The 115343-nt window shown below is 59.2% G+C and carries 103 protein-coding genes and 2 pseudogenes (1 of these 105 running past the window's edge); 50 read left to right on the top strand and 55 right to left on the bottom strand.

The window, feature by feature from the left end; all coding sequences use genetic code 11:
- The 12 genes in view from BJ928_RS39455 to BJ928_RS30990 are tightly spaced (at most 39 nt apart) and all read right to left on the bottom strand, a layout consistent with a single transcriptional unit that may run on beyond the window.
- A protein-coding gene (locus BJ928_RS39455; protein ID WP_082011965.1) for a thiamine pyrophosphate-dependent enzyme crosses the window boundary here: on the bottom strand, positions 1-745 show its 5' portion. 575 nt of this gene lie to the left of the window's left edge; the window shows 745 of its 1320 coding nt (coding positions 1-745); the start codon lies at positions 743-745; its stop codon lies off the left edge, out of view.
- An 8-nt stretch (positions 746-753) separates the two neighbouring features.
- Positions 754-1617 carry a P-type conjugative transfer protein VirB9 gene (gene virB9, locus BJ928_RS31040; protein WP_047635220.1) on the bottom strand — a complete coding sequence of 288 codons (864 nt, stop codon included), beginning with the start codon at positions 1615-1617 and terminating at the stop codon, positions 754-756.
- Complete coding sequence (locus BJ928_RS31035; protein WP_047635217.1) at positions 1614-2285, bottom strand: virB8 family protein; 672 nt, start codon at positions 2283-2285, stop codon at positions 1614-1616. Before BJ928_RS31035 ends, virB9 begins: the two co-directional genes overlap by 4 nt.
- A gap of 1 nt (position 2286) precedes the next feature.
- Positions 2287-2544, bottom strand: coding sequence for a hypothetical protein (locus BJ928_RS31030; protein WP_047635214.1), 258 nt, complete (start codon positions 2542-2544; stop codon positions 2287-2289).
- A 39-nt stretch (positions 2545-2583) separates the two neighbouring features.
- Positions 2584-3516 (bottom strand): type IV secretion system protein, encoded by a 933-nt coding sequence (locus BJ928_RS31025; protein WP_047635212.1) that lies wholly within the window; start codon positions 3514-3516, stop codon positions 2584-2586.
- Between the two features lie 3 nt (positions 3517-3519).
- Entirely contained in the window at positions 3520-3753 is a 234-nt protein-coding gene (locus BJ928_RS31020) for an EexN family lipoprotein (protein ID WP_047635209.1), read from the bottom strand.
- Positions 3750-4451 carry a P-type DNA transfer protein VirB5 gene (gene virB5 / locus BJ928_RS31015; protein WP_052227886.1) on the bottom strand — a complete coding sequence of 234 codons (702 nt, stop codon included), beginning with the start codon at positions 4449-4451 and terminating at the stop codon, positions 3750-3752. Before virB5 ends, BJ928_RS31020 begins: the two co-directional genes overlap by 4 nt.
- Positions 4448-6814, bottom strand: coding sequence for a VirB4 family type IV secretion system protein (locus BJ928_RS31010; protein ID WP_047635204.1), 2367 nt, complete (start codon positions 6812-6814; stop codon positions 4448-4450). Before BJ928_RS31010 ends, virB5 begins: the two co-directional genes overlap by 4 nt.
- Complete coding sequence (locus BJ928_RS31005; RefSeq protein ID WP_047635194.1) at positions 6807-7145, bottom strand: type IV secretion system protein VirB3; 339 nt, start codon at positions 7143-7145, stop codon at positions 6807-6809. The genes BJ928_RS31010 and BJ928_RS31005 overlap by 8 nt, the downstream gene beginning before the upstream one ends.
- 5 nt (positions 7146-7150) lie before the next feature.
- Positions 7151-7450, bottom strand: coding sequence for a TrbC/VirB2 family protein (locus BJ928_RS31000; RefSeq protein WP_047635191.1), 300 nt, complete (start codon positions 7448-7450; stop codon positions 7151-7153).
- Positions 7451-7488: 38 nt separating this feature from the next.
- Positions 7489-8109: a lytic transglycosylase domain-containing protein gene (locus tag BJ928_RS30995; protein WP_047635188.1), complete on the bottom strand. Its 621-nt coding sequence runs from the start codon at positions 8107-8109 to the stop codon at positions 7489-7491.
- Between the two features lie 3 nt (positions 8110-8112).
- Positions 8113-8652: a hypothetical protein gene (locus BJ928_RS30990; RefSeq protein ID WP_047635187.1), complete on the bottom strand. Its 540-nt coding sequence runs from the start codon at positions 8650-8652 to the stop codon at positions 8113-8115.
- Between the two features lie 98 nt (positions 8653-8750).
- Here BJ928_RS30990 and BJ928_RS30985 point away from each other — a divergent pair, with 98 nt between their 5' ends.
- Both BJ928_RS30985 and BJ928_RS30980 read left to right on the top strand, forming a co-directional pair.
- Complete coding sequence (locus BJ928_RS30985; protein WP_047635186.1) at positions 8751-9104, top strand: hypothetical protein; 354 nt, start codon at positions 8751-8753, stop codon at positions 9102-9104.
- 571 nt (positions 9105-9675) lie between these two features.
- On the top strand, positions 9676-10851 hold the full coding sequence (locus tag BJ928_RS30980) for a GGDEF domain-containing protein (protein WP_047635261.1): 1176 nt from the start codon (positions 9676-9678) through the stop codon (positions 10849-10851).
- A gap of 153 nt (positions 10852-11004) precedes the next feature.
- Here the strand turns inward: BJ928_RS30980 and BJ928_RS30975 are convergent, their stop codons facing one another.
- Positions 11005-11919: a DMT family transporter gene (locus BJ928_RS30975; protein ID WP_047635184.1), complete on the bottom strand. Its 915-nt coding sequence runs from the start codon at positions 11917-11919 to the stop codon at positions 11005-11007.
- Between the two features lie 315 nt (positions 11920-12234).
- Between BJ928_RS30975 and BJ928_RS30970 the strand changes: the two genes are divergently transcribed.
- On the top strand, positions 12235-14322 hold the full coding sequence (locus BJ928_RS30970; RefSeq protein WP_047635181.1) for a GGDEF and EAL domain-containing protein: 2088 nt from the start codon (positions 12235-12237) through the stop codon (positions 14320-14322).
- A gap of 98 nt (positions 14323-14420) precedes the next feature.
- Here the strand turns inward: BJ928_RS30970 and BJ928_RS30965 are convergent, their stop codons facing one another.
- The 6 genes from BJ928_RS30965 to BJ928_RS30940 all read right to left on the bottom strand — a co-directional run bounded on the left by BJ928_RS30965 (position 14421) and on the right by BJ928_RS30940 (position 20309).
- On the bottom strand, positions 14421-15506 hold the full coding sequence (locus BJ928_RS30965; RefSeq protein WP_047635178.1) for a lactonase family protein: 1086 nt from the start codon (positions 15504-15506) through the stop codon (positions 14421-14423).
- Positions 15507-15570: 64 nt separating this feature from the next.
- Positions 15571-16473 carry a 5-dehydro-4-deoxyglucarate dehydratase gene (kdgD, locus tag BJ928_RS30960; RefSeq protein ID WP_047635176.1) on the bottom strand — a complete coding sequence of 301 codons (903 nt, stop codon included), beginning with the start codon at positions 16471-16473 and terminating at the stop codon, positions 15571-15573.
- 39 nt (positions 16474-16512) lie between these two features.
- The gene (locus BJ928_RS30955) at positions 16513-17490 is read right to left on the bottom strand and encodes a mannonate dehydratase (protein WP_047635172.1); all 978 of its coding nucleotides are present in this window, start codon (positions 17488-17490) and stop codon (positions 16513-16515) included.
- Positions 17491-17554: 64 nt separating this feature from the next.
- Positions 17555-18271: a FadR/GntR family transcriptional regulator gene (locus BJ928_RS30950; protein WP_047635170.1), complete on the bottom strand. Its 717-nt coding sequence runs from the start codon at positions 18269-18271 to the stop codon at positions 17555-17557.
- Positions 18272-18405: 134 nt separating this feature from the next.
- The gene (locus BJ928_RS30945; RefSeq protein ID WP_047635166.1) at positions 18406-19527 is read right to left on the bottom strand and encodes a site-2 protease family protein; all 1122 of its coding nucleotides are present in this window, start codon (positions 19525-19527) and stop codon (positions 18406-18408) included.
- A 197-nt stretch (positions 19528-19724) separates the two neighbouring features.
- Entirely contained in the window at positions 19725-20309 is a 585-nt protein-coding gene (locus BJ928_RS30940; RefSeq protein ID WP_047635165.1) for an NADPH-dependent FMN reductase, read from the bottom strand.
- Between the two features lie 416 nt (positions 20310-20725).
- Here BJ928_RS30940 and BJ928_RS30935 point away from each other — a divergent pair, with 416 nt between their 5' ends.
- From BJ928_RS30935 to dhaL (BJ928_RS30900), 8 genes are all read left to right on the top strand, one after another.
- Complete coding sequence (locus BJ928_RS30935) at positions 20726-22204, top strand: sugar ABC transporter ATP-binding protein (RefSeq protein ID WP_047635162.1); 1479 nt, start codon at positions 20726-20728, stop codon at positions 22202-22204.
- Between the two features lie 56 nt (positions 22205-22260).
- A complete protein-coding gene (locus BJ928_RS30930) occupies positions 22261-23265 on the top strand; it encodes a sugar ABC transporter permease (protein ID WP_047635161.1) in 1005 nt (334 codons plus the stop codon).
- A gap of 84 nt (positions 23266-23349) precedes the next feature.
- Positions 23350-24339 carry a substrate-binding domain-containing protein gene (locus BJ928_RS30925; RefSeq protein ID WP_047635160.1) on the top strand — a complete coding sequence of 330 codons (990 nt, stop codon included), beginning with the start codon at positions 23350-23352 and terminating at the stop codon, positions 24337-24339.
- A gap of 59 nt (positions 24340-24398) precedes the next feature.
- Positions 24399-25172 (top strand): SDR family oxidoreductase, encoded by a 774-nt coding sequence (locus BJ928_RS30920; protein WP_047635159.1) that lies wholly within the window; start codon positions 24399-24401, stop codon positions 25170-25172.
- A 33-nt stretch (positions 25173-25205) separates the two neighbouring features.
- Complete coding sequence (locus BJ928_RS30915; protein WP_047635158.1) at positions 25206-26198, top strand: dihydroxyacetone kinase subunit DhaK; 993 nt, start codon at positions 25206-25208, stop codon at positions 26196-26198.
- 13 nt (positions 26199-26211) lie between these two features.
- Positions 26212-26853, top strand: coding sequence for a dihydroxyacetone kinase subunit DhaL (gene dhaL / locus BJ928_RS30910; RefSeq protein ID WP_047635157.1), 642 nt, complete (start codon positions 26212-26214; stop codon positions 26851-26853).
- A 133-nt stretch (positions 26854-26986) separates the two neighbouring features.
- Positions 26987-29083 carry a bifunctional sugar-binding transcriptional regulator/dihydroxyacetone kinase subunit DhaK gene (locus tag BJ928_RS30905; RefSeq protein WP_082011964.1) on the top strand — a complete coding sequence of 699 codons (2097 nt, stop codon included), beginning with the start codon at positions 26987-26989 and terminating at the stop codon, positions 29081-29083.
- Between the two features lie 55 nt (positions 29084-29138).
- Positions 29139-29804: a dihydroxyacetone kinase subunit DhaL gene (dhaL, locus tag BJ928_RS30900; protein ID WP_047635156.1), complete on the top strand. Its 666-nt coding sequence runs from the start codon at positions 29139-29141 to the stop codon at positions 29802-29804.
- A 194-nt stretch (positions 29805-29998) separates the two neighbouring features.
- Here the strand turns inward: dhaL (BJ928_RS30900) and BJ928_RS30895 are convergent, their stop codons facing one another.
- The 7 genes from BJ928_RS30895 to tssH form a co-directional block, all read right to left on the bottom strand.
- The gene (locus tag BJ928_RS30895; protein ID WP_147413959.1) at positions 29999-30487 is read right to left on the bottom strand and encodes a hypothetical protein; all 489 of its coding nucleotides are present in this window, start codon (positions 30485-30487) and stop codon (positions 29999-30001) included.
- A 13-nt stretch (positions 30488-30500) separates the two neighbouring features.
- Positions 30501-32093, bottom strand: coding sequence for a DUF4150 domain-containing protein (locus tag BJ928_RS30890; protein ID WP_052227885.1), 1593 nt, complete (start codon positions 32091-32093; stop codon positions 30501-30503).
- Entirely contained in the window at positions 32093-33160 is a 1068-nt protein-coding gene (locus BJ928_RS30885) for a DUF2169 domain-containing protein (protein ID WP_047635154.1), read from the bottom strand. Before BJ928_RS30885 ends, BJ928_RS30890 begins: the two co-directional genes overlap by 1 nt.
- 6 nt (positions 33161-33166) lie before the next feature.
- A complete protein-coding gene (gene tssI, locus BJ928_RS30880; protein WP_047635152.1) occupies positions 33167-35491 on the bottom strand; it encodes a type VI secretion system tip protein TssI/VgrG in 2325 nt (774 codons plus the stop codon).
- Positions 35492-35546: 55 nt separating this feature from the next.
- Entirely contained in the window at positions 35547-36137 is a 591-nt protein-coding gene (locus BJ928_RS30875) for a hypothetical protein (RefSeq protein WP_047635150.1), read from the bottom strand.
- A 158-nt stretch (positions 36138-36295) separates the two neighbouring features.
- Positions 36296-36772, bottom strand: coding sequence for a type VI secretion system tube protein Hcp (locus BJ928_RS30870; RefSeq protein WP_047635147.1), 477 nt, complete (start codon positions 36770-36772; stop codon positions 36296-36298).
- Between the two features lie 65 nt (positions 36773-36837).
- Positions 36838-39579, bottom strand: coding sequence for a type VI secretion system ATPase TssH (tssH, locus tag BJ928_RS30865; protein WP_047635144.1), 2742 nt, complete (start codon positions 39577-39579; stop codon positions 36838-36840).
- Between the two features lie 229 nt (positions 39580-39808).
- On the opposite strand from tssH, the gene tssA reads away from it, so the two are divergent.
- The 14 genes from tssA (at position 39809) to BJ928_RS30795 (ending at position 58478) form a co-directional block, all read left to right on the top strand.
- Positions 39809-40858: a type VI secretion system protein TssA gene (gene tssA, locus BJ928_RS30860; RefSeq protein WP_082011963.1), complete on the top strand. Its 1050-nt coding sequence runs from the start codon at positions 39809-39811 to the stop codon at positions 40856-40858.
- Between the two features lie 105 nt (positions 40859-40963).
- Complete coding sequence (gene tssB / locus BJ928_RS30855; protein ID WP_047635139.1) at positions 40964-41479, top strand: type VI secretion system contractile sheath small subunit; 516 nt, start codon at positions 40964-40966, stop codon at positions 41477-41479.
- A gap of 111 nt (positions 41480-41590) precedes the next feature.
- A complete protein-coding gene (tssC, locus tag BJ928_RS30850) occupies positions 41591-43069 on the top strand; it encodes a type VI secretion system contractile sheath large subunit (RefSeq protein WP_047635136.1) in 1479 nt (492 codons plus the stop codon).
- Between the two features lie 48 nt (positions 43070-43117).
- On the top strand, positions 43118-44521 hold the full coding sequence (gene tssC, locus BJ928_RS30845; RefSeq protein ID WP_245432630.1) for a type VI secretion system contractile sheath large subunit: 1404 nt from the start codon (positions 43118-43120) through the stop codon (positions 44519-44521).
- Positions 44518-45342: a type VI secretion system accessory protein TagJ gene (locus tag BJ928_RS30840; RefSeq protein ID WP_047635133.1), complete on the top strand. Its 825-nt coding sequence runs from the start codon at positions 44518-44520 to the stop codon at positions 45340-45342. Before tssC (BJ928_RS30845) ends, BJ928_RS30840 begins: the two co-directional genes overlap by 4 nt.
- Positions 45335-45844, top strand: coding sequence for a type VI secretion system baseplate subunit TssE (gene tssE, locus BJ928_RS30835; protein WP_047635131.1), 510 nt, complete (start codon positions 45335-45337; stop codon positions 45842-45844). The genes BJ928_RS30840 and tssE overlap by 8 nt, the downstream gene beginning before the upstream one ends.
- Positions 45837-47618, top strand: a complete 1782-nt coding sequence (gene tssF, locus BJ928_RS30830) for a type VI secretion system baseplate subunit TssF (RefSeq protein ID WP_047635129.1) — start codon at positions 45837-45839, stop codon at positions 47616-47618. Before tssE ends, tssF begins: the two co-directional genes overlap by 8 nt.
- Before the next feature lie 20 nt (positions 47619-47638).
- Complete coding sequence (gene tssG / locus BJ928_RS30825; protein WP_052227884.1) at positions 47639-48664, top strand: type VI secretion system baseplate subunit TssG; 1026 nt, start codon at positions 47639-47641, stop codon at positions 48662-48664.
- Entirely contained in the window at positions 48654-49847 is a 1194-nt protein-coding gene (locus tag BJ928_RS30820; RefSeq protein ID WP_052227883.1) for an FHA domain-containing protein, read from the top strand. Before tssG ends, BJ928_RS30820 begins: the two co-directional genes overlap by 11 nt.
- Positions 49844-51184: a type VI secretion system baseplate subunit TssK gene (tssK, locus tag BJ928_RS30815; RefSeq protein ID WP_047635128.1), complete on the top strand. Its 1341-nt coding sequence runs from the start codon at positions 49844-49846 to the stop codon at positions 51182-51184. Before BJ928_RS30820 ends, tssK begins: the two co-directional genes overlap by 4 nt.
- Positions 51181-52695, top strand: a complete 1515-nt coding sequence (tssL, locus tag BJ928_RS30810; RefSeq protein WP_047635127.1) for a type VI secretion system protein TssL, long form — start codon at positions 51181-51183, stop codon at positions 52693-52695. Before tssK ends, tssL begins: the two co-directional genes overlap by 4 nt.
- A complete protein-coding gene (gene tssM / locus BJ928_RS30805) occupies positions 52692-56177 on the top strand; it encodes a type VI secretion system membrane subunit TssM (RefSeq protein ID WP_047635124.1) in 3486 nt (1161 codons plus the stop codon). Before tssL ends, tssM begins: the two co-directional genes overlap by 4 nt.
- Before the next feature lie 10 nt (positions 56178-56187).
- Positions 56188-57570, top strand: coding sequence for a type VI secretion system-associated protein TagF (gene tagF, locus BJ928_RS30800; RefSeq protein ID WP_047635123.1), 1383 nt, complete (start codon positions 56188-56190; stop codon positions 57568-57570).
- 23 nt (positions 57571-57593) lie between these two features.
- Positions 57594-58478, top strand: a complete 885-nt coding sequence (locus BJ928_RS30795; RefSeq protein ID WP_183079475.1) for a protein kinase — start codon at positions 57594-57596, stop codon at positions 58476-58478.
- An 11-nt stretch (positions 58479-58489) separates the two neighbouring features.
- Here BJ928_RS30795 and BJ928_RS30790 read toward each other — a convergent pair whose 3' ends face one another.
- The gene (locus BJ928_RS30790; RefSeq protein ID WP_047635120.1) at positions 58490-59635 is read right to left on the bottom strand and encodes a polysaccharide biosynthesis/export family protein; all 1146 of its coding nucleotides are present in this window, start codon (positions 59633-59635) and stop codon (positions 58490-58492) included.
- A 450-nt stretch (positions 59636-60085) separates the two neighbouring features.
- On the opposite strand from BJ928_RS30790, the gene BJ928_RS30785 reads away from it, so the two are divergent.
- Positions 60086-60496 carry a hypothetical protein gene (locus BJ928_RS30785; protein ID WP_047635119.1) on the top strand — a complete coding sequence of 137 codons (411 nt, stop codon included), beginning with the start codon at positions 60086-60088 and terminating at the stop codon, positions 60494-60496.
- A gap of 45 nt (positions 60497-60541) precedes the next feature.
- Here the strand turns inward: BJ928_RS30785 and BJ928_RS30780 are convergent, their stop codons facing one another.
- Positions 60542-61528: a helix-turn-helix domain-containing protein gene (locus BJ928_RS30780; RefSeq protein WP_047635118.1), complete on the bottom strand. Its 987-nt coding sequence runs from the start codon at positions 61526-61528 to the stop codon at positions 60542-60544.
- Positions 61529-61915: 387 nt separating this feature from the next.
- Here BJ928_RS30780 and BJ928_RS30775 point away from each other — a divergent pair, with 387 nt between their 5' ends.
- From BJ928_RS30775 to BJ928_RS30765, 3 genes are read left to right on the top strand one after another with little or no spacing between them, the layout of a single operon-like run.
- Positions 61916-63412: a sugar ABC transporter ATP-binding protein gene (locus BJ928_RS30775; RefSeq protein ID WP_047635116.1), complete on the top strand. Its 1497-nt coding sequence runs from the start codon at positions 61916-61918 to the stop codon at positions 63410-63412.
- Between the two features lie 16 nt (positions 63413-63428).
- Positions 63429-64499, top strand: coding sequence for an ABC transporter permease (locus tag BJ928_RS30770; protein ID WP_047635114.1), 1071 nt, complete (start codon positions 63429-63431; stop codon positions 64497-64499).
- A gap of 36 nt (positions 64500-64535) precedes the next feature.
- Positions 64536-65630, top strand: a complete 1095-nt coding sequence (locus BJ928_RS30765; protein ID WP_047635113.1) for a substrate-binding domain-containing protein — start codon at positions 64536-64538, stop codon at positions 65628-65630.
- Positions 65631-65777: 147 nt separating this feature from the next.
- On the opposite strand, the gene BJ928_RS30760 is transcribed toward BJ928_RS30765, so the two are convergent.
- From BJ928_RS30760 to BJ928_RS30730, 8 genes and pseudogenes are all read right to left on the bottom strand, one after another.
- The gene (locus tag BJ928_RS30760) at positions 65778-66365 is read right to left on the bottom strand and encodes an NUDIX domain-containing protein (protein WP_183079474.1); all 588 of its coding nucleotides are present in this window, start codon (positions 66363-66365) and stop codon (positions 65778-65780) included.
- Positions 66366-66542: 177 nt separating this feature from the next.
- Positions 66543-66722, bottom strand: a complete 180-nt coding sequence (locus BJ928_RS39820) for a hypothetical protein (protein ID WP_348628268.1) — start codon at positions 66720-66722, stop codon at positions 66543-66545.
- Positions 66723-66751: 29 nt separating this feature from the next.
- A pseudogene (locus BJ928_RS39815) lies at positions 66752-67045 on the bottom strand (ATP-binding protein); the annotation flags it as partial.
- A 258-nt stretch (positions 67046-67303) separates the two neighbouring features.
- Entirely contained in the window at positions 67304-68323 is a 1020-nt protein-coding gene (locus BJ928_RS30750) for a LacI family DNA-binding transcriptional regulator (protein ID WP_047635107.1), read from the bottom strand.
- Between the two features lie 134 nt (positions 68324-68457).
- Positions 68458-68790, bottom strand: a complete 333-nt coding sequence (locus tag BJ928_RS30745) for a hypothetical protein (protein WP_047635106.1) — start codon at positions 68788-68790, stop codon at positions 68458-68460.
- The gene (locus tag BJ928_RS30740) at positions 68787-69674 is read right to left on the bottom strand and encodes an NAD(P)-dependent oxidoreductase (RefSeq protein WP_047635104.1); all 888 of its coding nucleotides are present in this window, start codon (positions 69672-69674) and stop codon (positions 68787-68789) included. The genes BJ928_RS30745 and BJ928_RS30740 overlap by 4 nt, the downstream gene beginning before the upstream one ends.
- Complete coding sequence (locus tag BJ928_RS30735) at positions 69671-70153, bottom strand: gluconokinase (RefSeq protein ID WP_245432621.1); 483 nt, start codon at positions 70151-70153, stop codon at positions 69671-69673. The genes BJ928_RS30740 and BJ928_RS30735 overlap by 4 nt, the downstream gene beginning before the upstream one ends.
- A gap of 28 nt (positions 70154-70181) precedes the next feature.
- Complete coding sequence (locus tag BJ928_RS30730) at positions 70182-70940, bottom strand: SDR family oxidoreductase (protein ID WP_047635102.1); 759 nt, start codon at positions 70938-70940, stop codon at positions 70182-70184.
- A gap of 87 nt (positions 70941-71027) precedes the next feature.
- Here BJ928_RS30730 and BJ928_RS30725 point away from each other — a divergent pair, with 87 nt between their 5' ends.
- Together BJ928_RS30725 and BJ928_RS30720 are read left to right on the top strand one after the other, a co-directional pair.
- Positions 71028-71975 carry a 2-hydroxyacid dehydrogenase gene (locus tag BJ928_RS30725; protein ID WP_047635099.1) on the top strand — a complete coding sequence of 316 codons (948 nt, stop codon included), beginning with the start codon at positions 71028-71030 and terminating at the stop codon, positions 71973-71975.
- Positions 71976-71985: 10 nt separating this feature from the next.
- Positions 71986-73017, top strand: coding sequence for an L-idonate 5-dehydrogenase (locus tag BJ928_RS30720; RefSeq protein WP_047635098.1), 1032 nt, complete (start codon positions 71986-71988; stop codon positions 73015-73017).
- Between the two features lie 63 nt (positions 73018-73080).
- Here the strand turns inward: BJ928_RS30720 and BJ928_RS30715 are convergent, their stop codons facing one another.
- Positions 73081-73500: a heme-binding protein gene (locus BJ928_RS30715; RefSeq protein ID WP_047635097.1), complete on the bottom strand. Its 420-nt coding sequence runs from the start codon at positions 73498-73500 to the stop codon at positions 73081-73083.
- Positions 73501-73590: 90 nt separating this feature from the next.
- Between BJ928_RS30715 and BJ928_RS30710 the strand changes: the two genes are divergently transcribed.
- Entirely contained in the window at positions 73591-74481 is an 891-nt protein-coding gene (locus tag BJ928_RS30710; RefSeq protein ID WP_047635096.1) for an SMP-30/gluconolactonase/LRE family protein, read from the top strand.
- Between the two features lie 189 nt (positions 74482-74670).
- Here the strand turns inward: BJ928_RS30710 and BJ928_RS30705 are convergent, their stop codons facing one another.
- Complete coding sequence (locus tag BJ928_RS30705) at positions 74671-74874, bottom strand: hypothetical protein (protein WP_047635094.1); 204 nt, start codon at positions 74872-74874, stop codon at positions 74671-74673.
- A gap of 326 nt (positions 74875-75200) precedes the next feature.
- Between BJ928_RS30705 and BJ928_RS30700 the strand changes: the two genes are divergently transcribed.
- Positions 75201-75557, top strand: coding sequence for a metalloregulator ArsR/SmtB family transcription factor (locus tag BJ928_RS30700; protein ID WP_052227882.1), 357 nt, complete (start codon positions 75201-75203; stop codon positions 75555-75557).
- A 96-nt stretch (positions 75558-75653) separates the two neighbouring features.
- Here the strand turns inward: BJ928_RS30700 and queE are convergent, their stop codons facing one another.
- The 4 genes from queE to BJ928_RS30680 all read right to left on the bottom strand — a co-directional run bounded on the left by queE (position 75654) and on the right by BJ928_RS30680 (position 78721).
- Complete coding sequence (gene queE, locus BJ928_RS30695) at positions 75654-76382, bottom strand: 7-carboxy-7-deazaguanine synthase QueE (protein WP_047635091.1); 729 nt, start codon at positions 76380-76382, stop codon at positions 75654-75656.
- Complete coding sequence (gene queD, locus BJ928_RS30690; protein ID WP_047635089.1) at positions 76379-76735, bottom strand: 6-carboxytetrahydropterin synthase QueD; 357 nt, start codon at positions 76733-76735, stop codon at positions 76379-76381. Before queD ends, queE begins: the two co-directional genes overlap by 4 nt.
- On the bottom strand, positions 76735-77445 hold the full coding sequence (queC, locus tag BJ928_RS30685; RefSeq protein ID WP_047635088.1) for a 7-cyano-7-deazaguanine synthase QueC: 711 nt from the start codon (positions 77443-77445) through the stop codon (positions 76735-76737). Before queC ends, queD begins: the two co-directional genes overlap by 1 nt.
- 166 nt (positions 77446-77611) lie before the next feature.
- Complete coding sequence (locus tag BJ928_RS30680; RefSeq protein WP_047635085.1) at positions 77612-78721, bottom strand: aldo/keto reductase; 1110 nt, start codon at positions 78719-78721, stop codon at positions 77612-77614.
- Between the two features lie 137 nt (positions 78722-78858).
- Here BJ928_RS30680 and BJ928_RS30675 point away from each other — a divergent pair, with 137 nt between their 5' ends.
- Positions 78859-79770: a LysR family transcriptional regulator gene (locus tag BJ928_RS30675; RefSeq protein WP_047635084.1), complete on the top strand. Its 912-nt coding sequence runs from the start codon at positions 78859-78861 to the stop codon at positions 79768-79770.
- A 242-nt stretch (positions 79771-80012) separates the two neighbouring features.
- Entirely contained in the window at positions 80013-80420 is a 408-nt protein-coding gene (locus BJ928_RS30670) for a helix-turn-helix transcriptional regulator (RefSeq protein WP_047635083.1), read from the top strand.
- A gap of 33 nt (positions 80421-80453) precedes the next feature.
- Here BJ928_RS30670 and BJ928_RS30665 read toward each other — a convergent pair whose 3' ends face one another.
- Positions 80454-81779, bottom strand: a complete 1326-nt coding sequence (locus BJ928_RS30665; RefSeq protein WP_082011961.1) for a pilus assembly protein TadG-related protein — start codon at positions 81777-81779, stop codon at positions 80454-80456.
- Between the two features lie 460 nt (positions 81780-82239).
- Between BJ928_RS30665 and BJ928_RS30660 the strand changes: the two genes are divergently transcribed.
- Together BJ928_RS30660 and BJ928_RS30655 are read left to right on the top strand one after the other, a co-directional pair.
- Positions 82240-84318 carry a bifunctional diguanylate cyclase/phosphodiesterase gene (locus BJ928_RS30660; RefSeq protein WP_047635081.1) on the top strand — a complete coding sequence of 693 codons (2079 nt, stop codon included), beginning with the start codon at positions 82240-82242 and terminating at the stop codon, positions 84316-84318.
- A 518-nt stretch (positions 84319-84836) separates the two neighbouring features.
- Positions 84837-85511 carry a transglutaminase-like cysteine peptidase gene (locus BJ928_RS30655; RefSeq protein ID WP_047635080.1) on the top strand — a complete coding sequence of 225 codons (675 nt, stop codon included), beginning with the start codon at positions 84837-84839 and terminating at the stop codon, positions 85509-85511.
- On the opposite strand, the gene BJ928_RS30650 is transcribed toward BJ928_RS30655, so the two are convergent.
- A complete protein-coding gene (locus tag BJ928_RS30650) occupies positions 85499-85840 on the bottom strand; it encodes a hypothetical protein (RefSeq protein WP_082011966.1) in 342 nt (113 codons plus the stop codon). The genes BJ928_RS30655 and BJ928_RS30650 overlap by 13 nt on opposite strands.
- 196 nt (positions 85841-86036) lie before the next feature.
- On the opposite strand from BJ928_RS30650, the gene BJ928_RS30645 reads away from it, so the two are divergent.
- On the top strand, positions 86037-87014 hold the full coding sequence (locus tag BJ928_RS30645; protein ID WP_047635078.1) for a DUF1402 family protein: 978 nt from the start codon (positions 86037-86039) through the stop codon (positions 87012-87014).
- 37 nt (positions 87015-87051) lie between these two features.
- On the opposite strand, the gene BJ928_RS30640 is transcribed toward BJ928_RS30645, so the two are convergent.
- The gene (locus BJ928_RS30640) at positions 87052-87699 is read right to left on the bottom strand and encodes a hypothetical protein (RefSeq protein WP_052227881.1); all 648 of its coding nucleotides are present in this window, start codon (positions 87697-87699) and stop codon (positions 87052-87054) included.
- 717 nt (positions 87700-88416) lie between these two features.
- On the bottom strand, positions 88417-89544 hold the full coding sequence (locus BJ928_RS30630) for an ROK family transcriptional regulator (RefSeq protein WP_047635076.1): 1128 nt from the start codon (positions 89542-89544) through the stop codon (positions 88417-88419).
- 237 nt (positions 89545-89781) lie between these two features.
- Here BJ928_RS30630 and BJ928_RS30625 point away from each other — a divergent pair, with 237 nt between their 5' ends.
- Positions 89782-90654 (top strand): glycerophosphodiester phosphodiesterase family protein, encoded by an 873-nt coding sequence (locus BJ928_RS30625; RefSeq protein ID WP_047635075.1) that lies wholly within the window; start codon positions 89782-89784, stop codon positions 90652-90654.
- A 195-nt stretch (positions 90655-90849) separates the two neighbouring features.
- Here the strand turns inward: BJ928_RS30625 and galE are convergent, their stop codons facing one another.
- Entirely contained in the window at positions 90850-91842 is a 993-nt protein-coding gene (gene galE, locus BJ928_RS30620) for a UDP-glucose 4-epimerase GalE (RefSeq protein ID WP_047635073.1), read from the bottom strand.
- 749 nt (positions 91843-92591) lie between these two features.
- On the opposite strand from galE, the gene BJ928_RS30615 reads away from it, so the two are divergent.
- Both BJ928_RS30615 and BJ928_RS30610 read left to right on the top strand, forming a co-directional pair.
- The gene (locus tag BJ928_RS30615) at positions 92592-94076 is read left to right on the top strand and encodes a lipopolysaccharide biosynthesis protein (RefSeq protein ID WP_047635072.1); all 1485 of its coding nucleotides are present in this window, start codon (positions 92592-92594) and stop codon (positions 94074-94076) included.
- Between the two features lie 56 nt (positions 94077-94132).
- On the top strand, positions 94133-95143 hold the full coding sequence (locus BJ928_RS30610; protein ID WP_047635070.1) for a polysaccharide pyruvyl transferase family protein: 1011 nt from the start codon (positions 94133-94135) through the stop codon (positions 95141-95143).
- Positions 95144-96104: 961 nt separating this feature from the next.
- Here BJ928_RS30610 and BJ928_RS30605 read toward each other — a convergent pair.
- Entirely contained in the window at positions 96105-96560 is a 456-nt protein-coding gene (locus BJ928_RS30605; protein ID WP_047635245.1) for an RpiB/LacA/LacB family sugar-phosphate isomerase, read from the bottom strand.
- Positions 96561-96571: 11 nt separating this feature from the next.
- Here BJ928_RS30605 and BJ928_RS38955 point away from each other — a divergent pair, with 11 nt between their 5' ends.
- Entirely contained in the window at positions 96572-96727 is a 156-nt protein-coding gene (locus BJ928_RS38955; RefSeq protein WP_156151457.1) for a hypothetical protein, read from the top strand.
- A 100-nt stretch (positions 96728-96827) separates the two neighbouring features.
- On the opposite strand, the gene BJ928_RS30600 is transcribed toward BJ928_RS38955, so the two are convergent.
- The 7 genes from BJ928_RS30600 to BJ928_RS30570 form a co-directional block, all read right to left on the bottom strand.
- The gene (locus tag BJ928_RS30600; protein ID WP_047635243.1) at positions 96828-97895 is read right to left on the bottom strand and encodes an IS110 family transposase; all 1068 of its coding nucleotides are present in this window, start codon (positions 97893-97895) and stop codon (positions 96828-96830) included.
- 140 nt (positions 97896-98035) lie between these two features.
- Positions 98036-98806 carry a triose-phosphate isomerase gene (locus BJ928_RS30595; protein ID WP_047635067.1) on the bottom strand — a complete coding sequence of 257 codons (771 nt, stop codon included), beginning with the start codon at positions 98804-98806 and terminating at the stop codon, positions 98036-98038.
- Complete coding sequence (locus BJ928_RS30590) at positions 98803-99579, bottom strand: DeoR/GlpR family DNA-binding transcription regulator (RefSeq protein WP_047635066.1); 777 nt, start codon at positions 99577-99579, stop codon at positions 98803-98805. Before BJ928_RS30590 ends, BJ928_RS30595 begins: the two co-directional genes overlap by 4 nt.
- Before the next feature lie 114 nt (positions 99580-99693).
- Positions 99694-100632 (bottom strand): sugar-binding transcriptional regulator, encoded by a 939-nt coding sequence (locus BJ928_RS30585; protein WP_047635064.1) that lies wholly within the window; start codon positions 100630-100632, stop codon positions 99694-99696.
- A 128-nt stretch (positions 100633-100760) separates the two neighbouring features.
- Complete coding sequence (locus tag BJ928_RS30580) at positions 100761-101693, bottom strand: TIM barrel protein (protein WP_047635063.1); 933 nt, start codon at positions 101691-101693, stop codon at positions 100761-100763.
- 27 nt (positions 101694-101720) lie between these two features.
- The gene (locus BJ928_RS30575; protein WP_047635061.1) at positions 101721-103232 is read right to left on the bottom strand and encodes a glycerol-3-phosphate dehydrogenase; all 1512 of its coding nucleotides are present in this window, start codon (positions 103230-103232) and stop codon (positions 101721-101723) included.
- A gap of 72 nt (positions 103233-103304) precedes the next feature.
- A complete protein-coding gene (locus BJ928_RS30570; RefSeq protein ID WP_047635059.1) occupies positions 103305-104855 on the bottom strand; it encodes an FGGY-family carbohydrate kinase in 1551 nt (516 codons plus the stop codon).
- A 901-nt stretch (positions 104856-105756) separates the two neighbouring features.
- Between BJ928_RS30570 and BJ928_RS30565 the strand changes: the two genes are divergently transcribed.
- The 8 genes and pseudogenes from BJ928_RS30565 to BJ928_RS30530 form a co-directional block, all read left to right on the top strand.
- A complete protein-coding gene (locus BJ928_RS30565; protein ID WP_047635056.1) occupies positions 105757-106413 on the top strand; it encodes a DUF2291 domain-containing protein in 657 nt (218 codons plus the stop codon).
- The gene (locus BJ928_RS30560; protein ID WP_047635054.1) at positions 106410-107954 is read left to right on the top strand and encodes a sugar ABC transporter ATP-binding protein; all 1545 of its coding nucleotides are present in this window, start codon (positions 106410-106412) and stop codon (positions 107952-107954) included. The genes BJ928_RS30565 and BJ928_RS30560 overlap by 4 nt, the downstream gene beginning before the upstream one ends.
- 22 nt (positions 107955-107976) lie before the next feature.
- Positions 107977-109029 carry an ABC transporter permease gene (locus BJ928_RS30555; RefSeq protein ID WP_047635052.1) on the top strand — a complete coding sequence of 351 codons (1053 nt, stop codon included), beginning with the start codon at positions 107977-107979 and terminating at the stop codon, positions 109027-109029.
- 101 nt (positions 109030-109130) lie between these two features.
- Positions 109131-110078 (top strand): D-ribose ABC transporter substrate-binding protein, encoded by a 948-nt coding sequence (locus tag BJ928_RS30550; RefSeq protein ID WP_047635051.1) that lies wholly within the window; start codon positions 109131-109133, stop codon positions 110076-110078.
- 182 nt (positions 110079-110260) lie between these two features.
- Positions 110261-111103: a DeoR/GlpR family DNA-binding transcription regulator gene (locus tag BJ928_RS30545; protein ID WP_047635049.1), complete on the top strand. Its 843-nt coding sequence runs from the start codon at positions 110261-110263 to the stop codon at positions 111101-111103.
- 54 nt (positions 111104-111157) lie between these two features.
- Positions 111158-112687, top strand: coding sequence for an FGGY-family carbohydrate kinase (locus BJ928_RS30540; RefSeq protein WP_047635048.1), 1530 nt, complete (start codon positions 111158-111160; stop codon positions 112685-112687).
- A gap of 60 nt (positions 112688-112747) precedes the next feature.
- Positions 112748-114490 (top strand): glycerol-3-phosphate dehydrogenase/oxidase, encoded by a 1743-nt coding sequence (locus BJ928_RS30535; RefSeq protein ID WP_047635046.1) that lies wholly within the window; start codon positions 112748-112750, stop codon positions 114488-114490.
- A gap of 219 nt (positions 114491-114709) precedes the next feature.
- Positions 114710-115224: pseudogene (locus BJ928_RS30530) on the top strand (integrase core domain-containing protein); the annotation flags it as partial.
- Positions 115225-115343 lie beyond the last annotated feature (119 nt).

Below are 115343 nucleotides of genomic sequence, written 5' to 3'. Positions count from 1 at the left end.
TGGGCGATCCATCGGATGCATAGTGAATGAGGCCGCCGCGATATTCGCCGACCACCTGGGTTCCCTTTTCCATCAGCACGACACGGCCGTTGTCGGACAGGACATCCCGATTGATGACGCAGCTCGTAAACCCTGGCTGATCGGACGAAAGTGCGGTCTCCAGCACGCAAGGGACCGACGTACCCATGGCGACGATGAAATCACGGTTGCCGAGCGTACCGGCCAGAGATCCCTGCAATTGCGTCGGCGCCAGCATGCGGTTGAAGCGCTGGTCCTCGTTTTCGCCTTGCGACTGGAAGCTGCCGGGATTGATGCCGGGGGATACGTAGTTCGACAGCTGATCCGTGGTTGGGTCCGAATCTCTCCTCCGGGTCGCCGGCGATTTCTCGCCACCATAAGCGATGACCGGCGCGCGCCTTGCCGCATCGAGCAGCTTGTCGGTGTCGGTAGCCGCCCGTTCGGTCATGACCGGGGTTGGCAGTTGAACTTCGGTCGGCGCCTTCACCGGCTGCACCGGTTCCTTGGCCGGCTCGAAGTCCGATGTCTGACGGATGATGACCCGTTCCGGCTGGGTGCCATCTGACCGCTTCTCCTGTCCGCGCATCGACCAGAGGGCGAAGGCGACGAAGACAACGATCGCCAGGGCGACAATCCCCCGCTTGAGGACCGGATTGTTGTCGAGCCGGCGACCGGCCGATGTTTCGGCACGCTCGCCAGGGATCTGGGTGATTTCTTCATCGGCCATGACATCTCCTACCGCGATGTATCCGGTTGCACCTTGACGACACGCTCGACCGACGGTGACGTCGTGTTGGTATCGGGATTGATGCCGACGCGATCATAGGCCTCGTTGAAGATGCAGAGCACATCGCTTCCCCTGCGCAGGATGAACTTGCGGCTGATTGCGTGGACCAGCACTAGATTGCCGTCGACGGACTTCGGGACAAGACTTTCTGTTCCGTCAGAGTTTTCCATGTAGATGGCAGGCATTTCCTGGTTACCGACGAAGGCGAAGGTCGTGACCTTGCCGTTGTCGTACACCGCCTGCGGCTCAAGGGCCTGGGACCCTTGGGCAGAATAGCGCCAGTTGCGGGGGCCATAGGCTTCATGCAGCCCAAGGACGCGATCGGCTTCGCCAGCCTGTGCGGCCTGAGAGCGAGCAGCGGCCTGTTGCTTGCGGCGCTCCGCCTCATCGGCCGGATAGCGATATTTCACATAGAAGTAGGTGTTCTGCCCGGCTTCGACACTACCGTCGCGGACGGTCAGTTCCATCTGATAGCTGCGCGTCGAACCGTCCCGCCGCGTCGTCACGACAGAGATGTTCGTTACCGGCTGGTTTTCCCGGGGTTTCAGGAACAGGATGTTGCCGGCCGGCGCCACCTCCCATGCGACGCTGTTGCCGAGCGCGACGTGGGCGATCTCCTCGTCGGCGGCAAATTCGATCTGTACCGACGATCTGAGCGTGCCGAGGATCTTGGTGATGTTGTAGGGCTGGTAGTCGACAAAGCGGACGCGGCTGTCCAGCGGGGCGCTGCGCGGCGTGTCGAGCGCGAGAGCCCTCGAAGAAAGTCCAGTAGCCAACACCAACATGAGGGAGACGAGGAAATGCAGTCTCAATTGATGGCCTCCGGATCGGCGCGATAGTCGCTGACGACGAAGCCCAGGGGATTGACCAGGCGGTCTGTCGAGGCCATCGGAGCGTTGGCATAGGAGAAGGTCAGCGTCGCCACCCAATGCGTGGCGCGGACATCGTCGCCTCGCGTGACGGTTCGCATGTACCGGACAGACGTCACACGGGCGTTGATCAGCGAGATGGAGACGATGTTGATCCGTGCCGTTGCGCTCCGGCCATAGATATTCTGCGGCGAATCCGGATTGCTGCCGCGATAGACAGCGGCAAAGCGGGTCTGCTCGGGCTGCGTCGACAACAGCGCCACTGTGCGGAAATTGTCCTCGGCCTCGCTCGAGACATAGCCTTCCCGGGCACGAACATATTTTGCCGCAAAATACTTCGTCACCGCCTCATCGTAAGTGCCGGCAGTCGAAGTCAGCGCAGACACCACATCGACAATGCCCGTGGAATTGTCGACCCGCACGACGAAGGGTTCGACGGTTTTGAGCGGAGTGAGGCCGGCGACGGCGAAAACGGAAACGACAGCGATGATGCTCGCACAAATGGCGACAAACCAGGCGATACGGGCGGAACGTTCCACCTGGATCAGCCGATCCTGGTCGAAGCGGCGAGCCCTATCGAAATAGCGCTTCAGACTATCCTCGTTCACCATGTCACTTGCCCTCACATGGACGATAGGAACTTGCGACATCGAGGTGCGCGAAGGCCGCTGGTGTGGGCGACATCGGCTCTTGCGCGTAGGAGGCAACATGGCTCGGCGGCTTTTCGCTTTTCCCATTGTTCTCCCACTGCCACATGGAACGGTTGAGCGGCCGGCGGGAATAGCCGTCACATTTTGGCAGAGGATGGGAGATCGAGCCGCAGCCTGCGAGGGCCATGGTCAGCGAAAGCAACAAAAGGATACGGATCATCTAATAATAACCTGCCCAATTCCATTGATATCGAGGCCGTCATTCGGCCCGGTTCGGTATCAGTCGGCGGCCGATGCCACGCGCTCCGCGGCCGACCGCCCTGAAGGTGTGAGAGGCAGCCCAGGCGAGCGTGCTTTCGTGTGCATCGCGAGCAGCGCCATAGCCGTAGGTCAGCGACGCTCCGCCCGCTGCGAGCGCCGAGGCGATGCCAGGCAATTGGTAGAAGACGTAGAGCGCGGCGATGCAGATGGCGCAGAGCGCGATCGGACGCATCAGGACGTCGCTATAGGCTTCGATCGCGGTGAATGTCGTATCGATGCAGGTGATCAGCAGCGAGCCGATCGCAACGACCAGCACCTGCAGGATGACGAAGTTTACAAGCTGGCCGATCCAGGATTCGGTGAAACGGCGGGTCGGCTGAAACATCGCGAGCGCAATGAAGATCGGCCCGATCGCCAGTATGATGGCAAGCGCCAGGCGCGCATAGAGCGAGACGATGTAACCGATCGCCGCGACAAGGAAGCTTGCGCCGATGACCAGCAGGCCGCCGATGCCGGTCACGATATCGACCGGCCAGGAGCCCCGCGACCATATCTCTTTAGCGCATTTCTGGCCCTTATCCAGCAGGCTGTCGAATGTAGAGGCGCTTGGCGTCGTGCCGGAGTTCAGAGCCTGCGATATCTCCCGCGGCAACGTGTCGAAGAAGATGTTGGTGACATAGGTTTGATAGTCGCTGGCGTTCCTCACCAGCATGACGATGATCGCAAGCTTGATGGCCCTGAATGCGAATTCGAGAATGGGTTCCTGGACCGAGCCGCGCAGCACGAGATAACCATAGAGCACGACGTAAAGCGTCAGTGCCGCCGTCAACGGACCGCTAACCCAATTGGCGATGTTCGAGGTTCCGGAGGAAATGAAGTTCTCCAATGGGGTCTTGAACTGCCCATCGACGAAGCTGAAGACCTGATACATGCCTCAACCCCCTAGCGCCTTGCCCATGCGCTCAAGGCGGAGCCTGCCGTCGGCGGCCTCCGCATTGCGGCAGTTGGGCGTGTCATGGAGCTCGCCGGGATTGTTGCGGCACGCGCCGATGATCTTCATCAGCAGCGCATCGTCGGCTACCAGTTCATCGACGGCGTAGACTTTCTGATTTTCGGGGGAGCAGGCAGACAGAAGAAGCGCCGCCGCCCCGGAAATGAACCACTTCATTTGAGCGCCGCTCCCATCGTGTCCATTCGCTTGCGCCAATCCTCGGCCTTGCGCTGGTCGTCGACCTGCACCTGGGCTTGCTGGACCATCTGCAGTCCCTGCATGCGCAGGACGTCGGTTTGCAGGAAGGCGGTTTCCGCCTGCAGACGCGCCTGCAGATCGGCAATATCCTTGGCGTCGGCCGCGCTCGATATCTGCTGGCGAAGCAGGTCGATGCCGTCGATTCGCTTGGTTGCTGCATCATAGATCTGCTGGCCGAGGCTCATCTGCCCGGCATTCTGGTTCTGGGCGCGGGAAAGCTCCTGCGCGTAGAAGTCGTTAGCATCGGTGCGATAGGTCGAATTGTCGTGAAGGAACTTCGACGCCGCATTGCCGAAGACGCCGCTTGCGGAACCCTTGAGCAACCCTTCGATGGCGCCGAAGTCCTGCGGCAGCGCCTTGCGGATCGAAGGATCGTTCAGCAACCCGGCGACATCGGCCATGTTGGTGATCTTGTTCAGCGATCCATAGAGCTGCTGGGCCTGCTGGAGTTGCTGGTTCAGGGTATCCAGCTGAGATTTGAGCTGGGTAATGCTCTCGATCTGCTTGGCGATCGCCGATTGGTCGGTAACGGGGATGCCTTGCGCTGCGGCAACATTGATCGACGCCAACAGCGCGGCCGTCGCCCACAAGAGCCCCAACCTGCCTATGCGGATCATGCCGACCTCCTTCTTTTCTGAAACACGGCGAGCCAATCCTCGTCTCCCTCGCCCAGCTCGGAACGGATGGCGTCTGCCAACTCGACGTTCGCTGTGCGGCCCGACAGAATCGCGAGCTCATCGTCGAAACCGTTGAGGTTCAGTTCGGCAACGACGCTATTGTGGCCTTGCTTGACGATGAAGCGGTGGCTCTCAACGGAGAGCTCTCTGGAAACGAGCTCGAATTCGCGTTCCGTCAGCTTGAAGCCGTCGACATAGTCAGCGCGCTCGCCGCGTGGATTGGGCAAAAAAATCTGCGTCGGGCACTGCTCGATGATCGTATGAGCAATCGGCGAGACGATCGCGTCGCGCGGACTTTGGGTCGCAAACAGCATGAGGCCGTTCTGCTTGCGGATCGTCTTCAGCTTGTTCTGGGCAAGATCACGGAAACCCTCGTCCTGCAAAGCCTTCCAGAACTCGTCGATGACGATGATGATGCGGCGCCCGTCGATCAATTGCTCGATCCGGAAGAACAGATAGGCCATCAACGGCGTACGGATCTCCTCGTTGTCGAGGAAGTCTGTCATGTCGTAGCCGACGAATTTTGCGCCAATCCCGATGTCATCGATCTCGTTGTCGAAGACCCAACCGAGCGGTCCTCCCCTCTCCCAGCGTCTGAGCCTGGAAGCAATGCCCTCGGGATCGGTGTTGTTGAGGAAGGTGCGCAAGGCGCCGATGGAGCGGCGCTCGACAGGAAGGTCCGCCAGACCGTCGACGGCCGCGGCAATGTCACGCAGCTCGGTCACAGTCAGTTCTCGGCTTCTCGCTCCCACCAGCTTGCCGACCCAGTGCGTGAGGAACACCTTGTTTTCGGCTGTCAGCTCCAGCGCTTTCAATGGCGCGCAGCCTGTGGCCACGCCGTTCCTGAGCGGCAGATAGGTGCCGCCGGCGGCACGAACGAACAGATCGGCGCCCCTGTCCTTGTCGAAAAACACCATATGGGGATCGTGCTTCTCGAGTTGCGAGAGCATGAAGTTCAGGAGCACCGTCTTGCCGGCACCCGACGGGCCGCAGACGAAGGTATTGCCAAGATCACCATGATGAAAATTGAAGTAGAAGGGTGACCCCGATGCGGTCTTCAGGATGGCGACCGCCGGCCCCCATTCATTGCCGTCCTTCTGGCCGGCCGGATAGGAATGATAGGGAGAGAGGGCTGCAAAGTTGCGCGAGGTAATCGCGCCTGATCGCGCCCGATAGCGGAAATTGCCCGGCAATTGCGCCCACCAGGCGGCCTCTAGCCCGAGATCCTCGCGAGCGACGACCGCTCCGCCGCTGGTGAGATGGGCGCGTGCCTTCGCCATGCGGTCAGTCAATTCCTTGACCGATGGCGCAAGGACGGCAAGGGCCAGATGGTGTTCTCCCACGACGAAGCGATTGGATTCGAGATCGTCCATCGCTTCACCAAGTTCCTCAATCTGCGATGCCGCCTTGTCGCCGGCGCTGACCATCTGGTTCTGCTTGCGACCCATGATCGTGCGGGCATCAGCTTTGGAGGAAAAAGCAAAGGACTGTGTCAGGACGAGTTCAAAGGGCGCGGTCAGGATGCCGTCGAGCATGCCACCGCGTGTCGTTGCCGGATATTCCTTGAAGCCGAGCATGCCGGCATAGCGGCTGTCGGCCTCGTGGCGGATCTCGACGGTCTCGCGTCCGAATATCACCCGGTCCGAATAGATCGCCGAAGAAATGCGCCCCTCCGTCAGCGGGACCGGCTCGCGTCGTCCTCCAACGATCTGATGCAGAACTTCGCTTGGTTCTGAGAACAGGGTGCCGTCCTGATCGTACAGAGACAGAATACGCGGTTCAAAGCGCTTCAGGCCCGCGGTGACATCGGCCACCTTGTCACGCAGATGCTTCAGGGCAGTTTCGTCAAGCTCGATACCGGATCGACGCGCTTTACGCAGGCGCGAGAGAAGATTGGCCGCTTTCTCGGCCGGATCCCGGCTTGGGTGCCAGACGAGTGTGACGTAGAGATCGTTGCGAAACAGGTCCTCGTGGACCATGCGCTCTCGGTATTTGGCATTGAGGCCGTCGGAAAAGCGATTGGCAAACTGCCCTTCGGGGTAAGCATTGTCACGTCGGCGGACGACATGTGTCCACAGCGCCAGCCGCTCGTCGGCGATATTGCGGTAAAGCGTGTTCAGGCTGCGGTGCAGGGCGTTCAAGTCCAAAACGTCGGCAGTCTCGAAGGAAACGCCGTCGAGTGCGATCATCGTTATCAACGCCCTGGAATCGAGCGCCACAGTCGTTTCGTCGACGTGGCGGATATAGGGGATGAAGGTCTCAGGCCCGAGTTCACGGGACCGCAACGTCGCAAGACTAGGCAAGGCTCAGATCCCTTTCGTCATAGCATCGGACAAGCTTAAGCGGCGAGAGTGTCGCGCCACCCCAATAGGAGGCGTTTCGTGAGCGGCCGCGAGTCTCGATCCAGGCAAGCAGGATCCGGAACATATTGTGGTCGTGCTTGACGAGCGCCCGGAACACGAGATGGAAGACGACGCCGACCAGTGCGTAAGCGATCGATCCCGCGATGATAAAGATGATCGTCGTCAGCATGATGTTGAAGCCCATCGCTTCCATGGTCACGCCGGCAATCATCGCCGGGCGCGTGCAGGCGAGGAACAGCGTGTCTTCTTCAATGGCCGGAGCGTCCGCCATGGCGTTCAGCCTCCAACGATAGTGTTGACCAGCTCGGTAGCGCCAAAGATCCCGCCGATACCGATGATCCAGAAGCCGGCTCGGCGCAGATCCATGTAGCCGAACATCCAGGCAATGCAGATGATGATCACGGCTATGACCGCCAGCAGTTTGGCGATGTTGCCGGTAAGCATGGTAACGATGTTCTGCAGTACGTTTTCGATACCGGCGGATTGGGCAAAGGCCGGCTCAATCATGGATACAATGATTGCAGCCGCCATGAGCGTCGAGGCGGCAAAGGGGCGAAGACTGGTTTTGGAGATCATTCACTCTGCTCCGATCGATCATTCTGGAAAATGAGGATTTAAGACCGGCGCCTGGAACTGAACACATCCCAGGATGCGGCTTCTTCGGCTTGGGAGATTTGTCTTGGGAGTGGCTGAGCCACTTGATCCGGTGGCTGGTCGGCAGACGCGGCCTGATCATCCGGTTCGGCAATGGTGAGCGACGCAAGTTTGGCGGAAAGCCGTTTTCCCTCACGGCGCACCTGCTCGTCGTATTTGACCATTGCCCCGACGGATGGATCGTCGCGTCCATAATAGGATTGGAGCATGACCTTCTCGGCCTGGGCCGGATTGGCGCCGACACGCACGGCGAGACGGTAGTAGCCGTCAAGAAGCGTCGCCGTGGCCTTGAGGTTCAGGCACGGGTCGAAAGCGGCCGATACGGATAGGTTCAGCTTGCGGAGCTCTTCGACGCCGATACCGCCAAGGCCGAGCTGGATATCGTGACGGTCCGATATCAGCGATGTGGCGACTTCGATCGCCTCGGCTTTGGTCGTCGGCTGTGCCGCAAGGGGTGCGCCGCTGTTGATGCGGATTGCGAAGGGCTGGAAGCGGCTCTCGAGGCTTACGACTGAGGCGAGTGTTTCCACCTGAACCATGGGTGCGCAGGCTTGGGCGAGATCGACGAATACAGCAGCCATCGGTCAGTACCACACGCGCTGCTTGCCGACGCCGTCGATGGTGACGTCGACATAGTGCGGCTGCGTTCGCATATTCGGGCGCATGATCACATAGCCCATGCATTGAAGACGTCCGCCTTCCCGCTGCCAGCGTGGTGACAGAACCGCGTCGGAGCCGTCGCCATAATTGTCTCGATCATGGGAGCAAAGCAAATTGCTGACACGCTGGAGGGATGTCGAGACGCAGGTTGCCCGCTCACCGCGAGGACCGTAACTCCCCGACAGCCAATATCCAGCATCGCAAAAGTAAGGCTCATAGCCCGGTCGGGAGCTTTGAAAGCCCGCCCCGCTGCAGGCTGGAAACGAATGGCCTTTTGCAAGCTGGTTCCAGAGTTTCTGGATCGGAGGTCGGCATTCCGCGTACTGGGTCGCCCCGCCAGGATTTGAGAGGCAGAGGATAACCCGGCATCCCCAATCGTCAGCCAGCGCTTTACTGTCCGAAATCAGGTAGGGTAATAATATGCAGCAGATCGCAAGTCGTGAATTCAGCAGAAGGTTTTTCATGGACAGGACCCTCCGGAACAGCGCCGCCCCATTGCAGAAGGGAACATCAGCCCCATCAACGCGCCTTTATACTATCTTATATAACACAGTTAAATAACATGACAAGAGCACTCAAGACGCAATGGCACAATCTCGCCTTCTCAGGACTTATTCTCCACGAGATCCTCGATCATCCGCTTGAGGACGAGACGCCGCAGGCTCGACTGAAGGAGATCGGCATGATGACGATCCTCTACACAATGACCCAAGCTCACCAGAAGCTAACTCTTTCAAATATAATAGAAGTTACCGAACTCACCCGGAGCGGAGCTAAGGAGACGGTTGATCTGCTTGTCAAGCGTGGGATGCTTAAGGAAACGATGGTCAAGAACTCCATGGGCCGAGGAACAGCGCGCCAGTTTGAGATCTCGGGGGAGCTTTTGACGAAACTGAGTTCTTTTGACAGTGCCTGACGGCCGCATTTAAACTGACAAATTTAATGGTGTATATGCGCAGAGTTTTAGGCCCGTTCGGCGACATCCGCGAAGGTCTCGTAGCTTGCCTGATAAATGTCTTCCGCTTTCTATGTCCTTAGGAAGCCCTCTGCCTGCGCATTATGGTGGTGCAATCGGGCTGGCGCAGGGCCTCGAGGCGGCGGCCTAAGGCTTCGCTCACCCGCAAAACATCTGGGAAATTCCGCGATAGGCCCACAATCGGCGGCGAACCGCGCTGCCGATTACTATGACGAGCGCCGGAGTTCCTTGTCTAGAATTGCGCCTGAACTCCTGCTCTGGGTCGTTAAGTAAACGCTCGCGATATGCGTGACCGGTTGGGGGCCTCGCCTCGTGCGCGGAAAATAGTTTCCACGCGGCCGATTCTCTTGGCTTAAGCATGACGATCGCATGCGGTGCGATCACGGCCTTCTTCAGCGCTCGCCGTCACACAGATATATGATATCTCGCCCCCATGGTTTCACATGCAAGCGCCCCCCGATTTCCGCTATCCTGCTTGCGGCAGGCTGAATAGAGTCAAGGGATTGTGACGGTGCCGAACGATAATTTCGCTTTCCTGCTTCCGGTAATCCTGCTGATCTTCGGTTGCACCTTTCTCGTCGTCGGGCGCTGGGGATCCAATCAGGCAAAAAGCTGGGGGATCGGCTATCTCTTGGGTGCCGCCGCCTTTTCCGTGCCCCTGGCGCTCGTGCGGCTTCCCGTACAGGCGCAGACATTGACGGCGGATGCGCTTTTTCTCGCCTCCTTCTACTTCTATGGAGGCGCGCTCCTCATTCGATTTGGCCGACCGTCCTTCACGATAGTACGACGGACCGTCGCGCTTGTGGCCTTTGCCGCCAATGTCTATGCCGTCATCGTCGCTGAAAGCCTCTCGGCCGAACTGATCGGCAATGATCTCGCCTGCATCATACTGCTAGCCTTGCCTATCGCTCTCTCTGTCGGCCGCTCGCAGCACATACGCGACAAAGCGCTCTTGACCGTCGCATTCGCAATCGTGCTCGAGACCTTGGTTCGTGACATTATCCTGATCGTTCTGCTGCCACTGCCAGGCGGCGTCGACGACTTCACTACGTCTCGCTACGACTTCTACATGCAGGTCGGCGCCTCGATTCTGGGCCTGCTGTTGGCGCTGACGGCCCTCGCCGCAGTTGCGCTCGACACACTGGAACTCTATCGCGATGCCGCGGACCGGGATCACCTCACCGGTCTCCTCAATCGGCGCGGCTTCGAGCGAGCCGTCGCGGACCGTCATCCCCGCAAGAAGACTGGCGCTATCGTGATCTGCGACATCGATTACTTCAAACAGGTCAATGACAAATTCGGCCATGCCATGGGCGACCGCGTCATTCTCGGGCTGGCAGAATTGCTGAAGGAACGTTTGCCCGCCAGCGCCTTTGCCGCCCGTTTCGGCGGTGAGGAGTTCGTCGTCTTTCTGCCGGCAGTAACGCCAACTGAAGCAGAGCAGTTTGCCAATACGAGCAGGCTCGTATTTGCCAACATCGAGCGCCGGGAAATGCCGCCAGACTACAAGATCACCGCCAGCTTCGGCGTTGCCCTCGCGGAAGACGATGATCGCTCGATCGATGATCAGATACGCCGCGCCGATGCAGCCCTCTACGCGGCCAAGGAAGCGGGGCGCAACCGCGTGATGGTTGCCGGCCAGCCGCCCCAGGACGTGACGACACCTAGAATAGTCGGCGGGAGATGAGTTCAAGATGTCTATCTTATTCTGCCGGAAATCCTTCCGCAATGCCGCCGAAATGACCTCACGAACAGCTTGAGGCTGGCCTGACATGCCGTGGGAGAACTCGCGGCTGCTCCGATGAGTGCAATCCGCGCGATGAGCTCGACTGAACCCGCCTCAATGCCCGTCCCGGGCAACCGCATCTTCCCGAACCGTATCGACCAAGTTCTTCCGATGGAAGATGAAAAGCCCGGCGAGTACGATGATGACGGAGCCGACAATAATCTGCATATCGGGTATATCGCCAAAGAAAACGAAACCCAGCACGATCGCCCATACGAGCAGGCTGTATTGCAGTGGCGCCAGCAGCGACGCGGGCGCGTATTTCAGAGATCGCGTAATCATCAAGTGAGCACTGCCGGCGACAACGCCAAGAGCAAGCATGGCTCCGAGATCGAGGGTTGAGGCGGGACGCCAGCTGCCGATGCTGAGGACCAATCCGGCAACGAGCGCCCCGACCGTTTGCCACGCGACAAGCGTCGCATCGCGCGTCTGCCGCAGCCGCCGGCCAAGCACCAGCGTCAATGCGAAGGCAAGGCTGCCTCCAAGGCCAAACAGCGAAGGCCAGGAAAACATCGCCGCGGATGGTCGGAGCGCAATCAAGACGCCGATAAAGCCGACGAAAACTGCGAGCCAGCGCCGCCAGCCGATCCTCTCACCGAGGAAGAAATGCGAGATCGCCGCGACATAGATGGGACCGGCCATATAGAAGGTCATGACGTCGGCCAGCGGAAGATAGGTGACGGCAGCATAAAAGAGAGCCACGTCAACCGTCGTCATGACGACACGCAGAAGCTGCAGTGGCGGACGTTCCAGACGAAAGAGCGCGTCGCTGCCCTGACGCGCGAGCATCGGCGCGAGAACGATGAAGGAGCCGAACGAGCGGATAACCAGAATTTGGCCTACGGAAAAACTGGCGACCAGCCACTTGCCCATGGCATCGTTCAAGGCAAACATGAAGTCGCCGAACAGCATCAGAAGCATGCCGGCGAGCACAAGATTGCCGTTCGATGCGGCCTTGCCAACAGACATGCTAATTTTTCCTCGCGAATCCTGAGTTTCTACCATCTGCGGCTTAGCCGGTTTTGCCCTCAACCCGCAATGGCATCTCCTGCAGACACCCTACTCCAAAGATCGAGAAGCTCATACTGCGCAGGCTTCAGCAGACGCGCTGCCGTCGGCTGCGTTCTTCCGGTAAAACGCGAGCGGATATTTATAAATTTTGCTATATGATAACATTTATTTGAAGACACAGGACAAACTGCGCCAGCGAGACCAGTCAAATACGCTTTGATGATTGCAGAGTTGCTTGCCGATATTGTCGGTTTGCCGGGTGAGAGAACATAGATGCCACAGCAGAGGGATGGATCGCCAGAGCCAGCGCGCCGAGATGGGGATGGTGCGGATGAGCTACTTCGCGAGCCGATTGAGGCGCTTCGGACTCGCTATCTGTCGCTTACCGAGCGTTACGAATGGCTTGAGGCGATGGTCAATTATGTGCCGGACTACATCTACGCCAAAGACAGAAGCGGCCGTTTCCTTTTTGCCAATCAGGCGATCGTCCTCAATAACGGCTTCACGCATGTTGATGAGCTGATCGGTCTCACGGACGCGGAAATTCACCCAATGGCCGACGCGCACCGGATCGAGGAGGCCGAAAGGCGTGTCATGGAGACCGGCGAGGCCGATCTTGGCGTCGAAGAGCGCCGCCTCAAGGGTGAAGGCTGGCTCATGATGTCGCGCGTGCCGCTGCGGGACAGAAACGGCAACATCATCGGTGTCGTTGGCGCATCGCGCGATATTTCCGCTCGCAAGAGCGCGGAAAAATTGATGCGCGCTCAGACGAAACTCCTGCAGGATGTGGCGCGGGGCGTCGATCTCGATACCTTCCTGAAGGATGCCCGATCCCTCCTCGAAGAGCTGCTCAACGGCAGGTCAGTCAGCTTCCTTCTTGACGGCGAGCGCTCCGCCCCATTCCTCGGCGACATTTTGGAATTTCCCATTTGCTCGCGGGATGGCGGCAAGCATGGGACGTTGGTGACGGAAGCCAACGGCAACGAAACCGGGCTGATGGAATTCCTCGCCGGTATCGCGCAAACCGTCGGGATCGCGATCGATCGCCATCGTGATATTGCGCATATCGCCTATCTGGCCGAGCATGACGTGCTTACCGGCCTGCCGAACCGTATGCTGCTCGACCGCAAGCTCAGCGCGCTTCTGGAAAATCCGTCACGGAAACAAAAATCTCTGGCTGTCGCCTTTGTCGACCTCGATAACTTCAAGCTGGTGAACGACACACTCGGCCATGCGGCAGGTGACGAGTTGTTGATGGTCGTCGCAAAGCGCATATCGGCATATGTCAAAAGCCCCGACATCGTATCGAGAATCGGCGGAGACGAGTTCATCATCGTCCTGGAAGAAACACCGGAGCCAATCTATGAAAGGCTTGCGACCATTCTGGGCGACATATCCCGACCAATGACCGTGCAAGGGGTCGAAATCCGCGTGGGCTGCAGCATCGGTGTCGCTTGCGCCGTCGAGCACGGCGAGACCGTCTCCGAACTGTTCGCCAATGCCGATATGGCGCTCTATCGCGCCAAGGAAGCCGGGCGCAACGCCATTCGGCTGTTTACGCCGTCCATGGCGGAAGATGCCCGCAACAAGCTGATCCGTATCGAAGAATTGCGACGCGCAGTGGAGCGGGATGAATTCATACTGCACTACCAACCGCAGAAGGAGGTTCGCAGCGGCAGGATAATCGGCGTCGAAGCCCTGGTGCGTTGGCAGCATCCTACCGAGGGTCTGTTGCTTCCGAGCGCCTTTATCCCGCTTGCCGAAGAAACGGGGCTCATCGTCCCGCTCGGCGAAATCGTCCTGCGCAAAGCCTGCCAGCAGGCTCGCACCTGGCAGGATCACGGTCTGCCGACGCTGCGTGTGGGCGTCAATGTATCGGCAAGGCAATTCCTGGAACATTCCTTGACAAGCCAGGTGGCCTCCGCGTTGCAGCTCGCGGATCTCGATCCGCAATGGCTTGAGCTTGAGCTGACAGAAAGCTTGATCATGCGCGACGTCGAGGGCGCCATAGAGCGGATGCACGAGCTGAAGAAACTGGGCGTCAGCTTTGCAATTGACGATTTCGGCACAGGATACTCAAGTCTGAGCACCCTCAGACGTTTTCCGCTTTCCCGTTTGAAGATCGACAGATCGTTTATAGCCGATATCCCGGAGAAGCCCGGCGATATGGCAATTACGTCAGCGATCGTGTCGCTCGGCAGAACCCTTGATCTGGAAGTCGTGGCGGAAGGTGTCGAAACGGAGGAGCAGGCCCGCTTTCTTGAAGGCGCCGGCTGCGAATTGCTTCAGGGCTATTTATTCGCCAGACCCCTTCCCTCCTCCGAGGTTGAAAGCCTGCTTGCCGCGGCGGCTGCGCCTTAGAGCAATTTCAGGAAAAGTGAGCAACAGCCGTCCGTCCGGAATTGCTTGAAAACAAAGAGATAATGCAGCTCAGAGATTCCGTGAAAGGATAAACCGCGCTAGGGAAGCGTTACGATCTCAATCCAGTTTGCGCCGGCGTTAACCGGATACCGCCCCACCAGCCCGAGCGTCCCATCCGCCTGATCGATGACATAGACCGACAGTCTGTCGGACTTCTCACCGGATGCGACAAGAAACCGGCCCGATGGATCGACGCGGATGCCGCGTGGCTGCTGCTCGGTCGGATAGTTTGTGACATAGCTTAGTCTTCCATCGTCGGCATCAACGTGGAATAGCGCGATCCGACTGGTGGTTCTCTCCGTGGTATAGAGAAATCTCCCATCCGGCGTGATGCCGATGTCCGCCGCCCATACCTTCGGCTTACCGTCGTCCAGGGGCGCCACGGCCGGTGCGATGCCGGGCGAAAGTCCGGCATCAGCGGGAATGGAAGCGACGCTTTCGATCTCGCTCAATGTGCCATTGTCGGCATCGATCGCATAGTGGATGACGTGGCCGGTCAACTCAGTCAGGACATAGACGGCCCTGTTATCGGGCGAGACGACAATGTGACGCGGACCAAATCCATGGCCGGTCGACACCTGCATCGGATCGTTCGCCTTCAGTATGCCGGTCTCGGGATCGAGCTTGAATTGTTGCACGGCGTCGGAGCCGAGATTGGTGACGAAGACATATTTGCCCGTCCGATCGCTGACGATCGCATGGGCGTTGCGTCCGGTCTCGATCACTTGCTGTGCCTGCGCGGTAACCTGCCCGTTACGGCCGATGAGCAACACGGCGATCTTGTTGCCGCCATAGGATGCCGTGAATAGAAGCCCGCCCGTCGGATCGAGAGAGACATAGGCCATGCTGTCGGGCAAAGCAGCGACAGCCTCCTGCTTAAGTCTCCCGGTTGCAGGATCGATCGTCATCGTCAATACCCGGTAAGGCTGCGAGCGGATGACGGCATAGAGATGCTGCCTGTCGGGACTGACAACCATCGGCATGACCGAGGGGCCGACATCCACATGCGATACCGGCGTGAGCGCGCCTGTCGTCTCATCCATGCTGTATACATCGATAGTTCCGGCGACCGCCGCCGAGACATAGACGAATGTGCGGGGTGTGCTGAAAGAAGCCTGAACCACGGGTCACCTTGTGCGAGCATCGATGCCGGCCCGGCCAGCGATCATGCCGATCTTTTAGCAAATATTATCCGGCCGCCGCGATAATCTTTTCCAAGATCGCCATTTCCTCCGACGTCAGATCGGTCAGAGGCGGCCGGACTGGCCCGGGATCTCGCCCAAGGATGCGCAAGCCTGCCTTGATGATCGAGACCGCATAGCCCTTCTTGCGATTGCGCAACGCTACAAGCGGAAAGAAAAAGGTCTTCAGGATATGATCAACCGTCGCCTGATCCTGCGATCGAAGTGCCGCATAAAAACGCTGCGCCAAGGTCGGTACGAAATTGAAAACCGCCGAAGAATAGGTGGTGACGCCGGCGGCGAAATACGCCTGCGCGTAGACTTCATGCGTCGGCATCCCGCCGACATAGACGAGACGATCCTTGAGGGTCGTGGTGATCTCTATCACCTTGTCGACGTCGCCGACCCCGTCCTTGTAACCGATGAGGTTGGGGCATTCGTCGGCCAGGCGTGCGATGCTGTCGGCGCTGAGCACGGCATTATCGCGATTATAGACGATGATGCCGATCCCCACGGACTGGCAGACCGCTTTGACATGAGCGATCAGGCCCGCCTGCTCGGCGAACATGAGGTATGGTGGCAGCAGTAGCAGTCCGTCCGCGCCAGCCTTTTCCGCAGCCTTGGCGATCTCGATGGCCAGAGACGTGCCGTAGCCGGTTCCCGAGATGATCGGTGTAGAGCCAGCGGACGCCTTTGCGGCGCGCACCACCTGCGGAACTTCGGCTGGATTGAGGGAGAAGAATTCGCCTGTTCCGCCGGCCGCAAAAAGGACCGCGGCTTCGTAACTTGCCAGCCATTCGATGTGGCTTCGATACTTAGCCTCATCGAAAGTCAGGTCTTGATTGAAAGGGGTGACGGGAAATGACAGCAACCCGCTGCCAACGGCCTTTTTCAAGTCGCTCGGGTTCATGACGACATCCTCTTCTCGATCGATCTAGCGGTTAAAGGTTCAAAGCTGCTGTTCGAGGGTCTGCAGGAGAGCGGCGATATAGCCGTAGCAAAAGGCAAACGCGACGCCGGTCGGATCTCGGCCGCTGAGCGTCGGCACGTGATCGGGCATCAGCATGTATCGATAGCCGACTTCCTTGTAGACACGCGCGGAGCGGACCATGTCCATGTCTCCCTCCTCGGGGAAGGTCTCCATGAAGGAAAGCTTGCCGCCCCTGATATTGCGGAAATGGACGTTGAAGATCTTGCCGCGCGTACCGAACCAGCGAATGACGTCATCGATCTCCTCGCGGGGATTGTCGAGCATCTCGCCGATCGATCCCTGGCAGAAGTTCAGCCCGTGATAAGGGCTTTCGCGCATCAGCACGAACTTCTTCAAACCCTCCACCGAGCCGAGGACGCGCGTGACGCCGCGGTAGCCCGGCGGTGTATAGGGGTCATGCGGATGGCAGCCAAGACGAACGCGATTACTTTCCGCAACAGGGACGACCCGCTCCAGGAAATAATCGATCCGCTCCCAGTTCTCGTCTTCCGACAGAACGCCCGCGAGACCAGGTGCAGCCTGATGGTTCGTCTTTTCCCAACGGAAGCTTGCATTCAGCGAACCTCCCCTGCCCGGCTCGTCCGGTGTCCGTGGAATGCCGATTAGATTGAGATTGTATTTTGCGGAGGGAATGCCGGCCGCCGCCACGTCCTCGATAAGCCTGCAGACCGCATCGATCTGTCGATCGCGATCCGGCCCGGCAAGCAAGATATCTGGATAGGAAGCCTTTTCGATCGGCTGCGACGGCAAGGGAAGCTGGATCATGTCCAGAATGAGCCCGAAACTCTCCACCTTGTCACGATGCCGTTCGAGATCGGACAGCGTCCAGCTCTCGGGCTTTCCCGGCGGATCCGCGCAAATATGCTTCACCCCCAGTTGCGCGAAAACCCGATAGTCGTCGTCATCGCGTGCCTCGACCTGCGTTCCCAAATACACTTGCCATACCTCCCAGGAGAGTCATATCATATGACATAATATGACTTGAATTGCCTGTCGAGCATTATTGCGGCTGCAGGTCAGCCAGCAGGCGATAGCGCCGCTGGCTTGCCATCATATGGGCACGCATGGCCTGGCGGGCACGATCGGCATCCTGATCGGCAATCCCGGCCAGAATCTCCGCATGCTCGGCGTGAACCTTCTCAAGATAGGCGCGATCACTTGCCTCAGGCAATGTCGGGAACTGGCCGCGCGGGATGGTCCGTTGACCGAAATGCCGGAGCACATCGACATAAAAGCGATTATTGGTGGCGGCGGCAATCGCCATATGAAACGCATAGTCGGCTTCGACGGTCGACAGCCCCTGCTCTATCAGCATCGCCATCTTGCGGTTGGCGGCAGCTATTGCGGCCTCCTGCTCGGCCGTCCGGCGGTAGGCTGCGATCGCCGCCGCCTCGCCTTCCGTCGCCATGCGGAACTCCAATAGCTCCAGCGTTTCGGGGATGCTGCCAATCTCGACCGGCGTCAGTGATAGGCCGGAGCGCGCCGAAGTGTCGGATACGAATACGCCCTTGCCTTGAACCGGCTTGACCAGACCAGCAGCGCGCAAGTCGGCAATCGCCTCGCGCACGACGGTCCGGCTGACATCGAAGGTAGCTTCAAGCTGAGGCTCGGTCGGAAGCTGGTCGCCAACACGAAGCTTGCCGGCCTCGATCTGCGTGCGCAGCTCATCGATGACCCTCTGCGCAAGCCTCTGCCGCCCCCGGACATGTGTCGTCATTCTCAATTTCAGCCGCAGCTGCCCCTACACTCTTTGCTAGATCATAATATGACTTAACTCTAGCATCGCATGTCTTAAATGCAATCTGTGCGAAAACTCAAACAACGAGTATCGTTACTGCCATGACGAATGGCTCAGGACGGTAACGTGCCTGTGATATGCGATTTAAACACGGCATCGTCTCCCAAGGGGAAGTAGCCAATTTCACTACCTATGTTGGTCATTATCTCAACGCCGATCCAGCCCGCCCAATCGTGGGAATTTAAAATGGCGGCCGATGCCGCAAACTCCTTTGCCGCCAAATCGCGTCTACCCAATCGAAATTTCGCCAATGCCTGGAACGCCGTCGTCAGGCATCGGTTGTAATCGTCACTGCTTTCCGCCTCGGCAAGCATGATCGACGCTTCTTCATAGCGACCCAATTGCACCAGTATTGCACCCCGCGTGCCCTTCAGCGTCGCAAGGTCAGGCCGAAGCGCGACCGCCTCGGCAGTCAGCAGATCAAGGCGACCATCGCAGTCCCTGGCTCGTCCGGCAAGGATAGTAATGGCTATGCTCTCGATTATCAGAAGCCGTTCCGGCGGCGATTTAGCAAAAGACAACTCGCGCTCAAGCGCGGTGACCGCCTCCTGAACTCTATCGTGGGACGAACCTGCCGCCTCCAGCCAAAACGAGGCGATCCGATCGGAGCGATCGCCGAGTTCAAACGGCGGCGTATCTCCCTCGCTATAAGGGCGCAATGCATTCAGATAGCCTTCGCGATAGAGCCTGTTGGGATCGTTTCTCTCCCCTAAGATCCGCCAGGCAGACAGCATATCGTTCGGCAAATGCTCGCTGTAGATCACGCAATGACGCGGCAACAAATTCCGGAAGACCATCCAGATCTGGAACATGATGGCAGGCACCAAAGCAGCGCCCGCAAATTCAGAATCTCGATTATACATCAATGCCGCAACGAGGACGGCAAGCAAGAGAAGATCCATCGCCGGCCCAGCGGTGACGAAGGCAAGCCGCGAATATTTCGAAGGGCGCATCGGTTGGAATATCTTGACGCTACCGCATATCGGCAATGGTGCAAGACGAAAATCGATCCCGAACAGATAAAGACGGAGCAAGATCGGTCCGAGACCAACACGAATTTCTCTTATCTGCAGCTTAGTGAGCCGCCCGACGACGGCATGAGCGCCCTCATGGAGCAGCAGGCTTATCCAAGCGCCTGCTGCGAGGGAAGAGAGGGCGAGAGCGAACAAAAGCATTATCTCCCCCTAGGCTTCTCGTTCCGTGGTTACCCTTTGCGCCCGCTTTGCCGCGCCCTGGATATTTGGCGTCATTTCTTATCCCCAATTTCATTGCCGAGGGTCAACCATTGTGCCCTCACGGTCAACGTTGAGTCATCATACGACGCAGCATTCGCTTGGCAGACCCCGAAGAAAAATCAGCATAGGACGCTCGGTCAGATTTCCCAGTCAGAAGAATAAGTTCTGGAACTCAATCTCGATGACAATTCAAGCTTGACCTCGATCGTCTTACGCAACCTTGCCGCAAGAGTATCGGATAACACAGTGCCATCCACCCAATCCCGTTCCGTAGCGTAAACGACATAGGGATTGATCACGCATTTAAAATCGAGCATCAGCGACATGGCCAAGCTTCCATATGCCATGTAGCTGTGAGGAAGCCCGCCGGAGCAGACGAAAGTCACGATCTGGTCGAACCAGGCGGATTTTCGACCGCCCGCCCCCGTCGCGCCCGTAAGCTCGATCAGACTCTTGGCGGCACTGCCAACAGACCAATTGTAGATGGGTACGGCCAACAGCACGCCATCCGCATCGCGAATAGCACGGCAAAGCCTTTCGTAGGATGGATGGTCGTAACAATTCGAGTTATCGAATACGGGCAACTCAAGCTCGCGTAGGTCGATAAAATCGACATCACATTGCCTTTGCAGCAAGAGCCTTTCCGCTTCACGAGCAATCAGACTGCTCCGGCTTTCCGGGTCCATGCTGCATGACAGAATGGTCATTTTTGATTGATGCATCTCTATCTCACCCGGCTGCCGACGCCATCAGTCGGAACTGCGCTGAGCGTTAGAATTAAGCGGAATCTCCGCATCCACAACCGGTTTTTTCCACACAATCAGTGCATTCTTGCGAACGCTGCACACGTCTCAGCACGATCGAAACAGCATGTTCCACCCCCGTTCGACCACAGCAATCTTCTCGCGGAATCATCGCGAAAATTCTAAATATTTGCAAGTGCTTACAAAAGTTTTTGAAGCTCTTTATCGGGCACCACTGCTCATCAACATCGGCACCGGAAGTCGTCACCACACGAATTCAAAATCGCTATATTGACATTTGTCGAAAGCAAATCGAATATTGTCAACATCGATACGGAATAGAGATCGCTGATCGCATTCGATCTTGCTCCGGCATCCGGAGTGCGGAGGGGAAAGTGGAATTCCTGCTTGAAGTGGAGGGGCTGAAAAAGTCCTTTGGCGGCGTTGCGGCACTACGCGATGGGCGCTTTCAGCTGCGGCCCGGCTCCGTTCACGCCCTTTGCGGCGGCAACGGCGCCGGCAAGTCGACTTTCCTCAAGATCCTGATGGGCATTCACAAGCGCGATGCCGGCTCCATTCGCCGCCGCGGCAAGGACGTCGATTATGCAAGCCCGGCCGAAGCGCTTGCCGCCGGCATTGCCATCATCGAGCAGGAATTAAGCCCCATTCCGCACATGACGGTTGCGGAGAACATCTATCTTGGCCGTGAGCCCTCTGCGCGCTTTGGCGGCATCGATTTCAAGACGATGAACCGCAACGCGCAGGCGCTGCTCGACCGGCTGCAGTTCAACATCCGCGCAACGCAATTCATGATGAACCTCTCGGTTGCCCAGGTTCAGCTGGTCGAGATCGCCAAAGCGCTTAGCCACGATGCCGAAGTTATCTTCATGGACGAGCCCACCTCGGCGATCGGCGAGAAGGAAGCGCAGCAGCTGTTTGCGACCATCGAACGCTTGAAGGCGGAGGGCAAAGGCGTCGTCTACGTCTCGCACCGCCTGTCGGAAATCTTCCAGATCGCCGATTCCTACACCGCCTTCCGCGATGGTTCCTATGTCGGTAGCGGCGCTCTTGCCGATATCGATCGGCCCGGCCTCATCCGCATGATCGTCGGCCGCGAGCTTGGCGAGGAATACATCAAGACGAATGTACCGACGGCGACGCCGGGCCTGGAAGTCGCCGGCCTGACCGCAGCAGGCAAGGTCAACGACATCTCCTTTACCGCCCACCAGGGCGAGATCTTCGGCATCTACGGCCTGATGGGATCGGGCCGAACCGAAATCTTCAACTGCATCTTCGGCGTCGATGCAGTCAGCAGCGGCCAGATCAAGCTTGCCGGCGACCCCATCGTCGTTCGCAAGCCCGCCGAAGCCATGCAGCACGGCATCGCCTTCGTCACGGAAGATCGCAAACTGACCGGCCTCAATCTGATCGACAGCGTCCGCAACAACATCTGCCTTGCGAGCCTGCCTGAAATGAGCCCGCGTTTCTCGATGGATCGCCGGGCCGAGGCCGGCGCCAGCCAGGACATGATCCAGCGTTTCGGCATCAAGGCGGCGCGGGACAGCATGCCGGTCTCAGGCCTTTCCGGCGGCAATCAGCAGAAGGTCGTGCTCGGCAAGTGGTTCCTGCGCAAGCCGAAAGTGCTGCTACTCGACGAACCGACGCGCGGCGTCGATGTCGGCGCCAAGCGCGAAATCTATCGCATCATCTGCGAGTTCGCCGCCGAAGGTGGCACCGTCATCATGATCTCATCCGAAATAGACGAGGTTCTCGGCATGTCCGACCGCATCCTGGTGATGCGCCAGGGCCGCTCTGCCGGAATTCTCAAGAGGGAGGAGGCCGACGCGCAATCGCTCGTGCATCTGTCGACCTGAAGGCGACAAGAGCAAGAAGCCAAGAATGAAGCGCCCGGCAACAAGAGGTATTTGCAATGTCCGCCACTGACAACAATCAGTCCAACTCCTGGTTCAGCTCTGACCGGCGCAGGTTGATTATTCAGGAATACGGGATCTTTCTCGCTTTCCTGCTGCTCGCAGTCGTCCTTTCCTTTTCGAACCAGTACTTCCTGACGGCTGGCAATATTTCCAACGTGTTGCTGCAGACCTCGATCAATGGCGTGTTGGCGATCGGCATGACCTTCGTCATCCTGACGCGCGGCATCGATCTGTCCGTCGGCTCGGTCGTCGCGCTGACCGGCATCGTCAGCGCCAGCTTTGCGACGACCTCGGCGACGGCCGGCATCATCGGCGCACCCTATCCGCCCTATGTCGCGCTCGCCGTCGGTCTGCTGGTCGGTGTTGCCTGCGGAGCCGTCGTCGGCCTCATCGTCTCCCGCTTTGCCGTCCCCGCTTTCGTCGCAACGCTCGGCATGCTCTCTGCAGCGCGCGGCCTGACGCTGATCTATGGCGGCGGCAAGCCGGTTCCGGCACTGACCCCTGATTTCCGCTGGATCGGCACCGGCAGCGTGCTGTCGATCCCGATGCCGGTCATCCTGCTTGCCCTCGTCTTCATCGTCGCCTGGTGGGTTCTGAACCGTACACGCTTCGGCCGCTATATCTATGCTGTCGGCGGCAACCCGCATGCAGCCATCACCTCGGGCATCAATGTCAGCAAGCTGCGCTTCCTGGTCTATGTGATCTCCGGCGGTCTTTCCGGGCTGGCAGGCATGATCCTTGCCGCCCGGACCGGCTCCGCCCTGCCGCAAGCCGGCATTGCCTACGAACTCGACGCGATCGCGGCTGTCGTCATCGGCGGCACGAGCCTTTCCGGCGGTGTCGGCCGCATCACCGGCACGCTGATCGGCGCGCTGATCATCGGCGTCATGAACAACGGCCTCGATCTCATGGGCATCCAGTCCTACTACCAGCAGGTCCTCAAGGGTGCGCTCATCGTCGGCGCCGTCATGCTCGATCAAAAGCGAAATCTGGGCGGCTGAGCCCAAAGAAATTCCGGTGTTCGCACTCGGAAAACCAAACGGCGCGTCAAGGCGACGGCCGGACTTTCAACGGAGGAGACTATAATGAAGAAATTATTGATTGCTCTTGCTGCCGCAACCGCACTTCTGGCGTCACCCGCCCTCGCCCAGGATAAGAAACTGAAGATTGGCGCCGCGCCCTACGGCCTCAATGCCGAGTTCATGCAGATCTGGTCAGCAGCGCTCAAAGAACATCCCGCCGTCAAGAACGGTGATGTCGATCTGACCATCTTCGACGGCCGTTACGATGCGCTCGTGCAGCAGGAACAGGTCAACACGATGATCACGCAGAAGTTCGACGCGATCATCTTCGTGCCGATCGATATCGAGGCTGCAGCGACAGCCGTTCAGGCCGCTCATGACGCCGGCATCCCGGTCGTCGGCTCCAACACCCGCGTTAACTCTGATCTCCTGACCTCCTATGTCGGCTCCGACGATACGATCTCCGGCTACATGGAAGCCAAGACCGTGCTCGACAAGATCGGCTGCAAGGGCAACGTCGTCATCCTCGAAGGCCCGATCGGCCAGTCGGCGCAGATTTCGCGATTGGAAGGCAACAAGAAGGCGCTTGCCGAGTGCCCGAACGTGAAGGTGCTGGAAGATCAGACTGCAAACTGGTCGCGTGCCGAAGCCCAGACGTTGATGGAAAACTGGCTTACTTCGCACCCTGGCCAGATCAATGGTGTTATCGGCCAGAACGACGAGATGGCCCTCGGCGCCATCGAGGCGATCAAGGCTGCCAAGCTCAACGTCAAGGACTTCGCCATTGCCGGTATCGACGGCATCACCGATGCGCTCCATGCCGTCAAGGAAGGCACGATGACCTCCATCCTGCAGGATGCCAGCGCACAGGCCCAGGGCGCCCTCGATCTCGCGATCTTTGCCGCCAAGAAGGGCAACTACAAGCCGGAATCCAAGATCTGGGAACAGTATCCGGCCATGCCGTTCAATGACGGCAAGGACAAGAATTACAACGTTCCGTGGACCCCGGTAACGGCTGAAAACGTCGACAAGCTGCTTGAAACCCGCAAGTAAGATCAATGCGGCGGGGCGAGTTTTCGCCCCGCTTCCCCCAAGACAGAGGCTTGAAAAAGATGACCGAGACATCCCCAGACATCGATTTGAACTTCCCGCTCTCAGGCAAGATAGCGCTTGTGACGGGCGGCGGTTCCGGCATTGGCGCGGCCGTTGCTGCGGCATTTGCCTCCAAGGGCGCAAAAGTCGCCGTTCTCGATATCAATGTCGACATGGCGAAGGCCAAGGCATCTGAAATCGGCGGCGGCGCTGAGGCATTCGTCTGCGATGTCTCCGATCCCGTTTCGGTCAACAAGGCTGTCAGCGATGTCGTCGCGCACTTTGGCGGAATCGATATCGCCGTCAACAGCGCTGGTGTCGTCTTCCTTGCCCCCGCCGAGGATCTGCCGCTCGACTACTGGGACAAGACGATCAACATCAATCTCAAGGGTACGTTCCTTGTCACGCAGGCTGTCGGCCGCGCCATGATTGCCGCCGGCAAGGGTGGCAAAATCGTCAACCTCGCCTCGCAGGCGGGCACCGTCGCCATCGAAGAGCATGTTGCCTACTGCGCCTCCAAGTTCGGCGTGATCGGCATGTCCAAGACCTTCGCCGCCGAATGGGGCAAGCACGGCATCAACGTCAACACCATTTCGCCGACGATCGTACTGACGGAGCTCGGCAAGAAGGCATGGGCCGGTGAAAAGGGCGAGGCAGCCAAGAAGCGCATCCCGACCGGTCGTTTCGCTTTCCCGGAGGAGATCGCAGCCGCGGCTGTTTTCCTTTCTTCGTCCGGCGCGGAGATGATCAACGGCGCCGATCTGCTGATCGACGGCGGCTACACCATTCTTTGAGCGCAAACGCTCGACAATTCGACAGGAGAGACCATGCAGCGGTTCATCAACAACCCCGATGAAGTCGTTGAAGATACTGTAAAAGGCTTCATCAAAGCGCATTCGGACATCGTCCGTCTCGCAGGAAATCCGCGCGTCGTCGTTGCCAAGGATGCCCCGCATGCCGGCAAGGTCGGCGTGATCACCGGCGGCGGTTCGGGCCATGAGCCGGCCTTCATCGGCTATGCCGGCAAGAACATGCTGGATGCGGTCGCGGTCGGCGAGCTTTTTTCGTCTCCAACGGCCAAGAGCTTCCATGACGCAATTCGCGAAGCCAACGGCGGCCGCGGCGTCATCTGCCTTTATGGCAACTATGCCGGCGACAACATGAATGTGAAGATGGCCATCAAGCTAGCCGCCAAGGACGGCATCGAAGTCGCGACCGTTGTTGCCAACGACGATGTCTGCTCCGCACCGCCCGAGGAGCGCGAGAAGCGCCGCGGCGTCGCCGGCGAAATCTTCATGTGGAAGGTTGGAGGCGCCAAGGCCTCCAAGGGCGCAAGCCTCGAGGAAGTGCGTGTCGCCTCACAAAAGGCGATCGACAATTGCCGTTCCGTCGGCATCGGCCTCGGTCCCTGCACCCTGCCCGCCGTTGGGCACCCGAATTTCCAGATCGAGCCCGGCACGATGGAAGTCGGTATCGGCCATCACGGGGAGCCCGGCGTTCGCGTCGAGCCGCTGAAGACGGCTGCAGAGATTGCCGAGGACATGTGCCAGATCGTGCTCGACGACCATAATCTGGCGGCGGGCACGGAAGTGGCCGTCCTCGTATCGGGTCTCGGTGCGACACCGGTCAACGAACTCTACATCCTCAACGATACGATCGAGGCGAAGATCTCCGAACGGGGCCTGAAGATCTACAAGACCTATATCGGCAACTACTTCACGTCGCTCGAAATGGTCGGCGCGACGCTCACCGTGCTGGCACTCGACGAGGAGCTGAAAGAGCTTTTGGACGTCGAGGTCGAATGCACGACGCTGCTCTGAGGGGGACGCACGCATGCAGACATTCAACAACGCAACATCAGGTGACATCGTGTTGGCGATGGCCGATCGCATCGTCGAGAACCGTGCCTATCTTAGCGAGATCGATGGCAAGATCGGCGACGGCGACCATGGCGTCAACATGGCCAAAGGCTTCGGCATGGCTGCCGAACGTCTGAAGGGCAAGGACCAGTCGTTGTCAGCCTCGCTCGACACGCTGGGCACGGTGCTGATGACCGAAATCGGCGGCTCCATGGGTCCGCTGTACGGCGTCATGTTCACCGAGATCGCCGAGAAACTGGAAGGCATGGAAGCCATCGATAGCTCAGCCTACAGCAAGGCATTGCATGCCGGGCTCGAAGGCATTCAGTCGATCGGATCGGCCAAGGTCGGCGACAAGACGCTGCTCGACACGCTGGTTCCGGCGATCGAAGCGTTCGACGCCGCCGATGCGACCGGCAAATCTTTCGCCGATGCACTCGACGCATTGGTCGCAGCCGCCGAGGCCGGTCGTGACTCGACGATCAATCTCGTGGCCAAGATCGGCCGCGCCAGCAGGCTGGGCGAGCGTTCGCTTGGCGTGCTGGATGCGGGCGCGACCTCTTGCGCGATCATTCTGAAGGAGCTTTCAGACGGCGCGCGCGCGCGCCTTCAATAACAAGGCTCTCCCAAGGCTGCGCGATCTCGTGCTCCACCACGGGGTCGCGCGCCGCTCCCTTCGAAGAAGAAGCATTTGCAAACCTGCTCCAATGCTTCCATCTTCTGGCGGAAAATGGGAACAGTGAATCGTCATGACAGGCAAGGCATCTTCGGTCGGTAAACATAGTGCAAGCAAAGCGGGCGTGCCTGATACGTCCGACAGCATGCCGCTGCGCTATGGCGACGACCCATACGTCTGGGCCTGCTGGCTCTATTATGAAGATGGCAAGACCCAGGGCGATATCGCCGAAATCATGGGCATTTCCCGTGCGACCGTGAACAGCTATCTTGCCGATGCCCGCAGCCGAGGCATCGTCAATATTTCGCTCGAGCCGTCCCGCCTGAGTTCGCTCTCCATCGCCCAGGAGCTCAAGCGGCATTTCGGCCTCAACGACTGTCTCGTCGTGCCCAGCGACGACGGCTCACGGCCTCTGATCGATCGTCTTGGAACCGCCGGTGCGCAGGCGATTGCCAGGCTTCTTAAATCTGGTGACACGCTTGCCGTCGCCTGGGGCCGAACCGTTCTTGCCGTCGCTGAACAAGCCAATGTGCCGAACCTGCAGGACGTCACCATCGTCCAGGCAACCGGCGGCACGCGTGCCCGCTTTGCCTACACGCCGGAACTTAGCGCAGCCGCCTTCGCGAACGCGACGGGCGGCAAGCTCGTCAATATCACGGCGCCCGCGATCGTTTCCGCCCCGGAGGTTCGGGAGACCCTGCTGCGCGAGCCGCTGATCGAGGACCAGTTTGCGACACTCGCCAAAGCGAACAAGGCGATCTTCGGGGTGGCATCCCTGAGGCCGAATTCGACGATCCACAGCAGCGGCTTCTTTGAATCCGTCTCGCTGCAGGACTATCTTGCCAAGAACGCAGTCGGCGTTCTCGCCGGCCGCTTCATCGATGCTAAGGGACAACCGATTGCCGGGCCGCTTGACGATCGCACCATCGGCATCTCCCTTGATATGCTGAAATCCATCGGCCTGCGGATCGCCGTCGCCGGCGGTTTCGACAAGGTGCCGGCAATCCTCGCCGCCTTGCGCGGTGGCTATATCAATGTGCTGATTACCGATGCAGCCACAGGCCGCGGCATCCTCAATGCTGACGGCGTCACCGAGTTCGACCCGAAAGCTCAGCAGCGCCCGCGAGCGGACAATAGCGTCGCCCTGCCCAGCAGCTACCGGACGCACATCAAGAAATTCCTCAACAACCCCGACGACGCCGTCGACGAGATGCTCGAGGGTATCGTCAAGGCGCATGCCTTGCACATCGTACCGATCAAGGGATCAAACCGGGCACTGGTGGCTCGAGACGGCCCGAGGAAGGGCAAAGTTGGCCTCGTAATCGGCGGCGGCACGGGGCACGAGCCCTGCTTCCTCGGCTATGTCGGCAAAGGACTTGCCGATGCTGTCGCCATCGGCAACATCTTTTCCTCGCCGCCACCGACGCCGATCCTCGAATGCGCCAAGGCCTCCTCCGGCGGGAAAGGCGTGCTCTTCGTCTATGGCAACTATGCCGGCGACGTCATGAACTTCGAAATGGCCGCGGAAATGGCGCAGGAGCAGCAGATCGACGTCCGCACCGTGTTAACAACGGACGATATCTCCTCTTCGCCGATCGAGGATCGCGAGGGACGCCGTGGCGTTGCCGGCAACTTCTTCATCTTCAAGATTGCTGGCGCGGCCTGCGACAGAGGCCTGTCGCTCGACGCCTGCGAGGCGATAACGCGCAAGGCCAATGACCGCACCTTTACCATGGGTGTTGCGCTGGAGCCCTGCTCGCTGCCGCAGACGCGGCGACACAATTTCGAGATCGGGCCCGACGATATCGAATTCGGCATGGGCATTCACGGCGAACGCGGCGTCACCCGCGAAAAGATGATGAGCGCCGACGAGATCACCGACCGCGTGATGGACCGGATTTTTTCTGAGATGAAACCGGCCGCGGGCGACCGGGTGGCCGTGCTCATCAACTCCTTCGGCGCGACGCCATTGATGGAGCTCTATATCCTGTTCCGCCGCGTCGAGCAGCGGCTGAACGCCAAGGACATCAAGATCGAGGCGAACTGGGTGGGACATTATTGCACCTCGCTCGACATGGTCGGCGCGTCCATATCCATCCTGCATCTCGATCAGGAATTGACCGAGATGCTGCACCATCCATGCGACACCTTCGCCTTGAAGGTCGGATGAACCTATAAGAATGTGCCCGGCGACAACAGAAATGGCCGGGAGCGGGAGGAAGACGATGTCGGAAAAAGCCGCGCGATGCCTGGGCACCATGTTCCAGCGCATATCGATCGCGATCAACGCCGAGAAGGATAGACTCTCCGAGCTGGATGGCGCCATCGGCGACGCCGATCACGGCATCACCATGTCCCTCGGCTTCATGGCCGTGAATGCCGAGTTGGCAAAACTCGATCTTGCACAGGCGCTACCCTCGGAAATCTTCTCCGTCGCGGCCTCCGCCTTCCTGGATGCCGTCGGCGCCTCGACCGGCCCGCTCTATGCCACGGCCTTCCGGCGCGCCTCGCAGGCGCTGAAGACGGATGAATCCCTCTCCACAGCCTGCCAAGCCATGATCGTCGACGAGATGCGCGCCGGCATCCAGCAGCGCGGCAAGGGTCAGCGCGGCGACAAAACCATGCTCGACGCCTGGATTCCTGCCGCCGAAGCTGCCGTCAACGCAAAAGCTCATTCTCGCGACGTCACCCCCATGTGGAACGCCATCCTCGAAGCCGCCGAAACGGGCGCAAACTCCACAAGCTCCATGGTCGCCGCCCGCGGTCGCGCGGCGCGGCTGGGGGAAAGGTCGCTGGGACATGTTGATCCAGGGGCGGCCTCGGCGGTGATTATTCTGCGGGCGATGCGAGAGACGTTTGTGGAGGCAAAGTCGTCAGTTGAACGAAGATGAATTTCATCAGATGTCTGCCGAGCTGGGCAATCATAAGAGATTGCAAGAATACTTGGCTTTGCTGAAAACACAGGAGAATACTTCAGAGGTTCGTGACGCAGTGACGCCAATAGGGATAGAAACCACACTTGGCTCTGGATGCGATATCCTAAAAACATCAAATTCGATAGTCATTGATAGCCAGTGCGTCAAAGTCAATAAATAACGAACCGGCCCTTCGGAAAGGGGCCGGAATACCCGCAGGGAAAATGACCTTTGAAATAATAAAACGAAAGAGAGGAAAAAAATGCTGGCTCCACCAGATCAGAATATTCAGCCTCCATGCACAAATGGAATATGTCCCATCTAACACAGTTCAGAAATGTATCAGGAAGCTTATTTGATACCGAAATATGCTCAGACTTGTCTGCGACCAAAGCATCAGAAAATGGCTTGACAACCTTCAAGATGGAATTCCATTGATTGAATCTATCCAAACTCTTCTCTCTCACTCGCTCCGCTAACTGATTTGCAGCTTCTGAAGTAAGGTCTTCCCACTCAGTGTTCGAGCAGGATTTTAGGGCTTCATCCCACGAGTTTACGTACTCAGCGTAAGTCTGGTCTCTCTTTCCGACATTCGAAAACCATTCAATAGAATCCAGCTTATCTAACGTCGCAATTGTACGGGGATTGGGCTCCGACAAGAGTTTCTCCATGCTACTTCGATTGATTTATGCGTCCTGGTATTCTAGGCACCAGGCTATCTGTGTTCAAGCCGTAGGTTGCGCGATTCTGTGCGGCCAACCCGGCCAAGTTATCCACTTCGGAAGATGAGTATCCTCCAGCTTTCAATGCCTCGCGTAGAGCATTATCATATTCACCTATAGTTGGGCGCGCTCCCTCTAAAGCTCCTCCCTTGCGATACTGATTCCAGAAACCTTCCAAAGATTTGTGGAACTCGTAATGCGGTGATCCTACATCTTTAAATGCATTTCCTGACATCGCATTTGCGATACCTTCGTCACTCGGAATCACATCGCGAAACGCCGCGTCTTGATTCATGTGATTTGCTTGTTTACCTGTTCCCTCCAATTGTTTACGCAAATCTTTGTAAGAGCCGGTTTGCGTAACTCGCGCGCCTTTAGCACCGCTTTCGGTCGCAATGGCCGCAGCTTCATCGGCCTTTTTCTTCGCCGCGGCCTCGGCCGCCTCTTTTGCGGCCTGCTCTTCCAACTTTTTTGCGGCAGCCCGTTCAAGCTGCTTCTCGACGATGTTTTCCGCACCCTTTTCCAAACCTTTTTCGGCCAGCCGTCCGGGGCCGAAGCCAATGAGAACACCGGCTGACTGAATACTTCCCAGCAGATAGTTGTGCGAAGCGAAGGAGCGGCGTGCATCGTCATACGAAAGGGCGTTTCCCACGAAGGGCACAAAGCCAGCCAAGCCACCTACTTTCCGGCCATATTCACCAGCCTGGTATGTGCCCATGCCCATGGACATAAGCCCATCTTGAACGGAGCCTTCAATTTTCTCCGTCCATGAGGGTGTGTAGGCCTTTATCTCCGATGGGCCTGAACCAAGTGAGAGCGGCTGGATATTGCCTCGGCCGCTGTTCACATAGTCCATTTCCTCCCCAAGCTTGTCATTGGAAACCCAGCCATTCGTGCTGTTCGGATCGGTATACCATCCGCCATCCGGAGCACGGCGATAATGCCTGGAATCCGCATAATCCGCGATTTTTTCGTCCCGCGTCTTATCTTGCTTGTCCTTTCCATCAGGTGCTTTGTCGGTCTCTGTCGACTTGACATAAACATATTCACCGGGAGCGTTACCCTTGTTAAGCGTACAACGGTCCGTGTGGCGCTGAACCCATTGACCATTCGCCTTGACGATCGTCGACGACGTTACAGGCTCGACAACATCGCCAACGGTGTTGGATTTTATGCCGCGCCCAACGCCCGGTTGATCCCCGTAACAACAAGAAAACTTCGAGTTCTGGAGCTTGATCACCTGGCCATTGGCGCGCACATCAGGCGAATAGTTTTGATTATCCGAGCCCTTTCCCCATGTCATGTAGGGGATCGGATGCTCCGGTGATCGGCATACGTCCGGTGAGGTGACGATCGCCAGCGCGGTATCTTCTTTTGGTATGATCTCCGGCGGCGCGGGATCGGGCGCCGTGGGCTTTACCCTGGGACCTTTCACAGCTTTCTTGCCAGGGAGCGGCAGCGGGTTCTCGTTGGTCGGATCGATCCGGATGTACTCTAAAGGCTCTGGTTCCGGCGGGCTTTCCGCGGGTCGGTTGTCGGCCATCAGCTAACACCCTCAGAAAGGTCGACCATACTCATCCTGGGGAGCTCCACTCGTTCCGGCCAAGGAAAATTGCAGCGCCATGTGAGAAAAACGCGGCCGACACCTGGGCGCATGTCGAAATGAACGCCATCGAGCACCATCCACCCTTCGGGTGAGTTCGACTTTTGATCAATTTCGACATAAAGTCCGATATGCGGAAGGCGGCCTTTTAACGTCTTTCGCTGCGGAAGGAGGTTTTCCAACTCGAACTCTTCGTCGCCTTGAAGCCATGGCTCAGCTACCAGGTCGGGATGCGCAGCCTGCCAGAAATGATAGTCAAAATCTCTGGGTAGAAGCGGATGCCGTTCCCTCAGCCAGGCGTCATCATAGGTTCCCGCGCGTTCTGCCCGATCCTTCCAGAATGGAGATAGAAAGCCCAACCCCGCCGGAGCCGGTCGGTCATCGACAGACAAGACGGGCCGCGCCTCGTCTTCAATTTGTGGCGCTGGCCATTCCGATGCATCGAGATAGTCTTGTTGAGCGACCACACCCCTCCCTATCGGGTTCTTTGCCAGCGACGCCCCCTTCTCGTTCGAGCCGGGGCCGCCAAAGGCAAGCTTCCAATCCAAGGGCAGATACTTGATCGGTTCTCCCTCCGTCAGCTCCCAATGATCAAGAGCATTCTCCTTGGTGCTGTCGAGAAGGCCGCGCCAGGTCTTGCGAGTATGGGCGCGCCAGACACGGGGGCCATGCACACGCAACCGCTTGCTAACGGGTCCGACCTTTAAGCCGCAATTCCAGGATGATAAAGCCTCCCCGTCGGGTGGAAAGGCAGCACCGAGAAAGGTCACATCGGTTCCTGGTTTGAAAGGCGCCAAGTCGGTACAAGCCAGCTGCTGCGTTTTATGCGGGTCACCCTCATAGGTATCCGACATGACCAGGGGATATTGCTCTTCGGCAATCAGAAGCGGACCGCCATCCGTTAACTTGAACGTGCCTCTGGCTACGACGATGCCAGCAAGTTCTCCTTCCAGATTGTACTGCCGGAAGGCGAGCGCCGGAAAAGGTGTGCGATTGTCGACCGACATGGCGCTTCAGCCCTGCGCCGTCGTATCCGACGATGTCGGCGAAGCCTCGGCGAAACCGCCGCCCGGCTTGTTGAGATCGACGACCTTGCCGTTGATTTGCGTCGGCCCGGATGCCGTGAAGTTGAAATGCGTCCCCAGAATGATGACGGTGCCGTCCTGGCGCATGATGAATTTGGATGCGCCGCATTCGATGACGAACTCGTCGCCCACGATCACTTTCTTGAATTTTCCGACCTTTTCGAGCGACGTCTGGCCGACATGCGTGACCTTGCTCACACCAATCTGCTCAACCCTTGCGACGCCGACGGTATCCGATTTGAACGACCCGACGACCGTATTCATGATGCCGGGGAGCGGAAAGAGGCCGCCTGCCGCCTCGCCTAGACCACTGCCGGAACCGGACAGGCTCGTTCCCGCATCCGCTCTCGGATTCGGTCCGGAAACCACGCCTTCGCGGCTGCCAAGTCCTCCCAATCCGAGGAAGCCCAAGGCCGAAGAGGCAATTGTGCCTGCGAATGCGGCCAGTCCTTCTCCCCCGCCACCAGCAATCTGACCGGCTTGGGAAAGCAACCCAGCCGTCTGTCCCGAAAGCCCCTGCACCGCCCCCATCAGCGCCATGGCCATCGGACCGGTACCGCCAACCACGGTATTCACCGACCCGCCTATCTCGTGCTTTTGGTTGCCACTCACCTCGACCGCGCGGTTGCCGCCGATGGAGGCGACTTCGTGGCGGTCGACGCGTTTGGTGCGGTCGTTGCGGATGCGCGTCGTCTGGTCCTTCTGGGCGTGGAAGAACATGTTTTCGCGGCCGGCATCGTCCTCGAAGGTCATTTCGTTGAAGCCGGTGCCCTTATGCGTGTTGGAGCGCATGACCATGCGGGTCTTATTTGTGGGCAGATCGTAAGGTACGCCGTTGCTCGGGTTCGGCACCACGCCGGTCACCAGCGGCCGGTCCGGATCGCCGTCGATGAAGGCAACCATGACTTCCATGCCGATGCGCGGAATGACCTGGCCGCCCCATGTGCCGCCGGCCCAGTTCTGGGCGACGCGCACCCAGCATGTGTCCGAACCATCCTTCTTGGCGCGGCGGTCCCATGGATACCAGAGCTTGATGCGGCCGTACTGGTCGGGATGGATTTCCTCTCCGGAAGGCCCGGCAACGATTGCGACCTGCGTGCCGCGGATGCGCGGCCGCTCGGTGTTGCGATGCGGCGTCATCGCGACGCGCGACGGCACGGCTTCGAATTCATTGGTGTATTCGGGCTGGTCCGTGTTGGTCTCATAGGAGGGATCGACCGCGAAATGCGTCGCACGGATGATGACGTGCTCCTCGTAGACATGCTCCGGATGCGCGACTTCATAGGGCGTGAAGCGCCGCCCGGCCTCAAGGATGCGTGACGATGAGCGCCCGACGACCCGATTGTGATCGGCTTCGCTTGCCTGCATGCGCAACTTCTGCGCACGTTCGGCTTCCGCGACCGACGAAATACGGGCGGGATATTCGTAGAGTTCCCGCTTCATCGCACCCGGCATCTGGATCAGCGACGGCGTGGTCGTGCCCGGCACCATCTGCGGCGTCTCGAAATTCCAGTCGGCGCCGGCGCGCTGGCCGGGAACATAGGCGTAATGCTTCATCCAGTCGTTGATGTGGTTGCGATCCGTCGAGCCCTGAGCGAGACGCACATTGCCCTCGCCCAGCGCGGAGGGAGACGGTCCCAGCCAGGAATTGGCGCCGTCGGCGACATGCAGGCGATGGCTGCCTTCCTCATGCGAGAACCAGTAGAAGAGGCCGTCCTCCTCGAAGCGGCGGGTCAGAAAATCCAGATCCGTTTCGTTCCACTGCACGGAATAATGCTGCGGTGGAGGTGGCGTGACGACGCCGGAAACATCCGGAGCGGGAATTCCGTGCTCGGAAAAGAGGGTCTCGACGATATCGAGGCTGGTCTTATCCATCCAGATGCGGCAGTCGGAGCGCTGTGACAGCAGCCACATCTGCGGTTTCAAGACCATCGAATAGGAGCGCAGGCCGCGCGTGATCGGCGGTCCCTCCTGAAGTGCTGTCACGAGACCGTTGAAAGGGCGGCGAACACCATCTCCGCCATCTTCGGCTTGTTGAACTTCAAGCGAGACATCGATCAGACGCCCGATCAGGTCCTGCGGCTGGATGACCTCACGCTTGGCGCGTACGGAAAGCCGGATGTCGAAAAGCGACGATACGCCTTCCGTTATCATCACTCGCTCCGGCAGGAGCTGGTCCGTGCCAAGCGGCGAAACGACCCGGAGATTTCGGGTCGCCTGGATGAAATCATTGGCCGACGGCTGATCGTTCATAAAACGCTTCTCGCTTTTTGCCTTGTGTCAAAACCGATCCTGAGCGACCGGATAATTACCCGGTCGCCGACATGGCCTGCGAAAAGCGGCGTTGGAAATTCTGCAGGAGTGTCAACCGGTCGAACTGCTGCAGGATTTCGAAGCGCTTGGACTGACTATTGTAATAGGCAGCCGCCATCGGCTTGTCGTCGCCCTGTTGGATGAAGGGCACCGCAGGGTTGCCGTAAAGAACCTTGTCCGGCGCCGGGTCGTTACCGAAAATGTTGAGAAAGGCCAGTGGAACCGAGGCCTTGTAATGTTCCAGAGCGGTCGCCTGGATGATGTTCTTCTTGCCGGTATAGGCATGAACGATACTGGTCTTGCCGTTCGGAACGCTGACAATATGCTGGCCCGGCTGTATCCATTCGGTCAGAAGCTGGCGGAAACCAGGCATTTCCTGGAGCTTCTTGCCGTCGAAATAGACATCTTCGACCAGCGCAAGCGTATAGACGTAGCGCATGACCTGGAAATGGCTTGTACCGACGACCTTCACGCCCTTGATCTTGTAGCTGGGCGCAACCATGCCGAAGATGCTCTCGGTCGACGTATATTCAACGATCAAATGCTGTGGCGTCAAAGACACTTTATCTATCGGCAATCCACTCACGGGACGATCTCCTAGCTTTCCCGAACGGCCACAAGATGCCCCCGACCGCATGTGCGATATCGGATACATCTGCACCAAGTGCCGTGATTGACTTCAGACATTCGGACGATGCAGAGGCGCCGGCACAGTCGGTCGGCGCCTCTGTTTCATGGATAGTCTTAGGCAGCCTTGGTCGTTGCCAGATCGTAAGAAGCGATCATCGGCGACTGCGGCGTCTGCGAGTCGTCGTAAGGCGTGTACTTCACTTCCATCTTGGTGAAGTTGAGCTTGATCGTCTCGACCGGACGGTCGCCGTTGGAATCGACCGAGTAGCTGGCGATCAGCGTGTTGGTGAGCGTGTACTCGATGTAGGTGTCGCCCGGGTTGCCGGTCGTGACCAGGTGGATCACAGCCTGCTTGCCGGTACGGCCCGAGCATGCTTCCTGGAACAGCTTGGTCGACGAGGAATCGCTGACCTTGGTCAGGATGACTTCCGAAACGGTGGGCTCGGAAGCTTCGCGGTTCGCCGCCGAACCGGCTGACGTCTTCATGTTGCGCGCGACGTTCCAGTGGATGACTTCGATATCCATCCACTTCTTGTGCTGCTCGTGGGTTGCATCGCCCTGAATTCCGTCGATCTGCAGATAAATCGGCATGCTCTGAACTCTCCTGTTGGGATTTGAATTCGCCCTGTCGCTGCAGGGCGGGGTTGCCTTTCCGTCTAATGCCGCATCCGGGCGTTGTGTTCGTCCGGGGCTGCCTCATTCGTCGTGCCACCTTGTTCGGGGCCGGCGAATTCCTTGCCGATCGCCTCGTCCTCCTCGATGAGAAACCGGTGATCGTGAAAACTGATGGTGATGCCGCCAACCTTGCGCCCAGCCGCAACCGCGTCGAGGAAGAAGGTTGAAAGCTCTGGCAAAAGATCGCGCCCGATCATGGTTTCGATGGCGCGCGCACCCATTTCGCTTGCCTTGGCCCGGCCGACCAGCGCCTCGCGGGCCTCAGGAGCGAGCGAAACGCTGGTACCGTAGGAAGCAGCGACACGATCGCGGATACGGCCGATCTGGATATCGACGATCCCGCTCAGCGTCTCGCCATCAAGCGGCATGAAGGGCAGAACGGTCGTACGGCCGACGAAGGCGGGCTTGAACTGCTTCTGCAACTCTGGAAGCAGCAGCGCTTCCAGCGCCTCGCCTTCGGGCATCGTCTCCGGATCAGCCGCGAGCGCGGCCAGCAATTCCGAGCCGGTGTTGGCGGTCATCACGATGGTGGTGTTCTTGAAATCGATGTCGCGGCCTTCACCGTCGCGCAAAGTTCCCTTGTCGAAGACCTGGTAGAACACCTCCTGGACACCCGGATGCGCCTTGTCGATCTCGTCAAGCAGCAGGACGCCATAGGGACGGCGGCGCACGGCCTCGGTCAGCACACCACCCTCGCCATAGCCAACGTAGCCGGGGGGCGATCCGAGGAGCAGCGAGACCTTATGCTCCTCCTTGAACTCGGACATGTTGATAGTCGTCAAATACTGGCTGCCGCCATAAAGGAGATCGGCGAGCGAAAGCGCCGTCTCGGTCTTGCCCGTCCCAGACATGCCAACAAGCAAGAAAACGGCGGGCGGGCGGCGCGGATCGGAAAGGCCGGCACGCGCGGACCGCATCGCGGCTGAAATCCGCCCGATCGCGCTATCCTGTCCGAGGACGCGCTCCTTAAGCCTGACATCAAGCGTCTTGACGGTTTCTACCTGATCCGACAGCAGCTTGCCGACCGGAATGCCGGTCCAGCGCGCGACGATACCGGCAATGACTTCCTTGTCGACCACGCGGGGAACCAATGGCGTTTCGCCCGCTATATCGGCCAGGTTGCGTTCAGCCTGCACCAGGGCCGCACGCGCCACATCAAGGGACGAGCCGTTCGGTGGGAAGAGCGCGACATTGTCGCCGCGCGTACGAGCGCCCTCTTCCGCCTGCTGGGTATTGGGATCGGCGAGCGAGGCCTCGATGCGGTCCGCCTCCCCCGATAGCCTGATCTCAGCATCAAGCTTGGCTTGAAGCCGCTCGATCTCGGTCGCCGCTTCGCGCTTTTCGCTCTCGATGACAGCAAGGCGCTCAACAAGCTCCGAAGTCGGCGGTTCAGCAGACAGCGCTACGGCTTCAGCCTCCAGCATCTCCTGCTCGTTGCGCAATTCCTTCAGCGCCTCGGGCACAGTCTGGCGGGCCAGAGACACCGCGGCGGCGGCGGTGTCGATGAGACTGATCGCCTTGTCCGGCAATTGCCGCGCGGGAATGTATCGCGCTGAAAGGCGAACGGCGGCGGCCAGCGCCTCGTCGCGAATGCGAACCTTGTGATGGGCCTTGAAGCTACCGACCACACCGCGCAACATGCGGATTGCCGTTTCCTCGTCAGGCTCAAGCACTTGAACAAGCTGGAAACGCCGGGTCAGCGCCGCATCCTTCTCGATATGGCGCTTGTATTCGCTCCAGGTCGTTGCTGCGATTGTCCTGAGTTCGCCACGCGCCAAAGCCGGCTTCAGGATGTTGGCGGCATCGCCCTGCCCGGCCTGCCCGCCGGCGCCGATCAAGCCATGCGCCTCGTCGATGAACAAGATGATCGGTTCCGCCGAGGCCTTCACGGCTGCGACAACGCCGTGCAGGCGCCGTTCATATTCACCCTTCACGCCAGCGCCTGCCTGTAGCAGGCTGAGGTCGAGAAGCAGAATCCGCACCGGCTTCAGCATGTCTGGCACGTTGCCGGCCGCGATCTCAAGCGCCAGCGCTTCGGCAACCGCCGTCTTGCCGACACCCGCCTCGCCGACCAAAATCGGATTGTTCTGCCGACGGCGCATCAGGATATCGATGACCTGACGCAGCTCACGGTCGCGTCCGATAACAGGATCGACGCGTCCAGCTCTCGCATCCGACGTCATGTCACGTGTGTAGAGACGCAGGAATTCGTTCTCGGCGGCGGAAACGGCTTCGGAAGCCTGGACCGGTGGCGTCGCGTCGGAGGAGGAAACCGCGCTCAACCGCTTTTCGAGCACGTTGCGATCGAGATTCCGCAGCGAGGGCGCCATGCCTCGTGCCATGATTCGCAAGGATTGATCGTCGGTCAAGGCGGTCAGAAGATCGACCAGAGTGATACTGTTTCGCCCGCATTGAAGCGAAGCGACGAGCCATGCTTCGCGCATCAGGCCAAGCAGATTTTGAGAGAGCACCAGCGCGCTTCCGTCCCCCCTCGGCAGGTCGGCAATGGCGCTATCGAGCTCGTTGCGGAGCGCCTGTGTTGAAATGCTAAGCTCTTCAAACAATGAGCAAACTTCGGATACGTTCAGCAATGATAGTATCCAATGTGCGACATCGACATTTGCATGCCGATCGCGTGCTGCCAGCGATGCCGCAGCCTCGAGACCAACGCGCAATGCGGGCTCAAGCGTTCTGATCAGACGATTGAGATCGATGTTGGACACTTAGAAGTTTCCTCCTTCTGGTTTCATTTCAACTGTACCCTCCATGCAGCGGCAACAACTAGGGCGGTTATTCCCAGGCGTCCAGATCGAAACATAAAATTTTTCGCTCAACCACAAACTCGAATCGTCACAATTGTGTTGCAGAATAGTCATGGTTGACAAAGGAATATATCGACCTAACTATCACGCCCTCTGACAATGTATTTTGTGATACGGAGTTAATCACCTGATCAACGTTCGCGACATAGAAACTCCATTTGAAGAAAGTGCGCCATGCGGAGAAAATATGCGCAGCAATACTTCTATGCGTGAAATATACTATAGAATAAAGGACGCGAGAAACCAGGCGCGTGCTGCAGAACGAGGTATATCACCAGGCGAAAATATTAGCCTTTCACCTCTTTGGTCGGACGTCAGCAATCTCGGATTGCAGATTATTTCTTCAAAAAGTAAGGACCTCGAAGTATTAGCATGGTTGGCTGAGGCTGAATTACGTCAGCGCGGATTCGAGGGGTTGCGGGACGTCTACCTTGCTATCGCGTCGCTTTTAGACAAGCACTGGGAGAAGTTTCACTCTGTCGGAGCAGACGATCTCGAAGAGCGCCTAGCGCCGCTTTCCGGTCTCAACGGCATCGGCGGCGAAGGCACCATCATCCAAGCCATCAGATTGTCGCCGCTCATTCCCGAGGCCAAATTCGGCCAGTTTTCCCTATGGGATTTCCAGCTCTCGCAGCGACCCAACGAGGTGAAACGGCGCGATGAGCTGAACCAAGCCGTCCTTGAAGCCGGCACGGCCGCGATGAGTTTGCATCTGGAAATGGTCAATGGCTGCCTTGCCGCCTTCGATCGGCTCGTATCCATCCTCAACGAGCGCTGCGGGCAGATGGCACCGCCGAGTTCCAATACCCACAACGTCCTGCAGGAGGCAGCCTTGGCGCTTCGCGCTCTCGCCGGCATCGAAATACACGCGACAACTGAGACCGCTGCCGACCCGCAGCAGCAGGATGGCACCGGCGATCAAGCTCAAGGCCGCCAGCGCCCCTCGAGCGCCGAGCAGATCGGCTCACGCGAGGAGGCGTTCGAGCTGCTGCTTTCGGTCGCACGCTACTTCCGCCGAACCGAGCCGCATTCGCCGATCTCGATGTCGATCGAGACGATGGTTAGACGCGGCCGCATGGATTTTTCCGAACTACTGGCCGAATTGCTGCCGGAACAGCAGGCACGGAACGCCGTGCTGACAGCGGCGGGGATTCAGCTGAAACCGAACAAGAATGGCTGAGAAATGCAACCGTCGTCCTGAACTTTTTGCAACCCGCCCTTTCCAAAGTCGAGTTGCGCCACATGTGAAAAAGCAAATTGCCGCTGGCATTGAAGGAGAAATTTTATGGCGAGTGTTCACGAAAAGCTGGAGCGAGTGCGCAAGCCCAGGGTCCACATCAAGTACGAAGTGGAGACTGAAGGCGCCATGGTCATCAAGGAATTGCCTTTCGTCGTCGGCGTTCTCGGCGATTTCTCGGGCAACCCGACCCAGCCGCTGAAACCGTTCGGCGAGCGCAAGTTCGTTCAGATCGACCGCGACAATTTCGACGACGTGATGCGCCGCATGACGCCTGGCCTGAACATATCGGTCGAAAACACGCTGGAGGGCGATGGCTCTCAGCTGCCCGTCTCGCTGAAGTTCGAGAGCATGGAGGATTTCGAGCCAGGCTCGGTCGTAAGCCAGGTCCCGGCCCTGAAGGCGCTTCTCGATGCGCGCAATCAGCTTCGCGATCTCATGAGCAAGGCGGACCGCTCGGAAGAGCTGGAACGGCTGCTTGAAGACGTCCTGCAGAACAAGGCCGATCTCTCGAAGCTGATGTCCGAGCTCGGTCTGGCCGAAAAGCCCGCTGCCGCAAGCTGATCATCATCGGCGATCCGTAAGCGTCGGTCGCCCAGTCCCGTTTCAAGCAGCCGATAGCGGCAGGCAATAAGCTCAACCACTATCGCCCGCATTTTCCGCAAGGATCGAACAATGAGCGCTGAAAGCCAACTGAAGACCAAAGAGGCCGAGTTTGCGCCCGAGGAAAACCTCCTGTCGCAGATCGTCGCCGCCACCCGCCAGACCGAACCCGATCGTGCCCAGGATCTCTTGAGGACGCTGACCGATCAGGCTCTGAAGGGCACCGTTACCTATGATCGCAACCTGACCGTCACGCTCAACAAGGCGATTGCCGAGCTTGACCGGAAAATCTCCCGCCAGCTTGCCGCGATCATGCAGTCGCCGGAATTCGCCAAGCTCGAAGGCAGCTGGCGCGGCCTCAACTACCTGGTCAAGAACAGCGAGACCAGCGTCAATCTGAAGATCCGCGTGCTGAACGCCTCCAAGCGCGACGTCTCCAGGGATCTGGCAAAGGCCGTGGAGTTCGACCAGTCGCGGCTCTTCAAGTCGATCTACGAAGACGAGTTCGGCACGCCGGGCGGCGAACCCATGGGTGCGCTGATCGGCGACTATGAATTCGACAATTCCTTCGATGACGTACAGACGCTGCAGGCGATTTCGTCGATCGCGGCCGCTGCCTTCGCGCCGTTCATTTCGGCCGCCAGCCCGCGCATGTTCGGCTTCGACGACTACCGCGAACTTGCCCGCCCGCGCGATCTCGAAAAGATCTTCGAAACGGTCGAGTATGCCAAGTGGCGCAGCCTGCGCGACAGCGAGGATTCGCGCTTCGTCACACTCGCCCTTCCCCGCGTTCTCGCCCGCATGCCCTATGGCCCGAAGACCAATCCGATCGACGACTTCGGTTTCGATGAAACCGAACATTCAAAGACCGGCGAGCTCGACCACAATTCCTATTGCTGGATGAACGCATCCTACGTGATGGGAACGCGGCTGACGGACGCTTTCGCCCAGAGCGGCTGGTGTACGGCGATCCGTGGCGCGGAAAACGGCGGTAAGGTCGAGAACCTGCCGATGCACATCTTCTCGAGCGATGATGGCGACCTCGACCTCAAGTGCCCGACCGAAGTCGGCATCACCGACCGTCGCGACGCCGAACTCGGCAAGCTCGGCTTCCTGCCGCTCTGCCACTACAAGAACACCGACTACGCCGTGTTCTTCGGCGCCCAGACGACGCATAAGCCGAAGCTTTACGACAAGCCGGAAGCAACGGCCAATGCCGCCGTTTCCGCCCGCCTGCCCTACATGATGGCCACCTCTCGCTTCGCGCATTACCTGAAGGTGATGGGCCGCGACAAGATCGGCTCCTTCATGGAAGCGCAGGATTGCGAGAACTGGCTGAACCGCTGGATCGCCAACTACGTCAACGCCAACGACGATGCCGGCGAGGAATCGCGCGCCAAGTATCCGTTGCGCGATGCGAAGGTCACGGTTCAGGAAGTGCCCGGCAAGCCGGGCTCCTACAACGCCGTCGCCTGGATGCGTCCCTGGCTGCAGATGGAAGAGCTGACCACTTCGCTCCGCATGGTCGCCCGTATCCCGAGCAAGAGCTAGGAGAGGTAGCGCGGCGATCTCCTCGCCGCGCGCCTTCAGTAAGCGCCCATGACCGCGACAACGATGGAACCGAGAGCAGCCTGGCCGCGTCAGGTGCATCGCGTGATCGCCATGATCGACGATGCGCTCAACAGGCAGGTCAACGCCATTTTACACCATCCCGAATTCCAGGCGATGGAAGCGCGGTGGCGTGGGCTTGCCATGCTCATGCGCCACACCGGCCGATCCGAAGAGGTGAAGGTCAAGATCCTGAGCGTCAGCTGGCCCCAGCTGACGCGGCATCTCGAGCGGACGACGGAGTTCGACCAGAGCCATCTGTTCGAGCTGATTTATAGCCGCGAATTCGGCATGCCCGGCGGCGAGCCCTTCGGCCTCCTGATCGGCGATTACGAACTCTCGCCGCAAGGGTCGGCCGGCAGCGATACTGTGGGTGCACTGACCCAGATCAGCATGGCCGCAGCTGCTGCCTTCTGCCCTTTCGTGGCCGCCGCCGCGCCACAAGCAATCGGCCTCCAGGAATTCGATGAGCTCAATCGCGTCCAGGATTTCTCGTGGCTTGCCTATGATCCCAATCGCATCCGCTGGAACGGGCTTCGCGCCCGTGATGACTCTCGCTTCCTGGGGCTGGTCGCACCACGGATTCTGATGCGCGCGCCCTATGAGGCGTTTTCCCGCGAGCGCGACGATCAGTTTCCGTTCCGCGAAAGCGTCGCCGCCGATGGCAGCACTCTGCTTTGGGGCAACGGCGCTTTCGCTTTCGCGATGATCGTCATTCGCAATTTCATCGAGTCCGGCTGGTTTGCGGATATCCGCGGGGTGACGCAGGATGTCATCGACGGCGGCATGCTGAGCACGGAGGAGCTCGCCCCCTACGATCTCGGCATCGAAAGCAATGGGCTGTCGGAGCAGGCTCCCGTCGAGATACGGCTAACCAACGGACAGGAGCAGCAGCTCAGCGAACTCGGCATCGTGCCTATCGCAACAACGTATCTTTCCTCCTCGGCGATCTTCAACTCCAATCAGTCGCTGCATGCGCCGCCGCATTATTCGAGCGAGCACGCGCGGCAGAATGCCCGCATCGCGGCAATGCTACAATATGTGCTCTGCGCCTCGCGCTTCTCGCACTATCTCAAAGTCATCATGCGCGATGATATCGGCAAACTGGCCGATAGCGCCTCGATCGAACGCAAGCTGAACGACTGGCTGTCGACCTATACGCTTGGCAATGACGATGCGGATCTCTCGCTGCGCACGCGCTTCCCGCTACGCTCGGCCGGCATCAGCGTCGACGAGATTCCCGGCAAGCCGGGCATGTTTGCTTGCACGGTGCGGCTCCAACCGCACTTCCAGCTCGATGACGTCTCGACAAGTTTTCACCTCATCGCGGAGACGGCAAACGCGACTTACGCATTCGCTCGCCCCGCAAGCACACCGCAAAGGATGTCCGCATGACGCTCTCCGCCAAGATCGCCGAAGCTCTCAGCGAGAACGCGCTCGACGATGCGATCGGGCTGGCGAAAGCGCATGTCAAAGCGGCACCCACCGACAAGGACGGTCGACATCTCCTCATCGATCTTTTGATCCTTGCCGGCGATTACGCTCGCGCCGACGCTCAATGCAACCTTGCAACGACGTTTGCACCGGAAGATGTCATGGGCTTTGCCATGCTGCGCAATCAATTACGGGCAATGGCGGCACGCTCGGCTTGGTTCGACGAAGCTGCGGCACCGGAATTTCCGCACGGCCCGACCGCCCTGGATCAGGCAGCGATCAAGGTGGCAATCGCGCATCGCGACCATTCCGCGGATACGGTCACAGCGCTGCAGTCCTTGGAGGAAATTCGTGGCGAGAGGCCAATGAATTGGAATGGCCGACTCGTCTCCGACCTACGCGATCTCGACGATCGGATTCCGCACGCTCTCGAAGTTATCATGACTGGCGGCGCCTATCTCTGGATTGATTTCTCCAGGATCGCGGCTCTTCGCGTCGAGCCGATCGCCCGCCCGCGCGATCTTGCCTTCCGGCGGGCGGAGCTGGAACTCGTGGATGGGGCAAACGCGCCTGTACTTCTGCCGGCGATCTATCACGGCACGACGGGAGCAAAACTGCTGCTTGGCCGCGAGACGGAATGGGTCGACGAACCGACCGGCATCACCACCGGACGAGGACAGAAGTGTTTCCTCGCGGGCGACGATCTGGTCTCCTTCCATGATCTGAAGTCGCTGGAAGTTGCGTCCACCGCCGGTGAGACGAGGCGCGCCGTCCATGGTTGATCCGCTGGAGCGCTACAGACCGCGGGAAAGGATCGTCGCCAGATCGATCATCGATCGACTGATCGACGACAATCCCGATCGCCTGCAGGACCCGCCGCAGACGGCAGCCGAACAGCTGCGCGAACTGCGCGAATGCATTCGCCGCGACCTCGAAGCCCTGCTCAACACCCGGCGCCGGCCGAACGCACCGCCTTCAAACTATGACGAGCTCGGCGATGCTTTGGTATCATTCGGCGTCGACGGCATGGTCTCGGCAAATCTCGTCACCGACGAAGCCAAGAGCCGGCTTGCCCGTCTGATAGAGCGGCGCATCGCGCTGTTCGAAACGCGGCTTACCGACGTGCAGGTGAGCATCCTTAAGAGCCGCGGCAATGGCGAGCGCGCCCTGCGGCTGCGCATTCACGCGACCTTCCGCGTGCATGAGGGCATGCCACCGATCAGCTTTGAATCGACAATCGACCCATCGACGCAGCGCTTCCTGGTGGAGGCGAATAATGGCTGACGGCTTCCTGCAGCGCTACAACGACGAGCTGGCCGCCATTCGCCGGAGGGCCGCACGTTTTGCCGATGCCTTTCCGAAAATTGCCGGCCGTCTACGCGTAACTGGCGAGGTTGCCGATGATCCACATGTCGAGCGCCTGATCCAGAGCTTTGCCTATTCGGCAGCCCGCGTGCGCCAGAAGCTCGACGATGAATTTCCTGAACTGACCGATGGGCTGCTCGAAACGCTCTATCCGCATTATCTGGCGCCGCTGCCGTCGATGAGCATCGTGCGTTTTACGCCCAGCAGTACGCTCGCATCCATCCAGACCGTACCGCGCCATACGGAAATCTTCGCAGAGCCGATCGGCGGCGAAAGCTGCCGCTTCCGCACGACGCAGGATACGCAGGTTGCCCCGATCGAGATCGTCTCGGCTTCGTTGACCGGCCATCCCATCAGTGCGCCGCCATCGTCTCACGCCGGTGCCGCCGGTTGCCTGCGCCTGTCGATCCGGGCGCGCGATACCAACAAGCCATTTAGCGAGATCGGCTTGGACAGGTTACGGCTTCACATCGGCTCGTCGTGGCAGCAGGCCGTCGCCATTCACGAGCTTCTGGTCAACCACACGCTTGGTATCGCGCTTGCCCATCATGCCGACGACCGCTCCCCGGTCATGCTGCCTGCCAAAGCGCTGCAGGCTGTCGGCTTCGAGCCGGACGAAGCAATTCTGCCCTACCCCAGCGCAAGCTTTGCCGGCTACCGCCTGCTGACGGAATTCTTCGCCCTACCGCAGAAGTTCCTCTTTATCGACATTGTCGGTCTGAGGGCTTGGCGCGGTGAGACGCTGGAGATCTTCATCTATCTCGACGAAACCAGCGCGAAGCTGGAGCGCGACATTTCTGCCCGCGATTTCGTCCTCAATGCCACGCCGATCGTCAATCTGTTTCGCCAGAAATGCGAACCGATCGCACTCGACGGCACGCGCACCGAATATCGCGTCCTGCCGGATGCCAGACGGCAGAAGACGCGGGAGATCTATGCGATCGAGAAAGTAGTCGTATCCGGGCGTACCGGAGACGAGGAACAGTGCCAACCCTTCTTCGGTCGCAGCCTGAAGGGCGGAGCTTCCTCGCTGTTCTGGCAGTGCGCTCGCCGCTTCGATGCCGACGACCACACGTCCGACATGGAAATTACCTTCGTCGATCGCGCGCGCCGGCCAAGTGGCCCGATCGACAAGATCGCCAGCATCGACGCGCTGTGCCTCAATCGCGAATTGCCCGAGCAGTTGCCGTTCGGCGGCGGCCATCCCTATCTGCAGCTTGCCTCAGGCAGCGAGGCAGTCGGTTCGGTCGAGGCGCTGATGGCACCTACGCCATCGGTCCGAATGAACGAGCAGCAAGGCCGCAATTGGCGGCTGATGTCGCATCTTCAGCTGAACCACCTGTCCATTTTCGACAATGACGGGGCTGCGCTGAAAGACATTCTGGCGCTTTATGCGTTCAGGGACAGCCGCGAAACCCGGCAGCTTGCCGACGCTTTGGTTCGGGTTGAGGCGAAAAGCTCAATGACGCGGCTTGGCAGCGGCGGGATGGTGACGGGCACAGATATCCGGCTGGAATTCGATCCGGCCGCCATCGACCGGCCCTCGGCCTATCTCTTCGGCAGCGTTCTCGACCGGTTCTTCGGGCTTTACACCTCGATCAACAGCTTCACCCGCCTCTCCGTCTCGATGAAGGGGCAAACAAAGCCAATCGCCGTCTGGCCGGCCCGCGCCGCCGAGCGGCCGCTATTGTGACGGAAGGGTGATCGAAAGCGATGGATCAGTTCCGGCCAAATGACAGCGAAACACTCGCCGCATTGCTCGAAAGCGACCCCGGTCGCTTCGAGCCGACAACGGCGTTTCGCGTTGCCCAACATGCGGCTGGCGATCATTTGACCGTGTCTTCGCCGCTCGGCGTTTCGCCAGCCCCGCTTGCGGTCAGCGACTTCAAGAAGAGGGGCACGACGGGATCAGTCAAGGCGAGCATGGCAGGCCTGCTTGGCCCTCTCGGCGCAATGCCGCCGAGCTACAACGAGCTCGTCATGCGCGAAGAGCGCAACCGCGCTCACGGGCTTTCGAGCTTTTTCGATCTCTTCACGAGCCGCCTTGCCGAGCTTTTCGCCGATGCGAGCGAGAAATATCGCCTTGCCCGGCGGCTGCGATGGAGCCCGGATAGAAACGGCAATACCTTCATCAAGACGCTGTTCTCGCTGGCGGGCTTCGGCACGGCGCGGCTGAAGGAACGGGTTTGTCCTGACGACGAGCTGATCCTTAGGTTTTCCGGCTTCTTTGCCGCCCGCACGCGTAATGCGGTCAATCTGCAGGCCATGCTGCAGGAGTTCAGCGGCCTGCCGGTCGCGATCGAACTGTTCAAAGGCAGATGGCTTTCCATTCCCGAGAGCGAACGCAGCCGCATGGGGCAGCCGCAGGGCGTGCAGCTGGGCGTCAATTCGACGGCGGGTGCCGCAATCCATGATTTCGGCGGAAGTTTCCGTGTGGTGATCGGTCCTGTCGACTACGAGGACTATCGGGCTCTTTCGCCGGGCAGCGCGAATATCGATGCGCTGTTCGCACTGACGCGCCTTTATGTCGACCCGTCGCTCGATTTCGACGTTCAAGTGGTTCTGAAGAAAGAAGATATCCCCTTCTGCCAGCTCGGCGAAGGCGGCGATCCGCCGAGGCTCGGATGGAATAGCTGGGCGCGTGTCGCCGTGGCGGACCGCGATAGCGGCGATGCCGTCATCAGCGAACCACGCAAGACGCAAAGGCAATCCGATCAGGGAGGGCTCCATGCGGCTTGAACTGCGGCAAATCGCTGGCGAAGGCTCCAGCAAGGGATGGTTCTTCGAGCGCGGGAAACGCACGCTCGGCCGGTCGCCGGATTGCGACTGGCAGGTCTCCGATCAGCAACGCTCAATCTCGAAGGTGCATTGCGTGATCGAGCGCGATCGCTCCGGCTTTCTCCTGCGCGACCAGAGCGCAAACGGGACGCGCGTCGACGGAGCCGTGATCCTGGAGGGCGAGACGGCAAGACTTGCGGACAGATCCAAGATAGCGTTCGGCGATATTGCCTTCAGTGTCTTTATCACGGGAGAAGCGGACCGCGACATCGACGATCCGGCCGCCGATCTGCGTCTCAGCGACGAAACCATGACGATCTCGTCCATCCTTGCCGATATCGCGCCCGGCGGCGGAACGGCGACGGGCGTGCTCGGCGAGCGGAGTGGCAACGACTGGATCGCAGCACTCCCGCAATCGGCAAAGAAGGGCAAATCTCCCAGCCGGAACGTCGACATCGGCTGGAACGGCCCGCCTGATATCAACGGCATCAAGCCGATCCTTCCGACCGACTGGAATTCGGATTTCGAGCTCGGCAGCCAGCTGGAACACGGCGCGGCAACGCATGTCTCCGTCGCCGTTGCCCGCGGTGCCGGATCAGACCCGGCCGAGACTGCCAAGACGATCGTACCGGCCAACGATGTCCGCGCCATCGCCGATGAGAGCGAAGGTCAGGAGGAGACGAGCTTCGCGCTGCAATTCGACCCGTTGCGGCAACTCGAAGCTCTCGTCTCGACGCTGGAACAGACGCTCGACGACGAAGCCGCCGTCTTCGGAATTGACGACAACCGCGCGCATTCTTCGGCTTCGCTCTTCAGCCGCGAACGGACGGAACAGCTTGCCGAGCGTCTCCGATCATTGATCTCCCGGCAATCCGCCTTCAATGCCGGCCTTGAAAATCTCGTGCGCGAGGCCAACCGCATGTTCGAACCCCGCATGGTCGAAGCGCAGGTCGATGCCTCCCAGCGTAAGGCGCTTTGGCGCGGCAATGGCGATTACTGGAAGGCCTATCGCGCCCAATTCGAAATAGGCGGCAAAAGCATCTCGGTTCGCGACCTGCTGGCGGAGGCATTCCGCACCTCAGCCGATGACAGCCGCGAACTGGACATCACCAGTTTGGCAGAGAGGACGGGCAACACCCGATGAAGAACGAAAATCGCGTGGCTTGGAGCGAGGGCATGTTCCTTCGCGTGCAGCATTTCCAGCAGGCTGACCGCTGGACCGAACGGCTGGTCCGCACGACGGCGCGGGGACTTGCACCCTACCCTTGGGGCATTGCGGAAATCGGCATCGATCGCAGCGCACTCGCGATCGGCCAGTTCGCGCTGTCGAACCTGCGCGGCATCCTGCCCGACGGCACGCCGTTCGAAGCGCCTGTTGATGCGGATCTGCCACCGCCGCTGGAGCTCGACGATTCCACGAAGAATGCCATCGTCTATCTCGCCCTGCCGACCCGTCAGCCCGGGAGGGCCGATGTTGCGATGAACGGCAGCGCGATGCGCAACAGCGTGCGCGTTACCGCTTCGCAATATGAAGCGCCGGATGCGAATCTGGAAACGGACTTCATGGCGCCGATCGACGTCGGCCGTCTAAGCCTGCGATACCTGAAAACCGGCGATGAGCTGGCAGGCTACGACCTGATCGGCCTTGCCCGCATCATCGAAGTTCGCTCCGACAAAGCGGTCATTCTCGATCCCGATTATATCGCACCATCGCTCAACTGCGCCGCCGAAGCACGGTTGAATGAACTCATTACCGAGCTGCTCGGCATCGTACGTCACCGGGCGGAGGCGATCGCCGAGCGTATCGGCGACCCCACGGTGCGTGGCACGGCGGAAGTGGGCGATTATTTTCTGCTGCATATCCTCAATCGCGTCGATCCGATGCTGCGCCATATTGCGGCGAACGCATCGCGCATCCACCCGATCACCTTTTATGAGGAATGCATCCAGCTTGCCGGCGAACTCGCCACCTTCACGACCGATCGCAAGCGGGCCAGCGATTTCCCTCCCTATCGCCATGACGATCTGAAGGCAACATTTTCGTCTGTTTTCAACGATCTGCGTGCGTCTCTTTCCGCAGTGCTGGAACAAGCAGCGGTGGCGATCGAACTCATCGAGCGTCGTCACGACGTGCGCGTCGGCACCATCAACGACCGCTCGCTGCTCAAGGATGCCGGCTTCGTGCTTGCCGTCCGCGCCGAAATGTCCGCCGAGGATGTCAGGCGCAAGCTGCCCGCGCAGATCAAGATCGGCCCCGTGGAACGGATCGCGGAGCTCGTCAATGTCGCGCTGCCAGGCATCCCCGTGAGGCCGCTTCCCGTGCTGCCGCGGCAGCTGCCCTATCGTTCGGGCACGATCTATTTCGAACTCGATACGAAAAACCCTCTTTGGAAACAGCTTGATACCTCTGGCGCGATCGCCCTGCACCTCGCAGGCGACTTCCCTGGTCTGGAGATGGAACTGTGGGCTCTCAGAGAATGAACACACCACGCTCAACACCCTGGCACGAGTTGCCGACGATCATCGAGCTGACCGAGGACGGCGCGCGCAAGAACGACGCCGCCCGCAAGATGGCCGATATTCTGGATGAAGAACTGGATAAGCAGCCGGCCGGTGTAAGCGGCGGTTGGTCCGTCGATGCGCTGATCCGTGGCTTTCGCTTCGGCGGCGACGACGTTCCCACAATCGTCCGCTCGGCAGCACCGTTGCTGAACCTCGCGCACAGCCTGCGTAACACCGAAGAGCAGCCCGATATCGACGAACTGCGGCGGGTGACTATCGATGCGGTCGGACGCTACGAGCGCGACCTTGCCAGTGCCCGCATCAGTCCCGAACGCGCCCGCGCGGCACATTATGTGATCTGCGCAACCATCGACGACGTGGTTTTGAGCAAGCGCTGGGGCGTACGCGCCGGCTGGGCGCGGTCCGGCCTCGTCTCGACCTTCCACATGGATGTGACCGGCGGCGATCGCGTTTTCGACCTCCTCGATCATTTCCAGCAGAGCCCGGGCGCCAACAAGGATCTGCTGCTCCTCATCTATCTCTGCCTGTCGCTCGCCTTCGAAGGCCGCACGCGTGTTTCGCCGCGCGGATCGCTGGAACTCGGGCGTATCCGCGACAGCCTCTACAAGACGTTGCTCGGCCAGTATGGCGTGTTCGAGCGCGAGCTGTCGCCGCATTGGCGCGGTGTCTCCGCACGCCACAAGCCGCTGCGCACTGCCGTCGCGCTCTGGACCATTCTTTCGGTGCTCGCGCTTCTATTTGCGCTCGGCTACATGTTCTTCACGCTGTCGCTGAACAATGCTTCCGACGCAACCTTCGAGCGCCTGGCCAATCTGCCGCCACGCGACACGCCGAGCGTTCTGATCGACACGCCGAAGCCGAAGGAAGTCGTTGCGCAGACGCCGCCGGTGAAGAAGCTGCCGGAAACGCCGCCGCCCGTCGTCAAGCCGCAGCCGACGCCGCTCGATAATCTGCTGGCCTTCCTCCAGCCGGAAGTCGACCGCAAACTCGTCACGCTTTCGAATTCCAACGGCAGGCTGCTGGTCCGCATTAATAATTCCGGCCTGTTCGATACGGGCAGCGCCGAGGTCAGCGACAAGTTCCGCGATCTGCTCCAGCGCATCGGCGGCGCACTGGCTTCGGAAAAATTCCGTGCTGTTGTCGTCGGCTATACCGACAATGTGCCGATCCGCACCGCCCAGTTCCCATCTAATTGGCACCTTTCCGAAGCCCGGGCCCGCGCCGTCGGCGATATTCTTGCGGCCTATACCGGCAAGGATGCGATCCTGACGGAGGGGCGCGCCGACAGCGATCCGCTCGCAAGCAACGACACGCAGGAGGGCCGCGAGGCAAATCGCCGGACCGAAATCCTGGTACTGACGGATCCGACCCAGCGCCTCGGCGATGCCGCTCTCAACCCGCAGGCGACGCCTCAAACGCAGATCGACGCGCCGCTGGCGCCAGCTACGACGACGGGAGGAGCCCGATGAATCCGCTTGGCGCGTTTTACACGCTTCGCTCCTATGTCTCCGCCTATGCCGGCCTTCTCGGGCAACGCTTCATATCGCTGATCTGGGTAGTGGCGATCTGCGTCGTCATCTGGTTCTACGGCTCGATGGCCGGCTATGGCAGCTTCAGGCCGCTGGCAGGGGTAACAGCAAGGCTGATCGCGATTGGCGTGATCATTGCCGCATGGCTTATCTATCTGCTGATCACGACGTTGCGCGCCCGCAAGCGCGACAAGGCGCTGGTGGACGGCATTGCCGACGATGCCGCAAGCCAGCAGGCGGAAGTTGGCGAAATCCATAGCCGCCTGAAGGAGGCGCTGTTGCTTCTGCGCCGTATCAGCAAGAAGCGCTTCGGCTACATCTACGAACTTCCCTGGTACGTCATTTTTGGTGCGCCTGGATCGGGAAAGACGACGGCACTCACCAATTCGGGGCTGAAGTTCCCCCTTGGCGACGCCATGGGTAGCAACTCAGTCCAGGGCGCCGGTGGCACCCGCAACTGCAATTGGTGGTTCGCCGACGAGGCGATCCTGATCGACACAGCCGGCCGCTATACCACGCAGGATGATTTGAACGGTGCATCGAAGGCGGGGTGGGAAGGCTTCCTCGGGCTTCTGCGCAAGTATCGCCGCTCGCAGCCGATCAACGGCGCACTCATCACGCTTTCGATCGCCGACCTCCTCGGCCGCGAGCACGAGGTGCAGCTCGAAGAGGTGCGTTCCATCCGCAAACGCCTGTCGGAACTTGACGAGTTCCTGCATGCCCGCGTGCCCGTCTACGTCGTCCTGACCAAGGCCGATCTTCTGACCGGCTTCGTCGAATTCTTCGACGGACTTGCCAAAACCGACCGCGAGCAGGTCTGGGGCACGACCTTCGATCTCGACGAAAGCTACAAGGGCCAGAACCTGCCCGAACGTTTCATGGAAGAATTCGCGCTGTTGCAGCAGCGGGTCGACGCCATGCTGATCGAGCGGCTGCAACAGGAGCCGAATGTCGAGGTTCGCGGCCGAATTTTCCGCTTTCCTGCCGAACTTGCCTCTTTGGGTGAGCGCCTGCACGAGGTGCTGACCGAGCTTTGCGCATCCTCCAACCTTGTCGAATCCCCTCTGGTTCGCGGCGTCTATTTCGCTTCCGGCACGCAGAGCCGGGAGACCGACACACCGCGCACGCGCCGCAGCTATTTCCTATCGCGCCTGTTCAAGGAGGTGATCTTCGGCGAGGCTTCGCTGGTTGCCCGCGACAGGCGCCTGTCAGGCCGGCAGGCGATGATCAGACGCATTGCTTACGGTGCGGCCGCAATCGCGCTGGCGATCGTTTTCACCGGCTGGACGGCGACCTATTTTCAGAATTCGCGCGCGATCGCAGCAGCCGAACGCCGTATCGACAACTACGAAAAACTGGCAAGCGGCATCCAGGTGCGCGATGTCACCGATGCGGATTTCCTCCGTGTCCTGCCGGCGCTCGACAATCTGCGCGCCGTCACCAGCGGCTTCGACGAGGCACGCATCTGGCCGACGAGCTTCGGTCTCGACCAGGAGGACAAGATCGCCAGCCGCCAGCGGGGCGCCTATCAGCGTGCGCTGAACTCGCTCCTGCTCCCGCGCATGCTGGTAGAACTGCAAAAGGAGATCAAGCAGACATCGGACGTTCAGAAGACCTTCGATGCGTTGAAACTCTATGGCATGCTCGGCGGGTTGGGACCAATCGACAAGGAGTTCGTCTCACAGCAATCGGACGATATGTTTGCAGCACTTTATCCCGGCGAGGGCCGGTCCGCCGCGCGCAAGGCACTTCTCACCCATGTCGACGCCATGGCCGCAGGCAGCCTGCCGGCGATCGAGCTCGACACCAGCCTGATCGCCAAGGCACGCGAGACGATCCACACCCAAAGTCTTGCAGCCCGAGCCTATGACATCGTGACACATTCCCGACAGGCCCGGCAGCTTGACGCCTGGCTTCCGGCCGATGCCCTGGGACCGCTCGGCGCGCAGATATTCCAGCGGAAATCGAAGGCAACGCTGCGCGACGGCATCCCCGGCATTTTCACCGGCAAGGGCTATCGCGAGGTCGTGCTGCCGTCGATCGCAGCCGCTGCGTCGGAAGCGCTTAGGGAACAATGGGTTCGTGGCGACAATGCCGCAGCTCCATCGGGGATGACCACGGACGCGATTTCACAGGCGGCACTGCAGCTCTATTTTGACGCTTTCCAGCAGCGCTGGTCTTCGCTTCTTGCCGATCTGCAGGTGCGGCCATCGAGCAACCTTGCCGATGCGACCGAGACGGCGCGTATCCTGGCGGCCAATCCGAGCCCCGTGGAGATGACGCTGAAGTCCATAGCGGTGGCGACGGATTTACGCCCGGCCGCTGGCGCCGAAGTCGCATCGCTCGACGACGCTCCGGATGCAGCGCTGACGGCCGCCACCGCAGGCGCCGTCAATGCGCCCGATCCCTATGGTCCATTGCGGGCGGCGCTGGAGGTCAATCCTGCCAACACCCAACCGGCCTCGCAGGATGGGAAGGCCGATGACGGCAGCGGCAAGCCGCGCTCGCAGATCCAGAGCCTGCAGCCGACCCTTCAGAATATCTACGGCCAGCTGTCGCGCGCTACAAATTCGACGGCGGAGGTTGCGCGTGTCTTCGACGCCGGCGGCCAGCTTGCCAATGCCAATCAGGATCTGGTGCAGCAGGCCCGCGGCCTGCCGGCGCCCGCCGATGCGTGGATGGTCGCGGTCGCCGCCGATATGGGATCGCTGGCGGTCAAGACGGCGCGCACACGCATCAACGACCTATGGGCCAGCGAAGGCGCCGATCTTTGCGCCCGCATCGTCTCCGGCCGCTATCCCTTCGACAGGTCTTCCGGTCAGGATATCGCCATGGCTGATTTTGTGAGGCTCTTTGGCCCGCAGGGCCTGTTCCAGTCCTTCTTCAAGAGCCGGTTGGAAGCATTCGTCGATACGAGTGCCCAGCCCTGGGGTTGGCGCGGTACCTTCGGCGGCGACAGCATCCCCAGCCAGGCAATCGCGCAGTTCGAAAATGCCAGCAAGATCGAGCACGCCTTTTTCCCAGCCGGCAGTGATAAACCGGCGATATCGATCAATGTAAAACCGATTTCGCTCTCGGATTCCGCCAATGCGGTCATCATGGAAATCGGCGGCGAGCGCGTCGTCTATTATCATGGTCCAGTACAGTCGAAATCCATCGGGTGGCCGGCGGCAAATGCCGACAACCAGTCGCGGATCGCGTTCCTGCCCGGAGGCTGGCAGGAGGCGATGGTACAAAGCGGCGACTGGTCGCCCTTCCGCCTGTTCGATGCGGCAAAGGTGACTGTCGAAGGACCCGATCTCTTCAGGGCAAGTTTCGACAACAAGGGCCAGACCGCGGAATTCGATGTACAGTTCGGATCGGTACTCAACCCCTTCCGGCTGCAAGCATTGTCCGACTTCAGCTGCCCGGCGCAGTTCTGACGGTTTGCCGATGAACGAACCGCTCGCCCGCACCCAGTCGCCGCTGCAAGCCGATACGATCGGCTTCTTCGGGAAATTGCCGACGCATGGCGATTTCGTCTCGGCAGCAATTGGCTCGCGTCTGCAGGGAGAACTCGACCAGTGGGTCCGCAATGGCCTGATCGCGCTCGAATCGGCACAGGGGCCAGATTGGCGCCGATTGTTTCATGCGACGTCTGCCTGGCGCTTCGTCGTCGGCAGGGGCGTATGGGCTCCATCTGCGATAGCGGGCGTTCTGCTGCCCAGCCGCGACCGCGTCGGCCGCAGCTTCCCTTTGATTATCGCCGCCCAATTGCAACGCTTTTCCGGGCATCTACGCGATCTCTGTGAAGACGATAGTTGGTTTACCGCTGTCGAGGCCCTGGCCGAGACGTCCGACAAGGCCGATTTCGAGATGCCGCGTTTCGTCGAGGGCATCAAGCGGCTTCGCCCGCCATTCATAGACAAGCGTTCGTCTACAATGCAGTCCGCTGCCGTCGAGAATATACCAGCCCCGGCATCGCTCTGGTGGCGCATCAGCCCCGGCACTCGCCACGGCAAGGGCTTTCGCACGATGGCTGCCCCGACGGCTGAGGATTTCGTCAAGCTTGTGACGGTGGCCACGCGGAAAACGCTCGAAACGCCCGAACCCGCAATACACGCTGTCCTGCCCACCCCTGTCGAGCAACCGCAAACGACGACGGCGCGGCCCGAGTTTGCGATAGCACACAGCCATGCCAGCCATGCGGGAACACGTCTTTCCCTGAATGCCGACGCACTTCTCGTGAGCGCCGCGCCGCCGATCTTCGCAATTGCCGATGGTGTCGGCGACGGCATAGGTGCCATCGAGGCGGCACGGATCACCACGGGAATTCTTGCAGGCATTTCGCAGCGTGACACCCCGCAAACCCTTGTGCAGGACATCAAGAGCAAGCTCAGTCATGCCCATGCGATCCTGCGCGCCAAGGGTTCGAGCGCGGAGCGCGACCCTCCTGTCGCCAGCATAATCGCTGCTGCTTTGCTGGACGGCGAGTTTGCCGCCATATGGGCAGGAGACGCGCGATGCTATCTGCTGCGCGACGGGATGATGCGGCTCCTGACCCACGACCATATCGATATCGGGCTTCGGCGCACGCTCGGTCGCGGTCTGGGGTTGAAGGATCAGTTCGTTTCGGACGTCGTTGGCGATCGCCTTCAATCGGGCGACCGCCTTCTGCTCGCCAGCAATCCGCTTTCCCGCACGCTCACCGATCGCGTCATTGCCGAGATCCTGCTTGAAACGCCGCTGGAGCAGGCCGCTGAAGCGCTGATCCAGGAAGCGCTGATCGCCAATTGCCGCGAAAACGTCAGCGCCATCGTCATCGGCGCGACATGAGCGCAGATCCGAGCGGTGAGGATATGAGGAAGATCGCGGCAAGCTTCGCCGAACTGTTGCATCTTCTTGGCCACGACGGCAAAGCCGAGCGACCGAAGGTCATGCGCGATCTTCTGGTCGATCGATTGCGCGACGCATTGGACCGGCGCCTGCCTTCTCTTCCCGATAGTGAGCCAGCCTTTATCGGAAACACTTTTCTCGTCGAAGCCGTTGTTCACCGCAATGAACGAACGGAAATCAGCCGGCTACGCCATCGCGATCTCGGCACACTTCATGCCATGAAAACGGTCCCGGCTGATCGAGCCAATGAGGCGACGATCAAAGCCCTGCTGTTGCGCGAAGCCAGGCTCGGCATGATGCTTTCCGGCAGCAATCTTGTCGCGCCTCAATGCACCATTCGTCTGCCCGATGGACGTCCGGCAATCATCATGCAATGGGCCGATCGATCCTTGTCGCAACGATTGGCGGCAGGTTCGCTGTCGTCAGCCGATGTCAAGGCGGCGGTGAAATCCATACTTGTCGGGCTGGGCGCGATCCATCAGGCCGGCTATGTCCACGGCGACGTTTCGCCGGCTAATTTATTGCTTGGCGGCAATGATTTCCGCGAGCTAAAGCTCGCCGATTTCGGCACGATGGTAGAACACGGCGCGCGATACAGCGATTTCGATATTGCCGGGGTCGCAACGCCGGACTTCACCGCCCCGGAACTTGCGGTCGATACGACCATGCAGTTCAGCGCCGACCTTTACTCGGCCGGTCGCGTAATGAACCTGCTTGTCTCGCATTGCAATGAGATCGATGAAACGATCATTGCCGTCAAGGCGGCGGCCCTGCATCTGGCAGACCCCATCCCCGCGAAAAGGCCGCCGGACGTAGCGGCGGCCCTTGCTCTGATAGCCGGAATCTAGTGCGATCCCCGTCAGTTGGCGGATGAAGAGCTGCCCGGAAGCGGGGCAGCCGCCGTCGGTACGCTCTTCTGATAGATGGTAAACAGTTTGGCGAAGTCGACCGTGTCTGCATTGCTGGCGAAAATCGTGTCACCATCCTGCATCTTGAACTGCTGCATCAGCACGAAATTCGAGACTTGCTTGAGGTTGACGCTGTAAATGACGGGTTTGACGGTCACAACCGCCGGCGCACTTGCGCCATTAGCTGTCATCGACGCCGTGCGTGCATAGACCTGCTGATTGCGGAAAAGGTAGAAGTTGCGGGAGTCCGCACGATCATCGAGCATGCCGCCGGCGCGGGCAAGCGCCTGCGCCAACGTGGTCTGGCCCGGTTCCAGCGGGAACTCGCCGACACTCTTGAAGGCGCCAAGTGCCGTGAAGGTCTGCGCCGTGCCCTTGACGAAGAGCTGATCGCCAGGCAGGAGGCGCACATTCTGCTTGTTGTCCTGCAGGATGCGATCCAGCGGTGCAGTTGCCCTTTGCGAACCGCGCGTCACCGTCACGGTCGTGTTGGCCGGCGCGGAGGATGCGCCGCCGGCAAGAGCGAGCACGTCAAGCACGCGTTCGCCGCGGGCTGTCAGCGGGAAGCGGCCAGCCGAGCGGACCTTGCCGTCGACGGTTACGGCGCTGGAGGGCTTGTCGACGACCGTCACGACGGCCTGAGGGTTGACGGAAGAACCTTTGAGGGCAGTGACGATCTTCGACTGCAGACCTTCCGGGGTCGAATCGATGACGCGCTGCTTGCCGACATAGGGCATGGTGACGAAACCACGGGAATCGACGGTGAAGCGCCCAAGATTTAAGGACTTGCTCTGCGTGGCGGACAGCAATCCATCCTCGCCGGTATCCAGCACCGTTACATCGAATACGTCGCCTGGACGCAAGCGGGCGTCCGAAAAGCCACCCGAGCGCAGGCTTGTGAGCCCCTGATCGCTGGGCAAATAGGACGGCGCAACAACCTGCGAACCCATCGGGGCCTCGGAGAGCGGCACCACCGGAATCTTCCGCTGCGTGTCGGGCATCCTTGCATTGCGAATGTTGAGGGCGCTTGGTCCATCAGATGGCCCTGCACAGGCACCGAGGACAACCAAGGGTAAAATCGCCGCCCATTTCCGCATTCCGGAATCTCCTTCGGATGTTAGAAGCAAGGCAGAAATATCAACCACAAGGCGGGAGGCAATATGCGCGGCTAATAAATAATGAATTGTGACAGTTCGGTTGTTTACCATTGTGTCCAAATAGCAACCGATCCCGATCATGACTGTCGAAATGCGGCTCCTGAGACGGCGGCTCGAAGCAGCCTTTGGGCTGAAATATCCGGGGAAATGCGAATGGGAAGCAACTATCGCGATAGGGAGTGGAGCAAGAAAACACGCAAGCCCCATTGCCATTTGAACGTGTCGACCTAATTCCACCAATGCCATTTTCACAAGGCACAAATGATAATTTTCTGTCGAAACTCTCCACTTATGCGCTTCTCGCTTGGCGGAAGACTTCCATCAGAAATAGCAGGATTGGCAGCACCGGGACCGGATGGTCTTTCTCGGCATTAGGAAGGCAATGACATCATGCTTACAAGGATAGCTTGCGCATTTGCGCTCGGGGTTCTCTCCGCCACGCCAGCATTTGCTGACGCCTGCTCGGATCACTATGAGAGCAGCGGTGTCCCGCTCGTAACCGGCATCACCTACAAGACCTGGATGGTCTTCCCATCCGTCAATCCCAATGCTGCCTTCGACAAGGTATCCCGCGCCGTTCTGGCAGAAGGCTTCGTCGATGTGAACGTCGAAAAGAAGCTCGGCACCCTGACCGCGCAGCAGGAAACGAGCGGCTCCGGCCGGCCGCAGACCCTTCGAGTTGTGGTGCGCAAGAATGGCAAGGGCAGCCGCGTCGATGCGCTGTTCCTGGTGCAGGCCGGGCAAGTGGCGCCAGGCGTCAGCAAGAATCTCTGCCGCATCGTGAACGCGGTCGGCGAATAGGCCCCGTCTAGGCGCCCGCCTTCATCCGCTGAACAGATCGCAACCCTATCTATCCCCATACCGAGGCTGTCTGGCGGTCTCGGACGGCATTTCGCCGAAGGATTGATAGTAAAGCGCCGCAAAGCGGCCCATGTGGGAAAATCCCCAATCGCGCGCGACGTCGGCAACCAATCGCGATTGATCTGCGCTCATCAAGGCTCGCCGCGCACCCTGCAGGCGGATCATCCGCAGGTAGCCGATGGGTGTGGTGTCCTTGAACTGCTGAAACGCGGCCTGCAAGGTGCGCACGCTCGTGCCGGCCTGGCGCGCGATATCCGCCATTCTGATGTCGGCGCCGACGTTGGCGTGCATATATTCCATTGCCCGTTTCAACTGCTTCGGGACTGCCGGCGAAGCTGGCTTTTGCAACTGCATCGAATAGTTGTGCGGTACGGTTTCAAGCAGAACGATCATCATTGCCTGCAAGAGACGTTCGCTGAATGTGGCCGAAGATCTTTCCGAGCAATCCGCCGTTAGATTCTGCCAGATCAGATTTCCAAGCGTGGCAATCTGCATCCCCCGCTCCGACAGCAGATCGACGGGACCGTCGAATTTCAGATCGTCCGCAACGGGCGCATCCAGCAATTCGCTGAGTTGCCGAACCATCGCCGACTTTTCGAATGCAATGCCCATATGGCCACGCTGTTCGAACAAAGTAAGCCGCCTGAACAACGACATGTCAGCCAACAGTCCCCTGCCCGGTGCAGATTCCAATTGCCGGCCGCCAGCATCAACGAGCATCTGGCCGGCGGCAGGTAGATAGAGGCCGTAGGCATCGGGACCACCGGGCAGCGTAACTTTCATGCCGGAATGACACTTGCCACTCCAGACACTGCAGGAACCAATCGTAAAATGGCGATCTTCCACCGAAATTGCGCCGCATCCACTCAGTGGCTCGACAACGGCAGGAAACAGGGTTCTCGCGTAGTGCGCCGTCATCTCCTCGGCATCAGCCTTGTCGACTTTGAACATCGAGCGCGTCGCGTAGGTCAAACAATCCCCTCTTATGCTGCGTGAGTTGACCGCCTTTCAGGCCTCAGATGACTTAGTCTGAAAGTAGATCCCCGCTCGCATTGCATCGAAACTAATTCCAATCGAAAATAGAATATATTTTCAACAATATCAATACTATTGCATGCCATGCGCGCCTATATCAGCATATCACTTATATATATTTTTTGATTATATTTATATAATCCAATAATATGATAACACGAACCAAAATATATTTTACACGTAAAGCAACTCCGTGACCTGAACGGTAGCTTTTTGCGGTAGCGAGGCTGATTGTGAGACCATTCCTCGAGAAGCCGCTGGGGCTCTTGACGTAATGTTATCGATAACATAGCCTCTCGTCATCAAAGCTTTGGGAGGAGCAGGATGGATAACGGGAAGCTGCTCGAATTTTCCGATATCACCAAGGAATTTGGCGGCACGCGCGCGCTGTCTAACGTCTCGCTCGATTTGCACCGGGGCGAAATCCTGGCACTTCTCGGAGAGAACGGCGCCGGAAAATCGACGCTTATCAAGACATTGGCGGGTATCTACAAACCGGATGGCGGGCAGATCCTGTTTCGCGGCAAGCCGTATCATCACCGCCCGCCGCAACCCAATCAGCGCCAGCCGGTCGCCTTCATCCATCAGGATCTCGGGCTGATCGAGTGGATGACGGTCGGTGAGAATGTCGGGCTTGCGCAGGGCTATTCGTTGCGCGGCCGGCTGATCGACTGGCGGGCAACCGAGCGGCGCACCGCCGAAGCCCTCAAGCTTGTCGGCTGCGACTTCGATCCTTCGACCCGCGTCCAGGAGTTGACGCGCACGGAGAAGTCGCTTGTTGCCATTGCCCGCGCGCTTGCCGTCGAAGCGGATGTGCTGGTTCTCGACGAACCGACGGCAAGCTTGCCCGCCGATGAAGTCGAGAAACTCTTTGCCGCCATTCGTCCCCTCAAGGAGCGCGGCGTGGCGATGATCTACGTCTCGCATCGCCTCGACGAAATCTTCCGCATCGCCGACCGCGTTGCAGTTCTGCGCGATGGGCAACTGGTCGGCCAGAAGCCGGTCGCGGAGACCACACCCGATGAACTCATCCGCATGATCGTCGGACGCAAGGCCGATCAGCTTTTCGTCAAGGCGGAGAAAAGCCCGGGGCCTGCAATCGTTTCGGTCAATGAGCTTTCCTGCCGTGGCGCAGGACCAGTATCCTTCGATATCCGTCAGGGCGAATTGCTCGGACTTGTCGGCCTGCGCGGCGCCGGTCAGGAACTGATCGGGCGCGCTTTGTTTGGCTGCGAGCCATCACAGGGCAGCGTGCGCTTGAATGGCACGATGCCCGATCTTTCCAGCACGGTTGCTGCGATGGCCTCCGGAATTGGACTTATCGCCAGGGATCGCACGGAAGAGTCCGTCGCCATGTCGCTCAGCCTTAGGGAGAACACCTTCCTCAATCCCGGCGCCTCCGGACGCAGCCTATTTTCGTTCCTCTCGCCACGCCGGGAAGCGGAGGCCGCCTATTCCCTTGGCAGCCGTGTCGGCCTCAGGCCCAATGACCAGAGCCTTGCCATCGAGGCGCTATCGGGCGGTAACCAGCAGAAGGTTGTCGTCGGACGGTGGCTGGCGACGGGCCGCAAATTACTGATTGCCGAAGACCCAACCGCCGGCGTCGATGTCGGCGCGAAGGCCGATATCTATCGCCTGATCGCCGAGGCGGTCAAGGCTGGCCTCGCCGTCCTCGTCGTCTCCACCGATTTCGAGGAAATCGCCCACATCTGCCATCGTGCCCTTGTGTTTTCGCGCGGAAGGATCGTGCGCGAACTGAGCGGTGCTGATCTTACAACACCGGCGGTCATCGCCGCCGCATCTGCGTCCGAAGCGGCCTGACCCGGAGGAGAACACCATGCAATCGATCGAATCCAACGCGCTCGAGCCGACCCGCGCCGAGCTTTCGGCCATGAGCTTCGGCCAGAAGATCCAGCGCCTGCTGCCGGTCTATGGCCTCGTGATCCTGACCGTCTTCCTGATCCTGCTTTTCTCCATTCTGCTGCCGCAGACATTCCCGACGATGCTCAATCTGCGTTCGATCATTTCGGATAAGACGATCATCGCAATCCTGTCTCTGGCGGCGATGATCCCGATGGCGGCGGGACGCATCGATCTGACGATCGGCTATGGCATCGTGCTTTGGCATGTGCTGGCGATCAGCCTGCAGACGATGTTCGGGCTGCCTTGGCCGGTTGCCGTGCTCATTGTCATAGCGCTGGGCGCGCTGACGGGCTTCCTGAATGGTCTCCTGGTGGAGATCGCCAAGATCGACAGCTTCATCGCAACGCTTGGTACCGGTACCGTCCTCTATGCGATCGCGCTCTGGCATACGGGCGGGCGGCAGGTCGTGGGCATGCTGCCGCAAGGATTTTACGCGCTGAATGGCACCATGGTCTTCGGACTGCCGATCACCGGCATCTATGTCCTTGTCCTTGCCTTCGTCATGTGGATCGTCCTCGAATATCTGCCGATAGGCCGTTACATCTATGCGATCGGCGCCAACCCGAAGGCAGCTGCGCTGAACGGCATCCCGGTCCGCCGCTTCGTTATCGGCGCCTTCGTCACCTCGGGCACGCTTGCCGCCATCGCCGGCGTCCTGCTCGCATCGAAGCTGCGCATCGGTCAGGCAAGCGTCGGGCTTGAGTATTTGCTGCCCGCTCTAGTGGGCGCATTCCTCGGATCGACGACGATCAAGCCTGGCCGCGTCAACGTCTGGGGCACGATGATCGGCGTCATCATCCTGGCCGTCGGCATCGCCGGCATCCAGCAGTTCGGCGGCTCCTTCTATGTCGAGCCCCTGTTCAACGGCGTCACCCTGCTCGTTGCCATCGGCATTGCCGGCTACGCCCAGCGTCGCCGCAGCCATGCCGGGCGCATGGCGCCGGCTCAAGCATCGCAGCTCTCCGCCAAGCCGGCGGAGAAATAACCATCATCTCAGTTCAAATGTCAGGGAGGAGAAGACATGAACCGTAGACAATTCCTGCAGGCCACGACCGCCGTTCTGGTGCTCTGCGCCAGCCAGGCCTATGCCGATCCCATGGCGGACGCGAAAGCGGTCGTCGACAAATATGCTACTCCGGTCACCAAATGGGACGGTCCGACGACCGGCCCGAAGGCGCAGGCTGGCAAGACCATTGTCGTCTTGGCAGGCGACCTCAAGAATGGTGGCATTCTCGGCGTTAGCAACGGTGTTGAGGAAGCGGCGAAAGCGATCGGCTGGCAGGTGAAGGTTCTCGATGGCGCAGGCTCCATCGGCGGGCGCACAGCCGCCTTCGGGCAGGCCATGGCGCTGCAGCCTGCCGGTATCATCATCGATGGCTTCGATGCCGTCGAACAGGGGCCGGCGCTGGAACAGGCAAAGGCCGCCAAGATCCCGCTAGTCGCCTGGCATGCCGGCCCAACCATTGGTCCGGATGAGAAGAATGGCCTCTTCGCCAATGTCAGCACCGACGCGATGGAAGTCTCGAAGGCAGCCGCCGACTGGGCATTCGTTGACGCCAAGGGCAAGCCCGGTGTCATCATCTTCACCGACTCCACCTATGCGATCGCCATCGCCAAGGCCGACAAGATGAAGCAAGAGATAGAGCGGCTCGGCGGCAAGGTGCTCGAATATGTCGACACCCCGATCGCCGAGACCTCGCAGCGTATGCCGCAGCTCACCACGTCTCTCCTGCAGAAATACGGTGACAGCTGGACCCATTCGCTTGCCATCAACGACCTCTATTTCGATTTCATGGGTCCTTCGCTTGCCTCCGCCGGCAAGGGCGGCACCGATGCGCCTATCAATGTCGCCGCCGGCGACGGCTCGCAATCGGCCTATGAACGCATCCGCGCCGGCCAATACCAGAAGGTCACCGTGGCCGAGCCCCTCAATCTTCAGGGCTGGCAGCTGGTCGACGAACTCAATCGCGCCTTCTCCGGCGAGAAATGGTCCGGCTATCTCTCACCGCTGCATGTCGTCACAGCGGACAATATCCAATCGGATGGCGGCCCGAAGAACACCTTCGATCCGGATAACGGTTACAAGGACGAATATAAGAAGATCTGGGGCAAATGACCATTCGTCATTAGGAGGCGCGCAGTTCGGCCCGCTCCCGGTCCTGAATTCCGGCATCAGCCGCAAAACCCGGTAACGAGACACCAGGCTTTGCGGCGGGCCTTTCACTGTCACCGAGCCTGGTTGTGACCACTCTTCTGCAGATCTCTAGTCGCTTATGCGGGTACCTCTTCGAGACGTACCCCACGCGTTGTCATGTGTCGTTCCCATGAAATAAATTATGTCTTGGCACTCATCGAAATATATGTCTGCCAGTTTGCTGGTCTTATCACGGACCATTTCGATGAATGTTTCATACGGAACAAGCTCAACGGAATCTACCTCGCCCTTATCGATTGAGATGTCTTCAAAGGAAAATGTACCTCGGGCAACATAGACATCATTAAACTGCCTATCGATGTAAGCTGGACCTAGAACGGCGTCTCTTCTGTACGAGAACATGAAATCAATTTCGTATCCATCTGGATTTAAACCAAGCTCCTCTCTTATCTCCCTTCTCGCTGTGTCCATGCTGCTCTCGCCTGCATCGATGTGCGCCAGAACCGAAATGGTGAATGCACCTGGATAATGATCGACGTTTTGCGATCGCTTCTGGAGGACAATCATATTGTCCTGGTTGAGGAGATAGAGATGAACTACGCGATGAGGTTTGCCCAATGCGTGGATCTCGTGCCTTGAAAGGATCTCCCCCGTACGCAAACCGTTTTCATCGAGAACGTCGATCAGACTGCTCATCACTTTCTCCTGATAGAGATAAGATTTTGCCTGCAATGAGGTTTCCCTGAATTTGTTCGTGAACGCATTCCACATTGCAAGCGCTATCTGACCTCCGGCGAAACGCGGGATCAGCATTGCCCGAGCCCCGGCTCCCGAGCATGTCTTCGTCGGCAGCTCCTCACGTATGGACCACCGTCATAGCCCTTTTCCGTCGCGCAAGCCCGGTTCGTCGATCGGCGCTGCGGCAAGTCGAACGACGTTGAAGCCTTCTTCGTCCGACGGCGGCACGAAATACCGCGTGATTTCGTCGAACTGCGCGTCGGAGGCTGAAAAATCGTGGGTTCCGCTAGCGTTGCGCGCAGGCGCGCTTTGCAAAGCTCATCCGGCACATCAAGGAAATACAGTCTGTGATCGGCGCTCGCCGCTTCGAAAAGCGCTCGCATCCACGACCTGATGGCCGGCGTATTCGCGGGAAAACCCAGAACGACCGATACCCCGATGCGCAACAGATCCGAGACGACCGGACCGATGGCGTCACGCAGACGACGGGAATAGCGGATATAATCCGAGACATCGTTCAGCTCGGCGCCGAAAAGGCGGCTCATCCACCAATCTTCGCTCAGCACGCGCGTTGACGGCATATGGCTAAGCTCGGCAGTCAATGTCGACTTTCCGGGCGCTATTTTTCCACAAAGCATATAAAGCGTGGCGCGCGGCATATTAACTTGATGATCTGACATCTCCGGTCAAAGCCCGCGGAACGGAACAAAAAAACCCACCTCGGGGCGGGTTGCATCATTTGAACAAAAAACGCGCAAAACCCACCATTCAATGAATGGTGCGAATAATCGAAAAGTTGTGGCTACGAAGCTTGTTCATGGAACTCATACATCATTGGTTTTACCGCGATCCAATCCGCAAAGCGGCGCAGCTGGCGTCCATTTCCTGGAAAAGCCTCAAAGCACTTTGCTGCTATCGCGCACGATCAGCTGTGGAGAAATCCGGACATTGCCAGCCTGCTGCGCGCCATCGAGAATATCGAGGATCAACTCAGCGGTCCGCTCGCCGATCTCACGCGCAAAGACGTTGGTGGTGGTGAGCGTCGGGACGCAGACTTCGCCGATTTCATAGTTGCCGAAGCCGCCGATGGAAAACCGTCCCGGCACGGGAATGTCGAGCCGCCGGCATTCCGTCAGCGCACCATAGGCGGCAAGATCGGAGACGCAAACGACGGCTTCTGTATCCGGATGAAGCGCGATCAGCTTCGCCATGGCATTGGCGCCCTCGCGCATCGAAATCGGCGGTGGACCCGCTGCGATCAATCTGGAAGCATCGAGGCCATGCGCTTGCATCGCCTCGATGAAGCCGAGCCTGCGTTCGCTGCCGCGTGAATCCCGCTGGACATCGCCGCCGATGAAAGCGATGCGACGACAGCCGAGTGCAACGAAGTGATCGACCATATCGCGCATGACGGCCCTGTTGGAAAAGCCGACATAGTGGTCGATCGGATGGGCCGGGATGTCCCAGGTCTCGATGACGGGGATTGCCACGGTCTGCAACAGCTTGCGCGCCCGCTCCGTATGCGTGCCACCGGTGACGACGATGGCCTGCGGCTTGCGGCGGAGCAATTGCTCGATCAGCCGCTCCTCCTCCTCGACATTATAGTTCGTATAACCGAGCAGGATCTGCATGTCCCGTTTGGACAGGGTATCGGAGAGGCCGCCAACCGTATCGGCAAAATTGGCATTGTTGATCGAGGGAATGGTAACCGCGACAAAGCCCGACTTTTGCGAACGCAGATTGGCGGCCGTGCTGTCGAAGACATAGCCCAGCTCTTCCGCCGCCCTCAGGATCGCTTCGCGGGTCTCGGGGCTAACCAGGCTGTCCGCCTTGAAGGCGCGCGATACCGTCATGGGAGAGACTCCCATGACCCGGGCTATGTCCGCCATGGTCGGCGTTTTGCGATCGCTACTCATCAATGCCCTATGTTATCGTTACCATCACAGTAATATGCCTCATCCCATAATGGCAAGAGCCCCTATCAAACGTCACATCAAGCGAGCAAAGGGCGGCGGATGGTTCGCATCGGACCCCATTTTGCGAAAGCGACCTACAATTGAAATTCATGGGCCAGCGTCACGTGATGATGGATGCGCCCTTCAAAGAAGCGTGCGAGAACCGTTTCGGTCGCGGCACGGGCTTCGGCACGCATCGGACTTGCGAGAGCCTTTTCCACTGCGGCCATATCCGGATAGTTGACAGCCAGGATCATCGGAAACTCGGGCGCGCCTTCATCGCGTGTTTCGGCGAACGTCACCCGCACATCGAGAGCACCTGGAAACTGCTTCCATTTCGGCAGAATGGTTTCCATCACAGCCGTCCGAAATGCCTCTGCCTCCCCTTCCCTGACCTTGCCTTCGAATAATGCGTATCGGGTAATCATCCAGCGATCTCCTTGTCCGGTCCTTTGAAGAATTCCATCAATGCCGCCTGATCCTCGCCCCCAAGCCCGGAAGCCGTCAGCATACGGTGTATCTCGGCGCAGACTGCCGTCAGCGGCATGGCGGTATTGGTCCTGCGCGCAAGATCCTGCGCACCGTTCAGATCCTTGACCATGTTGTCGATCCGGCCGGTGCGGCGATAATCCTTGGTGACGTAGCGCGGCATATATTCCTGCAGAATGGCGCTATCGGCTCTCCCGCCCTTCAGTGCCTGCGGGATTTTTGCGGCGTCAACACCGGCATCGAGCGCCAGTTGCGTGGCCTCCGCGACGGCAACGAAGTTCAGCGCGCAAAGCACCTGGTTGATGAGCTTGGTGGTCTGCCCCGCCCCGACAGGGCCCATATGCGTGTAGTTCGAGGCCACATGCTGCAGGAGCTGGTGCGCGTCCGCGACGTCCTGTTCGCGGCCGCCGGCCATCAGGGTCAATTGCCCGACCAGCGCCTTAGGCGCGCCGCCGGATAGCGGGCTATCCACCCAACGCAATCCCTTCTCTGCCGCTTCGGCGGCAAGCGCTTTGGTCGCATCGGGATCGATCGACGACATGTCGATAATCAGCGTGCCCGGCCTTGCGCCAGCAGCAGCGCCCTCGGGTCCAAATACTGCGGCATGGACGATCTTCGGCGAGTTGAGGCTGAGGACGACGTAATCGGAAACGGCGGCCGCCTCGGCTGCACTCGCGGCCGCCGTGCCACCTTTTGCCACCAGCGCTGCGACCTTATCCTTGTCGAGATCGAAAACCATCAGCCGATTACCGGTTTCCACCAGGCGGGCACCGATCGCTCCACCCATGGCGCCGGCGCCGATCAGCGCTGCCTTGTTACTCATGATTGCATCTCCTCCAAATTTGCGACGATGGCCGCAACAAGCATATCCAGCGGCTGATCGATATCGACGGTGATCGCCTGCTCGTCGGCGCCTGGCGGTTCGAGCGCTGCAAATTGACTATCCAGCAATGCCGGCGGCATGAAGTGATCACGTCTCGCCTGAAGGCGCCTCAGTATGGTTTCCCTCGCGCCGGCAAGATGAACGAAGGAAACCTTTGCGCCGACGACATCACGAATGCGATCACGATAGGCTCGCTTCAGCGCCGAGCATCCAATCAGCACGGTCTCATCCGCCAGGGCCAGGCAATGCCCGATCTTGTCGAGCCAGGGCCATCGATCCGCATCGGTCAATGGAATGCCGTTGCTCATCTTGGCAACATTGGCGGCCGGGTGCAGATCATCGCCATCCACATAGATGCCGCCAAGGCATGCGGCCAGTGCCGAGCCCACGGACGACTTGCCGCAGCCGCTGACGCCCATGACGACGATCCGGCGCGCGCCGGCAGCATTAGAGCGAGGCTGTGATGCCGCCGTCGACATAGAGAACATGACCGTTGACAAAGGAGGAAGCGTCGGAGGCGAGGAAGATGCAAGCGCCGACCAGTTCTTCGACTTGCCCCCAACGTCCGGCCGGCGTGCGCTTTTCAAGCCATGCGGAGAAATCGGCATCAGCAACGAGCGCTGCGTTCAGTGGCGTATCGAAATAGCCAGGCGCAATGGCGTTGCATTGCAGCCCGTACTTGGCCCAGTCCGTCGCCATGCCCTTGGTCAGATTGCCGACAGCGCCCTTGGTTGCCGTGTAAGGCGCGATCGAGGGCCGTGCCAATGCCGTCTGCACGCTTGCGATGTTGATGATCTTGCCCGCGCCTCGCTTGATCATGTGTCGCGCGACGGCCTGCCCGACGTTGAAGACGCTCGAGATGTTCGTGCGCAACAGACGTTCGAAAGCGTCTGCCGGAAAATCCTCGAGCGGCGTGCGAAACTGCATGCCGGCATTGTTGACGAGAATGTCGATCGCGCCCTTCTCGGCTTCGAAAGCATCGACCGCCTGACGCGCGGCCTCGTGGTCGGTGGCGTCGAATGCCAGGATATGTGCCGCGCCCTCGAAGCTTTCAGCGGCCTTGGCAAGCCTGTCCTTGTCACGGCCATTGAGCACCAGCTCGGCGCCGGCCGCCGCCAGTCCCTTGGCAAGCGCAAGCCCGATGCCTTGGGAAGAACCCGTCACCAGGGCACGCCGCCCTTTCAGATCGAACAGACCAAGAGACATCGTTTCCTCCGTTTTTTATCTCGACAATGATCGCCTCCCCTGTTTATGTTATCGATAACATTCGAAGTCAAGGGAGGAAACTATCAGATGGCCAAGCCAACAATCCTGCAGATTGGCCCCTACCCGCAATGGGATCAAGAGCCGCTCGACGCAGCGTTTGAGGTTCATCGCTATTTCGAGGCCGCCGACAAGGCGAAGCTGCTCGCAGAGGTCGGAATGTCGATCAGGGCCATTGCGACGCGGGGCGAGCTCGGCGCCAACCGCACCATGATCGAGGCCTGCCCCAATCTGGAAGTGATTTCGGTCTATGGCGTCGGCTTCGACGCCGTTGACCTGCAGGCATGCCGCGAGCGCGGCATCCGCGTCACCAATACCCCCGATGTCCTGACCAATGACGTCGCGGATCTCGGGATCGCCATGATGCTCTGCCAGTCGCGCGGCATGATGGGCGCGGAGACCTGGGTGCGTGACGGTAGTTGGGCAGAGAAGGGTCTTTATCCCCTCAAGCGTCGTGTCTGGGGACGGCGAGCCGGCGTGCTCGGCCTCGGCCGCATCGGCTTCGAGGTCGCCAAACGCTTGAAGGGTTTTGATATGCAGATTGCCTATTCGGATGTCGAGGCGAAATCCTATGCTCAAGACATGAGTTTCGTGGCAGATCCGGTCGAACTGGCACGGCAGTCGGATTTCCTGTTCGTCACCCTCGCCGCGTCCGCGGCGACCCGTCATATCGTCGGCCAGGAGGTGATCGAGGCGCTCGGTCCGGAAGGCATGCTAATCAATATTTCCCGCGCCTCCAATATCGATGAGGAAGCGCTGCTTATGGCGCTGGAGACCGGCAAGCTCGGCTCGGCTGCCCTTGACGTGTTCGAAGGCGAACCGAAGCTTAATCCGCGCTTTCTCGCCCTCGACAATGTGCTGCTGCAGCCCCACCATGCGTCCGGCACGGTGGAGACGCGCAAGGCCATGGGTCAGCTGGTGCGCGACAATCTCGCGGCCCATTTCGCCGGCCAGGCGCTGCCGACACCCGTTCTTTGAGGAGGAAGACATGAAAGCCATCGTCGCTCACGCCGCCAAGGATGTGCGGATCGAGGATTATCCGGAGGAAGAACCGGGTGTAGGGGAAGTGAAGCTAAAGCTCGCCACCGGCGGCGTCTGCGGTAGCGATCTGCATTACTACCATCACGGCGGTTTCGGCACCGTGCGGCTGAAAGAGCCGATGATCCTTGGCCATGAGGTCAGCGCAGAGGTGATCGCGCTCGGTCCCGGCGTACAGGGGCTGGAGGTCGGCCAGCTTGTTGCCGTTTCTCCTTCCCGCCCCTGTCGGACCTGCCGCTATTGCCTGCAGGGTCTGCCCAACCAGTGCCTCAACATGCGCTTCTATGGCAGCGCCATGCCCTTCCCGCATATTCAGGGGGCGTTCCGCGAGACGCTCGTTGCCGACGCCATCCAATGCGTGCCGGCCGACGGCCTGACGCCGGGCGAGGCGGCGATGGCGGAACCCCTTGCCGTAACCCTGCATGCGACACGCCGCGCCGGCGAGATGCTTGGCAAGCGGGTTCTCGTGACCGGCTGCGGTCCGATCGGCGTCTTGTCGATCCTTGCCGCGAGACGGGCGGGAGCGGCCGAGATCGTGGCGACCGATCTTTCAGATTTCACCTTGTCGCTAGCCAGGGAAGCCGGCGCCGACAAGGTCATCAACACGAAGAACGAGCCAGAGGCGCTTGCCGCCTATTCTGCGGACAAAGGCACCTTCGATGTGCTCTACGAATGCTCCGGTGCCGCGGCAGCCCTTGTCGGCGGCATTGCGGCACTCCGACCGCGTGGGATCATCGTCCAGCTGGGTATCGGCGGAGACATGAGCCTGCCGATGCTGGCGATCACGGCCAAGGAGCTGGAATTGCGCGGCTCCTTCCGCTTTCATGAGGAGTTTGCCGTCGGCGTCGACCTGATGCGCAAGCGCCTGATCGATGTCCGCCCGCTCATTACGCACACGGTGCCGCTTGCCGATGCGCTTAGCGCCTTCGAGATCGCCTCGGATCGAAGCAAGGCGATGAAGGCTCAGATCGTCTTCGCCTGAACCCAAATCGGCGCGAAGCCCACTCGGCCGCAAACAAAGATGGGTTTCGCGCCGATACCTGACCTAGTCGATATCCGCGCCAATCGCCTTGAGAGCGGCGCGGGCAACCTGTTCGTCCTGCTCACCCGAACCTGAGCCGACGCCGATGCCGCCGACGAGCGTACCGCCAACGCGAATTGGCAAGCCGCCGCGCAAGCCGGTCATCCCGCCATGAGTGGCAATGGCCAGAGGCACCCTTGCATGTTCCGCCAGGGAATGGCTTGGCGCGCCGATGGAGGCCGATGTCAGCGCCTTGGCGAGCGCGCTCTTCAGCGACTGAAAGCGCGAGCCGCGCATACGGAAGGAACCGAGCGTCACGCCGGACTGGTCGACGATGACAATGCATTGCGGTTGCCCCATCTGCGAAGCAGCCGAGATCGCAGCGGTCAGCAATGTCATCACCCCTTCGTCACTCAAGACACTCGACGCCAGAATATGGCTCATGCACTATCCTCCCAGCTTGCGGACTCTATTGGATATGTTATCGATAACACATCGATCCCTAGATGTAACCTTATGGGAGGTATTGTTACAATGTCGTTCTTCGAGATCATGGACCCGGCCTTCGGGAAATTCGTTCTTGGCAATGCTCCCGTCAAGCAGATCGCCACGGGCTTCGATTGGGTGGAAGGGCCGGTATGGTTCGGAGATCTGAATTGCCTGCTCTTCTCCGACATCCCCAACAACCGCATCATGCGCTGGATACCCGGCGCCGGCGCCAGCGTCTTTCGCGAGCCTTCGAATTTTTCGAATGGCCATACGCGGGATCGCCAAGGCCGTCTTGTCAGTTGCGAGCATGGCGGCAGGCGCGTGACCCGCACCGAATATGACGGATCGATCACGATCATCGCCGACGGCTATCAGGGCAGACGTCTGAACTCGCCCAACGATGTGATCGTCGCCTCGGACGGCGCCATCTGGTTCACCGATCCGCATTACGGCATCGCGACGGACTATGAAGGCCACAAGAGCGAGCAAGAACTGCCCTGCAACGTCTACCGCGTCGATCCGTCCGGTTCCATGCAGGCGGTCCTGACCGATTTCAATTGCCCCAATGGGCTTGCATTCAGTCCAGACGAAAGGAAGCTCTATGTCGCCGATACCGGGCGTATGCATGGCAGCGATCCGCAGCATATCCGGGTCTTCAACGTCAGTGAAAACTGGCATCTATCGGGCGGCGAGGTGTTTCATGTGATATCGCCGGGCTGCGCCGACGGCATGCGCCTCGATACCGATGGCAATCTCTGGTCGTCAGCGGCCGACGGCGTGCATTGCATCGCTCCGGACGGTCATCTCATGGGCAAGATCCTGGTGCCGGAAACGGTCTCCAACCTCTGCTTCGGGGGCCGCGGCAAGCACAAGCTCTTCATCACGGGAACCACCAGCGTCTATGCGATTTCGCTCAACCGGGAAGGCGCCCTTTGACATCAACTCGAACGCATTGTCGAACCAGCGACAGGCAGGTGCGGAAATGACGGCAGCCTTACCGAGGTCGCGGAGAAAGCTCAGTGATCTCTGACTGCAAAGGGTGGCGGTAAAAAACTTGCGGTCCCGAAATATCTCAGCGACCATCGCCGTTCATGCGGCAATGGTCGCGGTTGAGTGATACGACTATCAACGTAAGTCGGCTTGCGGCACGGAATGTGCGGCAGCATGCGCAATCGGCGCAAGCTTGACGGATAAGGCGCGTTCCTGCCGGCGCGCGGCGTCCTGCAGCAGGTTCGCCATCCGGGCGACGGATATGCGATCTGCGCGCATGACCTGGCGGATCAGCGGATCTTGGAGAACTTCGGCGATCGTCAAGTCCCTTTGGGTCATGGTTACCTCCTGTTCGATGAGACAGAAGATAGACCGCTTAATTAGCACTGCGATGTCAAAAGGCGGACAAAAACAAGGCAGTTCGTTCGATTTTGTTACAGAATAATCGCAAATCGAATGCGGGACATATTCCCAAAATACAATACGACCCTAGTTGTCGGCTAAGGAAGGGTTGATCAGCTGCGATCGACTTAAGTGGGAGGTCCGTTTGCTCCGCGAAGGCGCAACGTTTTTGCAATAATTTAGACCATAATTTTGCAACTTTTGCGTTTATCATCGTGTGATGCCAGGGACTTTGTAGTTTAACACCAACGATTGGCCGCGCGATGTACTCAGATCAGACTACGGAAGATGAACGCCTCATCTATCATGCAGATCTTCTCAGCCAGCTCTCCAATCCCAAGCGTCTGGAAGTCTGTATTCATCTGTCCGGCCATGAGGAGGATGTGAATAGTCTCGCCAAGAAGCTAGGGATATCGCAATCCGCACTGAGCCAGCACCTGACGCGTCTGCATCATTCCGGGATCGTCAAAGTACGGCGTCAGGCGCAATTCAGATACTATACTTGCAATCATCCAGGCGTTCTGCAGATCTTGAAGACACTTGCAGACATTTTCGATCTCGACCTCAAGCCGGCGGCAACGAACGCCGTCGAGGACGACGCCCACGACGGGAAATCATGACATAGTACCCCGGCTTTTGCCGGATTTGGCCACCGCTAGAAAGCGCCAGATGCCAGCGGATGGCACAGAGCTCCGCTATGGCCGCCGGCAATTTCCTTAAACGCCGCGCCTGTTTCCCCAGACGATGACATGCAATTGCGGTAGCACTCTTGCCTCGAACCACCGGTCGTCGCTGACCCTTTCGACCAGCCAGCGCATGCGTTCGACAATGCCGTCGATATCGACAGAGGCATCTTCGGCATCGGCTGGCGGCGGGGTATGATTGCCAGGCTGGAGATAGAGGGGCAGTTGAGGATAGCGAGAGGCAGCCTCACGGGCATAGGCATAGTCGAGATCATCGAATATGACGATCTTCAATGCGATTTGCGGTCCGTCGCCCGCCATGCGCAGACAGTCATCGAAGGCTGCCCAATCCGTCGCCATGCCGCTCGACGGCGGCTTCGGGCTCAATACCAGCACATCGAGAGCGCCGAACCACTCCCTGGCCAAGCTTCCTTGAGTTTCCAGCGCGAAGCGATAGCCTTCGGCATGGCCGCGCGCGATCAGCGGAGCGAGCGGCTGGATCGCGGGGTTGCCGCCGGAGAGCGATACGGTCAGCGGTTTGCCGCCGGAAAGCCGCGTAACCTCGCGCCAGATTTGGTCGACCGACATCGGCCGCCATTGATCGCGATAATCGCTATCGACCGCATGCAGCGTATCGCACCATGAGCAGCGATAGTCGCAGCCGCCGGTGCGCACGAAAATCGTGGGCAGGCCGATCAATATCCCCTCGCCCTGTATCGTCGGCCCGAAGATCTCGCTGACGCGAATGCGCGCGTCGCTCATGGCCGGTATTCCGCCCATGTCTTCGGCGTCTCGCTGACACGCACGGCAGATGTCTGCGGCAGGCGCTCTCTGCACCAGTCATAAAAGTGCTTCGCGAGATATTCAGAGGTGACGCGATCATGCCCGAGGACATCGTTCAAGTGACGATGATCGAAGGTCTCGTCGATATAGCGCTTCAACGGCTGCAGCTCATGATAATCGCGAACAAAGCCGTTCTCATCGAGTTCAGCGGCCGAAAGCTCGATGACGACGATATAATTGTGCCCGTGCATGCGCGCGCATTGATGATCATCGGGCAGATGCGAGAGTTGATGAGAGGCGGAGAAATGAAACTCCTTGGTGATGCGGAACATCACTTCACCTCCTCGGCGGAAAAGCCGGCCGTCGCAGCAACCCAAAAATCCGGATCGTCGTATTCTGTGGGATCGACGATGCCGGCAAGGTGGAAGGCTTCGCGGCGCTCGACGCAGGTGCCACAGCGGCCGCAATGACGCTCGCCGCCCTTGTAGCAGGACCAGGTTTCGGCAAAGGGGGTCTGATGCCTGGCGCCGTCTGTAACAATATCTGCCTTCGAGATCGTCACATAAGGCGCATGGAGCGAGACGCTGGCATAGCCGGCGAGCGCGTGGTTCTGCATCTGCTGGAAGGCGTCGATGAAACCCGGTCGGCAATCGGGATAGATGAAGTGATCACCGCCATGAACGGCGACGGCGACGGCATCCGCCTTCTGCGCGGCCGCGAGCCCGAAGGCAATCGCGAGCATGATGGCGTTGCGGTTCGGCACCACCGTCGCCTTCATGGTTTCCTCGGCATAATGCCCGTCCGGCACCTCGACATCGTCGGTCAGGGCCGATCCGGTCAAGTGTTTGCCGATGGCGGTGATGTCGATGATATCATGCGGCACGGCGAGCCGTCTGGCGCAGGCTGCGGCAAATTCCAGCTCCTTGCGATGCCGCTGACCGTAGTCGAAGGAGACGAGTCCAACAAGCTGATGTTCGGCTGCGACCTTGTGGGCGAGCGAAACGGAGTCCAATCCGCCGGAGCAGATGACGATGGTCTTCATACTGTGTGATCCCTTGTTTTGACCGGGTGGGCTGCGACCGGATTTCATGGCTCCTCGGAGCCACAGCCGGCCGTCTAGCAGCAGAACCGGGAAGAAACAAGGCACCCGCTTCATTTCACGGCAATATGCCGACTGTCGCCGGCATATTGCCCGCAGTCACGGGGGATCAGCTCACGCCAGCAAACTTTCCAGAGATATTCAAATCCGGATAGTAACCCGCCGGCTTGCCTCCAACAGTCTGGCCGCCGGTCAGGCTGCCCTGAATCTCTGCGCCGAAGAAGGAATAGGGGAAGGTTGGCGGCAATGCGCCGACTTCATCCAGGCGCCGGCGCAGTTTGCTCGGTATCGTGAATTCGAGAGCGCCGAGATTGTCGCGCAGCTGCTCCAATTTCGTGGCACCGATGATAACGGAAGCAATGCCGGGCTGCGTCATTGTCCAGTTGACGGCCACCTGTGCCATGCTGCGGCCGATCTCAGCCGCCACCTTCTCGAGTTCTGCAACGACGGCCCAGTTGCGCGCGTTAAACTTCTGGAAGCCGGGATTAGATGTGCCTCGCACGGTTTCAAGGCGGCCCGTAACTTCCCCTTCCCCGCCGCTTGGGCGATATTTGCCGCTGAGCAGGCCGCTCGCAAGCGGGCTCCAGGCCATGATGCCGGCGCCATAACGCGTACCGAAAGCCACGAATTCGTTTTCGATGTTTCGCTCGGCCAGCGAATATTCGAGCTGCAATGCCGAGATCGGCTCGTAGCCGCGATGTTCCGCGACAGCTTGGGCGCGACTGGCGTACCATGCCGGCACATCGGACAAGCCGACATGCAGCACCTTCCCCGAGCGAACGAGGTCGTCAAAGGTGCGCATGACCTCTTCAGGCGGGGTCAGGCGGTCCCAGCAATGCATGAGGTAGAGATCGATATGATCGATGTTGAGCCGCTTCAGAGAACCTTCGACCGCCCGCAGGATGTTCTTGCGACCATTGCCGGCCGCGTTCGGCGTATGCGCCGTAAGGTTCATGGTGAATTTTGTCGCGATAACAGCGTCGTCGCGCAATCCGCGTTCAGCGATGAACTCTCCGAGCCAGCTTTCCGAGGTGCCGCCCGTATAGGCATCGGCGGTATCGAAGAAATTGCCGCCAGCGTCGACATAGGCGTCGAAGATCGCACGGGCGGCTTCCTTGTCGGCTCCCCAACCCCATTCTGTGCCGAAGGTCATGGTGCCGAGCGCAAGCCTCGTCACCTTCAGGCCGCTATTGCCCAACGTATAGAATTCCATGCTCATCTCTTGCTCCTCGTTAAATTGGCGAGCTGTTCTCGACGACCAGCCACGCTCCGTAATGCGATGCGCTCAATGTTGCCGCTTGCGAGCCATTCGATAAGATCATTTAATTCGCATGCATTATGCGATATTGTGCAGCAATGGATCGCGATCTGCTGACACATCTGCCCATCGTCGCCGCCGTCGCCCGCCGCGGAGGATTTGCCGCCGCCGCGAGCGAATTGGGCATGAGCGCATCAGCCGTCAGCCATGCCGTGCGGCTGGTAGAGGAAAGACTTGGCCAGCCCCTCTTCGCGCGCACGACGCGCAGCGTCGCGTTGACCGAGGCCGGCAGGAGCCTGATCGGTACGATCACTCCGGCATTGCAGGACATTCATGAGCGCATCGAGCGCATCAAGGCCGTCAAGGGCAGACCAAGCGGCCTGTTGCGCATCAATGCCTCCCGCATCAGCCTGCCACTGGCAGTGACCCGCGTGATCGCCGCCATGGCGGTGCGCTATCCCGAAGTCGAAGTGGAAATCTTTTCCGATGAAAGGCTGACCGATATCGTCTCTGAAGGCTTCGACGCCGGCATCCGCGTTGGTGAGATGATCGCGCAGGATATGGTCGCCGTTCGCCTTACTCCTCCCTTCCGATCGATCGTGGTTGCATCGCCCCGATATATCGGGCGCTTCGGGCGTCCGGGCACGCTTGCGGATCTCGCCAGCCACAATTGCATCGGCTATCGCTTGATCCGCTCCGGCGGCCTCTATCAATGGGAATTCGTCGAGAATGGACGAGATGTGGCAGTCGCTGTGAATGGTCGGGCGATCGTCACGGAATCGCACTCGGCCATCGAACTCGCCGTTGCGGGCGTGGGGCTGGCCTATGTTTTCGAACCATTGGTCGAAGCGGACATCGCATCCGGCAGACTTGTTCACCTCTTGAGCGACTATGCGGTGACGGAAGCCGGGCTTTTCCTTTACTTTCCGCGTCGTGCCGAACTCGCGCCAAAGCTCAGGGCCTTCATCGACACGGTGCGACAGATCGGCCGTGAGTCGGCCGCCGATTAGACGGAAACTCCATTCGCCCTCCATCAGCACGGTGCGGAATGGTCAAATTGCGCAGCTATTGTACCAAATGCGCATGAAATACCGCGCCTTATCCCGCTCCGGGTGAATCGCAATTGCCGTCTTCCAGAACGCTCGGCAGTCATAGGCTGAAAGCTTCGCCAAGGGGACATTCAGGCGTTCGGTGGCATCGGTCAAAGGCCCTCGAAGTTCAACGGCGGCTTTCCGCTCAGGAAGAGGAACCCGTGCAAGAAAGCCCCAAAAGAAAGCCCCCCAGCCCGATCGATATCGAAGTCGGCAAACGCATCCGCGCACAACGACGCCTGCTTGGCATGAGCCAATCGGCTCTGGCCGAAAGGCTGGATCTGACATTCCAGCAGGTTCAGAAGTATGAAAAAGGCGCCAATCGCGTCGGCGCCAGCCGATTGCAGCGCGTTGCGGACTGCCTAAACGTTCCGATCTCCCACTTCTTCGACAATCCCGTCTCTGACGATGATCTCTCCGCCGACGAGGCACGAGCCGTCCGAAACGATCTCGTCAGCTTTCTCTCATCCGACGAGGGAATCGAACTCAATCGGGCCTTTGCCAAGATCAGGGATGCAAGGACGCGGCAGAAGATCGTGGGTCTCATCAAGTCTCTGGCTTTTACCTGATCGTCCTGCCGGCACCAGTGCACATCCCCATCGTCAACTCGTGATGCGCGGTGTGCGAATGACCTTGAGGAACAGCGCGTTCATGGCGTCCGAGATGCCCTGCGTCGGGCTGACCTCGAAATAAAGCCCAGGCGACGCGCAATTCTGCAGGTCGGTGCCGATTTGCGATTGGAACGGTGCGATCCACTGATTGTACCAGCCATTTGTCGGCAGCGGGAAATAGGTCGTGTAGAGAATGGCGATCTTGATGTTCTGGTTCTTCAACGGCTGACAGAAGGCCGTCGCGAGCGGCTCCTGACAACGCCCACCAGTCGTCGGTTCGGTGCAACTGTTGGGCTTGTAGCTGTCGCCGACGCCATCCGTGACAATAAATAGGATCTTCTGCCGGTCGGTGGTGGTCGTGCCGCCGCCGCCGGTGCCGATGATCGGCGCGAGCTGTGTCAGCATCGTGTCGAAGCTTGTATCCTGATCATTGTTGTACCCCTGGTTGGGAACCGTCATCAGGTCGACTGCGCTCGTCGTGTTCTTGACCTGCGTCATGTCGGATGACAACGTCGATACGCTCGTCAGCCCGATGTTTTCCGCCTGCGTGCCGAACGTATAGACCGCCATGCGGTATTGATCGGGCGTTGTCCGATTGGTTGCCGCCGTATCGGTAAGCGACTGTGTCGCCTGGCGAACGACGTCGATACGAGTCTGGACACCGAGGCTCTTCGCAAGATTATAGTAATTGTTCGTCGTATCGAGATTGTGGCATGCAAAGGCGCAGCTATCCGGTGTCTTTGCCACCATTGTCTGAATATCGGTCAAAGTGGCGCCTATGCCCATGGACGGCGTATTGTCCAGCAGCATGTAGAAGTCCATGAAACTTGCCGTCTGATACTGTGCCGATGCCGAGCCGCTGACGGGAATTGATGTCTTTCCAATGACCTGGCTAAGCGTAGTCGGCACGTTCGCAGTAAAATTGACCGTTGAGAAGACGACGTTTCCCGTGCGCGTTACGGCGGCATTGACATTGACAGGTATGTTCTGGAGATCGCTAGACGCCTGGCCGAAGAAGAGCTTGTTCGCATCGCTTTGACCGATATTGACGGTCCCGTCGCTTGTCATCGCCATGGCGGCGGCAACTGCGGGGGATGAATCCGCGATCGCACCGACCGCCGCCGCATCGGCGGCATTCTGCAATTCCGTTCTGACGAGCATCGCATCGGTGACATCGAGCGCAAGGCCGCCCACCGCAATCAACGGAACGGCAACGAGTGCCGTTGTGATCGCAAAATTGCCTGAGCGGTCCAGAAACAGCTTTCCCGAAAATTTACGCAGCGCATCGAACGACTGTCGGCAAACCTTGAATCTCATAACGAACAAACTCTCTATAGTATAAGTTGTATTTTTGAGATACTCGCGAAATGAAAGTATTATTACTTTCAAATATACTTATTAATATTATCGCTCGCAAATATTTAAATTCCCATAAGGGCGACTTTCTAATTTATATTTCAGTTATTCATAGGAAATTTACCAATATTTCTCCTATCTATTTATTGACTGGCGGGCGAAGCCTGTGAAAATTTGACCCAAATTATCCCCATTATGAGCGGAATTTTGCCGAACAACGTCATATTTGTGAAAATGGAGCGCGCTTCATGCGCCGAAATGAAATTCTCGTGCGCAAAAATAACTCAATCATCGCAGTTTTGCTCAAAGCATCTTTACTCGATTTTTAGTGTTCGAGCGCGAAAGCAATGCACATCGATTTCAGGCGCGGCCGCCGTAGTTGGAGCGGTTCCCTCCTGTTAGCTATAGTTGGGATCTCTACGTGCGCGTTCTTTCCTGCATCTTCACGGAGCATAATCTCTGGCTCGTTCTTCTCGCGGCATTCGTCTGTGTCAGTGGAGGATGGATTACGCTTAGCCTGCTCAGGCGAGCAGAAAAGACACACGAATTTCAACGCGGCGGCTGGATTTTCCTGACTGCCGTGGCAGCCGGGTCATCGATCTGGTGCACCCATTTCATCGCCATGCTGGCCTATGAGGTGGGCGCGCCGGTGACCTTCGATCCGATCCTGACCATGGTCTCCTTCCTGCTGGCCGTCATCGGCTGTGCCATCGGTTTTGCAATCGCCCTGTCGCATCTGCCGCGCATCGCGCCGGAATTCGGAGGAGCCGTCGTCGGCCTTGCCATCACCGCCATGCACTATACAGGCATGATGGCCTACCATGTCGATGGCATTGTCGAGTGGAACCAGGGTTATGTCATCGGCTCCGTGCTGCTTTCGGTGATCTTCGCGGCGCTCGCGCTCAATCAGTCGGTGCGCAGGCCTTGGCAGTTTTCCTGGTTTGCCGGTCTTGCTCTCTTTGTCGTTGCCGTCGTCTCGCTTCACTTCACGGCCATGACCGCCGTATCGGTCACGCCGCTTGCGACCGGCGCTGCCCTTGTCGATACCTATGCACTGAAGGCCATGGCTGTCGCCGTTGCAGGCGGCGGATTGCTCATCATCGGCACCGGCGTCGCAAGCTACATGATCGACGAACGGGCCTCTCGCGAATCCATTCAGAAGCTTCAGCATATGGCGCTCAACGACCTTCTGACGGGCCTGCCCAATCGCAGCAGTTTTGCTGACCATCTTGAGAATGAGATGGGGCATGCCAGGGAAGACGGCGTGAAGCTTGCAGTGATCGGCATAGACCTTGACCGCTTCAAGGAAATCAACGACCTGCGCGGTCACAAGGCCGGCGACCAGGCGCTGAAGGCGATCGGGCGCCGGCTGCTGCGCTTGGTCCGGGACGGCGAGTTCGTCGCCCGTGTCGGCGGCGACGAATTTGCCGCGGTCAAGCGGTTCGGTGAAGAAAGCGAACTTCTGGATTTCGTCGCCCGACTTGAGAAGATCCTGTTCGAGCCTATCCAGATTGAAGGCTTCGAGACTGTAACGGGCGCCAGCATCGGCGTTGCCATCTATCCGGATGACGGCATCGACCATGAACGCCTCGTCAGCAATGCCGATCTCGCAATGTATCGCGCCAAGGCCGATATCGGCCGCGCCGTCTGCTTTTATGAATCCAAGATGGATGAGGCTGCCCGCGCGCGCCATACGCTGGCACAGGACCTGCGACGCGCCGTCGAACTGGACCAGCTCGACCTGCATTATCAGGTGCAGACATCCGTTCGCACCGGAGAGATCTGTGGCTACGAAGTTCTCGTCCGCTGGCATCACCCGGAGCGTGGAGCCGTGCCGCCCTCGGAATTCATCCCCATTGCCGAGGAAAGCGGTACGATCCTTGTCATCGGCGAATGGGTATTGCGGACGGCCTGCAAGGAGGCCGCCTCCTGGGACCAGCCCTACAAGATTGCCGTCAACCTTTCGCCCGTGCAATTCGCGCACGCCGATCTTGCCAAACTCATCCATACGATCCTTATCGAGACGGGCCTGTCGCCGTCGCGACTGGAGCTGGAGATCACCGAGTCGACCATTATCGCCGACAAGAGCCGGACGCTGCATGTCCTGCGGCAAATCCGGGCGCTCGGCGTCACCGTTGCGATCGACGATTTCGGAACCGGATATTCGTCTCTCGATACGTTGCGCTCCTTCCCCTTCGACAAGATCAAGCTCGACCGCTCCTTCATGAACGAGGTGGATCACAGTATTCAGGCAAAGGCGATCGTCCGCGCCGTGCTCACGCTCGGAAAGAGCCTCGAGATTCCGGTTCTGGCGGAAGGTGTCGAGACCAACCATCAACTCGAAATTCTTCGCGTCGAAGGCTGCGACGAGGCGCAAGGCTTCTTCCTTGGGCGGCCAAAGCCCGTCGGACAGATCTTCCAGGAAGCAGCCGTTGCCGAGGACGATGGAGCATCCGCATTTTCCGGCCGCTTGCCGCCGCAACGGATGCGCCGCCGTTAAACAGGCGCAGCAATAATCATCTGCAGGAGTAGAGCAAGATCGCGCAGGCCCTAGCCTGCGCGATTTTCGTACAATCGAGCCTGATCTTCAGATTGCGTAGCGCTCGACCGGCAGCACGCCCCAAATACCGGCATCTGATGGCGTCCCGATATGCCTTCGGGCGTCCTTTTCCCCAAACCTGTTATCGACCATCACGCTCTCGTGGGCCAAATCCCTGTATCTCATCGCCATTGCGTGAGACGGATTCGTATTTAAGACAAATAAATCATAAACGCCGCCGGAACCCTTTGGTAACAGACTTATCCATTTGAAATATAATATTTATTTCCGAACTTCCATGGCGATTTTCACCCGAGAGCGCGTTTCGTAACCGTTCGGAAATCATAAAGTCGGCCTCCGGTCGGCGGCCCAGGAATAGCATGGCAGTCGAAAGCGCCAGTTCGATAAAATGCGAATAATCTTCTTTCGAATAAATTCGACCGCATCGGATTTCATGAGCTCAACTCATGGAGCCGAGTATGCGTTCACTTCTAGTCGCTGCAAGCTTTCTCTTCGTTGCCGGCCTGTTGTTCTCGACGACAACAACCGCAAAACCGGTCGTTAATGCCACCACCACGCACGCGCACCAGTTTGCCCGCGAGGTGACGGAGGCGGCCGTACCGGTTGGCTGGACAAGCTTCTGCAAGGCCCAGCCTGCCGAATGCGTGGCCGGTGAAAAGACCGCATCGCTCGTCAATCTCGATCGGGACCATTGGGTCCAGCTGCAGCAGATCAACAGTCTCGTCAATCACGAGATCCAGGGCATCGGCGACAACGACCATTACGGCATCTACAAGCTCGGCATCATCAACTGGTGGACCTATCCCGACGATGGCGCCGGCAATTGCAATGACTATGTCCTGTTGAAAAAGAAGCTGCTTGTCGAAGCCGGCTGGCCGCGCTCGGCGTTGCTGCTGACGGTCGTTCTCGACACCCATAACGAGGGACATCTCGTCCTGATGGCTCGCACCGACGATGGCGATCTGATCCTCGACAATCTGACCGATACAGTCAAAAACTGGAGCGGAACGGGCTACACCTTCATCAAGCGCCAGACGGCCGACGATCCCAACAACTGGGTTCGGCTGGAATCGGGACGCACGCCGGAAGAGCTGGCCATGATCAGCAGGGCCCTGGCTTCTCACTCACAGTGATTGGCGGACCAATAGCTATCGACAAGACCTTTGCCGTCCTGATCAAGGACGGCAAAATTGCCGGGGATAACGACGAAGAAGCGCTCTCCACCCTCGGCACCCGTGTCGTCATTCCCGCCCGCCGTCTCGACACGACCGCAAACGACGAAGCCCGGCATTCGTTCGCTCGGCTTGGCAGCCAGAATATGAATGGCTGAGGGCGGCACCTCGATCCGTCGAGCGACCGCCGCCTTGGCAAGAGTCGGAACATCCGCCATCGTCGGCAAAGCTTCTCCAGGGGCGGCGGCAAGCAAGATGCTCCCTGCGATCACAAGATGGTTCACCGGCATACCCTCGAAAATCAAGGCAACAGGGATGCAACCCCTAACGGCAGCATCCGACAGGTATCTGCAGCCGATAGCTGCGTTTCGTTAAAGTTTATTGTGATTCGCGCGGCAGAAGAAGCATCCGCTCTTGCGCTCACGCCCCGATCGCGTATGAAGATCGTCCCCGCGCCGGGGAATATTTTGGAAAGTCACTTTGCGAATGCGAACACGCCTGTCGACAATCCCGGCACTCGGTTTCCTTCTTGCCCTTGCCTTGACGAACGCCAGTTTCGCTCATGAACTCGTGCGCGTGCCACCGGGCAATCGGAACACCGTTCAGCCGCCCGTACCCAATACATCGGCGCTGCGGGCCAAAGCCTTCAATACGACCTATGAGGAAAAATACGAGAAGATCGTCGGCGTGCTTCGTGACGACAAGGATCTGATGGCCTCGATCAAGAAGGCCGGCCAGGCCTATCAGATCGACCCGATCCACATCGTTGGCGCCCTCGTCGGCGAACACACCTACAACATCACGATCGTCAACAGGGTGAAATCCTACTACGTCAAGGCGATGGCCTATTCGCAGTCGGATTTCAAGTTCGCCTACAAGGACGTCACCGTCCAGACCTTCCTGAAAAAGCCGGAATTCGCCCATTGCAACGCCTTTGCCGGCAGTGCCGAATTGTGGGAGTGCCGCGACGAGACCTGGGACAAGAGTTTTCGCGCCAAGGTCATCGATGGCGTCACTTACGAGAACATGACGTTCCAGCGCGCGTTCTTCCAGCCCTTCTTCGCAGGCCAGACCTTCGGCCTTGGACAGATCAGCCCGCTGACGGCGCTCGAAGTCACCGATCTCGTGCATGCGACGAGCGGCCTGCCGAAACTTTCCGTCGACGATCCGCAGGCCATCTATCGCGACATCATGGACCCCGATCGCAGCGTCATCTACATCGCCGCGATCGTGAAGGATGCCATCGATGCCTATCGCGCCCAGGGCTTCGACATCACCGACAATCCGGGCTTGACCGCGACGCTCTATAATGTCGGCCAGCCGCGTCGCCGCGCGCTTGCCTTGCGCCAAGCCGCAGACGCTTCGGGCGGCAAGAAGCTGCCGGAAGAAAACTACTATGGCTGGCTGGTGAACGACAAACTGCCGGAACTGCGCGGATTGCTTGGCAGCGGCAACAGCCAGTAGAGCGGTAGAACCTGCCACACCCTGACTATCGGATGGATCAGGTGATCAGGCTGAGGCGGTCGTCGGCAATCCTGTTTTCGACCCAGATACGCTCCTTTTGCCAATCGTGGCGCTTCCATCCTTCCCAGCTGAAGCCACATAGCTTGACGTCCCATTCGGATGCCGGAAATTTCGCAAGCGTATAGGCGATGCCAAGGAAACCCGTGCTCGGAAAGATCTGGTGCATGTAAGGTCCGGCGATACCAAGCTCGCTGCAGCCGTCCATGTAGGTTTGCGGCGGCATGATGCGGATCTCCTTGCCCGCCTTGCCCAGCTGCTTGATCGCCTGCATCGTCCAATCGGCCCTTCTGCCCGACAAACGCTGGAAAATGTTGGGCCGAGGGTGATATTGGCGAATGATCTCGGGATGATAGGCAAGCATCACGACCTTTGCCGCCTTCAGTGCCTTGTTGTCCAGGAAATCCGGTTCGATCATCCGCCGATACAAGGTCTTGCTCGAGGCGGCCAGCATGATCATGTCGGTGCGTTCGCCGCTCATGCCGCCGGTGAGGTTCGGCTCGTTGAAGCGCATGACGAACTGCGCGCCATCCACGATATCGGCGATATCGCGCTCCAGTTTTCCATTGCCGACGATGATTGCAGTCTTGCGCGCCAATATGGTCGTCCAGAAAATACGGCCGTGCATTAACAAGGGGTTCTGACGGCACGCTGAAGTATCGATGATGCGGAACTGAAATCCCTTAGACCAACTATTCCAGCATGTCCGGACAAATATGTGATCAGGCTACCTGATACGCGTATTTGACGGCTCCTCCAAGGGTAACAGGCTTTGGTGGCAGACTGCGCCAAATCGCCGTAGACTGTAGGCTCTGAATGCCGAAAAGCGGCTCGAGTGGACGGCTTATGAAGCAAATGGATCGTATGAACTCGACGTCTAACGATTGGGAGGCTGATCCGTGGGACGCTCCCGACGAGGTAGCGGACTTACAGTTTGCCGGATTTCAGGACAGAGCGGTTAAGACAATTATTTGGACTTCCATACCTGATACCGGCCAATCGCTATTCGGCATAGAGGTCGGAAAGCTTCGTAGCTCCGATGTCGAATTCTATGCGACGTATGATGGTGAAGATATGCTTCTGATGCGGCTGATTTGGCACGGGTTTCCAGATCCACCGGAATGGCGGCTGGCGACGCGACCCAGCAACAGGCGTGATCTCCCCTGGGCATCGTGGGGTTATTTCGCAGACCTACCGGAAAGATGGCGAATACCGAATATCTAGGTGGCATTCTTCCACCAAGTCCCACGTCAATCCGTTGACGAAAACAAGCCAGCATTCCTCGCCGCAGCGCTCATGCCGGTCAGGCCTACCCACGCCTCCTCGGGCTTGGATGCAAGCAGGCTCACACGAAATAGCGGAACTTTAGTGGAAGCAAGGCCGCTCCGATCGCACTGGCATCACCTTCGGCTTCACTGAGAACCAGCCGCGGACCCGACGGCGCGATGCCATAGCGGTGGGGGCGTTGCGAGGGCACGCGGGCACGCTCGATCATCATCTGCCCAAGCTTGGGCGGCAGTTGGCCGCCGAAGACGATGGCCTGCGGATCAATTACTCCCGTAAGTGTAGCTATGAGTCTATCGAGCATCGGCATGGTTTCTGACAGCCAATTCTCGACGCCAGGCCAACGGGGATCGAAATCTTGCTTCAGCTCCTCGATGGAACCCATGCCGATACCATTGTCCTGCAACATGCGGATGAGATATTGAAGGGCCGGCCGACGCGGCGCCTCGTCTGGATCATAGATGACGCTGAATTCACCCGCATTTCCATGGAAGCCGAGATAGGGCCGTCCCTCCAGGACAAGACCACCACCAAATCCGTAATTGAAGGAGAGGTATGCAAAGGTCTGACACCAGCGCCCGACACCGCGCAAGCTCTCGCCGATGGCGCCCGTGGTCGCGTTATTTTCCAACCAGACAGGCAATGCGAATGCGCGCTCGAGTTCCGGCTGCAGATCGACCAGCGACCAGTCCCGCAGAGGCTCGGGTGCATTGAAGAGACGCACATCGCCAACGAAGAAGCCCGACATACCGAAACCGAGCCCGATGAGGTTCTCGTGCGATATTCCTCGCCGCGCCAGGATCAAGTCCAATTTTTCGGCAAGCACCGTCAATGCCATCCTGCGGTCCGAAGGCACCCCCCTCACCGTCTCCTGATCCACGATATCGCAGCCAAAATCCGCAACTGAGAGTGTCATGGCATCCGTATTGACGGAAATGCCGACCGAATGGACAGACTGCCTCGCCAGTTCGATTGTCGGGCTCGGCTGCCCCCGCGCCCTTTTTAGCGGCGAGCCGGCGCAAAGCAGCCCCCGCGCCGTCAGTGCTTCAACAAGGCGATGCACCGATTGCTGCGTTAAATTGGTGTGAGCTGTTATGGCCGCGCGCGGGATTGGCTCGTGACGGCGGACGATATCGAGGATGAGGCGCTCGTTCTCGCTTGCCAGTGGGGATTTTTCAAGCGCTGTCATGATTGCAATCCTGCTGCTGCGATCCCGCCTTAGCCGCTCATCCGCTTGGCCGCAATCCGCACTCCCACATATTCGCAGCCTCGTCATAATTATTACACCTTAAGTGTAATAAAACCATATGAGGCAACGGTGTAGATGATATTGCGCCCGCCGGAGCCATTGACGCCCGCTTTCGACGGCGGACATCAACTCGCTTACTCCCACCAATGAACGACACCGCACGAAAGCAATCCTCCCATGCACAGCCACGCCGCCGCCTCATCCTCTCCCCGTATTGCAGATATCTATGATCTTCTCTCGCGCACGAATACGGACATTCTGACGATCGCCCATCGTGGCCTTTGGTCCCAGGCGCCGGAAAATTCCCTGCCGGCGATCCGCGGGGCAGCCGAACTCGGCGTCGAATTCGTGGAAATCGACACACAGGCAACCGCTGACGGCCATCTCGTCGTCATTCACGACAAGACGCTGGAGCGCACGACGTCCGGCAAGGGCATTGTCGGAGCAAGCAGCTTGGACACGATCCGTGGCTTGCGTCTGCGCTCAGGCGCCGGTGGGGAGATAGCGGCATTGACGGATGAGCGCGTCCCCACACTCGAAGAGGCGCTTGAAGAAGCGCGCGGCCGCGTCTTCGTCAATATCGACACAAAGTTTCCGCATGAGTTGCCGTTAGTCATTGCGACAGTGCGGCGGCTGGGGGCGGAAGGTCATGTCATCATCAAATCGGATATCGAACCACAGGCGGCCAATTTTCCTGTGCTTGATGCAGACTGGTTCGGTGCCATTCCGCACATGCCCATGTTTTCCGCCCGCCCTAGGAAATTCGCCGACGACCTGCGGATGATCGAACGGCTCCGGGCACCGATGATCGAGGTAAAGTTTACCGACATCGCCGATCTCGCCGCCGCACGCGAAGAACTGGAGCGGCAGAATATCCGGCTTTGGGTCAACACGCTCGACGTCTCCCACAATCTCGACTTCAACGACAGCCGCGCGCTCAGAGATCCCGAAGGCGTCTGGGGCGCACTCACCGCCGCCGGTGTCGGCGCCATCCAGACCGACACGAATGTCGAATTCAAGCAGTGGCTAGCCGGTAGAAGCGACAAATAACAGGCCTCCCAGCTCATTGGTTTGCGAAGAAAATCCCGGCCGATCGGAAGGATCGGCTTGGAATTCATTTCTTGGGCAATCAGGTTTAACGGATCTTGTGTTCGGATGGCCTTCGTGGATCTCGCGCTTGCGATACCCTACACCCTGTCAGCCTGGCCGGCAGCAATCTCGATGTTTACCCGAAAACCGAACCTCTTACTTGTTATTGTGACGACTGAGATGGTCTTCCCAGTTCAGTGCGGTGCGCACGATAAAATCCAGATTGTCGTGCCGTGGCTGCCATCCAAACTCGGATTTGGCCACCGATGGATTCGCCACGATAGAGGCCGCATCGCCAGGACGGCGGCCGACAAGATTAAAACGAAAATCCCTTCCGGACACTCGCTTCACGGTATCGACAACATCAAGAACCGAGAATCCGCGACCATATCCACAGTTTGCAACAAGCGATCCGCCACCGCCACGCATTCGTTGCAGCGCCTTAAGGTGCGCGTCTGTGAGATCCGATACATGGATGTAATCTCGGACACAGGTCCCGTCCGGCGTCGGGTAATCTGTACCATAAACATTCAGCTCAGACCTTTTGCCGAGTGCTGTCTCGCAGGCGACCTTGATCAGATGAGTTGCCCCTGCAGTCGATTGGCCGGTACGGCCGTCAGGGTCTGCGCCGGCAACGTTGAAGTATCGCAAGGCGGTATAATTGAGGGATGTTGCTGCAGCCGTGTCTGCAAGCATAATCTCGGTCATCAGTTTCGACGATCCGTAGGGAGATTCTGGACGTAATTGAGCGCTTTCAATAACAGGATGATCGTCAGTCGGCGTGCCGTAAACAGCTGCAGTCGAGGAAAACACGAAATGCGGTATGCCAGCGGCCACAGCTGCAGCTATCAGCTCGCGCGATTTCACCGTGTTGTTTTCATAATAGCTGAGCGGATCGGAAACGGAATCCGGCACCACAACTGAGCCAGCAAAATGAATGATCGCGTCTATGTCGTGCTTCGCGAAGATGGATTTCAGCAGGCTTCGATCGGCAATATCACCTTCATAGAACACTGCCTCTGGCGCGACCGCCCATCTGAAGCCCGTGGAAAGGCGATCTATAACAATAACATCGTCACCGTTATCCAGCAAAGCCCAGACCATATGGCTTCCAATGTAACCCGCACCACCTGTGACGAGAACCGCCATTGATATATTCCTCTTAGCTAACCACTCTGTGACCGATGTGCCGCATAGTCAATTCAACCAACACGCGCTACATCGTCTTCCAACACTCGTCCAGCCCGATCCGTTGCCCAAAGCGACCTGCGGCGCTGAACCAATCAAATAAACATTACCAGGTGCGCGTTTGCCGACACCGCTAGCCGACCGCCGCGATCGCCTTTTGACGGTGTTGCATCTGACTTGCATCAAACCTGACAAACGAACCCGCATCTTGTGAATAGCAGTAATGCGCTACTCCTCTTTCATCAACTTGCCGCGTGCGATGAGCTTGGTTTTACAAATCGCCACTCATGCTATTCGCAGCGCTATACAGATCTTTACGTTTTACGACAACAGCACGCAGGGCTGGATTGGCTTAGATTCCGCTTCTCCATGGCGTCGGCCATTTGCATCTCACCATGCCCTTTGGTGGAGGAAGAAACGCGCCCATAAGTGGGCATCATCGGCACCATCTCTCCTATAATGCGTAGCGAATGCCACGAGCAAAATGATGCTGAAATGAATTAAAACTGATGCGAAAATGAACCGAAAATGTTGACTTAGGGATTCATCGAACTAGTTCCCGCTCAGACGCCGGGGCCTGCCCCATCCAGAGTGACCATATGATTTCGCATAATCTTACGCAGCTATTCCAACCCTAAGCCGTTGGAATGGCGAGGAATATCTATGCGATTGAGAGGTCACGCCACAGCCTAGTGGGACTTCAGTATCCTATGAGCAGCATCACCGGACGGCTCGTCAAGGGAAGCATGTGGTTAAGTCTGTCTCGGACGATCGTGAACGGACTTGCAACTCTCAGCACTTTCGTATTGGCGCGCTATCTGGCGCCCGCCGACTTCGGTGTGGTTGCTCTAGGCATGACGATCCTCATGATCGTCACGACCATTACCGAGCTTTCCCTTTCCGAGGCGCTGATCCGCCATGCCGCACCGGACGAGTCCCACTTCAGCGCCGCCTGGACCCTGAATGCCGCGCGCGGGCTGGCGATCTGCATCCTGTTTGCGATTTTTGCCTATCCGGCCGCTACCCTGTTCGATGAACCCAGACTGGCAGGCGTCATGTTCGCTCTAGGCATCAGCATGCTGATGGGCGGTCTCACGAATCCGCGGCGCATCATGCTCCAGCGCGACCTGATCTTCTGGCAGGAATTCGTGCTTGCCGTTTCGCAGAAATTCGCAGGCTTCGTCGCCTCTGTTGCGATCGCGATCATCTATCAGAGCTATTGGGCGCTGATCATCGGCACGCTTCTCAGCCAGGCGACGAATGTCATCGTCTCCTATCTCGTGCTGCCGTTCAGGCCCAGGATCACCTTTCAGCACATGAGGGAGTTTTTCTCCTTTTCGGCCTGGCTTACCGCTGGCCAGATCGTCAGCACGCTCAACTGGCGTTTCGACTACCTGCTTGTTGGCAAGATGCTCGGCGGGATACAGCTCGGCTATTATTCGGTTGGCAGCAACCTTGCCATGATGCCGACACGCGAGGCGACAGCTCCCCTCACCCAGACGATCTATCCGGCTTTTGCAGGCATCCACAACGATCCTGGCCGGCTCGCCGCCGCTTATCAGCGGGTGCAGGCGCTGGTGGCCGCCGTTGCGCTTCCAGCCGGCATCGGTGTTGCCGTAACAGCCGATCCGCTGGTCAGGCTCGCACTCGGCGACAAATGGGCGCCAGTCATCTTCATCATTCAGTCGCTTGCCTCCGTCTTCGCGCTGCAAACGCTCGGCTCGCTGGTGCAGCCGCTCGGCATGGCAAAGGGCGAGACGCGCGTGCTCTTCGTTCGAGACACGCAGATGTTCTGCCTACGGGTGCCGATCATGATCGCCGGCTTGCTCCTCTATGGGCTTCCGGGCGTCATCGCCGGCCGCGTGTTCACCGGCCTCTTCAGCACCGTCGTCAACATGATGCTCGTGCGGCGCTTCACCGGCATCACCGTCGCCCGGCAGCTTTCGGTGAACCTGCGGGCACTCGCCAGCGTCGCCGTGATGGCGGCAGGCGTCGCGCTCGCCTCAAGCCATCTGGCCTACACCGACGACAAATTCGTGCTCGTGACACACCTCGCAATCCTGATCCTGCTTGGCGGCCTGCTCTACTGCGGTTCCACGCTGCTGTTGTGGACATTGATGAAGCGGCCGACCGGCCCTGAAACGGAGGTTCGAAACATCCTCGGCAAGGTGCTGCCGAGACTACGTCCTGCCTGAAAACGCGCGGCCACATTGGCCGGATTGACTTGTCATCTGAATGGGGGAATGGGGAAATGACATTACCATCAAATCGAGCGTTGATCGCGAAACTCGACAACATGATCCACGATTGCCTGAAGGATTACATCGGCAATGATGAGCCGCTGGCGATCCTCGACTTTCCCGACATCCGCAACTGCGGCGACTCTGCCATCTGGCTGGGCGAAATGGCCTATCTCGACAGGCGATACGGCAAGCGACCGACCTATGTCTCGCGCATCGATGATTTTTCGCCCGAGCAACTCGAACGCACCATGCCGACCGGCCCGATCTTCATTCATGGCGGCGGCAATTTCGGTGACATCTGGGATGCTCACCAAGACTTTCGCGAACGGGTGCTTGAACGCTTTCCCGATCGCCAGGTGATCCAGTTCCCGCAATCCATTCATTACAAGTCGCAGGCGCGCCTGGATGAAAGCGCCCGCGCCATCGGGCGCCACAAGAACTTCGTATTGCTGGTGCGCGACGAGGAATCGAAGGAATTTGCCCATAAGCATTTCGATTGCGAGGTGCGCCTTTGCCCGGACATGGCCTTCAGCATCGGAGCCATTCAGCCGGAGGAACCACAATTTCCCGTGCTCGCCATGCTGCGCTCAGATCTTGAGAAGGTAGGAGACGCCAATCTCCAGGCCTATCCCGATATTCCCAAAGAGGATTGGACGACCGAATCCGCAAAACGCGTGCGAATCTCGAAGGCGCTTGGCGCGGCAACGGCCCTGCTGGCTCTTAAACCGGCGGAAATACGGCTGCGCAAACTGGACGCGGCGGCACATAACCGACTGCGGCGCGGTATCCGTCAAATCTCCCGCGGCCAGGCGCTCGTCACCGACCGGCTACATGTCCATATCTGCTCGATTTTGCTCGGACGGCCGCATGCGGTGCTGGACAATAGCTACGGCAAGATACGTCGGTTCATGGCGGCATTTTCCGGCGGAACGGATCTCGCCTATCGAGCGACCTCCCTTGAAGACGGCATAGCGTGGGCGCGCCATCAAGCCGCTCAGCCGCTTGCGCCCGCTGCCTGACGCGACTGTCTCATATCATAAAGTTTGGGAATGTGCCCGCAGAAGCGGGCGCCTCCTCTTTTGCACGAAGATCAGGTATCCTCGCTCGAGCGCTATGCTGTGGATATTGCGGCCCTGCGCCATTCGGCGAAACAGTTGATCTGCCATAGATCCGTGATCTGCTGGCAAGGCTGCAACATCGCTTCGGACTGAAGCGTGCCGATTGCCTCCGCCCATGCAGATCGATATGTCCCGGATATAAGTTTCTTGGAAAACAGCTGTTAGTGCCTTCCTGGCAACATCACGCATGCGCAAGAACCCAGAAAAAGCCGTTGGCGAACGATGGAACATAGAATGCCGCGATCGTCTCAAGCTTTACGCTGCTTTCAGCGCGACTCCATTCGATATTGTACGCAAGACTTACTGTTAATATATGTAGTTTTCCCGGAACATATCTCCACATCTATATATTTCTTATTGTTTATTTGTATCCATGCATTAATTTTCATTTCATTTTCACATGCGAGTTTATTTTATAAGAATATTTCAAATAACTACTTCAAGGGCAGGAAGCATCGATTATGACATCATCAGAGCGGCAGAAACTTTCTCGCTTTATCATGATGACGTTACTGCCAATATTTGGTTGTCCAACCCTATTCGCGGCAATTTCACTGACAGCGTTTCGTTGAGGTAGTAGATTGACGGCCTCGACACCGTTCCATCTCTGTCGGCAACATTCTCTCCGACCTAGAAAAATCATCGATGGTAGCAGATGGCCGAACCACCGAGAGGCCCGACGATTGAGGCAAAATTGCCCACCTTATCCGTCTCGTCACAACTCGCTTCGGCGCCGTCCTGACCGAAACGAATATCAAGTTTGAGCTCGACTGACAGGGGCTCGCCGCGATCGCCTGATACAGAAAACCCGGCAGATCGGTGAAAATGCCGGGTTTATCTTTCTATCGACCGGGAGATAGGCTCAGCGGGCGTTGTACTTGGCATCAACCTCGTTCATCGCCTTGACGTTACCGGCAGAGCCGCCGTTTTCGTCGAAAGTCTGCGCCAGGAAGGCGTCGGCAATCGCCTTGGCAAGCTCGGTACCAATGACGCGAGCGCCCATGGTGATGATCTGGGCGTTGTTCGAAAGAGCTGCACGCTCCGCCGAATAGGTGTCATGTGTGAGAGCCGCGCGAATACCCGGCACCTTGTTGGCCGAGATGCAGACGCCGATGCCGGTGCCGCAGACAAGGATCGCCTTGTCGTAGGTGCCGTCGATCACGCCTGATGCAACGCGGTCGGCAAGATTGGCATAGAAGGCATCGGGGCCTTCCTGCGTGCGCGAGACTTCGCTCACTTCGAAACGATCCTTAAGGTGGCCGGCGAGAACCTTGGCGAGGCCTTCGCCGGCGCTGTCTCCAGCAATAGCAAGTTTCATGATGATCTCCAATGAAAGAACACAAGGGGCAAAACGCCTTCAACTGGCGGCTTTTCCTTGGATTCGGTTGTGGTTTGACCGGCATTGGCGCCGATCGGCTAAATCTCTTCCTTCCGCTGGACAGCGTGTTGCCGTCCTGCGGTTCTGAACCAATCTCCAATACGTGACCTGATGCGTTAGCTTCGGTCACAGAGTGACGTTCGGCTCCCGGTTTCTCATTCTCCTTCAAGAGCGCAGCCCAGACCTGCCGGGCTCGCTAGACCGTCATCAGGACAACCGGCATATCGTCGACGCGCCTTCCGTGGTGCTTTCGCCGCGCAGCTCGTAAGCGCGCTGGTCACGCAGGATCTGGAAGGCGATCGTCAAAAGCTTGCGCGCGATCGCGACGCGCGCCTTGTTTACTCCTCTGATCTTCAGGTGCTCGTATTGGGCGCGAAGTTGCGCATCGGTGGCGATGGCGGGCGTCACCGCCTCGACGAAGGCCCAGCGCAGCCACTTGTTGCCCTGCTTGATGATCTTGCCATGAAAGGTCTTGCCGCCGCTCGAATAGGTCGACGGCACCAGTCCGGCATAGGCGGCAAGCTTCTTCGGATTGCGGAACCGCGAGATGTCGTCGATCTCCGCATCGATCAGCCGAGCGAAGAACTCACCGATGCCGGGGATCGTCTTCAACAGTTTCACATTGCCATTGGCCTTGGTCATCGCCCGGATCGTTGCTTCCGACTGCTTGATGCGCCCGTCGATGTCGCCGATGAACTCCAGCCCCCGGTTGATCTGGACGCGGTCGATCTCCGACACATTGAGCGCGGCGAGTTGCTGACGCCCGGCCTTGCCGAACAGGTCGCCCAGCTTCTTCAACTGGGCTGTCTGCTCCGGGTAACGGTCGAACACCGTCACGATCCGGTTCTTCACCATCGTGCGCAGCCGCACGTAGAACATGCGTTCGCGAAGCGCCACGCGAAGCTCCCGCGCCTTCTCTCCGGGAGCCCATGCCTCCGGCACCAGATCGGCCCGTAACAGATGCGCCAGCACCGTCGCGTCGATCTTGTCCGTCTTGATCTTCGCGTCGGCGATCGCCTTCACCTTCAAAGGATGCGCCAGAACGACATCGTCGCAGATGTCGTCGAGCCAGTCGTACATCACCATCCAGTTGCGGGTCGCCTCGACAACGGCATGCGAGTTCTCGCGGTAGCGTTCCAGAAACTCGCCCAGCGACTGGCGATCGTTCTTCACCCGGCCAGAGCGCAGCGTTTTGCCGCTACTGTCCTGCACCACAAGGTGGCTATAGGATTTGTGGTAGTCGACGCCGATATGGTATTCATAAGAGGCAGTCATGCTTCCAACTCCTTTATTGAGATCTGTGAAACCCCAATAAGGTAAGCCGAAAGGCTGGAAGCGTGACTGTCCCTCGATCATCACCTGCATCTCAGTGATCCGTTCTATCGGTGGAGGCGGCCTCTTTCATGTCACCTCCTTCAGAGTTTGGCGGCGCACTTGGCGAGGATGTCGAGATAACCCTCGACGTTCCAGGCCGAACGGCCGATGAAAAGCCCGTCTATGTTCGGGCAAGATATGAGTTCTTCACAATTTTGCGGATTGACCGATCCGCCGTAGAGGCACGGGATCTTTCGACCAAGCGCCTTTTCCGCAACCGCAATGATCTCCGCCTGGCGCGCATCGGCATAGGAAGGTTCTGCCGGAATGCCCTTTTCGCCAATCGCCCAGACCGGCTCGTAGGCGAGCAATATCTCGGCGTGCTTCTGAGCATCAGTGAGCTTGGAGAGTGCGCCGACCACCTGTTTGCTCAAAATCTCCGCTGCCCGACCGCTTTCGCGATCCTCCAGCGTCTCACCGATACAGATGAGCGGGATCAGGCCATGGCGCACGGCCGCCTCGGTCTTCAGTCCGACGGTTTCGTTGGTCTCGCCGAAATGTTCGCGGCGTTCGGAATGACCGAGCTCGACGATATCGAGGTTGCAATCCCTAAGCATCAGCGGCGAAATCTCGCCTGTCCAGGCACCGCGATCGGCCCAATGCATATTCTGGGCCCCGACCTTGACGGAGCTGTCCGACAGGATTGATTTCACTTCGCGCACGGCCGTGAACGGCGGGATGATAAAGCGCTGGATGCGCTCGTCCCTCAGCGCATCGGCGGCACGCAAGGCCTCGGCAAAGGCGCGCGCCTCCGCCAGCGTCTTGTTCATCTTCCAGCTTGTGCCGATCCAATAGCGAGGCTTATCTGTCATGTCATATCCTGGTTCGAGGCGATGGTCAGGGCGATGCCATCCCGGCGGAATTGCTCGAGGATGACGGCATCAGGCGCGTGATCGGTAATCACGGCGCCGAAGTCGGTAAGGTCTGCCATCACATGCATGGCGGTGTGCCCTATGCGGTGATGGTTGACGAGCAGGCAGCTCTTTGCCGCGGACGCTATCATCGCACGCTTCGTGCGTACGACATTGTCATCCATATGATAGGCGAGCTTGCCGGAGACGGCCGGCGTCGACAGAAACGCGACGTCGGCCCTAAGCCGTGACAGCGCCTCTTCTGTCACCACGCCCAGAAAGGCGTTGAACTTGGCGGAATAGACACCGCCGAGCGCGATCAGAGTGATGCCGCTTTCGTTTCTCATGCGGTCGATGATCGCGGCATTGTTGGTAATCAGCGTCAGCGGCCGTTTCTGTAACAGCATCTCGCCGAGCACGGCCGCCATCGAGCCGTCGTTGATCATGATGGTCATGCCCGGCTCGACCAGTTCCAGCGCCGAGCGCGCCATGGCGACCTTTTCGTCATGGCCCTGGCGCTCGCGGAAACGGAAATCGCTTTCGAACTGCGTTCCCGCGTCGATCGTCGCACCGCCGCGAACCTTGCGCAACACACCGGCCTGCTCGAGATCATCGAGATCGCGATGGATCGTCATCTTGGAGACGACGAAACGATCGGCCAGATCGTCGAGATCGACGGTCTTGTGCTCGATGAGCAGATTGATGATCGATTGCTGGCGCTCTTCCCGTTTCACCTTTGCACCCCGGGCCAAAGACCTAAATGACGCTGATAGGAATATAACACCGATACATCACAATTCAACATTTTTACTGTTACATTGAGATGAATTCATGTTTTCACACTAGCGTCAGCGCTGGAGCAGCGCCCTTGCCGTTTTCTCGTCCGTGATCAGCCCGTAGAGACAGTGGCTCTTGAGGACTGCACGAATGGCTTCCACCTTCGGCAATCCGCCTGATAGCGCCACAAGCCGCTCGCCTTTTGCGCGCGGCAAGGAGGCCGACAGCGTTCGGGCCGTCAGCGTCGTCTCCAGAATATTGCCATCGACATCGAAGAAATGGCCGAGAATTTCGCCGACGCCACCGGCTGCGGTGATCTCCTTGATCTCCTTCGGCTCAACCATGCCCGACAAGACGAGCTGCGCATCGGTATCCACCGTACCGAGGCCGACGAGCTTGAGATCGGCACCGTTGGCGAGATCGAAGACCTCCTTGACGCCGCGCTGGGCCAATAGCACATCACGGTCTTCGCGCGTATTGGCGAAGAAAGGCACCGGCATCACATGCGACTGCATTCCGGTCTTCTCGGCAATGCGATGCATCACATCATAAGGATTGGCCGCATAGTTTCTCGTCAGACCGCCGAGCAGCGAGACGAAACGCAGATCCTTGGCGCCGACCCGGGCCATATGGTGAACCGCGGACGACAGCGTGCGCCCATGGCCAAGACCGATGACCTTGTTGTTGCCGCTTTCGATCTCCCGCCGCAAGAAGCCGGCCCCCGCCTGCCCGAGGGCGCGAAATTCAAAACCCTCTTCGCCGAGATCAGGCGCTACCTCGCAATATTGCAGGCCGAAGCGGGCCGAAAGTTCGGTTTCGAGTTCGACGCATTCGACGATGTCGCCGTCAATCGTCACCTTGACGACGCCTTCGGCGACGGCGCGCGCGATCAGCCGATGCGCCTTTACCGAGGGCACGCCGAGACGCTTTGCCACTTCGGACTGAGTCAATCCGCCGGCATAGTGCAACCAGGCCGCCCGCACGGCGAGCGAAGCATCCGCATCCGTCATCGATCATTCCCTTTCATTTCGCTGTGCATAGCTCCTCGCCAGCCTTCCATCCGGCCAAAACACCCCAATCCACCTCCTCCGTTTAGAAATGAGGCGCTCATGGAATCGAGACTCGGCCGCTCCAGCGGCTAGATATGCAAGTCGTTGACGCCCGTGTCGATATGAGGCGCCCAGAAGGCAATGCTTTCGGCAATCTGCGGGATGACCTGCCGATCGTTGGGCTCACGCTCCTTGAACGACAACTCCAGGCAGATCTCATTGTCCTTGGCGCCCCCTTCGGCGAAGGCCTTCAGCAGCGGTTCCGGCTGGATGCGACCCTTGGCGTTGAATTCCGCCGTGAAGGGACGGTGACCGCCTTTATCCATCAGGCTCTGCTTGATGTGCATGATCGGCGACACTTTCGGCACGGCGCGCGCCCAGGCATAGGGATCAAAATCGTCGGGATTGGACGAGGTGACGTCGCCATGATCGATATCGGCCATCATCCACATCGGAATGGCGAATGGCGCCCTGGTCAATCTGTCCTGCAGGGAAAGACAGGCTTCGATTGTCTCACCGAATTCGCGGCCGATGCTCATCGGCTCCCAGAAGACATAGGAAAGACCGGCACCGCGGGCATGCTCTGCCACCTCGCCCCAGCAATCGATCGCAATCCGGATCAGGTCTTCGCGCCGAACCGGATCGTCATAGTCCTTGTAGGTAAAGATCGCGAACTGGGTGCCGACGGAATGACCGCCGAGATCGGCGGTAATATCGGCAAAGGTCTTGAACCAGTCGACGTAATAGCGGCGGACATCCTTATCGGGATGACCGAAATGGTTGAGGCGGCCGTAAGGGCCGGTCATGCCCGACGTCACGCGGACGCCGGTCCTCTTCAGTGCTGCCTGCATGTCGCGCGTCAGGCGTCGAATGACCGGCGCCTGCCAGCTCGGATTGATGAATTCATGCGTGAGCTGCAGGTCGCGAATTCGCAGATCGCGCGCGACCGTTTCGATCAGATCGGAAGGCTCGGCAAATCGGTTCACCAGCGGGTTGGTGTTGAGTGAAAGCGTCAAGGGCATTTACGGTCTCCCGGCAAGTCTGTTGGTTCAGGCGGCAAGCGCCAGTTCAGCATCGAACCAGGCAGAGAAAGCCGCTTTCTCCTCAGCCGTCATGCGCAGACCCTCCTTGGTGCGGCGCATCAGCACGTCTTCGGCCGCCCGCGCCCATTCGAAGGCGACGAGATAGCGGACTTCGGCTTCATAGAGATTGCCGCCGAAATGCCGGCCAAGTTCCGCGAGAGACGCGGCATTCCCGACGATCTGCCTGGTGCGGGCGCCATAGAGATGGCCGTAATGATTGACGAGCGCACGCGGCATCCAGGGATAGGCCGCACGCAGCGTGTCGGAAAAGGCGACATAATCGGCGTTCGGGATTTCGCCGCCAGGCAGAACGGCCCCGCGCGTCCAGTCGCCTCCCATCTTCGGAAAGAATTTGGCGAGCCGCTGCATAGCGTGCTCCGAGAGCTTACGGAAGGTGGTGATCTTGCCGCCGAAGACGCTCAGGAGCGGCGCACCGCCAGTCTCGTCGAGATCGAAGACATAATCGCGCGTGACGGCCGAAGGGTTGCCCTTGCCGTCGTCGAACAGCGGCCGCACACCGGAGAAGCTTTCAAGCACGTCGGAGCGGCGCAGCTTCTCCTTGAAATAACGGTTCACGGCCGTGATCAGATAATCGATTTCCTTCTCGTCGGCCTTCACCTCTTCCGGCTTGCCCTCATAGGGAATGTCGGTCGTACCAATCAGCGCCTTGTCGCCCTCGTAAGGGTTGATGAAGATGACGCGCTTGTCATGGTTCTGGACGAGATAGGCCTGCTGACCGGCCCAGAACTTCGGGACGATGATGTGGCTGCCCTTGACGAGCCGGACGCTGCGCTGGCTGTTCGAACCGACGACGCGGCCGATAATGTCATTGACCCAGGGCCCCGCGGCATTGACCAGCACGCGGGCGCGCACGGTTCGCACGTCGCCGGAACGCTGGTCGCGCATCTGGACGATCCAATTACCCTGCTCGCGCCGCGCGCTGACGCAAGCCGTGCGCGTCAGGATCTGCGCGCCCTTGGCGGAGGCGTCAAGCGCATTGAGAACGACGAGCCTGGCGTCATCGACCCAGCAATCGGAATATTCGAACCCCCTGGAATACTGATCGAGGATCGGCGCCCCTTCCGGATCGCGATGCAAATCGAGCGAGCGGGTGCCCGGCAGCTTCTTGCGGCCGCCGAGATGATCGTAGAGGAAAAGACCGAGGCGCACGAGCCAGGCGGGGCGGTCGGTCGGGCTATGAGGCAGCACGAAACGCATCGGCCAGATGATGTGGCTTGCCGAGTTCAGGAGCACCTCGCGCTCGATCAGCGCTTCGCGCACGAGACGGAATTCGTAATATTCCAGATAGCGCAGGCCGCCATGCACCAGCTTGCCCGAGCGCGAAGAGGTTCCCTCCGCGAGGTCGCCCTTCTCGCACATGACAACCGAAAGGCCGCGGCCGGCTGCATCGCGGGCAATGCCGGCACCATTGATGCCTCCGCCGATCACGAAAAGATCAAAGATTTCCGGTTCCATCATGTCATGCTCCTTCGGATGCCTGGGGCATCATCAAATCAATCTTTACGGACGGCCGCCCGTCGGTCCGATATCCTAGTGCTGGGCCAGTTTGTCCCAGGCCGGCGCGATTGCCTGCCGCACATCCTTGTAGGCCTCGAACAAGCGGTCGTAGCGCTCAGCGTTTTTCGGATCGGGCGCCTCGGCCTCGCCAAGCAGCGGCGTCACCCAGTCGGCAATGCAACTGTCCATGTCCTGATAGGCACCGATTGCAACTGCGGCCATCATTGCGACACCGGCGGCGCCTGCCTCCTCGCGATCCGAAATCCGCACGGGCGCCTTGACGGCGGCGGAAAGCGAGCCCCGCAGCGCACTAGAACGGGCGGCACCTCCGGTGATGCGCAGTTCGGAAGGCATGTCGCCCATGGCCGCATAACAGTCGCGCGTCGCCATGCCGAGACCTTCGACCACAGCTCTTAGCATGTCGGCAAAACCATGCCGGGTTGAAAGGCCGGTAAAGCCGGCGCGCGCATGCGCATTGACGAAGGGCCCTCGCTCGCCCGCCTCGGAAATATAAGGGTGATAGAGAAGGTTCGTCGGCCGCGCTTCGGCAAACCAGGCGTCGATGCGGGGAATAAGGTCGGAGTAGGAAACCTTGCTTCCGCCCGCCGACATCAGATCTGCCGCGATTCGCAAGAGCCAGTCGATATTGATCGTCGCGCCCATATTGGTCTGGACCTGCGTGACAATCCCAGGGATGGGCAAGGCGATGACATATCCCGTCCCCTCATCGTTGAGCTGAACGTCAGGCACGGCTTTGGCGCGCATATGCACGCCCGTCGACCCGATCGTCGAGCAGGCGGCATTCTGGCCGCCGGTGCGCACGCCGGCGCCAAGCGCCGTCATCACCATATCGACATAACCCAGCGAGACCGGCGTTCCAGCAAGCAGGCCGGCGGCCTTCGCCGCCTCCGCCGTCAAGGGATGGCTCGTCTGCGTCCCGTCGATAATGTCAGGCAGAAGCGAGCGCCGGCGTTGAAGACCGAGCGCATCGATAACCACCTCGTCATACTGACGGTTGCGGAAATTGCCGAAGGTAAAGCTTGCCTCGGAGGGATCGGTCGCGCGCACGCCGGTAAGGTTGAGATAGAGCCAGTCCTTGCAGTGCAATGCCGTCTCGGCTCGATCGAGGAGTTCGGGCATGAAGCGATCCATATGGGCAAGCTGCGTGCCCTGCTGACAGGTATTCAAACCCGTTCCGGTCGCCTCGAAGCGGGCGCGATTGGCCGCCGTCGCGCCAAGGCGCGTGACCGTCGGCGCCGCGCGAGCGTCGAGCCAGAGCCAGGCATCGTCAACCGGGGTATTGCCGGAGCCGACAAGCCAGGTGCCGTCACCCTGGCCGGTAACCGCGATCGCGGCGGTTCGGGCAGCAAGGTTCTCGACCTTCTCGCCAAGCCCGCGCAATGCACTGACGCAGTCCGACCAGGTCTGGCCGAGCGACTGCGTGACCGAACCGTCCTCACCCATCTCATAGCGATTTCGCGCCGACGCCGAGGCGATCTGCCTTCCGGTCAGCTCAAAGGCAACAGCCTTTAAAACAGAGGTACCCGCATCGATCCCGATGATGATCCCGTCACTCTTAGGCATTGTACGCCAGCTCCACCATGCTGCACCCCGCGATAGGGGCATAGGCATACATCACAAACATTTTCATTCCTCCCCACGCAGCCAAGGGCATAATCTACGCGAAGTCGCATATATCGTCGCCACCGCACTCTACCCGACAAGGGAAGATCGCGAACGAAGCGTTAGCAGATACCAGACCCCAGCCGCATAACCGGACACGGCGCCGCCGGCGATCCATCAAACAGTTCGCCGATTTATAACATAAAGATACCGCCGTTACAGTAATATTTTTCTGGTGTTGTAATTTTTTTCATATAAAATGCACATGAAAGATCGCTCCGCCACTGCTGCAAACAGCTATGGCGATGCCTTGGAGGAAGGTCACCTAGTAATCGACGCATCCCCTCGATACCATGGCTGACGCCTTTAGCCGCACGAAAGCTCTGTCGATTTAATTATTTACTATCAGTATCTTATGCTATTTTTCTCGTATCAATCTGACCAAGACGATAGCTGGAATGCGCTTTCAACGAGACGTCGGGCAACTGCTGGCATCCTGGACAAGATGGCAGGAATGGCCGGAGCGCATTCAGGCAGATCAAATACGGGACATGCTAAAACGCAGTTGACAGGCTCCGGAATTCATAACATACAGAATGCAGTTATTAACATACTTCTATCACAAATATCGCATAGACGCGACGATTGTGAACCAGAAATGGGCGACTGGAGGAGACAGCCGCTCGGACGCTGAGGAGGCTCCTGATGTTGAATTTCCTTTCCGGTGGCGGCAAAGCCCGAAACCAAGCGGAGCGCTTGTTGGCCCGGACGCGGAAGCCAGGCTTCCGTTAAGCCGCACCATGGCACTTTTCTCCCTTTCTCCATCAGGCAATCCGGCTGACATGCCCAAGGTCGTTTGAACATGAATACGCAAGCTCAATATGCAACTGCCAAGCCGACAGGCTCCAAACTCAAGATCGTCGCCGGCATTGCCGCTGTGGTGATCGTGATCGGCGCCATCGCCGCCGATACCAAGGTGGTCAAGATCGGCTCTGCACACGATGTGCGCGAGCAGGGCTTCCAGCCGGAAGCCTATGGCGCTGCGGAATTCCCGAAGGTGCAGGCGGATGTCGAAAAGCGCGCCGTCGATGCAGTAACGCTCGCCAATGCCGTTCTCGCCGACAAGAAAGCAGCCGGCACGAAATATGGCGTCGCAACCAGCACCGGTCCGGTTCTCCCGGTTTCGCTGAATGGCACATTCGGCGATCGCAAGGCCAATCTCAACGAGTTCAAGGTCGACGGCATGCCCGACGGTGTCACCATCCGGGTACAAACGGGTCCTGCGATCAACGGCACCGATCTTCGCGACGCCACCGGCACTATCCAGTTCGGGCAGTTCACCAACCAGATCGAATATCAGGACGCCGGTTCCGCCATCAACAACGAGATGAAGAAGGCCACACTGGGCAGCCTCGATCCGGAGAAGCTGACCGGCAAGACCGCTACGGTCGTCGGCGTGTTCAAGCTCATCAATCCGAAGAACTGGCTCATCACTCCGGTAAAGGTCGATGTAAAATGAGCCAGGTCCAGCAGAATGGGGCGGCCATAGGCCAGGTCGTTCTCGCCGCCCGCAACGTCGCCAAGTCCTATGGCAGCGTTCACGCGCTGAAGGGTGTGAACTTCGATATCCGCCGTGGCGAAGTCACGACGCTCTTCGGCGAAAACGGCGCCGGCAAGTCGACCCTGATGAAGATCCTGTCCGGCGTCATCCAGCCGACATCGGGGGAGATCATCCTCGACGGCAATCCGATCAGCTTTGCGTCCTCCACCCATGCCCGCTCCTGCGGCATCTCCATCATCCACCAGGAATTGAGCCTGGCGCCGAACCTGAGCGTCCGCGACAACATCTTCATGGGTCGCGAGATCATGAAAGGCGGCGTGGTCGACTTTGCCGAAGAGGAGCGCCAGACCCGCGCGCTGATGGAAGAGTTGGAAGAGCATATCGATCCCCTCACCCCGGTCGAGGATCTCCGTCTCGGCCAGCAGCAGATTGTGGAAATCGCCCGTGCCCTCTCCGTCAATTCGCGCATCCTGATCATGGATGAGCCGACTTCGGCGCTGAGCGCCACCGAAGTCGAGGTTCTGTTCAAGGTTATCCGCGACCTGACCGCGCGCGGTGTGTCGATCGTCTACATCTCGCATCATCTGGAAGAGGCGCTGCAGATCACCAACCACGCCGTCGTGCTGCGCGACGGCAACATGACTGCCTATGCCGAGCGCAAGGATATCGACCTCGAATGGATCGTGCGCAACATGGTCGGCGACAATTTCGACCTCGGCAGTCCGCCGACTGGCCACAAAATGGGCGACGTCGCGCTGACGATCGACAGTCTCACGGTCCCCGGCCCTTCGGGCGCTGCCTATAATGCCGTCGACCGTATGTCGCTTGCGGTTCGCGCTGGCGAAATCGTCTGCATCTATGGCCTGATGGGCGCGGGGCGCACCGAGCTGCTCGAATGCGTGGCGGGACGCCTGAGATCGAGCGGCGGCCGTGTCCTTCTCGGAAATACCGATGTCGGCGGTCTCAGCATCGCCGGTCGCATTGCTCAAGGCCTGGTTCTTGTGCCGGAGGACCGGCAGCGCGACGGCCTGGTTCAGACGATGACTGTCGGCTCGAACCTCTCACTTGCCAGCATCGGCGCGTTTACCAAGGGTCTCTTCACTTCGGGCGGCCGCGAGCGGGCTCTGGTGAATGAGTCGATCCGCAAGGTTCATATCAAGACTGATGGCGGCGACGCGGCGATCGGTTCGCTGTCGGGCGGCAATCAACAGAAGGTCGTCATCGGCAAGATGCTGGCGACAGACCCGCGAGTGATCCTGCTTGACGAGCCGAGCCGCGGCATCGACATCGGCGCGAAGGCGGAAGTCTTCAAGCTGCTCGCCGAGCGCGCCAAGGAAGGTCTGGCGGTGATCTATTCGACATCGGAAGTCGCCGAATGCCTGAGCATCGCCCATCGCATCATCGTCATGCACCGCGGCAAGATCTCTGCCGAATTCGGTCCGGACGTCACCAAAGAAAAGATCATGGCCGCCTCGGGCGAAGCAGTGGTCGCGCACTAGCCGCATTCATGGAGCACTGATTATGTCAGTCACGAACATCACAGATAAAAAGCCAATCGCGAACGGACAGCGGCGGAACTTCAGTCTCGTGCGGCTGATCCTGGAAGGGCGCGCCTTCTTCGCGCTGATCGTCATCATCGCGGTCTTCTCCTTCCTGTCGCCCTACTACTTCTCGCTCAGCAACTTCCTGACCATGGCCTCGCATGTCGCGATCTTCGGCATTCTTGCCATAGGCATGCTGCTGGTCATCCTGAACGGCGGCATCGATCTGTCGGTCGGCTCGACGCTTGGCCTCGCCGGCTGTATCGCCGGCTTCCTGATGCAGGGCGTCACGCTTTCGAGCCTCGGCGTCATTCTCTACCTGCCGGTCTGGGCCGTCGTCGTGGTGACCTGCGTGCTTGGCGGCGTGGTCGGAGCGGTCAACGGCGTGCTAATTGCCTATCTGCGCGTGCCGGCCTTCGTCGCTTCGCTCGGCGTGCTCTATGTTGCCCGCGGCATCGCGTTGCTGATGACCAACGGCCTCACCTACAACAATCTCGGCGGCCATGCGGAACTCGGCAATACTGGCTTCAACTGGCTGGGCTTCAACCGCCTCGCCGGCGTTCCGATCGGTGTGATCGTGCTTGCCGTGCTTGCCATCATCTGCGGCCTCGTTCTCAGCCGCACGGCGTTCGGCCGCTGGCTTTATGCCTCCGGCGGCAACGAGCGCGCCGCTGATCTTTCCGGCGTCCCCGTCAAGCGCGTCAAGATCATCGTCTATGTCCTGTCGGGCGTCTGCGCCGCCATCGCCGGCCTGGTGCTGTCCTCGCAGCTGACATCGGCTGGCCCGAACGCCGGCACCAGCTACGAGCTGACGGCGATTGCCGCAGTCGTCATCGGCGGTGCGGCATTGACCGGCGGCCGCGGTACGGTGCGCGGCACCATGCTTGGCGCCTTCGTCATCGGCTTTCTGGCGGACGGCCTCGTCATCATCGGCGTGTCCTCCTACTGGCAGACGGTCTTTACCGGCGCCGTCATCGTGCTCGCCGTGCTGATGAACAGCATCCAGTACGGACGCCGGACCAAATCGAGCTGACACAGCAAACGAACTTGTCACCGGCCGACACATGGAGCTGGCCGATGAAAGAACCGCCGGTTCACCGGTATCACCAGAGCTCATCAAAGGGAGAGAGACTAATGTTTAAAAAAGGTTTGCGCATTGTCATGGCAGCGGTTGCTATCGCTCCGCTACTGACGGGAGCAGCATGGGCCGCCGGCCAAATGACGATCATCGTCAACGATCCGTCCAACCCCTACTGGCTGACCGAAGGCAATATCGCCAAGGCGACCGCCGAAAAGCTCGGCTATACCGCAACGGTCGGCGCGCACAAGGGCGATACCAATACCGAGAGCAACCTGATCGACACGGCCATCACCAACAAGTCGGTCGCCATCATCCTCGATCCGGCCAATGCTGACGGCTCCGTCGGCGCGGTCAAGAAGGCCGTTGCCGCAGGCATCCCGGTCTTCCTCGTCAACGCTGAAATCAACCAGGAAGGCCTTGCCAAGGCACAGCTCGTTTCCAACAACGCCCAGGGTGCCGCGATCGGCGCTCAGCAGTGGGTCGAAGCCGTTGGCGACAAGGGCAATTATGCCGAACTCTTCGGTTCGCCCTCGGACAACAACGCCGCAACCCGCTCGAACGGCTATGAAACCGTTCTCACCCAGTATCCCGACCTGAAGAAGGTTGCTCAGGAAGTTGCCAACTGGGACCGCACCCAGGGCCACAACAAGATGCAGTCCATCCTGCAGGCTCATCCGGATATTATCGGCGTGATCTCCGGCAATGACGAAATGGCGCTCGGCGCGATTGCCGCTCTCAAGGAAGCTGGCAAGCTCGCCAACGTCAAGGTCGGCGGCTTCGACGGTTCGCCGGATGCAGTTGCCGCCATCAAGGCCGGTGAACTTCAGTACACCGTCCTGCAGCCGGTCGCCGTTTTCTCTGCGGAAGCCGTCAAGCAGGCCGACAGCTTCATCAAGACCGGCAAGACGGGTGCTGCAAGCGAAAAGCAGCTTTTCGACTGCATCCTGATCACCAAGGACAATGTCAACAAGTACACGGCACCGTTCGTCCTCTCCGAGTAATGATATCGGGAGCGCCGCAAGCCGGCGCTCCCACCCCTTGACCGCAATGAACGGCGCTTCGGCTGAACATCAGGAAGTACTTTTAGAAACCCGGATAGCGAACTGTTCTTTATACTCTTTTCCATAGCGTAACATTCGCTGCAGCGAGTTCATCTCCGCAAGGCTCAGCGTCAGAGGCCAAAGTGACAGACAAAACAAGCCCCGTATCATTCCTGCAGGACGAGTTGCCGAGCGACAGCCGCCATTCCCGCCAGATCGCCAGGCGCCAGATGATCGCCGAAGCCGTGATGGCGGAGGGCTCCATGCGCATAGAGGATCTGACCGAGCGCTTCGGCATCAGTCTGATGACGGCACATCGCGATGTCGATGAACTGGTCAGCCGCGGCCTCTTCCGCAAAACGCGCGGCATCGTATCGGCCGCAGCAACCAGCCTGATTGAATCGAGCGACGTCTATCGCGCCAATCGACAGGCAGGCGAGAAGAAGATGATTGCGGCGGCGGCAATGCAGTTCATCGAACCGGGTCAGGCGATTTTCTTCGACGATTCCACCACCGTTTTGCAGATGGCCTCACAGCTTCCCACCAAGGTGCCGCTGACGGCGATCACCAATTCGCTGACGCTGATGAATGCGCTGAAGGACATGCATGACGTGACGCTGCTCGCGCTCGGTGGACAGTATTATAACTGGTGCAATGCCTTTATGGGCCGCATGACGATCAACGAAATCAACCGTTTGCGGGCCGATGTCGCTTTCATTTCGATGTCGGCCATCATCGATGATGTCGTTTTCCATCAGTCGCCGGAGATCGTCGACATCAAGCGGGCAATGTTCGATAGCGCCGCCAAGAGCATCCTGCTGATGGATCACACGAAGTTCGAACGGCGCGCGCTGCACAGTTTCGCACATCTCAGCGAATTCGATGTCGTCATCGTCGACGAGAAGACGCCAGCGGCGCATCTGGAGCGCATGCGGAGCAAGAATATCAATGTGGTCGTCGCCAAAGGCGACAGGGAACGAACCTGACGGCCGAGCCCATCGGTGGCCGCCGCACGTCGTTCACGATCAGGAGTCATGAGAATGCCGAGTCTGCTCGGGATAGACAGCGGTCTGACTGTTACCAAAGCCGTCATCTTCGATATCGATGGCACACCGCTTGCCGTTGCGCGCCGCCGCGTCACCCAATTCATGCCGAAGGCTCGTCACGTCGAGCGCGACATGGAAGAACTCTGGACGCAGACGGCGGACGCCATTGCCGAGGCGATCAGGCTGAGCAACCGACCCGCCAGCGACATTCAGGCGATTGCCGCCACCGCACATGGCGATGGGATCTATCTGCTTGACCACGCAAAGAAGCCGCTCGGCCGCGCCATTCTCTCGCTCGACAGCCGCGCCGGGTCGGTCGTCGAACGATGGCTGAAGAGCCCCGTAGCCGACGAGTCCTTGAAGCTGACCGGACAATTGCCGCATGTCTCGGCGCCTTCTGCGCTGCTTGCCTGGATCAAGGTCAACGAGCCCGGACGCTTTGCGCAGATCGGCCAGATCCTGAGTTGCAAGGACTGGCTGCGCTTCTGCCTGACCGGCGTCGCCGGCACCGACCGGACCGAGGCAAGCACCTCCTTCACCAATGTTTCGACGCAGGACTATTCTCCGGATGCACTGACGCTCTTCGGCGTGTCAGAGGTGGCCGACGCCTTGCCGCCAGCTTCGCGATCCGACGAGGTTGTCGGATATGTAACCGAAGCCGTCGCCAAGCGAACCGGCCTTGCGGAAGGGACGCCCGTCGTTGCCGGCCTGCACGACGTGACCGCCTCCGCTCTCGGCGCCGGCGGCTATGCCTCCCGCGTCGTCGCTGTCATCGCCGGCACCTATTCGATCAACGAAACGCTGTCGTCGGAACCGCGCGTCGACCGCCGCTGGTTCTGCCGCAACGCCATTGCGCCGGGCCAATGGAACAACATGTCGATCTCGCCGGCGTCCTCGGCAAATTACGAGTGGTTTCTCGACAAGCTCTGCGCCAGCGACATCGCAAGTGCCGAGGCTCAGGGCCAGTCCATCCATGCCCTGCTCGCCCCCGAGATCGAGGCGGCGTTTAATCGGCCATCGAGCGCGCTGTTCCACCCCTATCTGTTTGGCTCGCCCTATGGCGCCGATGCAAGCGCCAGCTTCTTCGGGCTTGGCGGCTGGCATGATCGCGGTGATATGCTGCGCGCGGTCCTCGAAGGCATCGCCTTCAATCACAAGATTCATATCGATGCCCTGAGCGACGGCTTTTCCTTCGATCGGGCTAGGTTGGCGGGCGGTGTGTCGCGCAATCCGATCGTCGTTCAGATGTTTGCCGATATTCTTGGCATGCCTGTTACCACGACCGAAACCGATGAAGCCGCCGCCTGGGGTGCCGCCCTTTGCGCCGGAGCCGGGATCGGTGCCTACACCAGCCCGGAAAGCGACCCTCGCGATGTCGGTAAGATCGCCAGGACCTACTATCCGGATTCCACCCGCAATGCTGATTACCGAATCCGCTACGACCTATTCAAGGATATCGCCGAGGCGATGACGCCACTTTGGCCGCGGATCGGAGATCTCGCAGCGCAACACTCCCAAGACTGACCGCCAATTGCGCCGCGCGAACCAGCTGTTTTCGCGGCAACCCAGCAGGACGATGATGTTATGACCGATATGGCCGCCGATCTGAAACAACGCTTCTCGCAACTCCAGGATGGCGATATCGACGTCGTCATTCTCGGAGCCGGCGTCAACGGCGCCGGAGTGTTTCGCGATCTGTCCGTGCAAGGCGTCAACTGCCTGATCGTCGACAAATCAGACTTCGGTTCGGGAACGAGTGCGGCGCCATCCAGGTTGATCCACGGCGGCCTGAAATATCTGGAAACTGGCGAATTCCGGCTGGTCGCCCAGTCGGCGCTCGAGCGAAACCTGCTGTTGAAGAACGCGCCGCACTGCGTCGAGGCACTGCCGACTTTCGTGCCGATCTTCTCCTGGATGCGTGGCATACCGGCCGCGCTTCGCACACTTATGGGATCGACGACAGCGCCGCGCAGCCGCGGCGCGGTGCTCATCAAGATCGGGCTTGCGCTTTACGACTTCTTCGGGTCGCGCAATCGCGTCATGCCGCGCCACAGATTTCTGCTGAAGGGCCGCGCGCTGAAGGAAATGCCGCATGTCACGCCCGAGATCGTTGCGGGCGGCATCTATTACGACGCCAAGATCAGCCGACCGGAACGATTGGTCTTTGAACTGGTCAATGACGGGCTTGAGGCCAATAAGGGCTCGCTTGCCGCCAATGCGACAAAACTCGTTTCCGCCGTCGATGGCACGCTGACTTTCCAGCGCTCCGATGGCTATGCTTTCTCCGTGAAGCCGAAGCTCGTCGTCAATGCCGCCGGCCCCTGGATCGATCACGTCAATACCGCTCTCGGCGCGCCGGCTCATCTGATCGGCGGCACCAAGGGATCGCATATCCTGCTCGATCACCCGGAACTCGTTCGCAGCCTCAACGGCCACATGATCTATTTCGAAGCCGACGACGGCCGCATCTGCCTCGTCTACGGCTATTTGGGCCAGGCGCTTGTGGGATCGACCGATATCCCGTGCGACGATCCTGACAATGTGCGCTGCGAGGAACCGGAGATCGAGTACTTCCTGGATAGCGTGCGTTCGCTTCTGCCGAGCCTGCGTTTCGACCGCAGCCAGGTGACATACAGCTATAGCGGCATCCGCCCCCTGCCCGCCTCCGACGCCTCATCGCCGGGTCTGATCAGCCGCGATCACTCCGCCCCTGTCTTCGAGCCACAGGCGGGCCGACCCTTCCCGATCATCTCGCTGGTCGGCGGCAAATGGACCACGTTCCGCGGCTTTGCCGAAGAGGTCGCCGATATGGTGCTTACGCGCCTTCAACGGACCCGCAAGACCTCTACCGAACGGCTTGCCATCGGCGGCGGCAGGGACTTTCCGATGACCTCCGATGAGCGTGCGAATTGGATCAAGTCGGTCGCGGCGAAGACCGGTGTCGAGGCAAGCAGAGCCGATGAGCTTTTGAGTCGATACGGCACGACGGCGACAGAGATCTTCGCACATCAATCAGACTACAGCGACAACCAGCGCATCAGCGGCGCGCAACGTCATAGCGTCCGCGAGATCGACTGGATCGCACGCCAGGAACTGGTCGTTCATCTCTCTGACATCGTCTTCCGCCGTTCGACCATGGCAATCGAGGGCCTTCTGACGATCCAGGGCTTGCGCGAAATCGGCGCCATCGCAGCTGCCGCGCGGAATTGGGATTCTCAGCGGCTGGCCGAAGAAATCGACGATGTTATCGCGTTGCTTTCTAAACTTCATGGTCAGACACTAACCGAGGAAAGCGTGCGTCTGGCGACAAGTCCGTCCCCGCGCTGATTACGCTTTGTTGGTTCACAACATAACCAACTCGTGTACGGATGCCCCCGTTCATGCAAGTTTTTCTTTGAGGGATCTGAACGTGTGATTGGATGCGCTCATGTATTAGGCCTTTAATGCAGTCCGGATATTACACCTGGCCGGTATGGAACTGAGGGAAGCTGGCGCAAATCATTTCTACGAGCTCGTGGCTCACTGAGCCGGTTGCATTTCCCGCCCCTCTTCCACCTCCGGCGAGACGAGAAGCTGACGGTGCACAAGTGCGGCGGCCGGAAACAAGCGATAGGCACACGAGCGTCGATGCTGATCCCGCTTGCCGCAATGATCGCCGGTGACTGGACTTCGTATCAGATCAACTCATCGTGGTCGCAGGTTCCGGGTGCTTACGGTCGTCGACGATTGCATCAGGGAGCGCTTGGGCCTCGTCGCCGATACGTCCCTTTCCGGCCTCCGGGTTGCCCGTGAGCTGGACCGGATCATCAAGGGACGAGGCAAGCCAAAGATGATCGTCAGCGACAATGGCAGCGAGTTCACCAGCAACGCGATCCTGCAATGGACGGATCGGACCAAGGTGGAATGGCACTACATCGCACCGGGCAAACCGATACAGAATGCCTTCATCGAAAGCTTCAATGGACGGCTGCGAGACGAGTTCTTGCACGAAACTCTCTTCTCGTCACTGACCCATGCTCCATGCTCGATCAGCGCTTTCAAACTGGCGCAGCGATTACAATCCTGTTTCATAACGCCCATCTTTCGTAAGCGCCGTCTTTGTCCCATTTTGTCCGCTGCTTTTTGAGCATGGTTTCTCATGCGAGAAGGCTTCCATGTTATCTGGAAGCTGAATGATGGA

Origin of the sequence: Rhizobium sp. WW_1 (genome assembly GCF_003610155.1) — a bacterium.
GTDB classification, from domain to species: domain Bacteria; phylum Pseudomonadota; class Alphaproteobacteria; order Rhizobiales; family Rhizobiaceae; genus Rhizobium; species Rhizobium tropici_A.
The sequence above is the reverse complement of the archived record's forward strand: the minus strand, read 5'-3'. Positions and strand labels throughout refer to the sequence as shown.

Excerpts from the sequence above, each read along its gene's own strand:
- BJ928_RS31035 (WP_047635217.1), bottom strand. The coding sequence starts at position 2,285 with ATGGTGAACGAGGATAGTCTGAAGCGCTATTTCGATAGGGCTCGCCGC.
- BJ928_RS31030 (WP_047635214.1), bottom strand. The coding sequence starts at position 2,544 with ATGATCCGTATCCTTTTGTTGCTTTCGCTGACCATGGCCCTCGCAGGC.
- BJ928_RS31025 (WP_047635212.1), bottom strand. The coding sequence starts at position 3,516 with ATGTATCAGGTCTTCAGCTTCGTCGATGGGCAGTTCAAGACCCCATTG.
- BJ928_RS31020 (WP_047635209.1), bottom strand. The coding sequence starts at position 3,753 with ATGAAGTGGTTCATTTCCGGGGCGGCGGCGCTTCTTCTGTCTGCCTGC.
- virB5 (WP_052227886.1), bottom strand. The coding sequence starts at position 4,451 with ATGATCCGCATAGGCAGGTTGGGGCTCTTGTGGGCGACGGCCGCGCTG.
- BJ928_RS31005 (WP_047635194.1), bottom strand. The coding sequence starts at position 7,145 with ATGGCGGACGCTCCGGCCATTGAAGAAGACACGCTGTTCCTCGCCTGC.
- BJ928_RS31000 (WP_047635191.1), bottom strand. The coding sequence starts at position 7,450 with ATGATCTCCAAAACCAGTCTTCGCCCCTTTGCCGCCTCGACGCTCATG.
- BJ928_RS30995 (WP_047635188.1), bottom strand. The coding sequence starts at position 8,109 with ATGGCTGCTGTATTCGTCGATCTCGCCCAAGCCTGCGCACCCATGGTT.
- BJ928_RS30990 (WP_047635187.1), bottom strand. The coding sequence starts at position 8,652 with ATGAAAAACCTTCTGCTGAATTCACGACTTGCGATCTGCTGCATATTA.
- BJ928_RS30985 (WP_047635186.1), top strand. The coding sequence starts at position 8,751 with ATGACAAGAGCACTCAAGACGCAATGGCACAATCTCGCCTTCTCAGGA.
- BJ928_RS30975 (WP_047635184.1), bottom strand. The coding sequence starts at position 11,919 with ATGTCTGTTGGCAAGGCCGCATCGAACGGCAATCTTGTGCTCGCCGGC.
- BJ928_RS30970 (WP_047635181.1), top strand. The coding sequence starts at position 12,235 with ATGCCACAGCAGAGGGATGGATCGCCAGAGCCAGCGCGCCGAGATGGG.
- kdgD (WP_047635176.1), bottom strand. The coding sequence starts at position 16,473 with ATGAACCCGAGCGACTTGAAAAAGGCCGTTGGCAGCGGGTTGCTGTCA.
- BJ928_RS30950 (WP_047635170.1), bottom strand. The coding sequence starts at position 18,271 with ATGACGACACATGTCCGGGGGCGGCAGAGGCTTGCGCAGAGGGTCATC.
- BJ928_RS30945 (WP_047635166.1), bottom strand. The coding sequence starts at position 19,527 with ATGCTTTTGTTCGCTCTCGCCCTCTCTTCCCTCGCAGCAGGCGCTTGG.
- BJ928_RS30940 (WP_047635165.1), bottom strand. The coding sequence starts at position 20,309 with ATGCATCAATCAAAAATGACCATTCTGTCATGCAGCATGGACCCGGAA.
- BJ928_RS30930 (WP_047635161.1), top strand. The coding sequence starts at position 22,261 with ATGTCCGCCACTGACAACAATCAGTCCAACTCCTGGTTCAGCTCTGAC.
- BJ928_RS30925 (WP_047635160.1), top strand. The coding sequence starts at position 23,350 with ATGAAGAAATTATTGATTGCTCTTGCTGCCGCAACCGCACTTCTGGCG.
- BJ928_RS30920 (WP_047635159.1), top strand. The coding sequence starts at position 24,399 with ATGACCGAGACATCCCCAGACATCGATTTGAACTTCCCGCTCTCAGGC.
- BJ928_RS30915 (WP_047635158.1), top strand. The coding sequence starts at position 25,206 with ATGCAGCGGTTCATCAACAACCCCGATGAAGTCGTTGAAGATACTGTA.
- dhaL (WP_047635157.1), top strand. The coding sequence starts at position 26,212 with ATGCAGACATTCAACAACGCAACATCAGGTGACATCGTGTTGGCGATG.
- BJ928_RS30905 (WP_082011964.1), top strand. The coding sequence starts at position 26,987 with ATGACAGGCAAGGCATCTTCGGTCGGTAAACATAGTGCAAGCAAAGCG.
- dhaL (WP_047635156.1), top strand. The coding sequence starts at position 29,139 with ATGTCGGAAAAAGCCGCGCGATGCCTGGGCACCATGTTCCAGCGCATA.
- BJ928_RS30890 (WP_052227885.1), bottom strand. The coding sequence starts at position 32,093 with ATGGCCGACAACCGACCCGCGGAAAGCCCGCCGGAACCAGAGCCTTTA.
- BJ928_RS30885 (WP_047635154.1), bottom strand. The coding sequence starts at position 33,160 with ATGTCGGTCGACAATCGCACACCTTTTCCGGCGCTCGCCTTCCGGCAG.
- tssI (WP_047635152.1), bottom strand. The coding sequence starts at position 35,491 with ATGAACGATCAGCCGTCGGCCAATGATTTCATCCAGGCGACCCGAAAT.
- BJ928_RS30870 (WP_047635147.1), bottom strand. The coding sequence starts at position 36,772 with ATGCCGATTTATCTGCAGATCGACGGAATTCAGGGCGATGCAACCCAC.
- tssB (WP_047635139.1), top strand. The coding sequence starts at position 40,964 with ATGGCGAGTGTTCACGAAAAGCTGGAGCGAGTGCGCAAGCCCAGGGTC.
- tssC (WP_047635136.1), top strand. The coding sequence starts at position 41,591 with ATGAGCGCTGAAAGCCAACTGAAGACCAAAGAGGCCGAGTTTGCGCCC.
- tssC (WP_245432630.1), top strand. The coding sequence starts at position 43,118 with ATGACCGCGACAACGATGGAACCGAGAGCAGCCTGGCCGCGTCAGGTG.
- BJ928_RS30840 (WP_047635133.1), top strand. The coding sequence starts at position 44,518 with ATGACGCTCTCCGCCAAGATCGCCGAAGCTCTCAGCGAGAACGCGCTC.
- tssE (WP_047635131.1), top strand. The coding sequence starts at position 45,335 with ATGGTTGATCCGCTGGAGCGCTACAGACCGCGGGAAAGGATCGTCGCC.
- tssF (WP_047635129.1), top strand. The coding sequence starts at position 45,837 with ATGGCTGACGGCTTCCTGCAGCGCTACAACGACGAGCTGGCCGCCATT.
- tssG (WP_052227884.1), top strand. The coding sequence starts at position 47,639 with ATGGATCAGTTCCGGCCAAATGACAGCGAAACACTCGCCGCATTGCTC.
- BJ928_RS30820 (WP_052227883.1), top strand. The coding sequence starts at position 48,654 with ATGCGGCTTGAACTGCGGCAAATCGCTGGCGAAGGCTCCAGCAAGGGA.
- tssK (WP_047635128.1), top strand. The coding sequence starts at position 49,844 with ATGAAGAACGAAAATCGCGTGGCTTGGAGCGAGGGCATGTTCCTTCGC.
- tssL (WP_047635127.1), top strand. The coding sequence starts at position 51,181 with ATGAACACACCACGCTCAACACCCTGGCACGAGTTGCCGACGATCATC.
- tssM (WP_047635124.1), top strand. The coding sequence starts at position 52,692 with ATGAATCCGCTTGGCGCGTTTTACACGCTTCGCTCCTATGTCTCCGCC.
- tagF (WP_047635123.1), top strand. The coding sequence starts at position 56,188 with ATGAACGAACCGCTCGCCCGCACCCAGTCGCCGCTGCAAGCCGATACG.
- BJ928_RS30795 (WP_183079475.1), top strand. The coding sequence starts at position 57,594 with ATGAGGAAGATCGCGGCAAGCTTCGCCGAACTGTTGCATCTTCTTGGC.
- BJ928_RS30790 (WP_047635120.1), bottom strand. The coding sequence starts at position 59,635 with ATGCGGAAATGGGCGGCGATTTTACCCTTGGTTGTCCTCGGTGCCTGT.
- BJ928_RS30785 (WP_047635119.1), top strand. The coding sequence starts at position 60,086 with ATGCTTACAAGGATAGCTTGCGCATTTGCGCTCGGGGTTCTCTCCGCC.
- BJ928_RS30775 (WP_047635116.1), top strand. The coding sequence starts at position 61,916 with ATGGATAACGGGAAGCTGCTCGAATTTTCCGATATCACCAAGGAATTT.
- BJ928_RS30770 (WP_047635114.1), top strand. The coding sequence starts at position 63,429 with ATGCAATCGATCGAATCCAACGCGCTCGAGCCGACCCGCGCCGAGCTT.
- BJ928_RS30765 (WP_047635113.1), top strand. The coding sequence starts at position 64,536 with ATGAACCGTAGACAATTCCTGCAGGCCACGACCGCCGTTCTGGTGCTC.
- BJ928_RS30760 (WP_183079474.1), bottom strand. The coding sequence starts at position 66,365 with ATGAGCAGTCTGATCGACGTTCTCGATGAAAACGGTTTGCGTACGGGG.
- BJ928_RS30750 (WP_047635107.1), bottom strand. The coding sequence starts at position 68,323 with ATGAGTAGCGATCGCAAAACGCCGACCATGGCGGACATAGCCCGGGTC.
- BJ928_RS30745 (WP_047635106.1), bottom strand. The coding sequence starts at position 68,790 with ATGATTACCCGATACGCATTATTCGAAGGCAAGGTCAGGGAAGGGGAG.
- BJ928_RS30740 (WP_047635104.1), bottom strand. The coding sequence starts at position 69,674 with ATGAGTAACAAGGCAGCGCTGATCGGCGCCGGCGCCATGGGTGGAGCG.
- BJ928_RS30735 (WP_245432621.1), bottom strand. The coding sequence starts at position 70,153 with ATGGGCGTCAGCGGCTGCGGCAAGTCGTCCGTGGGCTCGGCACTGGCC.
- BJ928_RS30730 (WP_047635102.1), bottom strand. The coding sequence starts at position 70,940 with ATGTCTCTTGGTCTGTTCGATCTGAAAGGGCGGCGTGCCCTGGTGACG.
- BJ928_RS30725 (WP_047635099.1), top strand. The coding sequence starts at position 71,028 with ATGGCCAAGCCAACAATCCTGCAGATTGGCCCCTACCCGCAATGGGAT.
- BJ928_RS30720 (WP_047635098.1), top strand. The coding sequence starts at position 71,986 with ATGAAAGCCATCGTCGCTCACGCCGCCAAGGATGTGCGGATCGAGGAT.
- BJ928_RS30715 (WP_047635097.1), bottom strand. The coding sequence starts at position 73,500 with ATGAGCCATATTCTGGCGTCGAGTGTCTTGAGTGACGAAGGGGTGATG.
- BJ928_RS30710 (WP_047635096.1), top strand. The coding sequence starts at position 73,591 with ATGTCGTTCTTCGAGATCATGGACCCGGCCTTCGGGAAATTCGTTCTT.
- BJ928_RS30705 (WP_047635094.1), bottom strand. The coding sequence starts at position 74,874 with ATGACCCAAAGGGACTTGACGATCGCCGAAGTTCTCCAAGATCCGCTG.
- BJ928_RS30700 (WP_052227882.1), top strand. The coding sequence starts at position 75,201 with ATGTACTCAGATCAGACTACGGAAGATGAACGCCTCATCTATCATGCA.
- queE (WP_047635091.1), bottom strand. The coding sequence starts at position 76,382 with ATGAGCGACGCGCGCATTCGCGTCAGCGAGATCTTCGGGCCGACGATA.
- queD (WP_047635089.1), bottom strand. The coding sequence starts at position 76,735 with ATGTTCCGCATCACCAAGGAGTTTCATTTCTCCGCCTCTCATCAACTC.
- queC (WP_047635088.1), bottom strand. The coding sequence starts at position 77,445 with ATGAAGACCATCGTCATCTGCTCCGGCGGATTGGACTCCGTTTCGCTC.
- BJ928_RS30680 (WP_047635085.1), bottom strand. The coding sequence starts at position 78,721 with ATGAGCATGGAATTCTATACGTTGGGCAATAGCGGCCTGAAGGTGACG.
- BJ928_RS30675 (WP_047635084.1), top strand. The coding sequence starts at position 78,859 with ATGGATCGCGATCTGCTGACACATCTGCCCATCGTCGCCGCCGTCGCC.
- BJ928_RS30665 (WP_082011961.1), bottom strand. The coding sequence starts at position 81,779 with ATGAGATTCAAGGTTTGCCGACAGTCGTTCGATGCGCTGCGTAAATTT.
- BJ928_RS30655 (WP_047635080.1), top strand. The coding sequence starts at position 84,837 with ATGCGTTCACTTCTAGTCGCTGCAAGCTTTCTCTTCGTTGCCGGCCTG.
- BJ928_RS30650 (WP_082011966.1), bottom strand. The coding sequence starts at position 85,840 with ATGCCGGTGAACCATCTTGTGATCGCAGGGAGCATCTTGCTTGCCGCC.
- BJ928_RS30645 (WP_047635078.1), top strand. The coding sequence starts at position 86,037 with ATGCGAACACGCCTGTCGACAATCCCGGCACTCGGTTTCCTTCTTGCC.
- BJ928_RS30640 (WP_052227881.1), bottom strand. The coding sequence starts at position 87,699 with ATGCACGGCCGTATTTTCTGGACGACCATATTGGCGCGCAAGACTGCA.
- BJ928_RS30630 (WP_047635076.1), bottom strand. The coding sequence starts at position 89,544 with ATGACAGCGCTTGAAAAATCCCCACTGGCAAGCGAGAACGAGCGCCTC.
- BJ928_RS30625 (WP_047635075.1), top strand. The coding sequence starts at position 89,782 with ATGCACAGCCACGCCGCCGCCTCATCCTCTCCCCGTATTGCAGATATC.
- galE (WP_047635073.1), bottom strand. The coding sequence starts at position 91,842 with ATGGCGGTTCTCGTCACAGGTGGTGCGGGTTACATTGGAAGCCATATG.
- BJ928_RS30615 (WP_047635072.1), top strand. The coding sequence starts at position 92,592 with ATGAGCAGCATCACCGGACGGCTCGTCAAGGGAAGCATGTGGTTAAGT.
- BJ928_RS30610 (WP_047635070.1), top strand. The coding sequence starts at position 94,133 with ATGACATTACCATCAAATCGAGCGTTGATCGCGAAACTCGACAACATG.
- BJ928_RS30605 (WP_047635245.1), bottom strand. The coding sequence starts at position 96,560 with ATGAAACTTGCTATTGCTGGAGACAGCGCCGGCGAAGGCCTCGCCAAG.
- BJ928_RS38955 (WP_156151457.1), top strand. The coding sequence starts at position 96,572 with ATGAAAGAACACAAGGGGCAAAACGCCTTCAACTGGCGGCTTTTCCTT.
- BJ928_RS30600 (WP_047635243.1), bottom strand. The coding sequence starts at position 97,895 with ATGACTGCCTCTTATGAATACCATATCGGCGTCGACTACCACAAATCC.
- BJ928_RS30595 (WP_047635067.1), bottom strand. The coding sequence starts at position 98,806 with ATGACAGATAAGCCTCGCTATTGGATCGGCACAAGCTGGAAGATGAAC.
- BJ928_RS30585 (WP_047635064.1), bottom strand. The coding sequence starts at position 100,632 with ATGACGGATGCGGATGCTTCGCTCGCCGTGCGGGCGGCCTGGTTGCAC.
- BJ928_RS30580 (WP_047635063.1), bottom strand. The coding sequence starts at position 101,693 with ATGCCCTTGACGCTTTCACTCAACACCAACCCGCTGGTGAACCGATTT.
- BJ928_RS30575 (WP_047635061.1), bottom strand. The coding sequence starts at position 103,232 with ATGATGGAACCGGAAATCTTTGATCTTTTCGTGATCGGCGGAGGCATC.
- BJ928_RS30570 (WP_047635059.1), bottom strand. The coding sequence starts at position 104,855 with ATGCCTAAGAGTGACGGGATCATCATCGGGATCGATGCGGGTACCTCT.
- BJ928_RS30565 (WP_047635056.1), top strand. The coding sequence starts at position 105,757 with ATGAATACGCAAGCTCAATATGCAACTGCCAAGCCGACAGGCTCCAAA.
- BJ928_RS30560 (WP_047635054.1), top strand. The coding sequence starts at position 106,410 with ATGAGCCAGGTCCAGCAGAATGGGGCGGCCATAGGCCAGGTCGTTCTC.
- BJ928_RS30555 (WP_047635052.1), top strand. The coding sequence starts at position 107,977 with ATGTCAGTCACGAACATCACAGATAAAAAGCCAATCGCGAACGGACAG.
- BJ928_RS30550 (WP_047635051.1), top strand. The coding sequence starts at position 109,131 with ATGTTTAAAAAAGGTTTGCGCATTGTCATGGCAGCGGTTGCTATCGCT.
- BJ928_RS30540 (WP_047635048.1), top strand. The coding sequence starts at position 111,158 with ATGCCGAGTCTGCTCGGGATAGACAGCGGTCTGACTGTTACCAAAGCC.
- BJ928_RS30535 (WP_047635046.1), top strand. The coding sequence starts at position 112,748 with ATGACCGATATGGCCGCCGATCTGAAACAACGCTTCTCGCAACTCCAG.